We start from the raw sequence: 115343 nt of genomic DNA, 5'->3' as shown, positions 1-115343 counted from the left end.
CAGCGCATCCTCCGCCTCTTCCCAGACCGAGAGGCGATCCTCGCAAATCTCCTGATTGGGGCCATTGAAGCGCGAATAGACGAGGCCCTCCGATCCGCCGGGGCGGATGCCGGTCACGCCCTCGAAATGGCGCTTGCCCGCCGCCGCGCTGTCGAAGGCGAAGGTGGAGGTGAGGAAGATCGGGGGCTTGAGCGAGCCTTCGGACAGGGTCGGGTCATAGCCATGGCCCATCATCAGCGTCGCGGGTTTCAGCCTGCGACCGTCAATTTCCATGATGGGCGCCTTGGGACGGCGGCGGTTGCGCGCGGGTTCGGCGCCGGTCAGGTCGGCTTCTGTTTCGCCGGTCATGTCATTTCTCCTGCTGGGATGGCGGCGTCTGCTGCGCCGCTCCTGATGGCCCAGTCTAACGCAGGAGCAGGCGGAGGGGCCAGAGGGCGATTGAAATATTATGTCCTTTTGCCGCATCATTGTTCCGATGTCCTTTCCCGGCCGGTGACAGCGCGCCGGGCGGACCCTACATCCCTGTCATGGCCGCGTTTCCCTCCATCCTCGACGACTGGTTCGCGGCGCGCGGCTGGCGGCCACGCCGGCATCAGACGGAGATGCTGGACGCGGCCGAGCGCGGCGACCATGCGCTGCTGGTCGCGCCCACCGGGGCGGGCAAGACGCTGGCGGGTTTCCTGCCTACGTTGGTGGACCTGATCCGCAATCCGGCCGAGGGGCTGCACAGCCTCTATGTCTCGCCGCTGAAGGCGCTGGCGGTCGACGTGCGACGCAATCTGCTGACCCCCATCGAGGAGATGGGCCTGCCCATCCAGGTCGAGACCCGCACCGGCGACACGCCGTCCGACCGCAAGGCGCGGCAGCGGGTCCGCCCGCCGCAGATATTGCTGACCACGCCCGAATCGCTGTCGCTGCTGCTGAGCTATCCCGACGCCGCCCTGCTGTTCGACCGGCTCAGGACCGTGATCGTCGATGAAGTCCATGCCTTCGCCACCCAGAAGCGTGGCGACCTGCTCAGCCTGTCGATGGCGCGGCTACAGGCGATCAACCCGGCGCTGCGCCGAGTCGCCCTGTCCGCCACCGTCGCCGATGTGGACGCCTATCGCGCGTGGCTCGCGCCCGATGGGGACATCGACACGGTGGCGCCGGTGCTGGGGGAGGACGGCGTCGATCCCAATGTCGCGATCCTCATCCCCGAAGGGCGTGTGCCCTGGTCCGGCCATTCGGGCAAATATGCCGCGAAACAGGTGATGGCGGAAATCGAGGCGCGGCAGACCACGCTCGTCTTCTGCAACACGCGGGGCCTGGCCGAACTCATCTTCCAGGAACTGTGGCAGGCGAACGAGAAGAATCTGCCCATCGCCATCCACCATGGCAGCCTGTCCATCGAGGCGCGGCGCAAGGTCGAATCGGCGATGGCGGCGGGCAGGCTGCGCGCGCTCGTCGCCACCGCCAGCCTCGACCTCGGCGTCGACTGGGGCAATGTCGATTGCGTGATCCAGATGGGTGCGCCCAAGGGCAGCTCGCGCCTGCTCCAGCGGATCGGCCGCGCCAACCACCGGCTCGATCAGGCGAGCGAGGCGATCCTGATCCCCGGCAACCGCTTCGAATATCTGGAGGCCCGCGCCGCGCTGGATGCGGTGGAGGCGGGCGAGCGCGACGCCGACGATTTCCGCCCCGGCAGCCTGGACGTGCTGGCGCAGCATGTCATGGGCCTGGCCTGCGCCGGCCCGTTCCGCGCGGAAGAGATGCTGGCGGAGGTCCGCTCCGCCACCCCCTACAGCGCCTTGACGGAGGAGGCGTTCGCCAACGTCCTGCATTTCATCGAGGGCGGCGGCTATGCGCTGCGCGCCTATGATCGTTTCAAGCGGCTGACGCACGAGGAAGACGGCATCTGGCGGGTCTCTCACCCCCGCTTCATCCAGCAGCATCGCCTGAATGCCGGCATCATCGTCGATCAGCCCGCGCTCAACGTCCGCTTCGCTAATGGCCGCAAGCTCGGCACGGTGGAGGAGGGCTTCGCGTCGCAGTTGCGGCCGGGCGACAGCTTCTTCTTCTCCGGCGCGGCGCTGGAGGTGGTGCGGATGGACACGACCGACCTCCTCGTGCGCGCGACCTCCAAGCAGGCGCGCATCCCCAGTTGGGGCGGTACGCGCATGGCGATGTCGACGCGGCTGGCCGACCGCGTCCGCCATTTCCTGGCCGAACCGGGCGAATGGCACCGCTTTCCGCAGGATGTGCGCGAATGGCTGGAGATGCAGAAGCTCCGTTCCGCCCTGCCGCAGCCGGGGCAACTGCTGATCGAGACCTTCCCGCACGAAGGGCGCCACTATCTGCTCTGCTACAGTTTCGAGGGCTGGAACGCGCACCAGTCGCTCGGCATGTTGCTGACCCGCCGCATGGACGCCCAAGGGCTGATGCCGCTGGGGTTCGTAGCGAACGACTATGCGCTGGCGGTCTATGGGCTGAAGCCCGTGACCGACCCCAAGAGCCTCTTTTCGGCCGACATTCTCGACCATGAATTCATCGACTGGGTCGAACAGTCGAGCCTGCTGAAGCGCGCCTTTCGCGACGTTGCCGTCATCTCGGGCCTCATCGAGCGGCAGCATCCGGGGAAACGCAAGACAGGCCGGCAGGTCACTTTTTCGACCGACCTCATCTATGACGTGCTGCGGAAATATCAGCCCGACCATCTGCTGCTGAAAGCGGCATGGGCCGACGCGCGGGCGCGGATGACCGATGTCGGGCGGCTGGGCGACCTCATCGACCGGGCGGCACGCACGATGCTGCATGTGACGCTCGACCGTGTGAGCCCGCTCGCGGTGCCGGTGCTGATCCTGATCGGCCGCGAGCAGGTGGCGCAGAGCGCAGCGGAGGACGCGCTGCTGATGGAGGCGGAGGCTCTGGTCGCCGAGGCGATGCGTGCCGATTAGGGTTCCGCGCGCTCGCCCCCGCATCCCTTGAGCGAGCCGCCCGCAAAGGCGATCTGGACGCGGTCGGACCAGACAGCGTCGCTCATGCCGTCGCTGCACGGTCCTTCGGTGGCGGTGAGCGAAAAGCCGTCTCCCCGATAGCGGATCGCCCGGTCGTCGGCGTCGCGCTGGACCTGAAAGCGCATCGGCGGATGGTCGGGTCGTTCCAGTGTGGCGGTGCTCCCCCGGATCGTCACGGCCCAGAAGGGTTCGGTGCCGATGGCGCGATAGTCAGCGGGCGGCGGTGCGGGGGGATCGGTCGGCGGGCCGTCCGATGCGGGGGCGGGGTGCACCCGGCGGGGTGCCACATCCTTGGATGGACCAGGCGAGGCCGGGACCGCTTCCGCGATCGGCGCTTGCCGTGCCGGCGTCGGCGCGGGCGGTGCCGCCTCCTCAGAGCCGCAGCCCGCCAGCATCAGCAGCGCCATCAGGGGCCGACCGCTTGCCGCCATCGCGTTCAGGCCGGGTTATGCTGTTTCAGGAAGGCGTCGAGCCTTTGCAGAAAGTCCAGCCGGTCCGCCTCGCGGGAGAAATGATGGTCGCCCAGCGGCTGTTCGGCATAGATATAGTCCTTCCCCGCAGCCTTGAGCTTTTCGGCCATTTCGCGCGACTGGCTGACCTGGACGCGGCGGTCCTTCTTGCCGTGGATCAGCAGGATGGGGGTCGAAAATTGCGCGGCGAAGTTGATGGGGGATACGGCGGCGAAATTGGGCGCCTGCTCCTTCATCCACGCCTTGCGGCTGCTGTGATAGAGGAAGCGGCTGTCATAGCGCATCATCGCCGACAGGTCCGACACGCCGGCATAGGACACGGCGCAGCGATATTTGCCGCCGTCGCGCTGCGCCGCGCGCATCGCGGCGTAACCGCCATAGGATGCGCCGACCATGCACACGCGCTTGGGATCGGCGATGCCCTGCTTCACCGCCCAGTCGACCGCGTCGTTGAGGTCGTCCTGCATGGCAAGGCCCCATTGCCCCTCGCCCTTTTCCGCGAAGGCGGTGCCATAGCCCGACTATCCGCGATAATTGGGCTGGAGCACGGCATAGCCGCGCCAGGCGAGAAACTGCACCCACCAGTCCCATTCCTCCGCATCGCGGGCGAAGGGACCGCCATGGGGCATCAGGATGAAGGGCAGATTTTTCGGCTCCTTGCCCGCCGGCACGGTCAGGACGGCCGCGATTTCAAGCCCGTCGCGCGCCTTGTAGCGGATCGTCCTGACCGGAGCGAGGCGGCTCGTGCCGGGAAAGCGGCTGCTGACGCGCGCCAGCATGCTCATCGCGCCGACAGCCGTGTCGTAGAAATAATAGACGCCGGGCTGGTCGGGCGTGCCGACATGGACGATCATCTTCTGGCCATCACGGCTGAACGATATGATGCGCGCCCGCCGGGTTCCGACCGCTTTGTCCAGATCGGCCTGGATCGTCGCCATATTGGGGTCGAACCAGTGCACCGCCGCCGCATCGCCGGTGTAGCGGACGCCGGCAAGGCCGCTGCCGGCCGCGTCTTCGACGATGCCGTCCAGATCGAAGCCGGGGGCCTCGAACAGCTTCTTGCCCAGTTCCAGCGTGCCGAGATCGAGTTCGTACAGCGCATCCGTGCCGTCGCGGTCGTTGCTGGCGATGGCGCGGGTGGGGTCCGCCGTGAAGAGCAGCGGCATGACAAGGGATTCGTCCTGGCGGCGATCGGCGCGGTCGACGACGCGGAAGCTGGTTTTCACGTCCGGGCGATACAGCAGCTTGGACGTGCGCGTGCTGTCATTATAGCCCACGCCCATCCGCACCGTCCCGCTGGCGTCGGCATACCAGCTGCGCACCATTTCGCGCGGCGTGATGACGTTGTGCATCCGTCCGGTGCTGACGTCCACCTCGTCCACGCGCGGCCAGAAGCCGGTTTCGTTGTAGAAGATCGACGTCTGGTAGGAGAGCAGGATGCGGGGCGTGCCGTCGCGCGCGACCCAGATGACGTCGTCTGCGCTCTGCGCCGCGGTATTCTTGGCGATCATGTTGATCTTGGTGCCGTCGCGCTTCAGCGCGGCGACGCGGCTGATATACCAGGGATAGCCATTGACGTTGGTTTCCGCCCCCAGGCCGACGATCAGCCAATCGTCATTGACCCATTTCCACCAGTTGAGGTCATTTTCGCCCAGCGCCAGTGCGCGGACGCGGTTGGGGCCGTCGGCGATATCGGCGATGACCAGCTTCTGCTCCCCGCCCACGGCGACCCGGCTGGCGATGCGGAGGCCGTCCGGCGACAGCGCCGGCGCGTCCATCATCGGCAGGGCGGCGAAATCCTCGATCGTCCATTGTTTGGGTGCTGCCGGCGTGGTGGGTGCCGGCGGCGTCTGGGCATAACCCATCCCCGCCGCAGCCAGAGCCGCGCCTGCAAGCCATGCCGCTATCGCCTTCATAATCCCCCGCCCGTTCGCTTGTCCCCGGTGGGAGGATAAAGGACAGTTTTAGCTGCGTCACGCAAAACATGACGCCGGAACGGGCAGTTAGCGCCGGATCACGCCGCGCGCAGCGTGTCCTGGGGCGCCAGTATGACCCGGTTGCGGCCGCCGCGCTTGGCAGCGTAGAGCGCCGCGTCCGCTGCGGCGATCCAGCCGGCGCTGGTCAGCCGGTTTCGCCCGATGGCGGCCACGCCCAGGCTGGCCGTGACGGTCAGCGGCGGATCGTGCGGCACGACATGGCGGGCAAGCGTGTCGCAGAAGCGCTGAGCGGCGGCGAGCGCGTCCGCTTCGCTCGTTTCGGGCAGAAGAAGGCCGAATTCCTCTCCGCCCAGCCGGCCGAGCGAGTCGCTTGGGCGCGAGAGGCTGCGGCAGAGATCCGCGACGGCGGCGATCACCTCATCGCCCGCGCCATGTCCATGGCTGTCGTTGATCGCCTTGAAATGGTCGATGTCGAGCAGCAGCAGGGCGGAGGGGCGCTGGTGCCGCAGGAAGAGCGCGATCTGCTTGTCGACTTCGGCGATGAAGGCGCGGCGGGTGAGCGCGCCGGACAGCGCATCGCGTTCGGCCAGCAGGCGCAATTCCATCTGCTCGACCACGATGGGGGCGAGGCCGCTCAGGACGGCGAGCTGTTCGGGGGAGAAATCGCGCGCCTTGGTGTCGATGGCGCAGAGCGAGCCGATCTGATAGCCGTCAGGGGTGCGAAGCGGTACGCCGGCATAGCTGCGGATGCCCGGATCGCCGGTGACCAGCGGATTGTCGAAGAAGCGCGCGTCCGCTTGCGCGTCGGGCACGACCAGCGGCTCCTCCTGCCGGATCGTATGATCGCAGAAGGCGATGCTGCGCGGCGTCCCGGCGATGTCGAGGCCGGCGATCGACTTGAACCATTGCCGTTCGCGGTCGATCAGCGACACGGCCGAAATCGGCACGCCCACGATGCTGCGGACCATTTGGGTGATCTTGTCGAACGCCCCTTCGGCCGGCGTATCGAGAATATCGTAGCGATGCAGGGCGGCGAGGCGGCCCTGTTCGTCATCCAGTCTGCCCTGCGGCGTCATTGTGTCACCCATATCGACCTGCGTTGTTTGCGCGGGGTGCGGGACGGTTTCACCCCCAGGGCCGACCGCCACGGCAGCCTGCGCGTGCTTACTTAAAAAAGGGTAAAAGCGGATCATCCCTAATCGGCCAGGATTTTTCCCGTCTATTTGGTATTTTGCCCCATATTGTCGCATTATTTACAGGCGATGAATGTTAGGCGGGTCAAGGATCGACCGAAAACCGCCATTTCTTGAATTTGGCACGCCCCCTGCAAGGTCGAGATCATGATCCAGCAAGGGTCACAACCAGAGTTTCAGGGAAGGAATTTGACCATGAAGACCATCGCTTTCGTTGCCGCCGTCGTCGCCGCCACCATCGCCGTTTCGGCCGCCGCGACCCCCGCTTTCGCCAAGGCCCAAGGGCGGTTCGGCGACGCCAAGGTGACCTATGACACCGCGCAGGACCGGTATTGCTTCCGCGAGCGCCGCACCGGCTCGCTGGTCCCCGCCACCACCTGCCGCAGCAAGGCGGAGTGGGCGCTGGATGGGCTCACCATCCATCACAAGCCGGTGGTTCAGGTCGCGCAGCGCTGAACCCCATGACGGGCACGCAAACGCCCGGCCGAGGGTTCGGCCGGGCGTCGTCGCGTTCAGGCCCGTCGATCAGCCGCCATGCGCCAGCGCGGCCAGCAGCAGCAGCGCGACGATGTTGGTGATCTTGATCATCGGATTGACCGCAGGGCCGGCAGTGTCCTTGTAGGGATCGCCGACCGTATCGCCGGTCACGGCCGCCTTGTGGGCTTCGCTGCCCTTGCCGCCATGATGGCCGTCCTCGATATATTTCTTGGCGTTGTCCCACGCGCCCCCGCCCGAGGTCATCGACAGGGCGACGAACAGCCCCGACACGATGACGCCAAGCAACAGCGCGCCCAGCGCCGCGAAGCCGTTGTCGGTGCCGGCCACCGCCGCGATGGCGAAATAGACGACGATCGGCGCCAGTACCGGCAGCAGGCTGGGGACGATCATCTCCTTGATCGCGGCGCGGGTGACGAGGTCCACGGTGCGGGCGTAGTTGGGCCGCGACGTGCCCTCCATGATCCCCTTGTTGGTGGCGAACTGGTCGCGCACGTCTTTCACCACGTCGCCGGCCGCGCGGCCCACGGCGGTCATGCCCATCGCGCCGAACAGATAGGGCAGCAAGGCGCCCAGCAGCAGGCCGACGATGACATAGGGGTTGGAGAGGCTGAAATCGACCGGAGCGGTAAGGCCCAGCGCCGAATTGTAGAACTTCAGATCCTCCGTATAGGCGCCGAACAGCACCAGCGCGGCAAGGCCCGCCGATCCGATGGCATAGCCCTTCGTCACCGCCTTGGTCGTGTTGCCGACGGCATCGAGCGCGTCGGTCTTGACCCGGACGCTGTCGTCCATGTGGCTCATTTCCGCGATGCCGCCGGCATTGTCGGTGACGGGGCCATAGGCGTCCAGCGCCACCACCATGCCGGCGAGCGCCAGCATCGCCGTCGCGGCGAAGGCGATGCCGATCAGGCCGGCGAGCTGATAGGCGACGATGATGCCCACCACGATCACCAGCGTGGGCAGCGCGGTCGATTCCAGGCTGATGGCGAGGCCCTGGATGACATTGGTGCCATGTCCGGTTTCGGACGCTTTTGCGATTGAGCGGACCGGGCGATAATTGGTGCCGGTATAATATTCGGTGATGACGACCAGCAGCCCGGTGACGGCAAGACCCACCATCATCGACCAGAAGAGGCGCATCCCGGTGTAGCCGCCGACGCCGTCAAGGTCCGCGCCGAACACCGCGTTCATGTCGCCCAGCACCTGCCAGGTGACATAGTAGATGGCCGGGATCGACAGGAGCGCGGTGGTCCAGAAGCCCTTGTAGAGCGCGCCCATGATCGACTGGCTGGCGCCCAGGCGCACCATGTAGGTGCCGATGATCGAGGTGATGATGCAGATGCCGCCCACCGCCAGCGGCAGCGCCATGAGGCTCAGCAGGAAGGCGTTGTCCACGCCGGTGACGAGCAGCGCGGTCAGCACCATGGTCGCGCCCACGGTGACGACATAGGTTTCAAAGAGGTCGGCGGCCATGCCGGCGCAGTCGCCGACATTGTCGCCGACATTGTCCGCGATGACGGCGGGGTTGCGCGGGTCATCCTCCGGGATGCCCGCTTCCACCTTGCCGACGAGGTCGGCGCCGACATCGGCCGCCTTGGTAAAAATGCCGCCGCCCAGCCGGGCGAAGATGGAAATGAGGGACGCGCCGAAGGCGAGCGCCACGAGGCTGTCGATGACCAGCCGGTCGTCGGGCGCATGGCCGGCGGGGCCGACGAGATACCAGAAGAAGACGCTGATCGCCAAAAGGGCGAGGCCAGCGACCAGCATCCCTGTGATGGCGCCCGCCCGGAAAGCGACCGTCAGGCCCGATTGCAGCGTGCTGCGGGCGGCTTCGGCGGTGCGGACATTGGCGCGCACCGAGATGTTCATGCCGATGAAGCCAGCCGCGCCGGACAAGACCGCGCCGATCAGGAAGCCGATGGCGGAGGTGATGCCAAGGAAGAGGGCGACGAGCACCGCCACCACCACGCCGACGATGGCGATGGTCGTGTATTGGCGGCCCAGATACGCCTTCGCCCCTTCCTGGATCGCCCCCGCGATCGCCTGCATCGTCTCATTGCCCGGCGAGGCGCTCAGCACCTGCCGGCTGGTGAAAAGGCCATAGAGCACGGCCAGCAGGCCGCATCCTATGGCGATAATGACTATCTCCATGCGTGATCCTCTCCCCCTGTTATGACATCATCGGCCGCTCCGCAGGGAATGACGGACGGGCGAAAGACGTGGGGCAGCGCGGCCGGACGGCGGGAGTCCGGTGCGGGGCACTGCGGCAATCAGCATCGGGGCATGGCACATGAAACGCGCTCCAGCCGGCTGAGGAATAAGGGCACCGAAGCTACAGGGCTTGCCGCCTGCGTCAAGATGGGGCGGGACTGATCGGGATCAGCTTTGGGACAGTCGCGCGACGTTCTCATCCGTTCGGTTCGAGCTTGTCGAGAACGGCGCATCGTTCTCGACAAGCTCGAACCGAGCGGGGGTGGGGATCATCCCTCGGCCGCGGCGGTGGAGAGGCCGAGGCCGGGGACGCCGATGGAGCGCTTGCCCGAAAAGTCGGTGCGGGCGACGATGACGCCCAGTTTTTCCATATAGTCGATGAGGCGGCGGACGCGGCCGGGCGAGCTGGTGCCGTAGGCGCGCGCGAGCGCGGCGTCGTCCGGGCAGGGCCGGCCGTCGAGCGCGGCGCGGGCGATGAGGAGGAAGGGCGCGAGCATATCCTCCGGCACCGGGGCGGAGGCTTTCATCGCGTCCTGCCAGCGGGGATCGTCGGCGTCGGCCATGCCGGCCTGCGCCATGGCGAAGCGCTTGCGGAAGGCGGGAAGGTCGAGCGGGGACTTTTTAAGGCCCTTCATGCGGCATCGGACACCGAAATCCTGGAACAGGCTGGCGACCGAGGGGGCGGCGTCGCCCAGATCGGCGACGATTTCCTCCAGCACGGCGACGACGATCGGCTCGTTCTGGCCGAAGTCGAGTTCCGGAGCGGCGGGCCTGGCCTGCGGCGCATCGGCGAGCTGGCGCATGATGTCCTCGGCCGGGCGGGGCGGCGGATCGGCGCGGGGCGGGGGAGGCGGCGAGTCCTCCTCGGCGCGGGCGAAGAGCAGTTCCTGGAAATCCTCGCCGGTGGTGACGGGCGGCGGCATCAGCTTGTGCGATCCGCCGCGCGTGCCGGTTCTGACCGCGCCGATCTTCACATTGACGGGCCGGCGGGCGATGGCGGGGCCGAGGCCCAGGAAGCGGCCGCGTTCGAGGTCGCGAATCTGCTCGGCCTGCCGCCGCTCCATGCCGAGCAGGTCGGCGGCGCGGGCCATGTCGATGTCGAGGAAGGTGCGGCCCATCAGGAAGTTGGACGCTTCGGCCGCGACATTCTTGGCGAGCTTGGCAAGCCGTTGGGTGGCGATGACGCCGGCAAGGCCGCGCTTGCGGCCCCGGCACATGAGGTTGGTCATGGCGGCCAGCGACAGCCGGCGCGCCTCGTCCGACACGTCGCCCGCCGAGACGGGCGCGAACATCTGCGCTTCGTCCACCACGACGAGCGCGGGATACCAATGGTCGCGCGGCGCGTCGAACAGGGTCGAGAGGAAGGTGGCGGCGCATTTCATCTGCGCTTCGAGTTCAAGCGCATCGAGGCTGAGGACGACCGAGGCGCGATGCTCGCGGATGCGCGCCGCCATGCGGACGATGTCGCGCTCATTATAGTCGCCCGCGTCGATCACGACATGGCCATATTCGTCGGCCAGCGTGACGAAATCGCCTTCGGGATCGATCACCACCTGCTGCACCATGGCGGCGCTTTCCTCCAGCAGGCGGCGCAGGAGGTGCGACTTGCCCGACCCCGAATTGCCCTGAACAAGCAGGCGGGTGGCGAGCAATTCCTCCACGTCCACGGCCACGTCCTTGCCGTGGCTGTCGGTTCCTATGCTGATGCTGGCGGTCACGGGTGCGTCTTTGGCCCATGGCGGGGGCGAGGCGCAAGCCCGGAACGCCTTGACCATCCCCTTGCTGCGATGCAGCATCCGCGGTCATGGCGACTCTGGCATCCAATCCGTCCGCTCCGGCGATCACGCAGAACCCCGATATCCGCTATCTGGGGCGGCTGCTGGGCGATGTCATCCGGGCTTATGGCGGGGAGAAGCTCTACAAGCAGACCGAATATATCCGCTCCGCATCGGTCGACCGGGCGCGCGGGGTGCAGGGCGCGGACCTGACCGACACCGGCCTTGAGGCGCTGAGCCTGGACGATACGCTGGCTTTCACGCGCGGGTTCATGCTGTTTTCGATGCTCGCCAATCTGGCCGAGGACCGGCAGGGGGTGGCGGCCGAGCCGGGGGCAGACGTGGCGTCGGCGCTCGCCCGCCTGGAGAAGGAGGGCGTGGGGCGGGATGCGGTGCTGGAGCTGCTGTCCCGGTCGCTGATCGTGCCGGTGATGACGGCGCACCCGACCGAGGTGCGGCGCAAGAGCATGATCGACCACAAGAACCGCATCGCCGAACTGATGCTGCTCAAGGACCGGGGGCGGACCGAAACCGACGAGGGCGAGAATCTGGACGAGGCGATTTTCCGTCAGATCGCGCTGCTGTGGCAGACGCGCCCTTTGCGGCGCGAAAAGCTGTTCGTCGCCGACGAGATCGAGAATGTGCTCGCTTATTTCCGCGACACCTTCCTCCCCGTCCTGCCGGCGCTCTACGCACGGTGGGAGCGGGTGCTGGGCGCGCGGCCGCCCAGTTTCCTGCGGGTGGGCAACTGGATCGGCGGCGACCGCGACGGCAATCCCTTCGTTCAGGCGGAACAGCTGGAGCTGGCGCTCAGGAAAGGCTGCGGCGCGGCGATCGCTTATTATCTCGATGCCTTGCATGGGCTGGGGGCGGAATTGTCGCTTTCGACCGAACTCGCCCATGTGCCCGACGCGGTGCTGGCGCTGGCCGAGGCAAGCGGCGACGCGTCGCCGAGCCGCAAGGACGAGCCCTATCGGCGCGCGATCAGCGGCATCTACGCGCGGCTGGCCGCAACCTGCACGGCGCTGACCGGCGGGCAGCCGGCGCGGCCGGCGACGCTGAAAGGCGAACCTTATGCCAGCCCGCAGGATTTGCGCCGCGACCTCGTCACCGTGGCGCAGGGGCTGGCGAGCGAGGGCGACGGGGCGCTGGCGACCGGCGGGGCTCTGGGACGCCTGATCCGCGCGGTCGAGACGTTCGGTTTTCACCTCGCCACGCTGGACATGCGGCAGAACAGCGCCGTGCATGAGCGGGTGGTGGCGGAACTGCTGAAGCAGGCGGGAGTCGAGGCCGACTATCTGGCGCTCGACGAATATGCGCGGATCGCGCTGCTGCGGCGGGAGCTGGCGAACAACCGGCCGCTAGGGGCGACGTTCAGCGACTATAGCGAGGAGACTGCGTCCGAACTGGCGATCGTCCATGCCGCGGCGAAGGCGCACCGCACCTACGGCCCGGCCTGTATCACGCACTATATCATCTCGAAAGCCGAAAGCGTGTCCGACCTGCTGGAGGTCAACATCCTGCTGAAAGAGGCGGGGCTGTGGCGCGCGGGCGTGGACGGGGCGCCGCCGCAGGCCGCCGTCATGGCGATCCCGCTGTTCGAGACCATCGCCGACCTGGAGGCCGCGCCCAGCATCATGACCGCCTATTTCGGCCTGCCCGAGATCGCGGGCGTGGTGAAGGCGCGGGGCCACCAGGAAGTGATGATCGGCTATTCCGACAGCAACAAGGATGGCGGCTACATCACGTCGACCTGGAGCCTCTACAAGGCGAGCCAGGCGCTGGAGCCGGTATTCGCCGACGCGGGCGCGGCGATGCAACTGTTCCACGGGCGCGGCGGCGCGGTGGGGCGGGGCGGCGGATCGGCCTTCGCCGCCATCCAAGCGCAACCCAGGGGGAGCGTGCAGGGGCGCATCCGCATCACCGAACAGGGCGAAGTGATCGCGGCGAAATTCGGCACGCGCGACGTTGCCATCACCAATTTGGAGGCGATGACGAGCGCCACCCTGCTCGCCAGCCTGGAGCCCGAGCCGATCTCGCCGCGCGACGCCGAGCGCTTCGCCGGGGCGATGGACGCACTGTCGAAAACCGCCTTCTCCGCCTATCGCGACCTGGTTTACGGCACCGAAGGGTTCAAGGAATTCTTCCGCCAATTGACCCCGATCCAGGAGATTGCGGGCCTCAAGATCGGGTCGCGGCCCGCCAGCCGGACCAAGAGCACGGCCATCGAGGATCTGCGGGCCATCCCGTGGGTATTCAGCTGGGCGCAGGCGCGGGTGATGCTGCCGGGCTGGTATGGCGTGGGCCATGCGCTGACCGCTTTCGAGGACAAGGCGCTGCTGGCGGACATGGCGCAGCATTGGGCGTTCCTGAAGTCGGCGCTCGCCAATCTGGAGATGGTGCTGGCGAAATCGGATTTGGGGATCGCGGCGCGATATTTGCCCCTGGTGGAGGATCAAGGGCAGGCCGAGGCGATCTTCGGCCGCATCCGCGACGGGTGGGCGCAGGCGCATGACGGGCTGCTGGCGGCGACGGGGCAGGGTCGGCTGCTGGAGAAGAATCCGGCGCTCGATGAATCGATTCGGCTGCGATTGCCCTATATCGAGCCGCTGAACCTGTTGCAGGTGGAGTTGCTCAAGCGCCACCGGGCGGGCGAGGACGATGCGCGGATCAAGGAGGGGATCGAACTGTCGATCAACGCGATCGCCACGGCGCTGCGCAATAGCGGCTGAAGCGGTCAGGGGCGCAGGCTACGCATCCCCTTGGTGCGGCTGGTCAGATGCCAATCGCGGCAGAGTTCGCAGCGATAGGGGCGTAGCGTGACGCGGGCGCGCAGGGCGGCGGCGGTGGCGTCCTCCAGCGAGGGATAGCGCGCCTTTCTGGCGCAGATGCCGGGCCGGGTCCGCATATCGCGGAAAATAGAGTCCGGGACGGCCGCAGTCCATGGCCGCCCCGGACCCCAGCGCCCGAAGGCGCCGAAGCGATGACGGAGCGGGTCGCGCGGACCCGCCCCGTTTCAGGTCAGAATTTGGCGACGACGCCCGCCATCGGGCGGATCGAGCGGAAATTGCCCATCGTGTCGGCCTGAACCCGCAGGCGAATGTTGCTGCTCTGCGCCGAGCTGCCCATGTCGGCCGGCGAAAGTTCGACGCCAGCGCCATAGGTGGTGCCGTGGAAATCCGGGCTGTCGGGGCCCAGCGCGTCGAAATTGACCCACTTATAGCCGACCTTGCCGAAGATCAGGCTGTCCTTACCGGCCTTGATCCCGGCGCGCCCAGCGACGCCATATTCCCAGTCGATGTCGCCCGACACGCCCTTCGACGCGGTGCCTTCGACGCCGACGACCACGGGGCCGGCAACGTTGTAGTTCACGCCCGCGACGCCTTCGACCATGCGGCCCTTGTAGCCGACGGGCGGAATGCCTTCCTTGCCGGTTTCGCTGTCGAAATTATGCACGCCGCCCATCACGCCGACATAGGGTTCGATGCGGCGGGTGGAGCCTGCATCCTCCTGCGCCATGGCGGCGGCGGGGAACAGGGACGCGGCGGCGACCGCCGTGAAAAGCAGTGTCTTCATGAGGTATGACCCTTGTTACTGTTTTGATGACAAGCGGCGGTGTGGACCCGCCGGGCCGACCGGCTCGCTCCAAGCGGCGCTGCGTCGACAGGCGAAAAATGATCGAGTTGTGGCGAAGGTTTCGCCGACCATCGCGAAAAGCCGGCAAAATGGCCTTTTGTGGCGGAAACGGCACGGTTTCTGTCACGGGGATGAACAAAACGTGCCTTATCTGAACGGGCGATAAACGATATTGACGGGCAAACTTCATTCACAACCAATTCAACTCGCGCGCGTTACCCCGACATCAGAACTATATTCAGGAGACAGGCGATGACGGGCATCCGACATCGGTTACTGGCGCTGGCGGGTCTGGCCGGCGCGTTGGCGCTCAGCGGCTGTTATGACGATGGCTATGGCTATGGCGGCGTAAGCGTCGGCAGCGGCTATTACGGCAATGGCGGCTATTATGGCGGCGGCTACGACCCCTATTGGGGGCCGGGCTATGCTGGTGCGGGCTATTATGGCTGGAATGACGGCTTTTATTATCCGGGCAGCGGCTATTATGTCTATGACCGGGGCGGTCGCCGGCATCGCTGGAACGACAGTCAGCGGCGCTATTGGGAAGGCCGCCGGTGGGAAGGCCGGCGCGACGGGCAATGGTCGGGCCGCAGACCCGATGGGCGTAATGACGATCGCTGGCGCGGGCGCGATCGCAACTGGCGCGACGGGCGGCCGGGCGACGGCCGGCCGGATGGCCAGTGGAGCGGCCGGCCCGGCGCTGACCAGCAGGGGCGCGGGCAGTGGAATGGCGGGCGCTGGAACGGCCAGCCGCCCCAGCCCGGCGTCGAGCGCAACCGCTGGCGCGGCAATGACGCCGCTCGCCCGCAGCCGCAGCCCGGCATGGGCCAGCCGCAGACGGCACGCCCGCAGCGTAATTGGGGGGCGGGGAATGCGCCGCGCGCCGATCGCCCGCAGCGGAGCTGGGGCGGCGGGCGAGAACGCGGGCCGCGGGCACGTCCCGACTGATGCGGGCTGACCTGAAGGCCGCCGCACTGCTCTCCCTCCTGCTCGTCGCCGCGTGCGACGGGCGGGAGGAAAGCGCGATCGACAATCTCGCCAACGGGGCGAACAGCGTCCAGGTGGAGAATAATGTCCGCGCAGAGGCGCTGGCGCTGATGGAGCCCTTGACCCCGCCCGAACCGGGAACGCCGGGCGGGTTGCCGGTCGATCCCGCACCGTTGGAGGAAGGCGCGATCGACCCCGACAGCGCGCAGGGCGCGGCGCAGGTGGTGCAGGGCTATTACGGGCTGCTGGAGGAAAAAAGGTTCGAGGACGCGCAGGATCTCTGGAACCCGACATCGGCGATCGGCGCGCAGGACGATGCCCGCTTTGCCGCGCGCTTCCGGGGGTTCAGCGAAATCCACGCCAATATCGGCGCGCCGTCCGATCCCGAAGGCGCGGCGGGCTCCAGCTATGTGACGGTTCCGGTGCAGGTCTATGGCCGCATCGCCGCGACCGGCAAGCCCTTCTACGCGCTGCGGCAGGTGACGTTGCGCCGGGTCAATGACGTGCCCGGATCGACGGCCGAGCAGCGGCGCTGGCATATCGAGGGGATCGGCGCCTATGTCGCGCCCGAGGAGCCGGCAGCGGCCGACAATGCGACTGCCGCCAAGCCGATTTCGATGACCGACGGCATGGCGCGCAAGCGGCCGTAACGCGGGACCACGTCAACTTTGTCGTCATCCCGGACCAAGTGCGGGGTGACGATGCTATGACAGCGCCGAGCCTCAAATCCGAACTACCTCCGTTCGGTTCGAATAGCCCCTTCGACTGCCTGCTTGCAGCAGGCGCTCAGGACAGGCTTCGAGCGACGTCGAGAAGGCGTATCGAGGACGCGTACGCAGACTTCTCGACGGACGGTTCTCGACTTCGCTCGAACCTGCTCGAAGCGAACGGATCCGATTAAATACTCGATGTTCTAGCTGACCGTCGCGGTGACGATCTTGCCCGGCGTGCGCGGCGGTTCGCCCTTCGGCAGGGCGTCGACATGCTCCATGCCCGACGTCACTTCGCCCCAGACGGTATATTGGCCGTCGAGGAAGGTCGCGTCGTCGAAGCAGATGAAGAACTGGCTGTTGGCGCTGTTGGGGTTGGACGCGCGCGCCATCGAGCAGACGCCGCGCACATGCGGTTCGCGGCTGAATTCGGCCTTCAGGTCGGGCTTTTCCGGGTGGCCGCCCATGCCGGTGCCGGTCGGATCGCCGCCCTGCGCCATGAAGCCGGGGATGACGCGGTGGAAGACCACGCCGTCGTAGAAGCCTTCCTTGGCATTCTCCACGATGCGCGCGACATGGCCCGGCGCGAGGTCGGGGCGCAGCTTGATGACGACATCGCCGCCGCTGTCGAGGGTGAGGGTGAGCGTGTCGTCGGCCATGGGAATCCTCTCTTGCCGGGTAAGGGGTCAGTCGTGCCCATATAAAGGCTAATGAGGGCGATGGAAGCGCCGTCTGCCCATTGCATTTGTCCTGCCCTTGGGCGAAAGCGATGATATGTTACAGGAACCGGACAGTAGGGGGCGCGATGAGCGAGCGCGGCGAGACAGCCGACCCCTATCTGCATGGGGACGACACTGACGAGATCATGGTCGAGGCGGCGGAAGCCAGCCACGACGAGGACGACCGGCTGAAGCCCGAATTCCTGACCGCCGTGCTCGACGCGGTGGAGGAAGGCGACAGCGAAACCGCGCGCGAGCTGGTGTCGCCGCTGCACCCCGCCGACATTGCCGACCTGCTGGAACTGACCCCGTCCGAGCGTCGGGCCGAGGTCGCGGCGGCGCTGGGCGATCTGGTCGGCGCGGAGGTTCTGTCCGAACTCAACGACTATGTCCGCGACGACCTGATCGGCGCGCTCGCGCCCGAGCAGGTCGCGGAATTCGCCGCCGAACTCGATACCGACGACGCCGTCGCCATCATCGAGGATATGGAGGCGGCCGACCAGCAGGCGGTGCTGGAGGCGATGGAGCCGGAGGATCGCGCCGCGATCGAAAGCGCGCTGTCCTACCCGGAAGAATCCGCCGGCCGCCTGATGCAGCGCGATCTGGTCGCGGTGCCAGAGCATATGACGGTCGGCCAAGTGATCGACTATCTGCGCGACAATGACGATCTGACCCGCGACTTCTGGGAAATCTACATCGTCGACGCGGCGCATCGGCCGGTCGGCTATGCCCAGCTCAGCTGGATACTGACCTGCCCGCGCGGCATCGCCATGGCCGACCTCATGAAGCGGGAGCAGACGCTGATCCCGGTCGACATGGACCAGGAGGAAGTGGCGCTGCGCTTCCAGAAATATGCGCTGATCTCGGCCGCCGTGGTGGACGCGGGCGGCCGGCTGGTCGGCATGATCACGGTGGACGATGTGGTCCACATCATTTCCGAGGAAGCGGGCGAGGACATACTCCGCCTGTCGGGCGCGGGCGAGGGGGACATCAACGAGCCGGTGATGGACAGCTATCGGGCGCGGGTGCGCTGGCTGCTCACCAACCTCGTCACCGCATTGGTAGCCTCGACCATTATCGGCCTGTTCGAGGGGACGATCGAGCGCATGGTGGCGCTCGCCACGCTGATGCCGATCGTCGCGGGGGTCGGCGGCAATGCCGGCAGCCAGACGATGGCGGTCACCGTGCGCGCGCTCGCCACCAACCAGATCACCGGCTCCAACGCGCGGCGCACGATATTGCGCGAGATTCGCGTCGCCATATTGAACGGGGCGACGGTGGCGCTGGTGCTGGGGCTGGGCGTGGCTTTGGTGTTCCAGAATCCGGCGCTGGGCGCGGTGATTGCCGCCGCGATGGTCACCAATATCGTGACGGCGGGGCTGGCGGGCGCGGCGGTGCCGCTGGCGTTCGACCGGCTCAATCTCGACCCGGCAGTCGCGTCCTCCATCTTCGTCACCATGATCACCGATTCGATGGGCTTCCTCGCTTTCCTGGGGCTCGCGACGGCGGCGGGATTGACGGGGTGAAGCAAGTCCCCATCTGAGATGACGTGTTCCTGCGAAAGCAGGAACTCAGGGCGGCGCGTGCTGTGCCATCCACCTTGGGCTCCTGCTTTCGCAGGAGCACTGCGTCTGGAAGCCAAATTCAATATGCCGCTCAACATGACCAAGATCGCGTTCGGGACCGAGAGCCCCGCCACCTTGCGCGCCTGGCTGGAAAGCCAGCCGGGCGAGGCGCGCACCTCTACCCGCTACCTGCCCAAGCGGGTGGCGGAGATGGCGGGCGGGTCGCTGTTCTGGATCCACCAGCATCGCATCGTCGGCCGCAGCCCGATATTGGGGTTCGAGGAAACCGGGACCGGACGGCACTGGATCAGGCTGGAGCCGAGGCTGATCGCGGTGCGATCGACGCCCAAGCGCGCGCATCAGGGATGGCGCTATCTGGAGGCGAAGGACGCGCCGCCGGACCTGGAGGGCGGCGAGGCGGACGAACTGGACGCGATGCCGCCCGTGATGCTGAACGACCTCGCGCGCCTCGGGCTTCTCTGACGCCGATCAAGACGTTGCCGCTTGACAAGAACCCCGGCCAAGTCTGTTCTGCGGCCGGGGGAGCGGGGCATGGCGCCGGACTCGGTAACGCAGATCAGATGGGGGCTGGGCGCGGCGCTGCTGGCGGTCGCGGTCATCGCCGTGCTGGCGCTGGTGCCCGATCCCTTCTTTCGCCAGCGCGTGGTCGCCACCAGCTTCGACGATGTGGAGGGCGTGTCACCCGGCGTGCCCGTCTATTTTCGCGGCGCGCCGATCGGGACCGTCAGGTCGATCGACCTAGACGGCGCGCGGCGCATCTTTGCCGTGCGGATGGGGGTGGACCGGGGCTGGCGGCCATCGGACTGTGCCTTCGCCACGGTAGCGTCGGCCAATCCTTTGACCGCTCCGCGCATCGAACTGGTGGCGCTAGAAACGCCGCCGTCGCAATGTCGCGCGGCGCGACTGGCTTATGGGTGCGATCCGGTGCCGGGCGGGACAAGCGGCGAGGCGCTGCCGGGATGCCGCCGCGCCGCCGACCTGTTCGAGACCGCGGCGAGCGCGATCGGCGAGGCCGCGGCGGTGGCGCGCACCGCCAACGCCATGGCGCAGAAGCTGTCGGGCATGTTGCAAGGCGACGGATCGAGCGCGGTCGATATGGCGCAGGTGGCGCAGAACGCCACGCAGACTCTGGCGGCGCTCAACAGCCTCTCGACCCAGCTCGACCGCAGCTTTGCGCCGGGCAAGGGCGATATTGCGCTGACCCTCTCGCATGTGCGGCAGGCGACGGGGCGCGCGTCGCAGATCGATGTCGCCGCGCTCAACGGCATCCTGCGCGAGACGCAGGCGCTGGTGGCGCAGAATCAGGCGAGCATCGCCGGGCTGCTGGCCGAAGGGCGCAGCAGCGCGGGCGAGGTGCGCGGCATTTTGGAGGGGGCGTCGGCCTCTCTGGTGGCGACGAGCGCCAATCTGGAGCGGACGAGCGCGAGTCTGGGCAGCCTGTCGGAGCGGCTGGCGGGCGATCCGACCTATGCGATCCGGGGGCAGCGTTATGCCGATCCGCCCCCGCCGGGGGGTGCGAAATGAGGCGATTCCTGGCGCTGCTGATGCTGGGCCTTGCGGGTTGCGCGGCATTGAAGGGCGGCGATACGCCCGTCACCATGCGCCTGTCGCCCCGCTTTGCCGCTGGCGCCGTGGCGGCGGGGCCGAGCTTCGCGGTTGCGCCGGTACAGGCGCGCGGGGCCATCGGCGGACTGCGCTACGCCTATGTCGATGCCACCGCGCCGGGGGAGATACGGCAGGCGGCGACCTTGTTCTGGGAGGAGCCGCCGGCCGACAGCCTGGCGCGGGCGCTGGTTGCGGGGCTGCGGACGCGCTACGCCAGCGTGACCGGGCCGAACCTGCCGCTGGCCGCCGACCGGCGGGTGGTAGCAGTGCTCGACCGGTTCGAGGAAGTGAGCGAGCCGGGCGGCGCGAAGGCGGTGGTGGCGTTCGATGTCACGCAGGTGGCGGCCGGAAAGGCGATCTGGGCCGGGCGATCCTGCGGCAGCGCGGCCGTAGGCGGCGCATCGGGCACGGCGCGGGCGGCGGCGTTCGACCGGGCGATCGAGCAGGCGGTCGCCGGCTTCGTTCAGGATGTGGCGGCGGGGACCGTATCGGCCGCGGCCTGCTGAAGCAAGCGGCCGCGCTCCAGCCGATAGACGCGGGTGCAGAGCCGGGCGGCGAGGGCGTCGTCCTGGGTGAGGAGCAGCAGCGCGCGCTTCTGCGGGACGATGCGGCGACGCACCTGGGCTTCTAGCGCATCGCCGCGCGCGAAGGCACCCTCGAACGGTTCGTCGAGGATCAGCAGTTCGGGATCGCGGACGAAGGCGCGAGCGAGTTCGGCGCGGCGTCGCTCGCCCACCGACAGCGCATCGGCGCGGGTCGCGGCGGCCTGTTCCAGCGAAAATTCCAGCAGCAGCCGGTCGATCCGCCGCGCGGCGCGGGGGCCGGCGGTGCCCAGGGCGAGGCGCATATTCTCCTCGACGCTGAGGTCGCCGAGCAGCGACCCGCCCTGCATCGCCACGCCGCAGCGGGCGCGGGCGAGGCGGCGGGCATCGGCGTCGGCGAGGGCCGTGCCCATCAGGGTGACGGTGCCGCTGCTTGGGGGGGTCAGTCCAAGCGCGAGTTTCAGCAGCCAGCCCTTGCCCGCGCCGCTTTCGCCGATGATGGCGACACGCTCGCCCGGCTCCAGCGCGAGGTCGATATGATCGAGCAGCCGCGCGCCGCCCAGCACCAAGCTGACATGGTCGAAGGCGAGCAGGGTGCTCATGCAAGGCCCGTCCAGATCGCCGCCGCCGCGAAGATGCCGAGCAGACCAGCGGTGAAGGCGGTGATGGCGCGGCGGCCGATGTCGGCGGGCGATCGCACCGGCTTCGCGCCCACCGCGCTGCCGACGGCGAAGGCGATGAGCGCGTAGAGCAGCAGCTTGCCCATGCCGGTCAGCAGCGCCTGCGCGGCGTCGTGCGAGAGGGCGTAGCTGGCCCAGAGCGGCCAGCTGACGTTGGCGATGAGGCCGAGCGGCACGCCGCAGCCGATCACCGTTGCAATGCCGGCAAGCGCCATATGGATGGGGATCGACAGCAGCACGGCGGCGAGCGAGGGGCCGAGCGCGTGGGCGACGGGATCGCGGCCGAGCGCTTCCAGCGCGTCGATCTCCCGGTTGAGGGCCATCGCGCCGAGCCGGGCGGCAAGCGCGACCGACACGCTGCCGCAGGCGAACAGGCCGACGAGCAGGGGGGCGATGTCGCGCAGCAGGATGGCGGCAAGCGCCGTCAGGACGGGGATCTGGGCATTGTAGAGCGCGAGCAGCCGCGCCGCGCCGGTCCCGGCGATCGCGCCGGCGAGGGCGGCGAGTGGGAGCAGGGTGCGGAGCGGTCGCCAGACATGGACCGGGAGGGCCTGCGCGAGCTGCCGCTGGGCCAGCGTGTCGCCCGCGAGGATGCGCCGAGCCATGCCGCTGGCGGCGCGCAGGGTGAGCCACAGGCCCGCGCCGATCGCGGCGATCAGCTTGGGCGGCCCCGTCAGCGCGTCCATGGCGCGCGCATGATCGCGCCGTCCGCGTCGAGCAGGATGGTGCGCGGAGCGTCGGATGCGCCGAGCAGCAGGTCGCCTTGGGCGGCGAGCCAGGCGGCCGGGTCGGTGCCGGGCGGCAGCGCGTGGATGCGATCGGCGCGATCGACCAGCCGCGCCGCGCTGGTGGCCTCGCTGGCGGGCAGCGTATCGAGGATCGGCTGGACGTGGCCGGTGAGCGCGATCTGCGCCAGCGCGCCCCGCGCCGACGCGGCGATCAGCAGCGCGCGCGTGGCGGGGTCGGCGAACAGGCCGAGGAGGACCGGCGCGCGGTCGGGATAATGGGTGGCCAGGGCGTCGAGCAAAGGCGCTGGATCGGTCGCCGTGCCGCCCGGCAGTAGCGCGATCGTCAGCGTCCGCAGCGCGCGCCTGCCCGACGCGCCGAGCAGCCGGGCCATGATCCGCACCTGTTCCCGGTCCAGATCCTTGATCGCTTCGCTGAGGTCGTCATAGGGGACGATGTCGGGATGCAGCCGGCGGGCATCGTCGCGGACGGGGGCATGGGTCCAGCCCTGCACCAGCTTGGCCGCCATCCAGCGATCATGTTCGGCACGCGACAGCTCTTCCAGTTCGTCGGGGGTGAGGTGCAGGCCGGGGCCGACACCCTCCACCAGCCGCGCGCCGATGTCGCGCAGCTTGAGCTGATAGCAGTCGGCGACGAGGCGATTATCGTCGCGGAAGCTTTCGGGCAAATCCTCCCATTCCTGCATAGAGGCGCGCGCGCCGATCGTCTCGCCCTCGGTAAAGCGGCCTTCGAGATAGAAATCGTGGATCGAACGGGCGAGCGCGTCGTGCCGGTCCTGGAGCAGCATGTCGGGATCGGCGAGGTGGGCGAGCGCGCCGAAGGGGAGGATGCCAGCGCCGACGCGATGATCGGGCGCGCCGTCCATGCGGACATGGATCGGCGGCGCCGGGCGGTCGGCGGCGCGATAATGCGCGTCGACCGCCAGCGCGAGGGCGAGGGCGCGATCATCGTCGCCCGCGTCGATCAGGATCGCGACCGGATCGGCCGCGTCGGCCAGCAGCGCGCCGATCCGCGCGGGATCGAGGCGGGCCTCGACGAAGCGGACGGGCGAGAGCGCATCCGCGCCGGGGTTACGGGCGCGAAACCCCTCCTCCGCTTGGCTCCCGCCGGGGACGCACAGGGTGAAGGCGGGCTTGCCGCCATCGCGATAATGGCCGCCGGCGAGCGTTCGCAGGACGAAGCGCTCGATCAAGGGGGTGAAGCCGAGCGTGAGGACTGCGCGGGCGGTGTCGCCGACGCGGACGAAGCCGTCGATCGGGCGCGCGAGGGCGAGATGGCGCGCGGCGATATCCAGCAGGGACGCGAGTCGGACGCGCGCGGTGCGCCGGTCGCCATGCTCGAACCGCCCCTCGATGCTGCGGCGCAGGTCGAGATCGTCGACGCGCAGGATGATGTCGAGCGGATCGCCGGCGGGGCGAACCTTGGCCGCCTGCGCCAGCAACGCGGAGGCAAGCGCGATATTGTGCCGCGCCTCGCCCGACAGCAGCAGCGCGGCGCGCGCCTTATCGAGGGCGAGGGCGGCGGCGCTTTCCTCTACATCGTCCTGCTCGACCTCGGCCGCGCCGGCCTCCAGCGCGTCGGCGATCCAGGGGACGCGCCGGTCCTGCGCCCAGAGCAGCACCCGCCGGCCATCGTCGAGCGCGCCATGCGCCGCCTGCGCCGCCAGCCCGCCCTCAGGATCGCCCGCGATCACCAGATGGTCGCCGCGCGCGCGGATGAGGGCGAGGCGCAGCGGATTGCGAAGCTGTTCCCATGCGAGGGCAACAGTGGACCAGAAAGTGAGCAGAGGCAGCGCCCAGCGCGCCACATTGAGGGCCAGCGGCAAATCCCGATTTTCGAGCGCTTGCGGAAATTGCCCGACGATCAGCCGCACCGCGCGCAGCGCATCCTGCGTCAGCGTCGATGCCATGCCCGCCTGCGCGAACGCCTGCGCGAAGCCCCAGGTGCCGAGCGCGAAGGCGACCGCCATCGCGCCGAAACGGACGACCGGCGCGACATGGGGCAGTTTCAGCCCTCTTATCCCCTTGCGCCCCCTGCCCCCCATGGCCGGAGTCAGTTGCTGGTCTGCAAGCGGACCAGCGCGGCGGCGACGCCATCGCCCTTGCGCGCGGCGAGCTTGGCGCGCAGCCGGGTCAGGAACTGGCGTTCGGTGCCGGTCACCACTTCGTCGTCGCCGAACAATGGCTTGTCCGACGCGATGGCGAGGATCAGTTCGGAGCCGAAGGGCGGCGCGACCTGGTAGCGCTGCGCCGTCTTGGTAAGGCCGATCGTCACCCGGCGCTGCCCCTTCGCATCGGGTTCCGGGTGGCTGCGATTAAGCTCCACCGCGCTGCCGTCCGCCTGAAGATAGATGATGCTGAGATAGGGGCGTGCCGCAGTGGTCGTCGCGCTGACGCCGAAAATGTCATTTTCCTTCATCGCCACCGGATCGCCTTCGCGCGCGCCGCCGGTGTCGGTAAGGGCGGCGATCGTGGTGCCCTGGCGGTTCAGCGGCTGGGCAAGCGTCAGCGCGGCCTCGCATTGCGGCCAGGGCAGGTGGCGGACCGCGAAGCTGAGCTGCGGATCGGCCTTCGCGGCGGCGTCCTTGAGCGCGGCGATGGCGTTCAAGTCGCCGGAAAAGCCGGTGATGCTCTTCCCCTGCACCGACACCGCGCCGCACGGCATGGCGGCCATCTGATCGGCGAAATTCTGCGCGTCGGTGCGCGGGGCGGGCGGCGGCGTGGCGGGGCCGGTCGGGGTCGTCGTCAGCGGCGCTTCGAGCGAATAGGCTTCGCCCGCGAGCAGCTTGAACGTATCATAGTCGATCCAGGCATAGCCCTTGTCGCCCCAGATCGGACCCCAGCTGTTCATGATGCGGAGCGCCTGCCTGTCCTCGTCATAGCCGACGATCGCCATGGCGTGATAATTGAGCTTCTGCGGCTTTTCCGCGCGGCGGAAGACGCCGTCGCCGCGGAACGCCATGAAGTCGGCCGCGACCGGCATCGAGAATATGACCGGCGCGCCGCGCGCCAGCGCGCCCTTGACGTCATCCAGAATGATCGGGGTGCGCCAGTCGTCCTTCACCTCCCGGTCGATCGCGCGCCAGTCGAGCAGGCGGAAGTCGCCGGCCTTGGCCTTCAGCGCTTCGGGCGCGGGGATCGCGCATTTGGTCATGTCGTCGGGAAATTCGGCGAGGCTGACCGTGCCTTCATTCTTGAGCAGGGTGAGCGCCTGGACGATGGTGATCGCCCCGGTGCAGGGCGATCCGGGCGGGCGCAGCCGATTATAGACATAGGCCGGGCTCATCTGGTCGGCGGGCTGCGCCGGCTGCACATCCTTGTCGCGGAAATTGAGGAAGGTGCGCGCGGCATAGGTGGTGGCCCAGGCGACGCAATTGGGCTGCGGCCCCTGCGATCCGGGCGGGGGATAGGCGTTGGACAGGTCCACCCGCTTGGGCAGATAGGCGCGGAAGCGCCCCTGCTTCGGGAATTTCGCATAGTCTTCGGGAGAAACGGGCGCGGCCCCGGTCATGAACACCGGCTCGCCGCCCTGCTGTGCCCAGGAAGCACCGGCGGTCAATGCCACCAGCGCCGGCAGGCCCCATGTCATCAGACGCCGTGTCATCGCCCGTTCCTCCCCCTGTTTGCCCTATGTCAGAAGCGATAGCCCACGGTCAGCGTCACCGCGTCGAAATCGAAATCGTGCGAAAAGCTGCTGGTGCCATGGGTGTAGATGAGGCCAATGCGCAGCTGTTCGACGCGGCTCTTCTGTTCGGCCTCGCGGGTGCGGATGCCGACGCTGAGCGCGGCTTCGTGCACATCCTCATAGGATTGCGGATCGCCGGTCAGCTTCGTCCAGGTATAGCTGGCGCGCAGCGAACCCTGGCGGCCGCCGAACATCCGGCCCTTGAACGGCAGTTGATAGGCAACGCCGTTGCGGAAGGTCCAGACATCCTCCTTGAAGTAGAAGCCCGGATCCTTGCCGATGCCGATATCGGTGGTGGTCGACCAGCCGACCATGTTGCCGATGGTGAGGTCGCCGCGCCCGACCTGCGCGATCTTGTAGCGGCTGGTGGCGGACAGGGTCAGCACTTCGCTGCTCGCGCCGAAATAGCCGTCATTGTCGTTCGCGCCAAAGGCGACGCGCGGGGTAATGAGCCAGTTGGGCTGGACCGGCAGCTCGACGCCGGTGGAGAGCGTGCCCATGATCGTGGTCTGGCCGTTGTTGACATGCAGGACGTTGAGTACCGGGTCGATCAGCACGCGGGCGCGGCTGCCCTCCGACACGCGCATCGCCTTTTGGTAGCGCAGTTCGTAGCGTTGCCCTTCCACGCCGGCGCCGCCCCAGTAGGTGAAGGCCCCGCCGATCGTGTCGGCATCGCCCTCCATGTCGAAGCCGGGCGTATCCGGGTCGTCGTCATAATCGAGATCGTTGAGGTTCAGCGCCGTCGAGACGGCGGTGTGTTGCAGGCTGTTCGGGCTGCCGATGCTCGCATAATAAGGCGAAGCCTGCGCGATGCCCGGAAGCAGCGCCGCCAGGGTGGCGGCCATCATTTTCGTCTTCATGTCTTACCCCTCTTGCTGCGCCCCGGTTTCATCGTCGGCGCGAACCCCTTGAATATCGTCTAGCCGGTGCTGCCGACCTCATCCGGCTCCAGATCGCGCACGACGCGCAAGCCCGCATCCTGCCGCCTCTTGCCCGGCGGCACGGTGAAGCGGTTGGCGGAGCGGAGCGCGTCGGGCGCGCTTTCGAACGATCCGCCGCGCAGGATCCGCCCGCGACAGCTCGTGTCGGTGCAGCCCGACGTCCATTCCCACACATTGCCCTGCATCTGGTTGAGGCCGAAGGCGTTGGCCGGATAGCTGTTCACCGCTTCGGGATAGCCGCGATAGGGTGCGGTTTCCGATCCGCGATAGCGGGCGGTATGGTCGTAATTCGCCATCGATGGGCCGATATCGTCACCCCAGGGGAAAGCGGTGGATGCGCCGCCCCGGCTCGCATATTCCCATTCCTGTTCGGTCGGCAGGCGATAGGCGCGGCCCGACTGGACGCTGAGCCAGGCCAGGAAGGCCTGCGCATCCTCATAGCCGATGTCGGTCGCCGGGATCAGCGGATTGGGATTTTCCTTCGACCAGCTGCCAAGCTTCGCGCAGGCATTGTCGCGCACGCACGCATTCCATTCGGCGATCGTGACTTCATAGACGCCGATAGCGAAGGGTTTGTCGATCCGCACATCGGCCTGCACCGCCTCGTCGCCGCCACGTCCAGGCTCCGACGCGGGCGATCCGAACGGGCTGAGCCCGGCGGGGATGGCGCGCATCCAGGGGCAGTTGGCGCAGTCGTAGAAACGGTCGCTCGCAGCCCGGTCGCAGGAGATGAAGCAGGGCGGCGCGCCCTGAAGCCCATAATCGAAGGTCGGCTTCTGAAAATTCTTGCCGGATGACAGCGCCACGCGATCGGACACGCGCTTCAGAGCATCGGCGATATTCTGCTGCGGGCGGCGAATTTCCTCGGCCAGCACCTTGGAAAAGATGCCGTCGTCGAACGCGACCTGATCGGCGCTGGTGGAAAAGGCGACGAGATAGCCCTGGTCCGGGCGGATCGTCGCCGAGGGCGCGCGGATCATGCGGCGCAGACCTTTGCTTCCCGCCAGGTCCCCCACCGCCGACGCCTCGGTGCCGGTCTCGGCCGCGATCATCTGCGTCAGAGACGGCGGCGGGGCGGGCAGGACGTTGCGGCACATGTCGAGCACGATCAGCACCGTCTTCGCGCCCGAACCCAGCAGATTGTGGGTCAGCGCGGCGCGGGTGAGGGTGGCGCTCTCGGGCGTCAGGTCGCGGCCGGCATCGACCGGCAGCAGCATGACGTCGCCATAGCTGCCGAGCGCCGCGCCATGGCCGGAGAAATAGAGCATCCCGAACGCCTTGGGGCCAGCCGCCGCCAGCTTCGCGCGGAAGTCGGCGACCGCCGCCAGCATGTCGGCCCGGCTGAGATCGCGGCGGACCTGCACCGCGCCCGCGCCACTCGCGTCGGTGAAGCCCGTGGCGTTGAGCGCGGTCGCGACCTTCTCGCCATCGCCATAGGTGGAGCCGAGCCGGTCGAAGGACTGGTAGGCGCCGTTGACGATGACGAGCGCGAGGCGCGGTTCCTCCGCCGCCCGCGCGGGCGCGGCGAAGGCGCAGGCGGCGAGTAGCCAGCCCAGCAGCAGCGCACAAAGCCAGCCGCGCCCGCCCTGCGAAGCTCGATCGGTCACGGACGCGCCTTGCGCGGCGTGAAGCTGACCTGGGTCACGACCTGATCCAGCGCATCGACATGCAGCACCGCGTCATAGCGCCGCGCGGCCTTATAGGGTTCGGCCGGACCGCCGCCGAACAATTTGGCGAAGAAGCCGCCAAGGCCGCGACCCTTGACGCAATAGGGCTGCGCCTCGACCGCACCCCCGCTCTGCTTCACTTCATTGAGCCACGCGCCGAGCGGCAGCGGCGCTTCCTGGTCGGCGGCATAGGGGGTGGCGAGATCGACCACGACGGCGCGGCCGCGCTTCAGCTTCGGGCGCAGGCGGGAATCGAAGCCTTCGGGCTGGTCGAAACGCAGCGTCGGCCGGCTCACCGGGCGATCACAGGATTTGAGCGCGGCGGGCGCGGCCGGGCCTTGCGCGACCGCCGGGTCGTTGGCGACGGCATTGGCGACCGGCGCGACAGGCTGTGGCGGATTTGCAACGGGGGGCGGCGAAACCGGCTCGGCCGGCACGATCCGCACGCCGCGACCGGCCGCCCCTTGTTGCGATGAAGGCGGAGCGTTGTCCTGCTGCGCCAGAGCGTTAGCGGAAGCCGTCAAAAGAAATCCAAAGGATGCAATGGCTAAAGTGGAACGAAATGCCGCCATTTGTCCGCTCCGAGTCAAGATATAGTTATTGCCCTCATTACCTTCCTACGATTATGGATATAGCCTTGTCGAGGCAATAAAAAACCGTGGGGACATCCAATGTCGACGGGGCGACGTGGACTCTGGGCAACAGTATTAACGGCCTTTGTCACACTATTTGTTGATCCAGGTTGTGCTTTTGCCGAGACGCGCGCGCTGCTTGTCGGTTCCTGGCAGTTCAAATCCAAACTTATCATGGACTTGGCCGGACCGGAAAATGATCTGGCCGCGATGGAGACGCTGGTCCGGGGGCAGGGCGCGCAGGACGTCACCGTTCTCCGCAACGAAGGCGTGAGTCGCACCACGGTCGAGACCGCGCTCCATGCGCTGGGGCTGCGCTCGAAGCCGGGTGACTGGATCTTCCTCTATTACACCGGCCATGGCGCGCTCGCCGAAGCGGCGGTCAAGGGAACGCGCGACGGCGACACCGACCAGTTCCTGCCGCTGCCCGGCTTCGACCCCGACGTGCAGGACGCCGAGCGCTTCATCGTCGACAAGGATTTCTACACCTGGCTGTCGCTCTATGTGCCGCGCGGGGTGCAGGTGCTGATGATGGCCGATACGTGCCATTCGGGCACGCTGCACCGCTCCGTTGATCCCCGCGTGCGCGGCATGGCCCCGCGCCTGACGCTGGGCGCGCGCAATGTCGAGTTGGCGGCCCGGCCCGCGCCCCGTTTTGCCAGCGTGCTGGCAGCCGGCGAGGCTGCGCCGGCGGGGGCGACGCGCGACGATCTGCCCAACCTTTTCTACATCAGCGCCGCGCGCGACGACCAGATCGCCTGGGAAAACGCGCTGCCGGTGGAGGGCGCGCCGACGCGCGGTTTCCTGACCTGGTCGTTCGAGCAGGGATTGACGACGCCGCGCCCCGACGGGCGGGGCATGGCGGCCGACCAGGATGGCGACGGAAGCCTGTCGATTGGGGAACTGGGCAGCTATCTCAACGTCCAGGTGCGGATGCTGAGCGGGCAGCGGCAGGAGAGCAACACCGTCATTCCGCCGGGGCGCGAGGGGCAGGGGCTGTTCGCCGCGGTGCCGCCGCCGCCCGCCCCGCCCGCGCCCCCGCCGCTGCCCGGCCTCTATGTCGCGGACGTGAAGGCGCGGGCGAGCGTGACCGGCGATTATCCCTGGCGCATCCTGACCGACGGGCAGGGCGCGGACTTCGTGTGGGACGCGCGCGCACAGGCGATGCTGCGGCGCACGGGCGACGTGGTGGCGCAGAATGTGCGGACGGCGGCGCAAGTGCGCGGCGTCATCGAAAAGTGGGCGGCGCTCGAAGCGTTGCGGCCGATGCTGTCCGAACAGGCGGCGCGGCTGATGGTCGGCCCGCAGGAAAATGGCGCGCGCTACCCCGCCGGGGCGCCGGTGACGCTGGCGCTCGCCCAGACGCAGGTCGCGAGCGGGCCGCGCTACGCCACCGTGTTCAATATCGCGGCGGACGGCACGGTGCAGCGCCTCTATCCCGTGGCGGAGCAGGACAGGGACGGCGAGCTCGCGCCCGGCCAGTCGCTGCCCGTGCTCGAAAGCCAGGTCATCCCGCCCTATGGCGCGGACCATGTCGTCGCGCTGGTGACGCCGCAGCCGCCGCAGGATTTCCGCCTTCTGCTGCGGACGGTCGAGAATCAGCGTGCGTCGGCCCGGCTGGTCGCGCCGATCCGGGACGTGCTGGCGAAGAATAGCGGCCAGGCGAGCCTGACCATCGGCGAACTCTATACCGGGAATTGAGGGGCGATGCGCTCTGCCTGCCCCCTAATTGCTGAGGATAACCGTGCGGCTGCGCGCGGCGCTCTTGTTGCCGATGTCGACGCGATACTGACCCGACGCGCGCGGCGTCACCGCGCAGACCGGCGCATAATCGGCATTGTCGTCGAGGCAGAGCTGCTTGCCCGAAGCGTCGAGCAGGCGGATATACATATTGGTGCCAATGTCGCCAATCGCGCCGATCCGCAGCGGCTCGCCGCCCTTGGCGGTGACGTTGAACCGATAGGCATTGCGCGGATCGACGTCGAGCACGCGGCGCACCAGCCCCTTGCCGAAGGCGGAGGCGACGACGCCGCGCCCGGACGATTGCGCCATGCGGATCTGGAGCAGCAGCGCCTGGTCGTCGCGCGCCAGCGTCCTGGCCTCCGCGAACAAGGCGTCGGGCGAGAAGGCGGCGTCGCCCTCGGCCGGCTTCGCGCCATCGGTCATCGGCACCTGCTGCAACATGCGCGCGGCGGTGAGCATGGCGTAGGGATCGCGCTCGCGCCGCGCGAAGTCGGCGACCTGCCGCGCGGCGATCGCCTGCGCGAAGGGATCGGCGGGCTTGGCTGCCGGGGCGGGCGCAACCGGGGGCTGCTGCGCGGGCGCGGGGCCGGCCATCAACGTCGCGGCGCTCGCGACTAGGATGAAGCGCATCATGTCCAATCCCCTCGGCAAGATTTTCTCCGCCCCGGTAGATACCGCCGCCGCCGTCGGAAAGCCAGTGCTGGCGGGCGGCGCGGAACTGGCCGGCTTCGCGCACAAGCAACTGAGCGCGCTGGTGGGCGGCGGCAGCAGCCGCTACGCCGCCTTCATCAGCTACAGCCATGCCGACATGAAGGTCGCGCGCTGGCTGCACCGGGGAATCGAGAATTATCGCGTGCCCAAGGGGCTGGTCGGCACCATGGGCGAGCGCGGGCCGATCCCGGCGCGGCTGCGGCCGGTGTTCCGCGACGAGGACGAGTTGGCGGGCGCGGCCGAGCTGGGGCCGAAATTGCAGGGGGCGCTGGCGCGGTCGGACGCGCTGATCGTGATCTGCTCGCCGGCGGCCGCGCGGTCCCAATGGGTCGACAAGGAAATCCGCGCGTTCAAGACGATGAACCCGGACGCGCCGGTCTTCGCCGTGATCGCCGCCGGAACGCCGGGCGACGCCGCGCAGGACTGTTTCCCCGCGCCGCTGCTGTTCGCGCTGGACGAGGATGGCGAACTGGACCGGACCCGGCCGTTGGAGCCGCTTGCGCCCGATCTTCAGAAGAATGAGCGCAATGTGGTGAAATTGAAGCTCATCGCCGGGCTGCTGGGCGCGTCCTATGCCGCGCTCTACCGCCGCGACCAGCGCCGCAGCCGGCGGATCGCGGCGGGGCTTTCGGCCGCCGCGCTGCTGCTGATCATCGTATTGTCGGGCCTCTCGATCGCCGCCTTCACTTATGCGCGCATGGCGGTGAAGGAGCGCAACGCGGCGCTGGCTGCGCGGAAACTGGCCGAGGAGAATGCCGACAAGGCGGAGCGCCGCGCCTGGCTCGCCCAGGTCGCGGCACAGGAGGTGCGGCGGCTGGCGGCGGAGGGGCAGAGTTGTCCGCGGCCTTGATGTAGGATGCCGTGCTCCTGCGAAAGCAGGAGCTCAGGATGGAGGGCAACCCAGCCGACCCTAGGCTCCTGCTTTCGCAGGAGCACCTAACGCGATTTTACTCCCGCCAGCTGGGATCGATCCGGTCGATAACCCGCACCAGCGACTGAAAATCGGGCACGCCCGGCCCGACCGGCAGCTGAACGCCGGAAAGGTCGCGTTGATGCACGGCGATCACCTCGGGCGGAATATCGACCGGCGTCCCCGCAGCGCCGGCGGCGACCTGAATTTCGCAGGCGCGCTGGAGCAGCCATTGCTGGAGGAAAGCTTCGGGCAGGCTCCCCGCCATCACCAGCGTGCCATGGTTGCGCAGCATCATGATGCGTCTGTCGCCAAGGTTGGCGATGAGCCGCTCGCCTTCGTCGGGGCGGATCGTGACGCCCTCGAAATCGTGATAGGCGATGCGGCCGATGAAGGCGGCGGCGTAGAAGCTGATCGGGCGCAGCCCTTCGGCCACCGCGCTCACCGCCATGCCGGCGGTGGTGTGGGTGTGGATGATGCAATGCGCGTCGGGCAGATGGCGGTGGAACACGCTATGCTGGGTGAAGCCGGCGCGATTGACGGGATAGGGGCTGCCGTCCAGCACTTGCCCGTCAATGTCGATCTTGACCAGGTTCGACGCGGTGACTTCGTGATAGCCAAGGCCGAAGGGGTTGATCAGGAAGGCCGCCGGCTCGTCGGGCACGCGCAGGGTGATGTGGTTGTAGATGAGTTCCGACCAGCCCAGATGGTCGAAGACGCGGTAGCAGGCGGCGAGCTGCTGGCGTGCCTCCCATTCGGCGGCGGACATATCGGGCCGTTGCGCGGCGGTTGCCATGGCGATCCTCCTTATGCTTTATGGCCGCACTATTCCCGCCCCCCGCGCAAATGTCGAGAGCGCGGGCTTTGGGCTTGAATTTGCGGGCTCGCGCTGGTAGGGCGCCGCCCACATGGCGCGGGGCGACCCGCGACGACTCACTGGCTTTGCTATTCGGTCGGCCCGTCGGGAAGGATGTAATGGTCCCGGCGAATCGATCGTTTTCGATTGGAGATTGACGGACTTATGCAGATCATCGTTCGCGACAATAATGTCGACCAGGCTCTTCGCGCGCTCAAGAAGAAGCTGCAGCGCGAGGGCGTGTATCGCGAAATGAAGCTGCGCCGTCACTATGAGAAGCCGTCGGAAAAGCGCGCCCGCGAAAAGGCCGCCGCTGTCCGCCGCGCTCGCAAGATGGAGCGCAAGCGCGCCGAGCGCGACGGCGTCAAGTAAGACGCCGCCCTAGCGGGGTCGGTTTGCGCCGGCCTGCCACAGCCTGACTTCCTGCTTCATACGAGCGAGCTTTACGCCCCATGTCCACAACGGCTGTCCCACTTCGTCCCATCGCCAAGGGCTCGCTGACGCGCCTCTGGATCGGCGTCGCGCTGGTTGCGCTGGCGGCGGGCGGACTGGCCTGGGCCGGGCAGCAGGGCGTTGAGCCTTCGCCTTCCGCCTTCCTGACGAGCAATGCCCATGCCGATGGCGTCGTGACGACCGAATCGGGCCTTCAGTACAAGGTGCTGGACGATGGGGCCGGCCCGAGCCCGACCACCGCCGACGTGGCGCTGGTGGGCTATAAGGGCACGTTGCTCGACGGCACGGTGTTCGATGAAAATCCGCAGGCGCCGATGCCGGTCGACGGCGTGGTGCCGGGCTTTTCCGAAGGGCTTCAGAAGATGAAGAAGGGCGGCAAATACCGCCTCTGGATTCCGCCGCAGCTTGGCTATGGCGACCGCGAGGCCGGCCCCATCCCCGCCGGATCGGTGCTGGTGTTCGACGTGACGCTGCACGATTTCAAGTCGAAGGCGGAGCTGATGCAGCTTCAGCAGCAGATGCAGCAGGGCGCGGCGCCGCAGCCTGGCCGCTGATCGGCCAAAGCCGGACGAGAGAAACGAGGGGTCGGTTTCCGGCCCCTTTTCTTTTGCCCGGTCGGTCAGGCGTGACCCTGACACACCTCGTCGTCGAGCGCATTGGCCGGCAGCAGGTCGCTGTCGCCGATCTTCTCCTCACCAGCGAACAGGCGGTCGAGTCGGGCCTTGATGTCGCGGCGATACTCGGTGGTGGCGACCGACCGAGGGGCGGACACTTCGATGTCGCAGGCGATGGCATTCTTGATGCGATCGACCGCCGCTTCGTCCAGCACGCCGGCGCGACGCAATTCCATGCACAGCTGCAACAGCCCGGCGGCAGTGGCGTGCGCGCGCAGGCCCACATTGGTCAGTTCGAAATGCAGCTTCTTCTGCTTGTCCAGATGCTGGGTCATGGCGTTCCGACTCCTCTCCGCGCGATGATCATGACAGAGAAACGGGAAGGCGTCGCCCCCCGTTCCATCAGTCGCGTCGCGGAACGCTCGCCGGGCGGAGGCTGTTGCCCGCACGGCCGGACCGGAAGGCGTGGAGCCAGCTGATCGGGTTCCAGGTCGCGTTGCCGTCCAGGCTGAAGGTGATGAACTCGGCCCGGCCGCCGATCGCTTCCCATGGCACCGGGCCGCCCAGGCCATTTTCCTCCAGCGGCGCGCGGCTGTCGGCGCTGTTGTCGCGATTGTCGCCCATCAGGAAGACATGATCGGCCGGCACCCGGACCGGGCCGTACCAGTCGAGCGCGCTCGGCCCCGTGTCGATCGTGACATAGGTCTTGCCGTTGGGCAGGATTTCCTGCCGCACCGGCAGTTCGCACCAGCTCTTGCCGTCGCGGTCGGTCACCAGCGCGCCGGGGAATTGCAACGGCGGGCAGGGCGCGTTGCCGTCGACGGGGATGCGCAGGGGTTTCAGCGCCTTTTGCGGCACGACCGTTCCGTTCAGAATGACCTGACCGCCGCGCACCTCCACGATGTCGCCGGGCAGGCCGATGACGCGCTTGATATAATCCTCCCGCCGGTTGGGCGGCGAAACGATGACGATGTCGCCGCGTTCGGGCAGGCGACCGAGGATGCGGCCCTTCAGGAAAGGCAGCGGATGGAAGCTGGGCGAGACATAGGACCAGCCATAGGGAAATTTGCTGACGACCAGCCGGTCGCCGGTCAGCAGCACCGGCATCATCGATTCGGACGGGATATAGAAAGGCTTGGCGACGAAGCTGTGGAAGGCGAGCACGGCCAGGATCAGCAGAGCGATGCTCTTCATCTCCTGCCACCAGTTGACCGGCGTCTTGGGGGGTGCCGCCTGCTGTTCTTCGGGAAGGTCGATGGCCGTCACGGGCTGGCTTTCGCTGGGGAGGTCTTCGCTCATAGGGGGAGCGCCTCGATGATGACGAACGCCTGCGCCCATGGGTGATCGTCAGTGAGCGTCAGATGAACGATGGCCCTGTGCCCGGCGGGAATCATCGAATCGAGCCGGGCCTTCGCGCCGCCGGTGAGGGCGAGGGTCGGCGCGCCCGACGGAGCGTTGACGACGCCGATATCCTTCATGAACACGCCGGCCTTGAAGCCCGTGCCCACCGCCTTGGAGAAGGCTTCCTTGGCGGCGAAGCGCTTGGCGAGCGTGCCCGCGCGGGTGAGGGGGCGGCGCGCGGCCTTGGCCTGCTCGACCGGCGTGAAGACGCGCTGCACGAAGCGGTCGCCGAAACGGTCGAGCGAATTCTGGATACGATCGACATTGCAGAGGTCGGAGCCCAGGCCGATGATCATGACGGCCCCCCCAGGCCGTCACCCCGGCGCAGGTTGAAGTGAGGCACGTGACTCGCTTCAAGGTCTCGTGCGGCTATGTGCCACGCCTGCGGCCCGAGACCCCAGCCTTCGCTGGGGTGACGAAGAGCCTCACTCACCGCGCCAGATCCATCTGCCGGCGCATTTCGCGGATGCTGCCTTCCAGCCCGCCGAAGATCGCCTCGCCGATCAAGAAATGGCCGATATTGAGTTCGGCGATCTGCGGAATGGCGGCGATCGGGCCGACATTGTCGAAGGTCAGGCCATGGCCGGCATGGGGCTCGATGCCATTCTTGGCGGCGAGTGCGGCGGCGTCGGCGATGCGGCGCAGTTCGGCGGCGCGCGCCGATCCGTCGAGATGGGCATAGGCTCCGGTGTGGAATTCCACCACCGGCGCGCCGAGCCGGATTGCCGCGTCGATTTGGCGCGAGTCCGCCTCTATGAACAGGCTGACGCGGATGCCCGCTTGCGTGAGCGTCGCCACGACCGGCTGGAGTGCCGCGAATTGCCCGGCAGCGTCCAGGCCGCCCTCGGTCGTGCGTTCCTCACGCTTTTCCGGCACGATGCAGGCGGCATGGGGGCGATGCTTGAGCGCGATGTCCAGCATCTCCTGCGTCGCCGCCATTTCCAGATTGAGCGGCACGTCGAGGGCCGCCATCAGCATGGCGATATCCTCGTCGCGGATATGCCGCCTGTCCTCGCGCAGATGCGCGGTGATGCCGTCCGCGCCCGCCTTTACGCCAAGCAGCGCCGCTTTCACCGGATCGGGATGCGCGCCGCCGCGCGCGTTGCGGATGGTGGCGACATGGTCGATATTGACCCCGAGGCGCAGCGGCGTGGACATGGGAGCCGTTTACTGCTTTCGGCTGCCGGGCTTGGTCGCCGGGATCGCCGCCAGTTCGGGCGGCACCGCGTCGGCCTCATAGACCGGGAAGTTGATCGACACGAGCGGGTAGAAGGGCACGCCCAGCTCCACTTCGCCCGCCGACCGGTCCACCAGAGCGGCTTCGGCGATGACGACCCCGCCTTCCTTCTCCACCGCCTCGATCGCCTGGCGGGACGAGAGGCCGGTGGTGACGACATCCTCCACCATCAGCACCTTCTGACCCGGCGCGATCGTGAAGCCGCGCCGCAGCTCGAATACGCCCTCGGGCCGTTCCAGGAACACCGCATCCTTGTCCAGCGCGCGGCCGACTTCATGCCCGATGATAAGGCCACCCATGGCGGGCGAGACGACGAGATCGATCTCCTGCCGCAACTCACGGGGCAGCTTCTGCACCGTCGCGCGGGCGAGCCGACCGGCGCGCTCGGCGTTCATGAGCACGCGCGCGCATTGCAGGTAATTGGCGCTGCGGCGGCCCGACGAGAGGATGAAATGTCCTTCGAGCAGCGCGCCCGCCGCCCGGAATTCCGCCAATACCTCTTCGTCCGTCATGCCGTTCCGTCTGTCCTGTCGCGCGGCGGCCAAGACGCCCGCCGGCCGCTATTCGTTCGCATGGCGGGCCTTGCCACCCGCCACGATCGCGCCCCCATGCGCGGCCTTCTGCCGATAGGCGGCGAAGGGGAGCGTTGCAACAGCGAAGAAAATCTGCTCCCAGATGCTTGAGGCAAGGGAAAAGCCTGCCTATAAGCCGCCGCAGAACCGGACGGGCGAGGACAATAGGGCGCTTTACCATGCGTCTTCGTTGCAGCGGCGCCGAGGGGTTAGGGGTACGAAGACACTATGAAGACGGTGAAATCTATCGTTCTTGCGGGGCTGCTGGCCTTGGCGCCGACACTGGGTGCGGGCGGCGCGGCGCTGGCGCAGGACAATGGCGCCATGGCGGCAGCGCCGGCGCTGGCGACTCCGGTGGATGCCGATCCGAAATCGTCCGACCCCGGCGCGCCCGCCGATTCGGCCGACGCCAATGTCGCCAACGTTTCTGCCGCCGCGCCGGCCGCCAAGGTCGCCGCGCCGCCGCGCATGAAGCCGACCGAGGGCATCGGCATGCCGCGTCCGGGCGAAATGACGTTGCAGGAACAGTTCAGCCCCACCGGCCATACGGCCCGCTGGCTGCACGACATCATCCTGCTGCCGATCATCACGATCATCTCGATCTTCGTGCTGGCGCTGATGCTCTATGTCATGGTCCGCTATCGCCGCGCGGCCAACCCGGTGCCGTCCAAGACGTCGCACAACACCTTCATCGAAGTGGTGTGGACGGTGGTGCCGGTACTGATCCTGCTGGCGATCGCCGTGCCCTCGATCGGGCTGCTCGCCGACCAGTACAAGCCCGCGCCCAAGGATGCGCTGACCGTCAAGGTCACGGGATATCAGTGGTATTGGGGTTATGAATATCCCGACAACGGCATCCCCGAATATGTGTCCAACATGTTGCCGGAGGACAAGGCGAAGGCCAATGGCGAGCCTTATCTGCTGGCGCCCGACAATCGTCTGGTGCTGCCGGCCGGCCGGCCGATCAAGTTGATCATCACCGGCGCGGACGTGATCCATGCCTTCGCCGTGCCCTCGCTCTGGCTCAAGATGGACGCCGTGCCGGGCCGCCTCAATGAAAAGACCGTGTTCATCGAGAAGCCGGGCGTCTATTACGGCCAGTGTTCCGAACTGTGCGGCGCGCGGCACGGCTTCATGCCGATCGCGGTCGAGGCGCTGCCGCCCGCCCAGTTCGACCAGTGGGTCCAGTCGCAGGGCGGCACGCTGAAGGGCGCGGCCCCCGCCGCGACCGCCGCCGCCGCGACCGCTACGGCCCAAGAAAAGATTTGATAGGGTAGGAACGCCATGACCACCATCACCGCAGATCATCACGGCGGCGCCCATGACCATGGGGCTCATGATCACCATGATGCCGATCACAAGCCGGCCTTCTTCCAGCGCTGGTTCATGTCCACCAATCACAAGGACATCGGCACCCTCTATCTGATCTTCGCGATCGTCGCCGGCATCATCGGCGGCGCGATATCGGGGCTGATGCGCGCCGAGCTGGCGCATCCCGGCATCCAGTATCTGCACACCTGGGCCATGTATATGGACGGGCCGGACGCGACGCTGGACCAGGCCTATCATCTCTGGAACGTGCTCATCACCGCCCACGGCCTCATCATGGTCTTCTTCATGGTGATGCCCGCGATGATCGGCGGCTTCGGCAACTGGTTCGTGCCGATCATGATCGGCGCGCCCGACATGGCCTTCCCGCGGATGAACAATATCAGCTTCTGGCTGCTCATCCCCGCCTTCGCCCTGCTGCTGGGGTCGACCTTCGTGCCCGGCGGCACCGGCAATGGTGCGGGCACCGGCTGGACCGTTTATGCGCCGCTCTCGACCAGCGGGTCGGCTGGGCCGGCGGTCGACATGGCGATCCTTTCGCTGCACATTGCGGGCGCATCCTCGATCCTGGGCGCGATCAACTTCATCACCACCATTCTCAACATGCGCGCGCCGGGGATGACCCTGCACAAGATGCCGCTGTTCGTCTGGTCGGTGCTGGTCACCGCCTTCCTGCTGCTGCTGGCGCTGCCGGTTCTCGCCGCCGCGATCACCATGCTGCTGACCGACCGCAATTTCGGCACCACCTTCTACGACGCGGCCGGTGGCGGCGATCCCGAGCTGTACCAGCATCTCTTCTGGTTCTTCGGCCACCCCGAAGTCTATATCATGATCCTGCCGGGCTTCGGCATCATCAGCCAGATCGTCTCGACCTTCAGCCGCAAGCCGGTGTTCGGCTATCTCGGCATGGCCTATGCCATGGTCGCGATCGGCGTGGTCGGCTTCGTCGTGTGGGCGCACCACATGTTCACGACCGGCATGTCGGTTAACGTGAAGATGTATTTCACCGCCGCCACCATGGTCATCGCGGTGCCTACGGGGGTCAAGATCTTCTCCTGGATCGCGACCATCTGGGGTGGGTCGATCAGCTACAAGACGCCGATGGTCTGGGCGCTCGGCTTCATCTTCCTGTTCACCGTGGGCGGTGTGACCGGCGTGGTGCTGGCCAATGGCGGCGTCGATGACGTGCTGCACGACACCTATTATGTCGTCGCCCACTTCCACTATGTGCTCTCGCTGGGCGCGGTGTTTGGCCTGTTCGCGGGCTTTTACTACTGGTTCCCGAAGATGTCGGGCCGGATGTATAACGAGTTCCTCGGCCAGCTGCACTTCTGGGTGTTCTTCATCGGCGTTAACCTGCTGTTCTTCCCGATGCACTTCCTGGGCCTCAGCGGCATGCCGCGCCGCTACCCCGACTATCCGGCCGCGTTCGAGCATTGGAACTGGGTCGCCACCACCGGCTATATGGTGATGGCAGCGGGCATGGCGGTGTTCTTCGTCAACCTGATCTGGTCGCTCGCGGCCGGCAGGAAAGCGGAAGGCAATCCGTGGGGCGAAGGCGCGACGACGCTGGAATGGACGCTGCCCAGCCCGCCGCCTTTCCACCAGTTCGAAACGCTGCCGGTGATCGACGACGCCGCGCACCATTGACGGTGTGAACTTCGCCGGGGGACGGATGCGATCCGACCCCCGGCACCGCATGAAAGCCCGCCCGTTGCGCGGGCCGGAACAGTTATGACGACCGCGACATTTGCCCCTGTCTCCATGCCTGCCGACTGGCGGGATTTCGTGGCTTTGACCAAGCCGCGCGTGATGACGCTGGTCGTGTTCACCGGCCTGTGCGGCCTGCTCGCCGCGCCCGGCCATATCCACCCGGTTCTCGCCTTCACCGCGATCCTGTGCATTGCGCTGGGCGCAGGCGCGGCCGCCGCGCTCAACCAGTGGTGGGAAGCCGATATCGACGCGAAGATGAAGCGCACGGCCGCGCGCCCGCTGCCGGCCGGCCGCATGGATCGTCAGGCGGCGCTGCATTTCGGCGTCGGCCTCTCCTTCTTCTCGGTCATCCTCATGGGCATGGCGACCAACTGGCTCGCCGCCGGGGTGCTGGCCGTCTCGATCCTGTTCTACGTCTTCGTCTATACCATCTGGCTGAAGCCCCGCACGGCGCAGAATATCGTCATCGGCGGTGCGGCCGGGGCCTTCCCGCCGGTGATCGGCTGGGCAGCGGTGACGGGCGACGTCAGCGCGCTGCCGGTCGCGCTCTTCATGCTGATCTTCTTCTGGACGCCGCCGCATTTCTGGGCGCTCGCTCTGTTCGTGAAGACCGATTACGCCGCTGCCGGCATTCCCATGTTGCCCGTCGTGTCGGGCGAAGTCGCGACCCGCCGCCAGATCTGGGCCTATACCGCGATCATGGCGGTGGCCGCGCTCGCGCCGGTGCTGCTGCGCCTCACAGGCCTCATCTATGGCGCGACCGCGCTGATCGGCACGCTGGTCTTCGCCGCGCTTGCATTTCAGGTCTATCGCCGGCGCGAGAGCGATCCGACCCGCATGATGCCTGAGCGGCGGCTGTTCAAATATTCGATCCTCTACCTCTTCCTGCTGTTCGGAGCGGTGGTCGTCGACCGCTGGCTGCTGGCATGACGCCCGAGGAACAGGAACAGATCCGCGCTCGGCAGAAGAGCCGCGCCGTCATGACCGGGCTGCTGCTCGGCTTCCTCGTCATCCTCTTCTTCGCCATCACCCTGGCGAAGATCGGCGCGAGCCATAACATCTGATGGCCGCGCTGCCGCCATCGCCCTTTGACCGGGACCGCCGCAACCAGCGCACGATGCTGTTCGCGGCGGGTATCGGCCTTGCCATGCTGGGCCTGGGCTTCGCGTCGGTGCCGCTTTACCGCATCTTCTGCGAGCAGACCGGGTTCGGCGGCACGACCCAGCGCGCGGAGGCGGCGACGAACGTGCCGGTCGCGACCGGGCACAGCATGTCGATCCGATTCGATTCCAACGTCCAGCCCGGAATGCCCTGGCGCTTCCAGCCAGAGCATCCGACCCAGACGGTGACGGTGGGGGCGAAGTCGATGGCGATCTTCGTCGCGAAGAATCTCTCCGACAAACCGGTGACCGGCACTGCCGCCTTCAACGTCACCCCGACGCAGGCCGGGGCCTATTTCACCAAGATCCAGTGCTTCTGCTTTACCGAGCAGACGCTCAAGCCCGGGCAGGAGGTGCGGATGCCCGTCCTCTATTATGTCGATCCCAAGATATTGGCCGACCCGGACAACAAGGATACGCAGCAGATTACGCTTAGCTATACCTTCTACCCTGTTGAGCAGGGCAAGAAGGCGGGCTAAGGACGACACGATAACAGCCACGGGGAAGAGAGCGACATGGCCGGCGCCAAGAATCACGATTATCATATTCTCCCGCCCAGCATCTGGCCGCTGTTCGGCTCGATGTCGGCGCTGGTGATGGCGTTCGGCGCGATCATGTGGATGCACCCCGATGCGATGGGTCCGGGCGGCGGCTGGGTGTTCCTGATCGGCGTCGCGGGCGTGCTCTTCACCTTTTACAGCTGGTGGGGCAATGTCATTGCCGAGGCGCATGCCGGCGATCATACCCCGGTGGTGCAGCTTCACCTGCGCTACGGCATGATCCTGTTCATCGCGTCCGAAGTCATGTTCTTCGTCGGCTGGTTCTGGGCCTTCTTCGACTTTTCGCTGTTCCCGAGCGCGCTGGCGCCGATCGAAGGCATGTTCCCGTCGAAGGGCGTGGAGGTGATGAACGCGTTCGAGCTGCCCCTGCTCAACACGCTGATCCTGCTCTGTTCGGGCACCACCGTCACCTGGGCGCACCATTCGCTGATCCATGGCGACCGCGACGGCCTGATCAAGGGGCTGTGGTGCACCATCATCCTGGGCGCGATCTTCAGCTGCATCCAGGCCTATGAATATGCCCATGCGCCCTTCGCGTTCGGCGGCAATCCCTATAGCTCGAGCTTCTACATGGCGACCGGCTTCCACGGCTTCCATGTTCTGGTCGGCACCATCTTCCTGATCGTCAATCTGGTCCGCGCCTATAAGGGGCACTTCACTCCGCGTCAGCATTTCGGCTTCGAAGCGGCAGCCTGGTATTGGCATTTCGTCGACGTGGTGTGGCTGTTCCTGTTCGTCGCCGTCTATGTCTGGGGCGGCTGGGGTGCGCCAGTCCACGGCGGCTGAGGCATTCGCCTCCACTGAGAAAGATGATCGGCCGGGGCGAAAGCTCCGGCCGTTTTCTTTTGCGCCGCCGGCCGCTATCACCCATCCCATGACCGACGCGCCCGTCCGATCTCGCATTCCCCTGATCCCCACGATCATCGTCGTGGCCGCGATCCTCATAATGATCGCGCTCGGCGTGTGGCAGCTCCAGCGGCGGGGTGAAAAGGCGCAGGCGCTTGACCTTGCCGCGACCAACCCGGCGCGCGCGCCGGTCGCCTTCCCCAAATTGCCGCCAGTCTCGCCCGACTTGCTGTTCCGCCGATCGTCCGTCCATTGCCTGCGCGTCGTGGGGTGGCAGGTCGAGGCAGGCCGCGCCGCCGACGGCTCGACCGGCTATCGCCATATCGCGCAATGCGCGACGGGAGCGGAGGGGCCAGGGGCCTTGGTCGCGCTTGGCGTCGGGCAGAAGCCCGACCAGACACTGACCTGGACCGGCGGGCAGGTGGAGGGCTGGATCAGCGAGGAGCCCGATCATCGCGCGCTCCTGAGCCGCGTGACGGGCAACGCCCCGCCGTTGCGGCCGATGCTGATCGCGAGAAGCGCGCCGGCCGGTTTCAAGGCCGTGGCACCGCCTAGCGCCGCCGACATCCCCAACAACCATCTCGCCTATGCGGTGCAATGGTTCTTCTTCGCCGGGGTCGCGGCGATCATCTATGCGCTGGCGCTGCGGCGGCGGAATATCGGGGCTGCGGGGCCGCAAAAGCCTTAATTGCTTGCCCCTAGGGCGGGCCGGCGCTACCGCGCTTCTCCATCATGCAGTATCAGAGCAGCAGAGGGAGCGCGCCGGCGCTCGGGTTCGAAGATGTGACGCTGGCGGGGCTGGCGTCCGATGGCGGCCTGTATCTGCCGACGGAGTGGCCCGCTTTTTCGCCCGAGCAGATCCGCGCCCTCGCCGGCCTCTCCTATGTCGAGACCGCGGTGCGGGTGATGGCGCCTTTCGTCGCCGGGTCGCTGAGCGAAGACGAACTGCGCGATCTGTGCACTGCCGCCTATGCGCGCTTCAGCCATAATGCGGTGACGCCGCTGGTGCAGCTCGACCATCAGCACTGGCTGCTGGAACTGTTCCATGGGCCGACGCTCGCGTTCAAGGATGTGGCGCTGCAACTGCTCGGCCAATTGTTCGAGCGCTTCCTGTCGCGGCGCGACGATCATATCACCATCGTCGGCGCAACATCGGGCGACACCGGATCGGCGGCGATCGACGCAGTGGCGGGCCGGGCGAAGATCGATATCTTCATGCTGCATCCCGAAGGCCGCGTGTCCGACGTGCAGCGGCGGCAGATGACGACGGTGCTCGCCCCCAACGTCTATAATGTCGCGATCGATGGCAGCTTCGACGACGCACAGGCGCTGGTGAAGGCGATGTTCAACGATCCCGCCTTCTCCGGCCGGTTCAACCTGTCGGCGGTGAACAGCATCAACTGGGCGCGGCTGATGGCGCAGGTCGTCTATTATTTCTACGCGGCCGTGCGGCTGGGCGCGCCCGAGCGGCGGGTCGCCTTTTCCGTCCCCACCGGCAATTTCGGGGACGTGTTCGCCGGCTATGTCGCGGCGAAGATGGGGCTGCCCGTCGCGAAGCTGATCGTCGCCACCAACGTCAACGACATCCTGCACCGCGCCCTGTCCGACGGCGATTACAGCCAGGGGCAGGTGGTGCCGACCGCGACGCCCAGCATGGACATACAGGTCAGCTCCAATTTCGAACGGCTGCTGTTCGACGCCGGCGGGCGTGACGGCATTGCCTTGGCCGAGCAGATGCGCGGGTTCGAGGCGGCAAAGGCGATGCGCCTTACCAATGCACAAAGGGAGGGCGCGGCGCATCTGTTCCGTTCCGCCCGGATCGACGCGGACGGCATGACGACCGCGATGCGCTGGGCCTATGACGGCGCGGGCCAGATCATCGATCCGCACAGCGCAATCGGGCTGGCGGCGGCGCGCGAGGCGGAGATCGACGCTGACGTGCCCATCGTTACGCTGGCAACGGCGCATCCTGCCAAGTTCCGGGACGCGGTGGAGCGCGCCACCGGCGTTCGCCCGCCGCTGCCCGGCAGGGTCGGGGATTTGTTCGCGCGCGAGGAAAGCTATGTGAAGCTGCCTGGGACGTTCGAGGCGGTGACCGCCTATGTCGCCGAGCGGGCGATCCCGCGCGGCTAATCCCAGCATCCGTTCGGTTCGAGCTTGTCGAGAACCGGATGCGCGCCGTTCTCGCCCTTCGACAGGCTCAGGATTTCGAACCGAACGGGAGTGGTTATGAACTTGCAGACCCTCATCGGCGAACCCTGGTCCGACTACGGCCTGCTCGATTCGGGCGACGGGCGCAAGCTGGAGCGCTATGGCCGCTTCCGCTTCATCCGGCCCGAGCCGCAGGCGATGTGGAAGCCCGCGACGACCGACTGGCGGGCCGACGCCGAGTTTATTCCCGGATCGGACGAGGATGGCGGCGGCCGATGGTATTATGAAAGGCCGGTGCCCGCCGAAGGCTGGCCGCTCACATGGCGCGAGGTGACCTTCCAGTCGAGCTGCACGCCCTTTCGTCACCTCGGTTTCTTTCCCGACATGGCGCCCATATGGGACGATCTGCGCGGGGCGATCGCCGACAAGCCCGATGCGGAGGTCATGAACCTGTTCGGCTATACCGGCGTCGGCACGCTGGCGCTGTCGGCCGGCGGTGCGCGCATGGTGCATGTCGATGCGTCCAAGAAATCGGTGGCGCAGGCGCGCGCCAATGCCGCGCTGTCGGGCATGGAGGGTCGGCCCGTCCGCTGGATCGTCGAGGACGCCGCCAAGTTCGTCGCGCGCGAGGTGCGGCGCGGGCGGCGCTATGACGGCATCCTGCTCGATCCCCCCAAATATGGGCGCGGCCCCGACGGCGAAGTCTGGCGGCTGGAGGAAGACCTTCCTGGCCTGATCGCCAATTGCCGTGCGCTGCTCGACGCCGACAGCCGCTTCCTGTTCCTCACCGTCTATGCCGTGCGCATGTCGGCGCTGGCGATCGGCGAACTGCTGCGGCAGGCTTTCGCCGACCTCCCCGGCACGGTCGAGGCCGGCGAACTGGCGGTGCGGGAGGAGGCGCGGGGCATCGCGCTGCCAACGGCGATCTGGGCGCGGTGGAAGTGCTGACCGCTCAGGCCATCGTCGCGTAGATTTCCGCCTCGATGACCCATTTGCCGCCCACGTCGCGCCACTTGGCGCTGTAGCTGCCCGATGCCTGAGTGACGCCCCCGACGACGCCCTGCCAAGCGCCCAGTTCCATCGCGATCGGCTCGACCGGCGAGACGCTGATGGTCTGCGGCGTGCGCGTGTAGATCATCCGCGCCGTCGCCGCGAACTCCCGCTTCCATGCCTGAAGCTGCGCCTTTCTTCCTGAAAGGACCGCGCTGTCGGTGCCCGTCATCATTATGACGTCGGGTGCCAGCAGCGGACCGATCGCGGCAAGGTCGCCCTCGGCCAGCGCCCGGTTGAAGGCGGCGCGGGCGAGGCGGATGGCAAGGTCGGCGGCGGCGTTTTCAGCCACAGCGCGCGGAGGTAATCACCATCGACTCGTCATAGCTGACCGTCAGCCGATCGGCGCGATAGTCCATCGTCATCGCCATGCCGGGGCCGCCCCAGCGCAGCGTCCGCGCGCCCGACGCCTTGAGCAACGCCGCGCCGGTCTCCGCGCTCGCCTTCTGCCCCACAAACGCGTCCAGCGCCTCGCCCTGGCATGGTCCTTCGGCAGCGGCGAGCGTCGTCGTCGGTCCTTCACCGGTTGCGCCAGCGCAGGCGGTCAGGCTCAGGAGGCCGCCCATGATCATCGTCCGCATCGTCGCTCTCCTCATTCCGTCCGCGTCATCTTGAGCCGGCCATTCTTGACCGCGAACGCCATGCGCCCCTCGACCAGATCGACCGCGTCGCGCCCGAACTGCTCGTAGCGCCAGCCTTCGAGGATCGAGAGACCGTCGCGCACGCCCGCCGCCAGTGCGTCGATGTCGTCGGTCCGCGCGATCAGCCGGGCGGCGACATTGATGTCGCGCGACCGGATTTTCAGCAGCAGCTTCAGCAGGTCCGCGACCAGCGCGCCATCCTTGCCCAGCCCCGGCCGGCGCGGCTCGCGATCGGGCATCTCGTCGCGGCCGAGCGGCTGCGCGCCCCGGATCGCTGCCATCAGCCGCGCGCCGATATCGTTGGTCTTCCAGGTGGCGGAAAGGCCGCGCACCTTGCCCAGGTCTTCCTGCGTGCGCGGCGGATGGCTGGCGATGTCGGCCAGTGTCTCGTCCTTGACGATGCGGCCGCGCGGCAGATTCTTGTCGCGCGCCTCGATCTCGCGCCAGGCGGCCAGCGCTTTAAGCCGCCCCAGCACGTCCGGCTTCTTGCTGGCGATGCGGACGCGCTGCCAAGCCTCCGCCGGGTCATTCTCATAATTGGAAGGATCGCTGATCCGCTCCATCTCCTGATCGAGCCAGTCGCCGCGCCCCGTTTTCCGCAACTCCTCCAGCATGCGCGGGAAAATCTGGATGAGGTAGGTGACGTCGCCGATCGCATAGTCGATCTGGCGCTTGTCGAGCGGCCGCCGCGCCCAGTCGGTGAAGCGCGCGCCCTTGTCGAGCTGCACGCCCATCCAGGCGTCGACCAGATTGCCGTAGCCGATCTGTTCGCCCAGCCCCAGCGCCATCGCCGCGATCTGCGTGTCGAACATCGGGTGGGGGGTCTTGCCGGTCAAATTGTGGACGATCTCTATGTCCTGCCCGCCGGCGTGAAAGACCTTCAGCACATCCTCATTATTCACCAGCAGGTCGAGCAGGGGCTTTAAGTCCAGGCCCGGTGCCTTGGGGTCGATCGCCGCTGCCTCATTGGGGTCGGCCACCTGAACCAGGCAGAGTTCCGGCCAATAGCTGTTCTCGCGCATGAACTCGGTATCGACGGCGATGTAGGGCGATTTGGCGATGCGGGCGCAGAAATCGGAAAGCGTCTTGCTGTCGGTGATCAGCGGATGGATTTGCATATGGTCTTCGATCTTATTATGGGCTGGCCCGCTCCCCGGCGGGCTGGTCGAACCTCGACAGTTCCGGCCATAGCGGGGCTGCACCACTTTGTCATTTCCGTAAAACGAAGCCGAAAGACCAAAACGCCATGCACGCCTATCGCACCCACACCTGCGGCGCCCTGAACACGGGAGAGGTCAGGAATGATGTGCGCGTGTCGGGCTGGGTCCACCGCAAACGCGACCATGGCGGCGTGCTGTTCGTCGATTTGCGCGACCATTATGGCATCACCCAGATCGTGGCGAAGGCGGACAGCGAGCCGCTCAAGACGCTGGAAAGCCTACGGCTTGAATCGGTCGTGACGATCGAGGGCAAGGTGGTCGCCCGCGCGGCCGAAGCGATCAACCCGAAGATGGCGACCGGCGAGATCGAGATCGTGGCCGATCGCGTGACGGTGCTGTCGACGGCCGCCGAGCTGCCGCTGCCGGTTGCGGGCGAGCAGGACTATCCCGAGGACATTCGCCTGCGCTACCGCTTCCTCGACCTGCGCCGCGAGACGCTGCACGCCAATATCGTCAAGCGGACACAGGTTATCCGCGACATGCGCCGCCGGATGGAGGACGCGGGCTTCACCGAATATTCGACGCCGATCCTGACGGCGAGCAGCCCGGAAGGCGCGCGCGATTTCCTGGTGCCGAGCCGCATTCATGCCGGGAAATTCTACGCTCTGCCACAGGCGCCGCAGCAATATAAGCAGCTGCTGATGGTTGCCGGCTTCGACCGCTATTTCCAGATCGCGCCCTGCTTCCGCGACGAAGACCCGCGCGCCGACCGGCTGCCCGGCGAATTCTACCAGCTCGACCTCGAAATGAGCTTTGTTACGCAGGAAGACGTGTGGAACACGATGGAGCCGGTCATCGCCCAGGTGTTCGAGGCGTTCGCGGACGGCAAGCCGGTGACGCCGGCGGGCAGCTTCCCGCGCATTCCTCACGCCGAGGCGATGCTGAAATATGGGTCGGACAAGCCCGACCTGCGCAACCCGATCCTCATCCAGGACGTGACCGAGCATTTCGTCGGATCGGGCTTCGGCATCTTCGCCAGCCTTGTGGAGAGCGGCAGCGTCATCCGCGCCATTCCCGCGCCGGGCGCGGGCGCGGGCAGCCGCAAATTCTTCGACGACATGAATGTCTGGGCGCGGGGCGAGGGCTATTCGGGTCTTGGCTACATCAACATCAAGGATGGCGTGCCCGGCGGCCCGATCGCCAAGAATCATGGCGAGGAAGCGACGGCGAAGCTGATCGCGGCGCTCGGCCTCGGACCCAATGACGGCGTGTTCTTTGCCGCGGGCAGGGAAAGCCAGGCCGCCAAGCTCGCTGGCCTCGCCCGCATCCGCATCGGCGAGAGCCTGGACCTCATCGACAAGGACCGGTTCGACCTGTGCTGGATCGTCGACTTCCCCTTCTACGAATATGACGAGGAAGAGAAGAAGATCGACTTCGCGCACAACCCCTTCTCGATGCCGCAGGGGGGACTCGAGGCGCTGCAAACGCAAGACCCGCTGACGCTCAAGGCCTATCAATATGACATGGTCTGCAACGGCTATGAAATTGCGTCGGGATCGATCCGCAACCAGTCGCCCGAGGCCATGGTCAAGGCGTTCGAGCTGGTCGGCCTCAGCCAGGCAGACGTGGAGGAACGCTTCGGCGGTCTCTACCGCGCGTTCCAGTACGGCGCGCCGCCCCATGGCGGCATGGCGGCGGGCGTCGATCGCATCGTGATGCTGCTGTGCGGCGCGCAGAATCTGCGCGAAATCACGCTCTTCCCGATGAACCAGCGCGCCGAAGACCTGCTCATGGGCGCGCCCGGCCAAGCGGAACTCAAGCAGCTGCGCGAACTCCATATCCGCGTCGTGGAGCCGCAGGCGAAGGGCTGACAGGAGGTAGCCTCTCCACCGTTCCGTTCGAGCTTGTCGAGAACTGTTCTCGATACGTATTCTCGGCTACTCTCAAAGCCTGTCCTGAGTGCCTGCTGCAAGCCGGCAGTCGAAGGGGCCACTCGAACCGACCGGGAGAGAAGCGTTGACCATCGACCTTGCCGACTACGAAAGCGGCGCGAAGTACGAGGGCGACTACGACGCCGATCTCGCCGCGCTCCAGGAGCGGCTGGCGAAGATACAGGTTGCGCATATCCTGCACGACCGGCGCAGCGTCATCCTGCTGGAGGGCTGGGACGCGGCGGGGAAGGGAGGCATCATCAAGCGGATGACGGCCGATTGGGATCCGCGCTATTATCAGGTCCACCCGATCGCCGCGCCGAGCGAGATCGAGCGCGATCATCATTTCCTCTGGCGCTTCTGGACCCGCCTGCCCGCCGGGCGCAACATCGCGATCTTCGACCGCAGCTGGTATGGCCGCGTGCTGGTCGAGCGGGTCGAAGGCTTTTGCTCCAAGAAGGAGTGGAAGCGCGCCTATGACGAAATCAATGCCTTTGAAAAGCAGCAGGCGCAGGCCGGGACCAATATCGTCAAGCTGTTCATTCACATCACGCAGGAGACGCAGGACGAGCAGCTGGCACAGCGGCTCGACACGCCGTGGAAGCGGTGGAAGACCGGCGCGGACGATTATCGCAACCGCGCGCGCCGCGCCGACTATCTGGACGCGATGCACGCCATGTTCGCCAAGACCGATACCAAGCATGCGCCCTGGCAGGTGATCGACAATAATCATCGCAAGGCCGGGCGTATCGCGGCGCTCACTTACGTCGCGGATCGGCTGGAGAAAATGGTGCCGATGGACTTCCCGGATGCGGACCCCGCCGTCATCGCGCTGGCGCGAGAGGCCTTCGGCTATCGTCCCGCCGGCGCCTGAAAGCCGCAGAAAAACTGGCATTGTCACGATAGTGTCACGAAATTCTAACCCCCGGTTTACCATTGGTCGGTAGGTCGGGCGCATGGCTTCCACCGCCCGCCTCATCGCACCCGATCCGCTGCCGGCGCTTATGCCTCAGGCAGAGGAGAGCCCCGTCGTCCGGCTCGGCCAGCCGCTGAGCGATGCGGTCGATCAGTTCCAATATGATGCGGGGTTGCGGCTGCTGCCGGTGCTCGACGGGCGGGACCGGCCGGTCGGCGCTATCTATGAGCGGGACATGCGCCGCATCCTCTTCAACCCGTTCGGCCATGCGTTGCTGCGCAATCCCAGCTTCGGGGGGCGGCTGGACGATCATGTGCGGCCCTGCGCCACGGCCGAGCAGAGCGAGAGCATCGAGGCGCTGGTCGATCTCTACGCCGCGCAGGGGACGGGGTGCGACGGGCTGATCGCGACTGACAGAGGTGTCTATGTCGGTGTCCTGGGCGGGCCGCTGCTGCTGCGCCTGACCGCCGAGCGCGACGCGCGGATGGCGCTGGCGCGTGCGTCGCGGGCCGAGCATGTCAGCCGCGAAAGCGCCGCCTTTCGCGAAGACATTGCCGCGATGATCGCCGATATGGCGAAGATGGCCGATCGCCTGGCGGGACTTGCAGCGCAGGCGGCCGAGCGCGCGGCCGGCGACGGGACGGATTCCGCCGCCATGGCGGTCGCCGCCGCGCAGACCGCCGAACGCCTGCATCGGCTTGCCGCCGGCGGCGCGGAATTGGGGCAACTGTTCCGGTTGATGGAGGCCGAAGCCCAGGCGGCGGGCGCGGCGATCCGCGAGGCGGCGGCATATAGCCGGTCGGGCGCGGCGCGCAGCGCGGCGCTCAGGGCCGAAGCAGACAGCATCGGCGAGGTCGTGGCGCTGATCGACAGCATCGCGCGGGCGACCGCCATGCTCGCGCTCAACGCCAGCATAGAGGCGGCACGGGCCGGCGAAGCGGGGCAGGGCTTCGCGGTCGTCGCGCGCGAGGTCAAATCGCTGGCGCAGCAGACGCGCGACGCTGCCGCCAGCATCGCCGGGCGGATCGACCATATCCGCACCGGCATCGGCGATGTGGCTGCCGGGCAGGCGCATATCGATGCGACCATGGCGCGCGCCGACAGCCTGTCCGCCGCGATCTTCGACGCGGTCGCGCGTCAGAGCGCCTTCAGCCGCACCATCGCCGACAGCGTGGCGGAAGCCGGCGCATCGAGCGATCATATCCGCGCCGGCGCGCGGCAGATCAGCGACAATGCCCAAGCGAGCGTGGTGGCGGTGGGCGGCCTGCGCGACGTCGCGAATAGGCTTGCGGGCGAGGCGCACCGGCTGGAGCAACGGGCGGGCGGCTTCATCGCCGCGATCCGCGCGGCCTGAACGCCGACGCAAAACTAGGACTGGCGTGGCGCTCCAAAGCCGTTAGGCTGCCTGTTCAAACAGAAGGAGAGGCACGCCATGCTCGTGATGTTCGTCGGCACCGACCGGACCCAGACCGCGATCAACCCCGCCCAGGTCACCTTCGTCACCCAGGTCAGCGATGGCACCCGCATCCGCTTCGGCGAAGGGCGTAGCGTCACCGTGACCGAGCCGATCGACGCGGTGCTGGACAGCCTCAACCGCGCGCTGCGACCGCACGAATAGCATTTATTGCGGATAGGCGATCGCTATCACCTCATATTCCTTTTCGCCCGCCGGCAGCACCACCCGGCGCAGATCGCCCACCGCCGCCCCGCGTAACGCCCGCGCCATCGGCGACCCCCAGCCGATGCGCCCGGCGTCGACGTCGGTCTCGTCATTGCCCACGATCGTCACGGTGCGGTGGTTGTCGTCCTCGTCGGCGATGGTGACGGTCGCGCCGAAATAGACCCGCGCCTTGTCGGGCTGCTGGCGCGGATCGACGATCTTGGCGTCCTTCATCTTCTTCGACAGGCGCTTCAGTTGCCCGTCAATCTCCCGCATCCGCTTGCGGCCATAGAGATAGTCGCCATTCTCGCTGCGATCGCCATTGCCCGCCGCCCAGCTCACCACCTCGACGATCCGCGGGCGTTCGACCCCCAGCAGATGGTCATAATCGGCGCGCAACTTCGCGAACCCTTCGGGGGTGATGTAATTGGGCTGATTATTCACTGGATTTCATTAGCCTGTGTTAATATTGGTATGAATAACGGGCAATAGTCCGATCGGTCGCGTCGCATCTACAACAGAAACAAGTCGGCAACATCGAAATTAGGGGATTTCCATGCGATTCGTCTTTGTCCCGGCCGCGCTCGCGGCCGCGTTCTTCCTGTGCGTTCCTTCCGCCTGGGCGCAGAGGGGGCCAGATGGCACACCGATTGATCCTTGCGCCAGTCGCGAGATAGCTCCGGGCATCCCGCAGTTGCCCAATGTTCCAAATCTGGGATTTGCTGCCGGCCATGATCGGCAGGCCGGTTCCTGGCGCGACGGTCTGGCCCGTAGGCAGGTGACCCAGACCGGTTGCGACACGGTCGCCTATGGCAGCCCCAACAGCGTCCAGACGCAGGCGTTTCAGACCGCCCTCGGGCTGGAGGAGTTCGAGCCCGAAGTGCCGATTGCCGATGTCGATGCGATCGGCCTCAACGGCACCTACTGGAAGGCGGGCGGGCAGGACGGCCAGCGAATCGACGGCTGGTATCGCCACGGATCGCGAATCGCAGAGGGCAGCCGGACCCGCTTCGTTATCGACCTGCCCGTCAGCGTCGTGCGCGCCAATGCGGAAGGCAGCGGCATTTTCCGTCTGCCTGTTCGCACCGCCCTGCTCGCAACCGTTTCGGCCGGCGTCGAATTCCACGCGACGCCCGACTGGACACTGACCCCGCGCGCTTCCTATGGCATCGTCGTTGCCGACAAGGCGTTCGGCGGCGACCGGGAACTGGTCACCGCCTCGCTCAGCAGCCTCTACCGGATCAGCAATGTCGGTCGCGGCGTCGTGACGATCGGCAACATGGTCGGATACAGCACCACCACCGGCGACTTCCTGCTCGACGCGCGCGACGCCGGGCAGACCCGCAACTGGATGTTCCGCAACGGCGTGGCCTATCAATTGCCGCTCCAGGGACGGGTGTTCGGTCGCGCCGGCACGCTGCGTGGCAGCTATACCTACTCCATCCTGACAAAGGATGTGGTGCCCTATGACGAGGTGCACCAAGCGGCGATCAGCCTGGGCGTGCGCGGACGGGAGGGCGGGCAGACCTCCGCCTTCGAGTTGCTGCGCATCGGGCTCATGTACACCCATGCCGATCACCAGTTCCTGCCCAATGCCGGCTTCGATGCCGTCACGCTGACCTTCGGCTATCGCTTCTGAGGCGCGGCCGGCGCCGGGTCACCCCGGCGTCGGCTTGCCCAGATAGCGGCTGAGCACCGCGGTCGTGCCCCGGAACCGCGCCCGCTCCGGGTTCATCGCTTCATAGACGACGGCATTTTCCAGCACGCGCTGCACATAGTTGCGCGTCTCGAAAATCGGGATCTGCTCGATCCAGCGCAGCATGTCCGCCCCGCCGACGCGCGGGTCGCCATTGGCGGCGATCCATTTGTTCACATTGCCCGGCCCGGCATTATAGGCCGCGACCGCGAGCGGATAGCTGCCGCCATAATAATCGAGCATGCGCTGGAAATAACCCGACCCCAGCAGGATATTGTAGCTGGGATCGTTGAGCGCACCGGGATTGTAGCTCAGCCCCAGCTTTCCCGCCTGCTCGCGCGCGGTGCCGGGCATCAGCTGCATCAGCCCGCGCGCGCCTGCATGGCTAACGATCTGCCGGTCGAACTGGCTTTCCTGCCGGGCGATGGCATGGACGATGGTCCAGTTATATTGCGCCTGGCTTGGCACCGGCACGCGCGGGAAGGCGCTTTCCCCATAACCGGTGAGGCCGCTGGAAACGGCGCGGCGGCCGACCATCACGCCCATGTCGGGCCGCCCGATCTTCTGCGCCAGTTCGGCGGCGAGGAAATGGTCGGCGTCGCTGTCGGCATTGTTGGCGATGGCGCGGGCGAACTTGCTCTGGTCCTCCCAATAGCCCATCTGCCCCAGCGCCCGGACGGCGCGCACGACCGATCGACTCTCGAACGCCGCGCGCTCGGCGGCGGAGATGGGCACCGGGCGGTCGACAGTGGCGGGAGCGGGGATCGGACGGCCAAGGCGCTCCAGTGCGAGCTGGCCGTAAAACTGGTCGGGATAGACCCCGGCCTGGGCGAAATAGCTATTGGCGCTCGCCGCGTCGCCCGCCTGAAGCGCGGCGCGACCGGCCCAATAATAGCCCTTCGACTTGGTCTGCGGCGACTTGGCCGCGTTGGCATAGGCGCGGAACATCGTCACCGCGTCGGTCGGGCGGTTGAGGTTGTAATAGGCCGTGCTGCCCGCCAGCCAAGCAAGGCTGGTATAATCGTCGCGCACCCCGATCGGCTGGTCCGAGAGGTCGGTGCCCGGCGGCACCGCATCGTCGATCCGGCTGGCGATGCCGTAGGCGTAGCTCCACTGGCTGTCATTGGCGGCGGCGCGCGCCTGCCCCAGCAGCAGTTCGTAGAATTTCTCGGGATTGCTTGGCCGGTAGGTGGCGGCCGGGCGGTTCGCCAGATATTGGCGCGCCGCGATCCAGTTGCCGCTGTCGCGCAGCCACAGCGCCTTGTCCGCGACATAGCCGGCATCGTTCGCCCCGGTGGCGTCGGCGCCCTGCATCAGCATAGCGGCGTCGGGACTCTTGCGGCGGAAGGCGACGCGCGCCTGGAAGGCCGGGCGGCGCGCGGGGCTGACATAGGCGATCATGCGCGTCGCGCCGTTAAGGTCGTTGGTCCACAACAAGGCATCGGCGCGCTGGTCATGATCGACGCTGGTGAAGGTGGAGCCGAACAGCGAGAGCAACCGCGCCTCGTCCGCCGGGGTGAGCGATCCGCCGACCCAGGCGCTGCGCGCGGCGACCCGCGCTTCGTCCATGCGCCCAAGCTGCATCAGCGCGACCGCGTTGCGGGCGTGGCCCGTGGCGGTGCGGGCGGGGAAACGCGCGAAGAAGGCGACCACCTGACGCGGATCGAAACTGTCGGGATTGATCCCGCCCTCGGCCAGCTTGCGCATCCGGTCCTCGCCCGGCCAGCCGGGATTGGCGATCAGGAAGCTCGCATAGGTCGAAAAGCCCAGGCCATCGCTCTGCTGGAGCGCGCGCCACTGGCTGATGGTGCCGGCGATGCCGCTGTCCTGCGCCACGCCGATGCGGCTTTGCACGTGTTGCCAGGGGCTGGGCTGGCTCGGCGGGCCCGGCAGCGGCTGCACCACCGGACCGGTCGGATATTCGGGCGGGATGGGCTGCACGACTTCGGTCTGCGCGCCCGCGCCGGCGGTGACGAGCAACAAGGCAACGATCGGCATGCGTATGAGGTAACTTTCAACATGGGATGAGGCGCGCATGCTGGACATTATCCCCATTGCATCCTTATCAGGCCCTGAATGGCGCGCTACAGCGCCCCGCTGACCGATCATGCCCCGGCCGCCCGGAGAAATGAAGGAGTAAAATCATGTTTTCGGGCTCGATTCCGGCTCTGGTGACCCCGTTTCGCGACGGACGGGTGGACGAGGCGGCGTTCCGCGCCTTCGTCGACTGGCAGATCGCGCAAGGATCGAGCGGCCTCGTGCCCTGCGGCACCACGGGGGAAAGCGCAACGATGACGGTCGAGGAGCATAATCGCGTCATCGCCATCTGCGTCGATCAGGCGGCTGGGCGCGTGCCGGTGATTGCCGGCTGCGGCTCCAACGACACGCGCATCGCGCTCGAACATATGTATGCGGCGCAGGCGGCGGGCGCGGACGCGGCGCTGGTGGTCGCGCCTTATTACAACAAGCCCAACCAGGACGGCGTTTACCAGCATTTCGCCTATCTCGCCGAGCGCTGCGACCTGCCGATCGTGCTGTATAATGTACCGGGCCGCACCATCACCGACATCGGCGTCCCCGTCATGTACCGGCTGGCCGAGGAATATCAGTCGATCGTGGGGGTGAAGGACGCCACCGGGAATCTCGGGCGGGTCACCGCCCAGCGGCTGGCCTGCGGCCCCGACTTCTGCCAGCTTTCCGGGAATGACGAAACGGCACTGGGCTTTAATGCGATGGGCGGCCGGGGGTGCATCAGCGTCACCGCCAATGTCGCGCCGCGCCTGTGCGCGGAATTTCAGGCGGCCTGCGCGGCGCATGACTGGGATGGCGCATTGGCGCTTCAGGATCGTCTCTACCCGCTGCACGATGCCCTGTTCAGCGATTCTTCACCCGGCCCGGTTAAATATGCGCTCACGCGGGTCCGCCCCGACATGCCCGGCGACGTCCGCCTGCCCATCACCTGGCCGTCGGAATCGAGCCGGGCGGCGGTGGACCGGGCGCTGGAGATTGCGGGATTGGTGTGAAGAATTTGGAAATCAGGCATATCATGCCCATTTACCGTTCGTCCTGAGTTGGCATTGAGCTTGTCGAAATGCCGTATCGAAGGACATTGTGGGACGCTGGTGCTTCGATACGCCGCTTCGACTTCGCTCAGCGGCTACTCAGCACGAACGGACGTTAAAAAATCGGAACAGCAATAGCATCATGGCCCGCCCCCGCCCCGAAACCTTCGACAAGAAGAAGATCGTCGCCGAAAACCGGCGCGCGAAGTTCGAATATTTCCTGGAGGACGTGTTCGAGGCTGGGATCGCGTTGCAGGGGACCGAGGTCAAGTCGCTGCGCTTTGGCGAGGGCAATATCGCGGACAGCTATGCCGAGGTGAAGGGCAGCCAGGTATGGCTGGTCAACAGCAACATCCCCGAATTCAGTCATGGCAACCGCTTCAACCATGAATCCAAGCGCCCCCGCAAGCTGCTGCTCCATGAGCGCGAGATCGCGCGGATGCACGGCGCGGTGGAGCGCAAGGGCATGACGCTGGTGCCGCTCTCGCTCTATTTCAACAGCCGGGGCAAGGTGAAGGTCGAACTGGCGCTGGCCAAGGGCAAGCAGAATCACGACAAGCGCGAGACCATCAAGGAACGCGACTGGAAGCGCGACCAGCAGCGCATCATGAAGGCGCACGGCTGATGGACAACCGCCTCACCCGCTGGTGGCACGCCAACGCCCCGACCCGCGAGTCGCTGGAGAAAAGCAAGGTGCTCGCTCCCGTCGCGCATCGCGTGCTGGAGCCTTCGCTCTGGCGCTTCACCCGCCGGTCGGTGCCGCGCGGGGTGGCGCTGGGCCTGTTCGTCGGTATCTTCCTGTTGATCCCCGGCGTCCAGATCGCCGGTGCGGCGCTGCTGGCTTTGCCGTTCCGCGCCAACATTCCGGTCGCGGCGGCAATGACTTTCCTGTCCAACCCCGCCACCACGCCGTTGATCCTGATGGCGTCGGTATGGCTGGGCAACTGGCTGCTCGGCCGCAGCGCCGATGCGTCGGGCTTCATGGCGCTGGTCGATCGGCACGCCTCTGTTCGCGAATGGTGCGCCTGGCTCTTTTCCGAAGCCGCGCCCGCGATGCTGATCGGGCTGTTCCTCATTTCGCTCGCCTGCGCCGTCGTCGGTTATGTGATCGCCGACCGGGTGTGGCGGCGCCGCATGGGCCGCAAATGGCAGGCGCGCAAATTGAGGATTGGCAAGGTCCACCAAAGCGGCGCATTGGAGAAGGCAAGCGTCTGATCGGGCGCGGTCCTTTTCCGGTGTTGCAGGGGCGATGGGATTGAAACGGGGTGAGCAAGCCTGGCTGATCCAGCCGCGCTCGCGCTTGGCGCTGCCGCTGCTGATCCTGGCCGCGCTGGCATCCGCCGGCCTTGTACTCTATGCGGCTGGCAGCTGGGCACTGGCCGCCGGCTTCGGCGCGACGATCCTGACCGCCGCCGCGCTGATGACCTGGTATCAGCATCTCTATCCGCCCGAACCTGCCGACCGGGAAGCGACCCCCGATTGGACCGTCGCCCGCGCCGCTGCCGATGCGTCGAGCATGGCGATCGCCGTCACCGACCGGGCGGGGCGGCTGGTCTGTGCGAGCGACCTGTTCGGCGAATGGTTTCCCGGCTATCCGACACCGCCCGCCATCGCCGCCGACGAAGCGCTGGCCGACAGCCTGGCGCGCGCCGCTCGCACCGCCTGGCGCGACGGCGCGGCGCGGCACGACGGCATGGTGCAGGGCGCGCTGCGGCTGGATGTCGAGATAACGCGGACGGGGCGGACCGAGGATTATCTCCTTTGGCGCTTCACCCCCGTTCGCCAGCCGAGCGCGCTCGATGACGTCCACCGCTTTCTGACCGGAGAGGCCGGGCGGCAGCTGGGCGAAGCCGGCATCATGGCGGTGATGATCGGCGGAGAAGGCCGAATCCGCGCTGCCAACGGCGCTTTCCTGCTGCGCGCGACAGGGCGGATCGACGCCAACATCACCGGCCGCGATTTCGCCGCCCATATGCGCGTCGATGGCAAGGCGCGGCTGTTCCTGGCGCGCGAGGAGCAGGGCGGCCTGCCGCTGCGCCTGCTCCAGGTGCCGCTAAAGCGCGCGACCCAGCCCAATGGCGCGCAGACGTCCGCGCAGGACGGGCCGATGCTGCTGTTGCTGATCGACGAGCCGGCGGGCGGCGGGGGCACCTCCGCGCTCTCCTATATTGAGACGTTGCTCTCGCTGCTGCCCTTCGGCCTCGCGATGGCCGACCGCGACGGGCGCGTCCTCTTCCTCAACAACGCCTTTGCGCGCGCGGCCGGCCTCAAGCCCGGCGACAAGCCGAGCTACCCCGGCGATCTGGTCGTGCGCGAGGATCAGGCGGCGGTGGCCGACGCGGTGCGGCGCTTTGCCGTCGGGCCGCAAATGTCGGGCGACATCGCGGTCAGAATGCGCGACAACCCCGACGATCCGGTCGCGCTCAGCCTGGCGGGCGTCCGGGGCCTCGGCGAAGCGGCGGTGCTGCTCAGCCTCAAGGACAATAGCGAGGAGAGCAAGCTCAAGCGGCAGGTGGCGCAGGCGACCAAGATGCAGGCGATCGGCCAGCTCGCCGGCGGCGTTGCGCATGATTTCAACAATATCCTGACCGCGATCATCGGCCATTGCGACCTGATGCTGATGCGCCATACGCCGGGCGATAGCGACTATGACGATATTCAGCAGGTCAAGTCGAACAGCAACCGTGCCGCCGGCCTCACACGGCAGCTGCTCGCCTTCTCCCGCCAGCAGACGCTGCGCCCGCAGATATTGCAGTTGCCCGACATCGTCGCCGACGTGTCCAATCTTTTGAAGCGCCTGCTCGGCGAAAATGTGAAGCTGGACGTGACGCATGGCCGCAATCTGGGCGCGGTGCGCGCCGATCCGGGCCAGCTGGAGCAGGTGATTGTCAACCTGGCGGTCAACGCCCGCGACGCCATGCCTGAAGGCGGCACGCTTAACATCCAGACCTATGCCGTCCCCGCCGCCAAGGTGCGCGAGATGCACCAGCAGATATTGCCGGCCGGCGACTATACCGCGCTCCGCGTGTCGGACACGGGCCTTGGCATTCCCCCCGACATATTGGCGAAGATATTTGAGCCCTTCTTCACCACCAAGGAACTGGGCAAGGGCACGGGCCTTGGCCTCTCCACCGTCTATGGCATCGTCAAGCAGTCGGGCGGCTATATCTTCGCCGAATCGGAACTGGGGCGCGGCGCGAGCTTCGTCATCTATCTTCCCGTCTATAGCGGCGCGGACGCGGACCTGCCGGTCGCCCCGCCTGCGCCCGTCCGCCGCGCGGAAACCTGGGGCACCGGCACTGTGCTGCTGGTCGAGGACGAGGATATGGTCCGCGCCGTCGCCGAACGCGCGCTCACGCGGCAGGGCTATCGCGTGCTGACCGCGCAGGATGGTGAGCAAGGGCTGGAGGTGCTCGGATCGGGCGAGACGATTGACCTCCTCATCTCCGACGTCGTCATGCCCAATATGGACGGCCCGGCCATGGTCGCCCGCGCGCGCCACAGCCACCCCGACCTTCCGGTGTTGTTCATGTCCGGCTATGCCGAGGAGCAGCTGCGCAAGTCGATCGACATCGCCAACGTCGCCTTCCTGCCCAAGCCCTTCTCCGTCAGCCAGCTTGCCGAAGCGGCGCGCGACGCGCTGGCGATGCGGCCTGCGGCGGAATGATCTTGCGCAGGGTTAAAGTGATTGCTCTGGGCAATGTCGCGCGGATCGGCTAGCGAATCGGCTGGGTTAGCAGGGACGTGCAGCATGTCGGACGCCAAGAGCATTTTGATCGTCGAAGATGAAGCGATGATCGGCATGATGCTGGAGGATTACCTCGACGCACTGGGCTACCGGCTCCACGCGGTCGCCTCCACGGTCGACGAAGCGTGCGCCCATGCGCGCGAAGGCGGGTTCGACGCGGCGCTGGTCGATTGCAATCTTCAGGGTGAAAAGAGCTGGCCCGTCGCCGATATATTGGCGAAGTCCGACATTCCCTTCATCTTCGCGACCGGCGGCATGGCCGACGATCTGCCGCCAGACCATGCCGACCGCCCGACCCTCGCCAAGCCGTTCACCATCGGCGCGGTGGAGCGGGCCTTGGGCCGGGTGCTGGGCGGATAGTCAGCGCGCGCGGGAGGCGAATAGGAAATTTCCGTTCCCCTCTTGTTCCGATAGAACAAACAGGATACATCATCGTCCAGGACGACGCGGACTCGCATGCCGCTTGACTTAAGGACCGGCTGATGACTGCACTGCTTTCACTCATCGATTCCAAGAAGACGGGGAATATGGACAGACAGAAAGCACTGGACGCAGCGCTCGCGCAGATCGACCGCGCCTTTGGCAAGGGCAGCGCGATGCGGCTCGGCAGCCGGGAGAAGCTGGAGATCGAGGCGATCCCGACGGGGTCGCTCGGCCTTGACATCGCGCTTGGCATCGGCGGCCTGCCCAAGGGCCGGATCATCGAGATTTACGGCCCGGAAAGCTCGGGCAAGACGACGCTGGCATTGCACGCCATCGCCGAAGCGCAGAAGGGCGGCGGCACCGCGGCCTTCGTGGACGCCGAACATGCGCTCGACCCCGTCTATGCCAAAAAGCTCGGCGTCAATATCGACGAACTGATCGTGTCGCAGCCCGACACCGGCGAACAGGCGCTCGAAATTGTCGACACGCTGGTGCGGTCGAACGCGATCGACGTTCTGGTGGTCGATTCGGTCGCGGCTCTGGTGCCGCGTGCGGAGATCGAGGGCGAGATGGGCGACAGCCATGTCGGTCTTCAGGCGCGCCTCATGAGCCAGGCGCTCCGCAAGCTGACCGGTTCGATCTCGCGCTCCAAATGCATGGTGATCTTCATCAACCAGGTGCGGATGAAGATCGGCGTGATGTATGGCAACCCGGAGACCACGACCGGCGGCAATGCGCTGAAATTCTACGCCTCGGTCCGGCTCGACATTCGTCGCACCGGGCAGATCAAGGATCGCGAGGACGTCGTCGGCAACGCGACCCGGGTGAAGGTGGTGAAGAACAAGGTCGCCCCGCCCTTCAAGCAGGTCGAATTCGACATCATGTATGGCGAGGGTATCTCCAAGATCGGCGAGCTGCTCGACATCGGCGTCAGGGCCGGGTTGGTCGAGAAATCGGGCGCCTGGTTCTCCTACGACTCGGTCCGCATTGGGCAAGGCCGCGAGAATGCCAAGACCTTCCTGCGCGAGCATCCCGAATTGTCGGAAAAGCTGGAAAAGGCGATCCGCGCCCAGACCGAAAAGGTCGCCGAAGGGATGATGACCGGACCCGATGCGGAGGATGATGGCGAATAGGCCCGATCGCCCTCGCCGGACGGATCATCCGGTCGAGGGGGTTGGGGCTTCCGCTCACCTTGCGCGTCACGCACCGAAAAGGCCCGCCCGTTGTGGCGGGCCTTTTACCGTCGGCCTTTTGGCGGCGTCGCTGCCGAAGGTCGCGCGAGAAGGCGCGGCCGGCTCAAGTTTTGGTGCCGATAGGGTCGCCTCTGTAGCGGGCTCACCGCTCGCGGCCAGCCTCCGCGCCGGCCTCCACCAGCGGCGAAAGCAGATACTGGATGATCCGCCGCCGGCCGGTGCGGATTTCGGCCTGTACGCGCATGCCCGATGTCAGTCGCAGCAGATGGCAGTCGCGCGAACCGGGGCTGCAATCGCCCGAGCGCAGCATGGTGTCGGACAGGCGGACCCGCACCTTGAAGCCGGTCGGGCCGGCGGGATCGGGCCGCGCCTCTTCCTCCAGCCCCTGCACCGAATCGCGGCCGATCGAATGGACGACGCCGTGGAGCATCCCGTAATCGGTGAACGGATAGGCATCGACCTTCACCTGCACGCGCTGGCCCAGGCGCACGAAGCCGATCTCCGCATTGGGCACCAGCGCCTCGACGAACAATGGCCCACGGCTGGGTACGATGCTGACCAGCGGCTGGGCGGCCTGTACCGTCCCGCCGACAGTCCGCACGCGCAGCTGTTCGACCGTGCCATCCACCGGCGCGCGGATCTGGAGCAGGGCGCTGCGCCGCTGCGCCTTCGCCAGTTCGCGCTCGCGCAGGCTGGCGTCGTCGCTCGCCTTGCTGAGGTCGGCCAGGCTGCCGCGCGACAGCGCCGCGCGCAGCTGCTGGCGCTGCAGCGCGAGGTCCGCCAGCGACGCGCCGGCCTGGGCGGCGAGGCTCTGCTGCTGCTCCATGTCGCGCAGCCGTTCGATCCGCACCTGCTGGATCTGATAGAGCGAGACTTTGGACTGGTAACCCTTGGCCGCCAATTCGCTTCGCATCCCGATTTCCTTGTCGAGCAGCGCCAGCGTATCGGCGAGCATCGCGCGCTGGCGCTGGGCCGATTGCAGCTGAGCCTGTTTTTCGGCCTGCTGCTGCGCGATGCTGGCGGCGCGCGCCTCATATTCCCCGATGGTCGATCGGACGAGCTGGCGCTGCACCGCCATTTCCTCGGGCGACAAGCCGGGAACGGCGCGCATCTCGGCGCGGCCGCCCGCCAGATAGTCGATCAAGGCGCGCGAGCGCGCCGCCTCCACCTGCGCACTGTCGAGACCGCGCCGGGCCTGGTCCGAATCCGCGCCGACGATGGTCGAATCGAGCGAGATCAGCAGTTGCCCGCGCCTCACGTTATCGCCCTCCGCCACATGCACCGCGCGCACGACGCCGACCGTCCCTTCCGCCCCGTCGCCCGATCCGCCCCAACTGACCGTCTGGACGCTGTCGAGCGGCGCGATCCGGCCCGGCGCGGCGACGATGATGTCGACCTTGGCAAGGATGCTCCAGAGCAATGCGATGCCCAGAAACCCGCACAGCAGCCAGAGCAGCAGCCGGCCCACCGGGCTGGGCGGGCTTTCGATGATCTCCAGCGCGGCGGGGAGGAACTCGGTCTCGCGCCGCTCCAGGCGTTCGGCCGACGCGGCGCGATCGAGCGCGAGCGACTGCCGCACCATCTCCCAATGCCGGCCGATCCCTTCCCTCATGCCGTGCCTCCGCCAAGGCCAACCTGCGAGCGGAAGAGGGCGGCATAGCGCCCCCCTGCGGCCAGCAGCGCGTTATGATCGCCCATCTCGGTGATCGAGCCGCCCTCCACCGTCATGATGCGGTGGCATTGGCGCACGGCCGATAGGCGGTGGGCGATGATGATGACGGTGCGGCCGGCGGCCATCGCCGCCAGATTCTGCTGGATGATCGCTTCGGATTCCGCGTCGAGCGCCGAGGTCGCTTCGTCCAGGATCAGGACGCGCGGGTCGCACAGCAGGGCGCGGGCGATGGCGATGCGCTGCCTTTGGCCGCCCGACAGGTTCGCGCCGCGCTCCTCGATCGGCGTGTCATAGGCATGGGGCAGTTCCAGGATGAAGTCATGCGCGCCGGCAAGCCGCGCCGCGGCGATCACCCGCTCCATAGGCGCGGCGGGGTCGGCGAGCGCGATATTGTCACGCACCGAGCGGTTGAAAAGCTCATTTTCCTGAAGCACCACGCCCATCTGCCGCCGCAGCCAGGCAGGATCGACCAGCGTCAGGTCGGTGCCGTCCACCAGCACCCGGCCGCTGGTGGCGACATAGAGGCGCTGGATCAGCTTTGTGAGCGTGCTCTTGCCCGATCCCGAGGGGCCGACGATGCCGACCATCTCGCCCGCGTCGATGTCAAAGCTCAAATCGCGCAGCACTTCGGGACTGTCGGGGCGATAGCGGAAGCGCACCCGGTCGAAGCGGATACGCCCTTCGAGCGGGGGCAGCACCGCCTTGGTCGGGTCATGCTGCGGTTCGGGCCGGGTGTTGAGGATGTCGCCCAAGCGGTCGATCGAGATACGCACCTGCTGGAAATTCTGCCACAGCTGCGCCAGCCGCAGGATGGGGCCGGAGACATGGGAGGAGAGCATGTTGAAGGCGATCAGCGTGCCGACGCTCATCGCGCCGCCCATCACCTGCCGCGCGCCAAAATAGAGCAGGGCGATCATCGTCAGCTTCGACACCAGCTGCACCAGCTGTCCGCCCCAGTTGGAAAGCTGCGCCACGGCGAAGCTGGTGCGGGTGTAGCCGGCGATCTGCCGCTCCCATTTCTCGCGCATCTGCGGTTCGACCGCCATGGCCTTCAGCGTCCGGACGGACGTGACGCTTTCGACCAGGAACGCTTGATTGTCCGCCCCGCGCGCGAATTTCTCGTCCAGCCGGCGGCGCAGCGGCGGGGTAATGACCATCGAAATGGCGACATAGGCGGGGATAGACAGCACAACGATCAGCGTCAGCAGCGGCGAATAGAGCAGCATGACCGCGAAAAAGACGAGGGTGAAGAAGACGTCGAGGATCAACGTCACCGCATTGGAGGTGAGGAAATCGCGGATCGTTTCCAGCTCATGCACGCGGGCCACGCTATCGCCTACGCGGCGCGATTCGAAATAGGCGAGCGGGAGGCTGAGCAGATGGCGGAACATCTGCGCGCCCAGTTCCGCGTCCACGCGACTGGTCGTATGCGCGAACAACCAGGTGCGAAGGCCCCCCAGCGCCACTTCCCACAGGCTAACGACCAGCAGCGCAAAGGCAAGGACGGCGAGCGTCGTCATCGCGTCATGCGCCAGCACCTTGTCGATCAGCAGCTGGAAGAAGAGCGGGGTCGCGAGCGCGATCACCTGAAGCACGAAGCTGGCGACGAACACGTCGCGCAGCGCGGCGCGATATTTGACCAGCGCCGGGATGAACCAGCTGACGTCGAAGCGGCGTGCTTCGCCCGCAATCTGTTCGCGCGTGGTGAGAAGGATCAGGCTGCCGCCATATTCGGCCTCCAACGTCGCCTGATCCCACACCTCGGGCGCGGGCGCATCGGGCCGCTGGACCAGGGCACCCCCGGCCGCATCGACCTTCCCCAGGATGAAGAAGCGGCCATCGCGCCCCTGGGCGATGGCGGGCAGGGGCAAGGTCGATAGCGTCTCGGGCGGCGCGCCGACCTGTCGCGCCTTGACCGACAGGCGACGGGCCATGCGGACGATGTCGTCGGCATCGAAGGGGTCGTCGCCCCGGCCCCGCTCGCGCTTGATCTGATCGGCATCGGCGGGCCGGCCGTGGAAGGCGAGCAGCAGCACCAGCGACGCCAGTCCGCTGTCGACCGGCTGCGACCCCGCGTGCTGCGGCGCCGGCGGCGTTTCAAGCCCCATCATTCACCTGTTGCCGCGACCGACGCGGGCGCTCCCCCTGAATTATAGCGCAGCATCGCATAATCGCGGGAAGAGGCAAGGCGCAGGCGCCTTGCCTCTTGTCCCCGCTCAGACCGCCTGCAAATGTCGGCGATCGAGCCCGCCTGAGGAAGCCAGCAGCAGGTCGCGGGTCGGCAGGCCATAGCGGCTCGGCCGGTCGATCCGTGCAGCGCCCTGATCCGTGCCGAAGCTGGCGAGACCGGCCACCAGGTTCTGCAACTGGCTCTGCTGGCTGATGGGCGCGGAGGCAGCCGGCACCGGCGCGGGCGCCGCCTTTTCCGCCGGCGGATCGCCGATCAGCAGATTGCCGAAGAAGCCGCTGGTCGCGCTGTTGATCGTCAGCGACATGGAGACCCGCAGGTTGAGCGTGTTGCTGCTGTAGAGCGACGCGCTGAGCGAGCCCAGATCGACCGCCCGGTTCGTGAAATAGCTGACCGCCGCCGCCTGCGAGGCGAAGCTCTGATTCAGCAGGGTCGAGCCATTGGCGGAGATCGTCACCGTTACATTGCTGACGCCCGTCCCGAAGCCGGAGCCGTTGTAGAAGCCGACGACGAGATTATCGCGCGAGGGCAACTGATTGAGATCGACGGTGAGATCGACCGTGCTGTTGACCGTCTGGGTGCCGACACCCGCCGCGCTGTATCGGCCGCCCATCTGCGCAATCGCGAAATAGGAGGGCGACTTGGCGGTGAAGGCAGCGTTGATGTTGCTGTTGCCCGACAGGATCGCCGTCACGTCCGCATTGGTCGGCGCGCCGAATATCTGCGCGACGCTCTGCTGCGTCGTGGTGTTGCTCGCCGCGAGACCCAGGGATGCGCTGGTCAGCGCCCGCGACGTGTCGAGGATGCTGCTGGTGCCGTAAAGGCTGGCATAGGCATCAGCCCGGACACCCGTCACCAGCTTGCCCCCGAAGTCCGACGCGATCGAGGTCGAGCGAAGGGTGCCGCTGTTCCCCCTGGCATAGGCGAGCGCGTCGGCTTCGCTCAGCGCGCCCCTGCCGCCGTCGGCCCAGGCTTGCGAGTTGACCGCCTTGCCGGTGACGAGCGACCGCGCATCGGCGGAACTGCCCGCGCCATTGCTCGTGCTGCCCGCGCCGCCGTCGCCGCCCACCGCCGTGGCGACGACGCTGGCGGTGTTCGCCGCCGTCAGCGTGCCATAAGCGGTTGCGTCGGCCCCGGCACCGCCCACCTTGTTGCCATCGCCGCTGCCGCCATAGGCATTGACGGTCATGCCGACGCTGGTGCTCTGGGTGGTGTTGGCCGTATCATCGAAGGTCAACTGGCTCGATGCGCTGCCGCCGGCTCCGCCATTGCCATTATATGAATAGCCGCCATTGCCGGCATAGGCGCTCTGGTTGAGCGACAATGTGCCGCCGTTGCTGGAGCCTTTCACCTTGTCGAGCAAGGTCACTGCGCCGCCCGCGCCGCCATTGGCGGTGTTGTAACCGGTGCCGCCGGTGCCGCCATAGCCGTTGAGCAGCGCCGTCACCGCGCCCGCGCCGTTGGTGCGCGCTTCGGCCGAGGACAGGCCGTTGATGCCGCCGCCCGCACCTGCGGACCGGCCCGCGCCCGACGCCGTGCCGCCGTTGCCGCCATAGGCATAGGCGCTGGCTGATACGGCGTTGGCGAGCGTCGTCGTGCTGAGCGCGGTCAGCGACACGCGGCCGTTGCCGCCCGCGCCGCCGTTGCCGCCGAGCGAGGATTGGCCACCGCCGCCGCCAGTGGCGCTGCCGACCGCCTGGACCGCGCGCGCACCCCTGATGGTGCTGATGCTGATCGCCGATGCGCCATTGCCGCCGGAGGTGTTCGATCCGTTACCGCCACCGCCGCCCTGGGCGGAGATGCTGGCGTAGATCTGCGCGCTCTTGTTGACCTGAGTCGTGTCGTTGAAATTGAGGTTGGAGGTGGCAGAGCCGCCCGCGCGCGCGGTGCCGGTATCGCTGCCGCCGCCACTGCCGCCCACGGCGCGCTGGTTGAGGGAAAGATTGCCGAGCTTGGTCGACCCGCTGACGGCATCCACCAGCGAACTGGCCGCCCCTGCGCCCCCACTTGCGCCGCCGGCGCCGTTGCCGCCCGCGCCGCCCGTCTGGGTCACGCTTGCCGACGCGGTGGTGCCGCCGCTGTCCGCGCGCGCGGTCGCGCCGCTGGCGACGCCGCCCGCGCCCGCCGTGTTGCCCGCGCCATGGCCGTCGCCGCCCCGGCCGCCGAGCGCCGTCATCGTGGCGCTGACCGTTTCGGCGCCGGTCGTGGTGGACGATGCGGTGGCCGATCCGGTTGCCGTGCCGCCAGCCGCTCCGTTCCCATTGGATTGGGCATAGCCGCCAGCGCCGCCGCCGGCATTGCTGGTGAGCGACACGCCCTTGGTCCCGGTAGCCGAGGCGTTGCTGGTCGCCGCGCCGCCGATGCGGCCGTTGGTGCTGCTGGTGCCGCTGCCGCCCGCGCCGCCGGACGCGGAACTGTTGGCGTTGAGCTGGTTGCTTTTCGTGCTGCTGGCTGTGTCATCGACGTTCAGCGTCGATGCCGCGCTGCCGGCCGCGCCGGCGATGCCGCCATAGCTGTAGCCGCCCGCGCCGCCATAGAGCGTCTGGTTGAGCGTCAGCGTGCCGCCATTGGTCGACCCGCGCACCCGGCTGGTCGCCGCGACGGAAGCGCCCGACCCACCCGACGCGCCGCTGAACCCGGTGCCGCCATTGCCGCCGTAGAGGTAGAGCGTGCCCGTGGCGCTGGCAGTTCCGCCGGAATAGGCGAAGGCGGAGGATGCGGTCGAAACCCCGCCGCCATTGCCCGCAACATTGCCCCCGCCCGTCGCACTGCCGCCATTGCCGCCGGCAGCGGACGCATAGGCCGACGCATAATCGCCGCTCAGCGTACCTGTGCTGGTGGCGGTCGTCGAGGCGCGCGCCGTGCCGCCATTTGCGCCATTGCCGCCCGCGCTCGATGCGCCGCCCGCGCCACCGGTGCCATAGGCGCTGGCATTGACCTGGCGCGTGCCGGTGATCGATCCGATGCTCGTCGCGTCCCCGCCGTTGCCGCCATTGGCATTGGCGCCGTTGCCGCCACCGCCGCCGGTCGCGGTGGTGGTGGCGTACAGCGTGTTGGTCTTGTTGACATTGCCGGCGTCGTCGAAGGTCAGGCTGGAGTTCGCGTTGCCGCCGACGCCACCAACCGCATCATTGCCATTGCCGCCGAAGCCGCCGCGCGCCTGCTGCGACAGGTTGAGACTCCCCGCCTTGGTCGATCCGGCGACGGCGTCGGTGAGGCTGCTCGCCGCGCCCGCGCCGCCGGTCGCGCCGGCATAGCCCGCGCCGCCACTGCCGCCATATTGGTTGACAATGGCGGTCGCGCTGGTGCCGCCGCTGTCGGCCCGCGCCAGCGAACCGCTGGCGACGCCGCCCGCGCCGCCGGTCTTGCCCGCGCCCGATCCGCTGCCGCCGCTGCCGCCGCTGGCCGTGGCGGTTGCGGTGACCGAGTCGGCAAGGGTGGTCGTGCTGTTCGCCGAGGCGGTGCTGGTGGCCGTGCCGCCGACCGCTCCATTGCCATTATCCGATGCATAGCCGCCCGCGCCGCCCAATGCATTGGCGGAAACGCCCAGCGCCCGGGTCGCCTTGCCATTGGCGGCCGCCGTCGCACTGCCGCCGACGCGCCCTGCCGTGCTCGCCTGGCCGCTGCCGCCTGCGCCGCCGGTCGCGTTCGCGGTAACGCCCACGCTGTTGCTCTTGGTTGCGTTCAGAGTGTCGTCGAAGGTCAGGCTGCTGTTCGCCGTACCGGCCGCGCCGGCTGTGCCGCCATAGGAATAGCCGCCGCTGCCGCCGAGCGCCGTCTGGGTGAGGCCGAGCGAGCCGCCGTTGGTCGATCCCGTCACCTTGTCGACGATCGACGCCGATCCGCCCTTGCCGCCCGACGCGGCGGCAAAGCCCGTGCCGCCGCTGCCGGCGGTCAGATTGAGCGACGCCGTCACAGACCCCGTCCCGGCGCTCCGTGCGGTAGCGGACGAGAGGCTGCTGACCGCGCCGCCGGTGCCCGCCAGCCGGCCCGCGCCGCTGGCGCTGCCGCCGGTGCCGCCATAGGCATAAGCGATGGCGCTCACCGCATCGCCCAAGGTCGTATTGCTGGTGAAGCTGATATTGGCCCGGCCCGTGCCGCCCGCGCCGCCATCGCCGCCGGTGGACGAGCCGCCGCCCGAGCCGCCGCTGCCGGTGACGCTGCCCTGCATCGCCCGCGCGCCGGTGACGGTTTCGCTGGCAACGCCCGATCCGCCCTTGCCGCCGGCGGTGCCATTGCCGCTGCCGCCGATGCCGCCATAAGCGCCGCTATAGGCGTAGAGCAGGTTGCTCTTGTTGGTGTTGAGCGTGTCGTTGAAGGTCAAGGCCGAGGTCGCATTGCCGCCGATCCCGGCAACGCCTGCCTCGCTGCCGCCGCCTCCGCCGCCATACGCATTCTGGTCGAGCGACAATGTACCGCCCTTGGTCGATCCGCTGACGGCGTTGGTGAGGCTGCTCGCCGCACCGGCGCCGCCGTTCGCGCCGCCATAGCCATAGCCGCCGGAGCCGCCGCGCTGCGCCACGCTGGCGCTCGCGGCGACGCCGCTGCTGGTGGCGCTCGCGCTCGTGCCGCTCGCTACGCCGCCCGCGCCGCCGGCATGGCCCGCGCCCTGCGCGCTGCCGCCCGCGCCGCCGCTCGCATTGGCGCCGGCCGAGACCGGGTCGCTGCCGTTGACAAGGCTGGTCGTGGTGCTGGTGGCGATAGTGGACGCGGTGGCGGTGCCGCCCGCGCCGCCATTGCCGTTGGCGCTGCCATAGCCGCCGGTGCCGCCGGTCGCATAGCTGCTGACGGTGACCTGCTTGGCGCCCTTGCCGTTCGCGCTGGCGCTCGCCGCGCCGCCGTTGCGGCCGTCCGTGCCGTCCTGTCCGCTGCCGCCGGTGCCGCCCGTGGCGCTGATCGACATGGACAGAAATTTCGCCTGGGTCGATTTCGCGGTGTCGTCGAAGGTCGCGTTGGACGTTGCCGATCCCGCCGCGCCGGCGGTGCCGCCATAGCTGTAGCCGCCGCTGCCGCCTGTCAGCGACTGGGCGAGGTAGAGATTGCCGTTGCGGCTCTGGCCATCGACCCGGTTGGTGAGGCTGACCGAAGCGCCCGCGCCGCCATTGGCGTTGGCGTAGCCGGTGCCGCCATTGCCGCCATAGCCGGTGACGGTCGCGCTGGTGTTGCCGCCGCCGCCGCTGGCCGAGGCATAACTCGTGCCGGCGACGCCAGCGCCATTGCCGCCCGTTTCACCCACGCCGGTCGCATTGCCACCACTGCCGGCCGCGGCATAGGCGGTGGCGTTGGTGCCTTCCAGATTGACCGTGCTGCTGGTCGCGAAGGCGCGCGCCGATGCGACTGCGCCATCGCCGCCCGATCCGTTCGCCGACGCGCCGCCGCCACTGCCGCCCGCGCCATAGGCATAGGCGGTAACCTCGCGATTGCCTGTCGCATTCGCAAGAGCCGTCCCTGACGCGCCGTCAGCCCCGTCCGATCCCGAACTGCCCGCGCCGCCGGTGCCGCCCGAGGCGGAGCTATAGACGTTGACGAGCCGGCTCTTGTTCGCGCCCGAATCGTTGAACGTGAGCGAGGAGGTCGCCGCACCCGCCGCGCCGGCAAGACCGCCCGCGCTGCTGCCGCCCGATCCGCCATAGACATTCTGCGACAGGTAAAGCGTGCCGCCGTTGGTCGATCCGGTCACGCGGTTGGTGGCCGATCCCGCCGCGCCCGCGCCGCCCGCCGCGCCGTCATAGCCGGTCCCGCCATGACCGCCGCGCAGGGTGAGCGTCGCGCTTGCCTGGCCGACGCCGGCAAGGCTCGCCGACGCGGACGAAGTGCCCGAGGCCGCGCCGCCCGCGCCGCCGGTGCGCGTGGCAGTATCGCCATAACCGCCGTTGCCGCCCGTCACATTGACTGTGCTGGTGACATAGTCGTTGAGCGTCGTCGTGCTGCCCGCCGCCCCGGTGCCGGTCGCCGCGCCGCCATTCCCGCCGCTGCGATTGTCGCTGGAGCCGCCGGAAGCCGCGTTGGCATAGACTGACAAGCTGATGTTGCGCGCGCCGGTGATCGTGGCGGCGGAAGTCGCGTCGCCGCCGATCGCGCCCGCACTGTTGCTGCCGCTGCCCCCGCCGCCGGCGTTCGCCGTCACGCCGACATTGAGCTGCACGCTCGTCGTGCTGTTGGCGGTATCGTTGAAGGTCAGGCTGGACGCTGCCGCGCCGCCGGCCGCCGCAGTGCCGCCCGTCGATCCTCCCCCGGCGCCGCCTGTCGCCGTCTGACCCAAATTCAGCGTACCGCCATTGGTGCTGCCGGCAACGGCATCGGTCAGGCTGCTCGCCGCGCCCGCGCCGCCGTTCGCGCCGGCATAGCCATAGCCGCCGCCGCCGCCGGATTGGCTCACGGATGCCGACGCGCTGGTGCCGGTCGTCTGCGCCGAGGCCGTCGCGCCGCTGGCGACGCCGCCCGCGCCCGCTGCGCGGCCCGCGCCGCTGGCATAGCCGCCGCTGCCCCCGGTAATGCTCGCATAGGCGCTGACCGCGTCATTGCCCGCCGTCGTGCTGACCGCCTGAGCGCCGCCTGTAGCTGCGCCGCCTGCCGCGCCATTGCCATTGCCCGAAGACCCCCCCGAGCCGCCATAGGAATAGACATTCGTCTGAACGCTGCGGGTTCCGGTCAGCGATGCTGAGGCGCTGGCGTTCCCGCCGGTGCGCCCGGCCGTGCCGCTGTTGCCGCCGCCGCCGGTGCCGCCCTGCGCCGTGATGCTACCATAGACCAGCGCGCTCTTGGTGCTGTTCGTCGCGTCGGTGAAGGTCAGGCTGGACGTAGCGGACCCAGCCGTTCCAGCCGTTCCTCCGTCCGAATAGCCGCCATTGCCGCCGGTCGCGTCGTTATAGAGGTAGAGATTGCCGCCATTGGTCCGGCCGGTGGCCGCGTTGGTGGTTGTGGCGGAAGCGCCAGTGCCGCCATTCGCGCCCGAATAGCCGGTCCCGCCGCTGCCGCCGACGCGCCGTGCACTCGCGACGACGCTGCCCGCGCCGTTGCTGATCGCGGTCGCCGTGGCGGCCCCGGCTGCGGCGCCATTGCCGCCCTTGCGCCCCGCATTGACGCCATATCCGCCGCTGCCGCCGAAAGCGACCGCCGTCGCCTCGACATAATCGCTGGTCGCGGCGGTGTTGGTCGCGCTGGCGCTCGCCGATCCGGTGCCGCCAGAGCCACCGCTGCCGCCAAGGCCGCTCGACACGCTGCCGCCGCCGGGGCTGCCGCTGCTGCCGCCCGTGCCGCCACTGCCGGTCGCGACCGCAATTGCGCCGCCTGCACGCGATGTCGTCGCGGTCGCCGATCCGTTGCCGCCGGCGCCGCCCGATCCGGCATTGCCGCCGGTCGTGCCGCCGCCCCCGCCACTGCCGCCGCTTCCGCCCTGACCGCCCTGCGCATAGGCGCGATTGTCCGCGTCCGCAGGCGTGCTCGTCACGGCGCTGACGGATTGTCCGGTGCCGCCATTGCCGCCGGAGGCGCCAGGCGTCGATCCATTGGAACCAGCAGTACCGGTCGTGCCGGTGATTGAGACGTTAGACATGGCAACGGCCCCTTTATGCTTGCAGGGGCGACCCATCATCCACTCGGGTATCCGGCGGACTCTATTTTGTGCGGGTGTTCGTTAGCATGTCGGGGCGAGGGACCGCAAGCGGGCATCGCATGGCGCGCGGGCTCAGTGTGTGGCGTTCTGGGCCAATATGTCGCGGGCGCGCGGCGCGAGCCGTTCGAGTGCGGCGGCGTGAATGCCCGGCGCGCAGCAGAGCAGGCCGAAAGCGGTGGGCTGCGGCCGGTTGAAGCGCAGCGGATTGCCCAAAGCGTCGGTCACGATCGCACCGGCTTCCTGCGCGATCAGCGCGGACGCCGCGACGTCCCATTCGCTGCCCCAGCGCACCGTGGCGACCAGATCGGCCTCGTCCGCCGCCACCATCGCCATCCGCAGCGCGATGCTGTTTGGCTTGGGCACGGTCAGCAGATCGCGGTCGATGCGGGGAAGCTGGTCCGCCGGCACGCGCGCGCCGGGCAGACGGGTGCGCGCGCCCGCTCCCAACAGCCGGCCGTTGCGAGTCGTACCCCTGCCCGTCTGCGCGATCCACAGCTCGTTGCGCGCCGGCGCGGCAAGGATGCCGATGCTGGCCGCGCCATCCTCCACCAGCGCCACCGACACGGCCCATCCGGGCCGGCCGCGCAGATAGTCGCGCGTGCCGTCGATCGGATCGACCACCCACACGCGGGGAACGCCGAGCCGATGGACCGTGTCGGCTGTCTCCTCAGACAGCCAGCCCGCTTCCGGATCGATCGCCGTCAGCCGTTCCCGCAGCAGCGCGTCGACCGCCAGATCCGCTTCGCATACCGGATGGCCAGGCACCTTCTCCCATTGCCGCACGCGGGTTTCGCCACCCGCCCACAAGGTCAACGCATGATCGGCCGCGTCCGCGACGGCGGACACGATCGCGCGCAGCCTGGGATCATCCGCCGGCAACGGTCATCCCGTCGATGCGGATGGTGGGGACGTTCATGGCGTAACGGAACTGGAGGTCGCTGGCGGGCACCAGCGCCTTGAACATCTGCCTGAGATTGCCGGCGATGGTGATTTCCGAGACCGCGTGCGCCACCGCGCCATTTTCGATCAGAAAGCCGGCAGCGCCGCGGCTATAGTCGCCAGTGACGCCATTCACGCCCATGCCGATCAGTTCGGTCACGTAGATGCCGCGATCGACGTCGGCCATCAGATCGCCCGGCGATGTGGTGCCCGGTTCCATATGGACATTGGTGACGCTTGCGCCGGGCGCACCGCTGCCGCCGCGGCTGGCATGGCCGGTCGGTTCGAGTCCAAGCTGCCGCGCCGAGGCGCTGTCCATCAGCCAGCCGGTCAGCACGCCCCGATCGATGAGCGCGCGTCGCTCGACAGCCAGCCCCTCGCCGTCGAACGGGCGCGAACGCAGCCCGCGCGGCAGCAATGGATCGTCGAGGATGGTGACGCCGGTATCGAAGATCGCCTCGCCCAGCATGTCGAGCAGGAAGCTGGAGCGGCGGGCAATCGCCGGGCCAACGATGCCGCTCACCAGATGGCCGATCAGGCTGGAGCCGATGCGGGGATCGAAAATCACCGGCATGACCCCGCTTTCCACCTTCACCGGGTTGAGCCGCGCGACAGCGCGCTGGCCGGCGCGCACGCCGATCGCCTCGGCATTGTCCAGATCCTCCAGATGGCGAACGCTGTGGCTGGCATGGTCGCGCTGCATCTGCGCGCCACTGCCGGCGAGAACGCTTGCCCAGCTCGAATGGGTGGTGCCTGCGTAGCTGCCGGCAAAGCCGTGGCTGGTCGCGAGCGCGACCTGGCTGCGGCCGTGCGACGCGCCGCCCCCTTCGCTGTTGGTGATACCGGGCACGGATCGTGCCGCTTCCTCGGCGATCAGCGCGCGCTCGCGCAGCGCGGCAGGCTCGGGCTCGGCCCCGTCGGCCAGGTCGAGCGCGGGCGGGCGGCGGGTCAGCAGCCGATCCTCGGGCGCAAGGCCGGCAAAGGGGTCTTCGGGCGCTTCGCGTGCCATCGCGATGCAGCGCTCGACCAGAGTGCCGAGCGTCGCGGGATTCATGTCCGACGCGGAAATGCTCGCCGATCGCTGGCCGACGAAGACGCGCAGGCCGATCTCCTCGCCCTCGGACCGCTCGACATCCTCCAGCGCGCCGAGCCGCACCGACACGTTGGTGGACGCGTTGCAGGCATAGATGGCGTCGGCCGCGTCCGCGCCCGCCTTGCGCGCGGCACTTACCAGATCCTGCGCGCGCGACTGCGCTTCTTCTAGACTGAGCATCGCGGGGAAATAGTCCTTATGTCGGCGAAAGGAAGAGGCCGGGCCTTACGCGCTCGGGGCGTCGGGGGCAACGCCAGCCAGCCAGTGATCGAGCAGATGCCAGGCGACCGCCATCTGCGGCGGCGCGATGAAGGGGGCATCGGGTTCCTCCGCCATCGCCGCGCGAACGCCATCGGCGTCGCACCAGAAGGCATGTTCGATCTCGGTCTCGTCGAGAGTGAGCGCGTCGTCCTGCGCCGTGCAGACGCAGGCGATCATCAGCGAGGAGGGGAACGGCCAGGGCTGGCTCATGACATAGCGGACGGAATGGACCCGCACGCCCGCCTCCTCATGCAATTCGCGCGCCACGGCTTCCTCGATCGTCTCGCCCGGCTCGACAAAGCCGGCGAGCGCCGAATAGCGCCCTTCCGGCCAGTTGTGCTGCCTGCCCAGGAGGACGCGCCCTTTATGTTCGGCCAGCATGATGACGACAGGATCGGTGCGCGGGAAATGCTCCGCGTTGCAGGCGGTGCAGCGCCTCGACCAGCCTGCCTTGACCGGCGCGGTCGCCGCGCCGCAGACCGAGCAGAAGCGATGGCGCGCGTGCCAGTGGACGAGGCTGCGGGCCGTGCCGTAGAGCGCGACCTCCTCGACCGGCAGTTCCCCGGCGATCGCGCGGCTGCGCGGCGTGGGGATGAGGTTGGGGCCAAGATCGGCGACCAGCCGGGCGAAGATCGGGCGGCCTTCGGTATCGATGCCGAGCAGCACATGCTGCTCGACCCGCGCGTCCGGCGCGAGCGGGTCCAGCACCAGATGCCCGTCCGCCGCAACCGGCTCCAGTCCATCGAGCAGCAGCAGCCGCGCGGCGGGATCGGCGAAGGTGTCGGCCAGCAGTGCCGCACTGGTGCGGATATGGTCCGCCCGGTCGAGCGTGCCGCCGACGAAGCCGGGCACTGGCCTAGGCGCTTGGGTTCCGTGCATCCTTGTCCTTTCGTACCGCCTCGGCCGCCCGGGCGAACAGGGTCGGCAGCCCTGCTGCATCGATCCGATCGACCGGCCACCATTCGCCCTCGCCCGGCGGCGTCGCCTCCACATGGGCATGGTGCATCGTCAGCGCCAGCGAGAAATGGGTGAAGACATGGGCCACCGGCGGATCGATGGTGATCCAGCGCGCCGGGGCGGGCGGGGTGGCGTCCGGCGCGGCGCTCCAGTCGGAACTGGGCAGCGCGCGCATCCCGCCGAGCAGCCCCTTGCCCGGCCGTCGCACCAGCCAGACCTGGCCTTCGCGCTCCATCCACCAGCCATGACCGATGCGGTGCGGCTTTGGCTTCTTTGCTGCCTTGACCGGGAAGGCGGCGGGATCGGCGGTGCGGACGGCGGCGCAGTCCTGCCGCAGCGGGCAAATGCCGCATGCCGGGTTGCGGGCCGTGCAAATGGTCGCGCCCAGGTCCATCATCGCCTGCGCGAAATCCCCCGCCCGCGCGTCAGGCGTGATCCGGTCGGCCGCCGCGCGAATCGCTGGACGGGCGGCGGGTAGGGGCGTCGCTATGGCGAACAGGCGTGCCACCACCCGCTCGACATTGGCGTCCACCACGACCGCCCGCCGGCCAAAGGCGATGGCGGCAACGGCGGCGGCGGTATAGGCGCCCAGGCCCGGCAGGGCGCGCAGCGCTTCTTCCGTACCGGGGAAGCGCCCGCCATGGTCGCGCACCACGGCGCGGGCGCAGGCGAGGAGATTGCGGGCGCGGGCATAATAGCCAAGGCCGGCCCAAGCCGCCATCAGATCGGCGTCGTCCGCTTGGGCAAGCGCCTCGACCGTCGGCCAGCGCTCGGTGAATTTGGTGAAGTACGGCCCGACCGCCGCAACCGTGGTCTGCTGAAGCATGACTTCGGACAGCCATACGCGATAGGGATCGGCGGCGTTGCCGCCCGGCGGCGCGCGCCAGGGCAGGCGGCGCGCATGGACGTCATAATGGGCCAGCAGATCGGCCGCGATTTTTCTGTCTCCGCCCTCGACGCGCATGGCGGCCCTATGCCATTAAGCAGGGCATGACGGAAACCCCGCCCAGCCCTAAAATGAAGACTCGCGCGCCCCTGGCGGAAGAGCGCCCGCGTACCGGCGCGCCGCGCCAGATCGCCGACCTGATGCCCGACATCGGTCGCGCGGCCTTTCGCAAGTTCGGCTTCGTGCAATCGAGCATCGTCACCCGCTGGCAGGAAATCGTCGGCCCGCATTATGCAGCGATATCCGCGCCCGAATCGATCCGCTTCCCGGTCGGCAAGAAGGCCGGCGGCACGCTCCAACTGACGGTGATGAGCGGCCATGCGCCGATGATCCAGCACGCGCTGCCCGACATCGTTGACCGGGTGAACCGCTTTTTCGGCTATGCCGCCGTGGCGAAGGTGGCGCTGCGCCAAGGCGACATCCGCCCGACCCAGCCCGAGCGCCGCCCGCCGCCCCGCAACCTCAAGCCCGTTCCGAACGAATTGGGCGATGCGCTGCGCGACATTGGCGACCCGGAACTGCGCGCGGTGCTCGAATCGCTGGCGCAGGGCATCGCCAACAGTAGCGGCCTCCCCCGGATCGGCTGAGGTTTAGCCTCGGTTCAGCTCTTCCTTTCTATCGGACATGCCATGATCAGAAAGCTTCTGCCGGTCGCTCTTATCGCCATTCCCGCGACGCTTGTGGCCGCCCCCGCCGTCAACTGGGTGAGCCGCATCGCCCAGTCGCCGATCGGCGGGCATGTGATGGGCAATCCCGCCGCAAAGACCAAGCTGGTCGAATATGTGAGCTATACCTGCTCGCACTGCGCCCATTTCGTCGGCGAAGCCACCGTGCCGCTCAAGACCCAATATGTGAAGGGCGGCGGCGTCAGCGTCGAGGTGCGCAATGCGGTGCGGGACAAATATGACCTCACCGCCGCGCTACTGGCCCGCTGCGGCGGCCCGGCGCGGTTCATGGGCAATCATGAGGCGCTGTTCGCTAACCAGACCGCCTGGATGGACCAGATCATCGCCTATGATCGCGATGCGGCCAAACCCGCCGAGCAGATCCCGGCGCTCCAGGATATCGGCCAGAAGACCGGTCTCTACGCGCTGATGGGCAAGCGCGGCTTCACCCCCGCCCAGCTCAACACCTGCGTTGCCAACCCTGCGTCGATGAAGCAGATCCTCACCATGACCGACGAGGCGTGGAACAAGGTCAAGATCGGCGGCACGCCGGGCTTCACCATCAACGGCGCGAAAGTGGACGGGTCGAACTGGGATATCGTGAAGGCCGCATTGCCCCCTGCCTCGCGCTGATCTAAAACGCCGTCACCCTGTAATCGGAGCCTAGTCCGCCGTGAAAGCCCTGCCCGCTCTCGTTTCCGCTCTCGCCCTCAGCCTGACCCTCGCCGCCTGCGGCAAGAGCGAGGAGGGGGCAAAGCCCAGCGGCGCGCCGGTCGCCGCGGTGACAGCTCCGGCCGGCAGCAGCTGGGCGGAAACGGTGGCGGCGACCCCGGACGGCTATTATGTGCTGGGTAATCCCAACGCCGCGGTGAAGCTGGTCGAATATGGCTCCTACACATGCAGCCATTGCCGCGACTTTTCTGTCGAAGCCTCCGAAGACATCCGCAAAATCGTCGACACCGGCAAGATGAGCTACGAGTTCCGGCCCTTCCTGCGCGATCCCATCGACCTCACCACCGCCCTGCTGGCGCAATGCGGCGGCAAGGACGTCTTCTATCCGCTGACCGAGCAGTTCTTCGCCAACCAGGCCACGATGTTCGAAAAGGTGCAGGCGGCGGGGCCGCAGCTCCAGGCGGTCGAACAGATGCCGCCCGCGCAGCGCCCGGTTGGCATCGCCCAGGCGCTCGGCCTTGTCGAATTCGCCCAGCAGCGCGGCATTTCCGCCGATCAGGCGAAGCAGTGCCTGGCCGACACCGCCGCCGCCACCCGGCTGGCGAAGGGGGTCGAGGCCGCCGGCAAGCAATATGACATCCAGGGAACGCCAACCTTCCTGCTGAACGGAGTGATCGTGCCCAACACCTCCACCTGGGCGGCGTTGCAGCCCAAGCTCAAGGAAGCAGGCATCTGATTGGATCGGCGGGGGCGGACATCGACAACGGGGGCTGACGGGGGCGGGGCAGGTTGCTCCGGCTTATCCCCGTGCAGATAAAGCGGCTCAAGCTTTCCGGCTTCAAGAGCTTCGTCGATGCGACCGAGCTGCGGATCGAGCCGGGCCTGACCGGCATCGTCGGCCCCAATGGCTGCGGCAAGTCCAATCTGCTGGAAGCGATTCGCTGGGTCATGGGCGAATCGAGCGCCAAGTCGATGCGCGGCGCGGGCATGGAGGATGTGATCTTCGCCGGCACCGCCAGCCGGCCGAGCCGCGACTTTGCCGAAGTGTCGCTGCTGACGGTGCAGGAACAGGGCGAGCTGTTCTCGACCGTCGAGGTCGGCGCAGACGGCGAACTGGAAGTCACGCGCCGGATCGAACGCGGGGCGGGCAGCGCCTATCGCGCCAATGGCAAGGACGTCCGCGCCAAGGACATCTCGCTGATCTTCGCCGACGCCGCCACGGGGCCGCATAGTCCTGCCCTCGTCAGCCAAGGCCGCATCGCCGCCGTCATTGCCGCCCGCCCGCAGGAACGGCGCGCGATGCTGGAGGAAGCGGCGGGGATCGCCGGGCTGCATGTCCGCCGCAAGGACGCCGAGCAGAGATTGCGCGCGGCCGAAGCCAATCTGGCGCGACTGGACGAGATTTTGCTGGACATGGACGCCCGCGCCAACGCGCTGCGGCGACAGGCGCGGGCGGCGGAGCGCTATATCCGACTGTCCGATCAGATCCGCGTGGCGGAGGCGCGGACGCTGTTCGCCCGTTGGCGCGAAGCCAATGCCAGCGCCGAGGCGGCGCGCGCCGAAGCGAGGCAGGCGGAAGCCGCCGTCGCGGCGGCGCAGGACGCGCAGCTTGCCGCCGGTGAAAAGGCGCAGGCGGCAGTGACGACCTTGGCGGAGCGGCGCGCGGCGGCGCAGGCCGCGCGCGACGCCGCGAGCGAAGCGGGGCACAGGCTGGCGGCGCTGCGGACCGAGCGCGAGTCGGCGGTTCGCCGCCTTGCCGACCTAAGCCAGCAGGCAGCCCGTCTGGAGGAAGACCGTGCGCGCGAAGGCACACTCGCCAATGACGCGGCCGATGCCATCGCCCGCCTGACCGGCGAAGTGGCGACTCTCAAGGCGCGCATCACCGAGACAGAGAAGCAGCGCCCCGATTTCGCGTCGCGCATTATGGCGGCGGAGACCGCGGCGCGGGACGCTGAACTGGAGCTTGCCCGCGCCATGGCTACCCAGGCGGCCGAACAGGCGGAACTGCGCGTCGCCCAAGCGGCGGTCGCGGCCGCGCGCCAGCGGCTGGATCGGGCCGGGCGGGAACAGGGACGGCTGGAGGGGGAGGCCGCGGCCTTGCCCGACCCCGCTCCGCTGGTGACGAAGCGCGACGCGGCATTGATCGAGCAGCAACAAGCGGGTGCGGATCGCGATACGGCCGAGACAGCGATCGGTACAGCGGATGCGCAGCGTCAGGCTGCTGCCGAGGCGCGCGCCGCGGGCGAAGCGGGGCTCGCGGCGGCCCGCGCGGGGCTGGCGGCGCTGGATAGCGAGGTGGCGGCCTTGCGGCGTGCGGTCGAGAGCGGCGGCGGCCAGGCGCGCGCACTCGACCGGCTGAAGGCCGCGCCCGGCTATGAACGCGCGCTTGCCGCCGCGCTGGGTGACGATCTGGAAGCGCCGATCGGGGCGGAGGGCAAGCGGCGCTGGGGCGGCGCGGAACGGTTGCCCGGCGATCCGGCGCTGCCTGACGGAGCGTCCGCGCTTGCCGATCTCGTCGCAGCCCCTGGGGAACTGGCGCGCCGATTGGCCCAAATCGCGGTGAGCGAGAGCGATCTGGGGCAGCCATTGGCGGTGGGGCAGAGGCTGGTCACGCTGGACGGCCGATTGCGCCGCTGGGATGGTTATGTCGCGACCGAGGGCGGAGCGGCAGCGGCAGAACGGCTGACCCGGCTCAACCGGCTCGATGCGCTCGCCGCCGCGCGGCCTGCCGCCGAGCAGGCGGTCGCGGAGGCCGCCGCCGCGCAAGATGCTGCGCGCGCGCAGGAGCAGGCCGCCGCGCAGGCGGTCGCGAGCCACCGCGCCGCGCTGACGCAGGCGGAACAGCGGCTGCGCGCGGCCCTGCGCGCGGCTGACGAGGCGACCACCGCGTTGGAACGGCTCGCCGGGCGACGCGAGGGGATTGAGGAAAGGCTTGCCGAAGCCCGGCGTGAGGCGGCGGCGGCGCAGGCCGAGCATGAAGCAGCGGAGCGCGCACGCGCCGCCATGCCCGACGGCGCGGAGACGGGCGCGTTGGTCGCCGCCCTCGCCCTGGCGAGCGAAAAGGCGCGGGGCGCCGTCAGCCAGTTGCAGGCCGATCAGGCGCTCGCCGACCGCGCGATCGCCAGCGATCGCGAGCGTCAGGCCGCAGCCGAGGCCGAGGTCAAGGGGTGGCGCGCGCGGGCAGGCGAGGCGGCGCGCCGCATCGAGGCAATGCTGGCGCGCGCAGAGGAGATCGGCTCCGAACGCAGCGCGAGCAAGGATCGGCCGGATGCCCTGGCGATCGAGATCGCCGCACTGTCGGACCAGGGCGCCGCGCTGACGCACGCCGCCGAGGACGCCCGCCGGGCCGAGCAGGAAGCCGACGCCGCCCTTCGCGCCGCCGAGCGGCAGGCGGCGGAGGCGGGCGAGACACTGGCCTCCGCACGCGAGACCCGCGCCACAGCGCTCGCCCGCGCCGAGGCCGCCGACGAGCGCCGCGTCGAGACCAACCGACTGTCGGGCGAGCGGTTTCAATGTCCGCCGCCGGTGCTGCCCGAGCGGCTGGGTTTTGCCAGCGCAGACATACGCTTGGGTCAGACCGAACTGGCCGAACATGATCGGCTGCATGCCGAGCGCGAGCGGATTGGGCCGGTCAACCTCGTTGCCGCGCAGGAACTGGAGGAACTGGAAGCCACGCAGGCGACCAGCCGCGCTGAAAGCGCCGAACTGACGAGCGCTATCAACCAGTTGCGCGGCTCGATCGGCAGCCTCAACCGCGAGGGTCGCCAGCGCCTGCTCGCCGCTTTCGAGGCAGTGGACGGTCATTTCCGCCGCCTCTTCACCACGCTGTTCAACGGCGGACAGGCGCATCTGGAACTGATCGACAGCGACGATCCGCTGGAGGCGGGGCTGGAGATCATGGCCCAGCCGCCGGGCAAGAAGCTGGCAGCGCTTACGCTCCTGTCGGGCGGGGAGCAGGCGCTGACCGCCGTTGCGCTCATCTTCGGCCTGTTCCTCACCAACCCTGCGCCGATCTGCGTGCTGGACGAGGTCGACGCGCCGCTGGACGACGCCAATGTCGAGCGCTTCTGCGACCTGCTCGACGCGATGGTGGCGCAGACCGCCACCCGTTACCTCATCGTCACCCACAACGCCGTCAGCATGGCGCGGATGCACCGGCTGTTCGGCGTCACGATGGTCGAACAGGGTGTGAGCCGCCTGGTGTCGGTCAATCTGGAAAGCGCCGAGGCGCTGCTGGCGGCGGAGTAGTTTTCGTAGGTCCGGATACTGAGGAAAGCCGGGCTGGCAGAGACCCATCAATGCCGAACCGCGAAAGGTGCCGGGGTTGTAAGCGCCAGACGTTCGATAATGGCCCTTGCTGGCGGCCTTTGTACGCGGGAGGATGGCGGCCATGGTTCACCTGCCGCCCTTCGCGCTCGATCACTGGCTTTCCACCCATGATTTCGCCACGCCACCTATTGCTTACAACCTCGCGTCCAGCACCGGGCCGCGCTGGAGTGTAGCGGAGATTGCAGAACTGGGCGGGGCGTTGCCCGATTTAAGCGACACGGTCCTGAGCTACGCGCCTCCCCAAGGCAGCGCGCCGCTTCTTCAGGCGATCGCCGCCTTCCATGGCGCTGACCCAGACCATGTCGTTGCCACCACCGGTGCCTCCGAGGCGCTCTCGATCCTCTTCTGCCTCGCCGCCCAGTCGGGGGCCAACATCGTCATGCCCAACCCGGGCTATCCGGCCTATGAGGCCGTGGCGCAGGCGTGGGGCCTTGCTACCCGATCCTATCGCCTGGACCGCGCCGACGGCTTTGCCCAACGGGCCGAGGCCATCTTGGCCGAGGTCGATGCCGGCACCCGCCTCGTCATCGTCAACACGCCACACAATCCCACCGGCGCGGTCATGCCGCACGACGAGCTTGTGGCGCTAGCCGCCGCGTTGGCGGACCGCGGCGTGCCGCTGCTGGTGGACGAGGTCTATCACCCGCTCTATTTCGGCGCGCCGCAGCTTTCTGCCGCAGGCATCCCCAACGTGATCGTCACTAGCGACCTGTCGAAGGCGCTGTCGCTACCGGGCCTGCGAACCGGATGGCTGATCGATGCGGATGCGGAACGCCGCGCGCGGATCACCGATGCGCGCAGTTACTTCACCATCAGTGCTTCGCCCTTGCTGGAGCGCCTCGCCACCCACGCGCTGACGCATGCATCCGTGATCCTCGACCGGCTCGAAGGGGTGGCGGGCGCCAATATCACGCTGCTTGACCGGTTGGTCGCGGGATCGCGGGGCAAGCTCGCCTGGGTGCGGCCGGAGGGTGGAACCACCGCTTTCCCCTGGCTTGCGGACGGGCGCGACAGCCGTTCCTTCTGCCAGACGCTCGCCGGCGCGGGCGTGCTGCTCGCGCCAGGCGACTGTTTCGGCCATCCGGCGCATATGCGGCTCGGCTTCGCCCAACAGGCCGAGGGATTCGATGTCGCAGTTGGCCGCATTGCCGGCGCACTCGACGCGCTTTAGACTGGAATGGCACGCCGCCGGCTTGAGCGGCCAGCCATAAGCCGCGATTCTAGACCTTACCGATCGATTTTCACGTTGAGGCTCCAAAAGCGCTTCGGCGGCACGGTGGAGCAAGTGGTGCAGGATCGGTCGATCAAGCATTTCTGCGCCCATCATCAGCATTGCTACTAAGACGATTCTCTATAAGATCGATAGATAGAGCCGAGCGAATCGGACTTATGGATTATGCGGGAGGGTGGATGCAGAACGATCAGCCCCAGGGATTGTTCGACCGGTGGCGCGGCCGTCTGGCGCAGACTTTGCTCCGCGAACCGGCGGTGGTGCTGATCGACCGCGACGCCGATGCGCTTCTGCGCGTGGCGGAAGCCACCAAACAGGCTCGCGAGATTTCCGAAACGCTGCGTTAATCGCCCCTGCCTTGCCTTGACCGCGCATAAGCAGGACAGAGGCACAGCCCCCTTTTCTCAGGAGATATGATGAGCAGCACGCCCCGCGCCACCAGCCGCGCCGTCGACCCTTTGTTCCTGGAGCGCTGGTCGCCCCGCGCCTTCGATGCGAGCGCGCTGCCGCAGGCCGATCTCGACACCCTCTTCGACGCCGCGCGCTGGGCGCCCTCCGCCTACAACTATCAGCCCTGGCGATTCCTCTACGCCCATCGCGACAGCGCCGACTGGCAGCGCTTCCTGGGCGTTCTCGCGCCCTTCAACCAGGGCTGGGTCGAGAATGCGGCGGTGATCGTGTTCATCCTGTCCGACACGCTGATGGCCGCGCCGGGATCGGACGATTACAAGCTGTCGCACAGCCATAGTTTCGATGCCGGCGCCGCCTGGGCGCTGCTGGCGTTGCAGGCGACGCGGATGGGCTATCACACCCATGGCATGACCGGAGTGGATTTCGACGCGGCGCGCGCGGAGCTCGCCGTTCCCGATCGTTTCCGCATCGAAGCGGCCGTGGCGATCGGGCGGCTGGGCGACAAAACGAGCCTGCCCGAACCGCTCCAGGCGCGCGAAGCCCCGAGCGACCGCAAGCCGATCGAGGATTTTGCCTTCGCCGGGCGCTTCCCAGCCTGATTCGCGCGCTTGCGCAACGGTTTTGAATTCGGCAACATGAACAAAGGTGTCGCAGCCGTGACGCCCTAGTTCATGTGGCTGGCAAAATAATGTCCCTGTCCGAAATGATCGCCGGTAGCGCCATTGCCGCCGTGCTGACCGATCCGCGCCTGCCCGACAATCCGATTGTCGAGTGCAACGAGGCTTTCCTGACGCTGACCGGTTATGACCGGGACGAGATCGTCGGGCGCAATTGTCGTTTCCTTGCCGGCGACAGGCGGACATGTGAGCAGACGCAGGAAATCCGCGCCGCCATCCATGAACGCCGGCCGCTGCTGGTCGAACTCCAGAATTACCGCAAGGATGGCAGCACCTTCCGCAACGCGCTGATGATCGCGCCGATCTTCGGGATGGACGGCACGGTCAATTATTTCCTGGGGTCGCAGATGCCCATCGAAGGGCCGCGCGACAATGATGCGTCGCGCCGTATCGATGCGCTGACCGACCGCCAGCGCGCGGTGCTGATGGCGATGGCGGAAGGGCAGCTGAACAAGCAGATCGCCTATATGCTGGGCCTCACCGAACGCACGGTGAAGATGCATCGCGCCGCGATGCTGAAGGCACTGGGCGTCCGCACCGCCGCCGAGGCGATAAGGCTGGCGATCGAGGCGGGGCACTGAGGCGCCTGCCCCGATTCCGGCGGGTCAGTCGCGCAGCAGTTCGTTGATCCCGGTCTTGGAACGGGTCTGCGCGTCCACGCGCTTGACGATCACCGCGCAATAGAGGCTGGGGCCCGGTGTACCGTCCGGCAGCGGCTTGCCGGGCAGCGATCCGGGGACGACCACCGAATAGGGCGGCACTTCGCCCATGAAGACTTCGCCCGTGGCGCGATCGATGATCTTGGTCGACTGGCCGATGAACACGCCCATCGACAGCACCGATCCCTTGCCGACGCGGACGCCCTCCACGACTTCGGAGCGCGCGCCGATGAAGCAGTCGTCCTCAATGATGACCGGGTCCGCCTGGAGCGGCTCCAGCACGCCGCCGATGCCGACCCCGCCCGACAGGTGCACATTCTTGCCGATCTGCGCGCAGCTGCCCACGGTGACCCATGTGTCGACCATCGTGCCTTCGTCCACGAAGGCGCCGATATTGACGAAGCTCGGCATCAGGATGACGTTCTTGGCGATGTGCGATCCGGCGCGGGCGAAGCTGCCCGGCACAGCGCGGAAAGCCGCGGTGCGGAACGCCGCCTCGTCCCAGCCGGCGAATTTGCTCGGCACCTTGTCCCACCAATGGCCCGCGCCCGGCCCGTTGTCGATCATCGCATTGTCGTTCAGGCGGAAGGATAGCAACACCGCCTTCTTGGCCCATTGATTGACCTGCCACCCGCTTTCCGTAGGCTCGGCGACCCGCAATTCGCCCCCGTCGAGCAGCGCGAGCGCCCGGTTCACCGCCTGCCGAACCTCGCCCTGCGTCTGGAGATTGACGTTGGCCCGGTCCTCCCAGGCGGCGTCGATGGTGGCGATCAGGTCTTGGCTCATGGTCATTTCCCCAGAATGTCCGCCAGAAACGGCGTCAGATGGTCGGTTTCAAAATCGATGAAATCGGGATGATGGTCATGTCCGCCGGCTTCGGAGCCGTTGTTGACCCAGATAGTCGTCATGCCGATCGCCTTGGCGGGCCGGAGATTGCGGGCCATGTCTTCGAAGAAGGCGGCGCGCGTCGGTTCCACGCCATGGACCCGGCACAGTTCGGCATAGCCCGACGGATCGGGCTTGGGCATATATTGGCAGGCGTGGATGTCGTGGATCAGCTCGAACGCGCCCGATAGCTCCAGCTTGCCCAGCACCCGACCCGCATAGTCCGCATCGCCGTTGGTGAAAATCATCTTGCGCCCCGGCAACGCGGCGATCGCTGCGTTGAGCGCCGTGTCGACCTCGAGCCGATCCATCGAAATATCATGCACATAATCGAGAAATTCGCGCGGATCGGTGTCGTGATTGCGCATCAGCCCGGCGAGCGTGGTGCCATGCTCGATGAAGTAACGCTTCTGCGTTTCCCGCGCGAGCGCCGCGTCGCAGCCCAGCAGGCCCTGGATGAACTCGCCCATCTTCACGTCGATCAGGGCAAACAGGTCCGCCTTTGCCGGGTAAAGCGTATTGTCCAGATCGAAGATCCAGCAATCGATATGGGCGAGGTCCGCACGCATGGCCGCGCCCTAGAGCGGGCCGGGGAAGAGGGCAAGCCTTCACCCTGCGGCCGCGTAGCGGCAATCCTGTCTTCTCCGCGTCCTTTGCGCCTCCGCGCAAATCAAATTCATGCGCGCAGAGGCGCCAAGGACGCGGAGTTGGTTCGAGCGGCTGCGCCGCCCGGTTCAGCAAACCGGCGCTTCGCTATCCTCGTAGAAACGCTGCACCGCCGCCCACGCATCCTCGGCCGTTTCGACCCAGGTGAGGAGGTTGAGGTCGGTGGGCGAGATCACGCCTTCATCCGCCAGCGCCTCGAAATCGACCACACGGGTCCAGAAATCCCTGCCGAACAGCAGGACTGGAATGGGCTTCATCTTGCCGGTCTGGATCAGGGTCAGCAGCTCGAACATCTCGTCGAACGTGCCGAACCCACCCGGGAACACCGCCAGCGCGCGAGCGCGCAGCAGGAAGTGCATTTTCCGCAACGCGAAATAGTGGAACTGGAAGCTCAGTTCCGGGGTCACGAAACGGTTGGGCGCCTGTTCGTGCGGCAGGACGATGTTCATGCCGATGGTCGTTTGGCCGACATCGGCCGCGCCGCGATTGGCGGCTTCCATGATCGAGGGGCCGCCGCCTGAACAGACGACGAAGTGGCGGCACCCCGCTTCGTTCACCGGATATTGCGCGGCAATCCGCGCCAGCTTGCGCGCCTCCTCATAATAGCGCGCCTTTCTGCCCAGGTTTTCGGCGATCCGCTTTTGATCAGGCGTCTGCGCCGCGTCGATTCGCGCCTGCACCTGATCGGGCTCGGGGATGCGGGCGGAGCCATAGAAGACGAAGGTGGAATCGATCCGCGCCTCGTCCATCAGCAACTGGGGCTTCAACAGCTCCAGCTGGAAGCGGACGGGGCGCAAATCCTCACGCAGCAGAAACTCGGTGTCCTGAAAGGCGAGCCGATAGGCCGCGCTCTGCGTCTGGGGGGTGCCGACCTGCTTCCTGGCGTCATCGGCCTCTTCGCGGGCCGGTCGGAATTTGCGTTCTTCGATCTCTTTTTTTGTCATCCTGGCGAATTAAGGGCCAAAGATGACGCTGCCAAGGCCATCAGTGGCAAAATCCGCCGCGTCCTTGTTCCGCTCAGCGGCAAAACCCTCCACGCCCGCCCATGTCGAAATGGAAATGGTCGTGATGCGCGGCGTTGTAATCGGGGCTCAGCACCGTGCTGAACCGCTTGCAGGCGCTGGCGTGCACGAGGGCGAGGAACTGGCGCGTCTGCCGGTCGCCGGCCCACCCCTCCTGCACTGTAATCCGCCGGCCATCGGACAGGACGAAGGCGCTGACATCGATGGCGTTGCTGTGGGCATGTTCCGACAACTTGCCGCTGCCCGCGATCGGCCGGCAATTATAGGTGCCGAACGTCTCGATCTTTTCGATCTCCGCGCCCAATATCAGGCGCGCGGCGGGCTGAACGCCATAGCGCGCCCAGGCCGCGAAATTGGCCGCCAGGTTGCAGGTCATCGCGCCCAAATTTGTCGCGGGCACGCCGATGTCGAGCAGCTTGACGCTGCCGATCGCGCTGCATCCGCCGCTAAAGCTGCGGTCGGGGAGGGGCGTGAACGCGACCGCCTGCGACTCAAGCCTGGCGAAACATTGCCGGGTTTCGAGCGCCGGCTGGGCAGAGGGGCGCTGCACCACCGCGCGTGGCGGCGGGCTGTGCGCCACGCGCCCGCGTGGCACGATGTCGCCGCCGCATGCGCTCAAGGCCAGCGCCAGAAGCGCGGTCACGCCGATGTTGCCCACCGGCCCGCATTTCGCCCGTTCGCTCATGCGCTTGAGCCTACGCCCGTCCCTTTGCCCGGAGGTTAACGCGATATTCGGTTCGTCTCGTTTTCCGTGTCGCCTTGACAGGCGAGCCGAAATCTTTAGGGCGGCCGGCGGGCCACGCGGTCCCAACGCCGCGCGTGCTCTCTGCAAGGAGACGCATTACATGACTGACCTAGCCGCCGCAGACGCCACCATTGCGCCTGCCGCCAAGCCCGCCACCACACCGGCGCGCCCTTTTTTCTCTTCCGGTCCTTGCGCCAAGCCCCCCGGCTGGAGCGCCGACAAGCTGAGCGCCGACTCGCTCGGCCGCTCGCATCGCGCCAAGATCGGCAAGACCCGCCTCGCCTATTGCATCGACCTGATGCGCGAGATCTTGCAGCTTCCCGACACCCACCGCATCGGCATTGTGCCCGGCTCCGACACCGGTGCGTTCGAGATGGCGATGTGGACGATGCTCGGCGCGCGCCCGGTGACGACGCTCGCCTGGGAAAGCTTCGGCGAAGGCTGGGTGACGGACGCCGCGAAGCAGTTGAAGCTCGATCCCACCGTGATTCGCGCCGATTACGGCCAGCTGCCCGACCTCACCCAAGTCGATTTCAGCACCGACGTGCTGTTCACCTGGAACGGCACCACCTCGGGCGTGCGCGTGCCGAACGCGGACTGGATTCCCTCGACACGCGAAGGGCTGACCTTCGCCGACGCGACCAGCGCGGTCTTCGCCTACCAGATCGACTGGGCGAAGATCGACGTCGCCACCTTCTCCTGGCAGAAGGTGCTGGGCGGTGAGGGCGGCCACGGCGTTCTGATCCTCGGCCCCCGCGCGGTCGAACGCCTCGAAACCTACACGCCCGCCTGGCCGCTGCCGAAGGTTTTCCGGCTGATGGCGAAGGGCAAGCTCGCCGAAGGCGTGTTCAAGGGCGAGACCATCAACACGCCGTCCATGCTGGCGGTGGAGGATGCGATCTTCGCGCTGGAATGGGGCAAGTCGCTGGGCGGCCTCAAGGGCCTGATCGCCCGGTCCGACGCCAATGCGGCGGCGCTTGACAAGATCGTGGCGGACCGCGACTGGCTCGGCCACCTCGCCGCCGACCCCGCCTCGCGCTCGAAGACCAGCGTCTGCCTGACAGTCGAAGGCGCGGACGAAGCCTTCATCAAGGCGTTCGCCGGCCTGCTCGAAAAGGAAGGCGCGGCGTATGACATCGCGGGCTATCGCGACGCGCCGGCGGGCCTGCGCATCTGGTGCGGTGCGACGGTCGAGACCGCCGATATCGAAGCGCTGGGGCCCTGGCTCGACTGGGCTTATGCCCAGACCAAGGCTGCCGCTTAACCTCACGCACTACCGTGCTCCGGCGAAAGCCGGAGCCCAGGGTTCGCGGGCGGAACCTAGCCGCCCTGGGCTCCTGCTTTCGCAGGAGCACTGACAAAGGATTCAAGATTATGCCCAAGGTACTTATCAGCGATAAAATGGACCCCCGCGCCGCCGCGATCTTCCGCGAGCGGGGCGTCGAGGTCGACGAGATCACCGGCAAGACGCCGGAGGAACTCAAGGCGATCATCGGCGATTATGACGGCCTCGCCATTCGCAGCTCGACCAAGGTGACGAAGGACATCCTGGAGGCCGCGACCAACCTGAAGGTCATCGGTCGCGCCGGCATCGGCGTCGACAATGTCGACATCCCCGCCGCCTCGGCCAAGGGCGTGATCGTCATGAACACGCCGTTCGGCAACTCGATCACCACGGCCGAACATGCCATTGCCCTCATGTTCGCGCTCGCCCGCCAGCTGCCTGAGGCGAATGCGCAGACGCAAGCTGGCCTGTGGCCCAAGAACGGCTTCATGGGTGTAGAGGTCACCGGCAAGACGCTGGGCCTGATCGGCGCGGGCAATATCGGATCGATCGTGGCGAGCCGCGCGCTGGGCCTCAAGATGAAGGTCGTCGCCTTCGATCCCTTCCTGACGCCCGAGCGCGCGATCGAGATGGGCGTCGAAAAGGCCGATCTCGACACGCTGCTGGCGAAGGCCGACTTCATCACGCTGCACACGCCGCTCACCGACCAGACGCGCAATATTCTGAGCCGCGAAAATCTCGCGAAGACCAAGAAGGGCGTGCGTATCATCAACTGCGCGCGTGGCGGCTTGATCGACGAGGCGGCGCTCAAGGACGCGCTCGATTCGGGCCAGGTCGCGGGCGCTGCCCTCGACGTGTTCCAGACCGAGCCGGCGAAGGATTCGCCGCTGTTCGGGACGCCGGGCTTCATCTGCACGCCACATCTTGGCGCATCGACCGACGAGGCGCAGGTCAATGTGGCGCTTCAGGTTGCCGAGCAGCTTTCCGATTATCTGCTGGAAGGCGGCATCACCAATGCGCTGAACGTGCCGTCACTCAGCGCCGAGGAAGCGCCCAAGTTGAAGCCCTATATGGCGCTGGCGGAGAAGCTGGGTAGCCTCGTCGGCCAGCTTGAGGGCGATGCCATCACCGGCGTCGCGGTCGAGGTGGAGGGCCATGCCGCCGAACTCAACCAGAAGCCGATCACCGCGGCGGTGCTCGCGGGCCTGATGCGGGTCTATTCGGATACGGTGAATATGGTGAACGCGCCCTTCCTGGCGAAGGAGCGCGGCCTCGACGTGCGCGAAGTGCGCCATGATCGCGAGGGTGATTACCAGACGCTGGTGCGCGTCACCGTCACGACGGAAAATGGCGAGCGTTCGGTCGCCGGCACCCTGTTCGGTCATGCCCAGCCGCGCCTGGTCGAGCTGTTCGGCATCAAGGTGGAGGCCGACCTTGGCGGTACGATGCTCTATATCGTGAACCAGGACGCGCCCGGCTTCATCGGCCGCGTCGGCTCTACGCTGGGCGAAGCGTCCGTCAACATCGGCACCTTCCACCTCGGCCGCCGCAACCAGGGCGGCGAGGCGGTGCTGCTGCTGTCGGTCGATGGCACGGTCACCGAGCCGCTGCGCTGGGACATCTGCAACCTCGCCGGCGTCAAGCAGGTGAAGCTGCTGCGCTTCGCCTGAGTAACATGCCTCTCCCGACCCGATCGGTGTCGGGGGAGGCAAAAAGACCAGTCGTCCTCAGTCCCGCAGCCTCCAGGGTGACCGAAGGTAAACGCCAAAACCCATCCCCCGACCTTGTGCCGGGTCGTGACGACAGAGGATGGCGGGCGGCTTCACATATCTCCGGCCAACCGAACTTGCATCAATGCATCAATGATCGGGCTCATGCCTCGGCCAGCTACGGTGATTTAATGCCGGAGCCGTGCAGGCATCTGGTCCGGGCTAGGAGCCGGGGCAGCATTGCCATGTCGAGGGCGCCTCACCCCTGCGTCACGCTCTCCAGCACGGCCGCGCGGAGCTCAGGCAAACCCATACCCTTTTCGCTAGACGTCGCGATGATGTCGGGGTGGGCGGCGGGGCGCTTGCGGATGGCGTCGGCGGTCGCCTGGGTCACGGCGGCAAGCTCGCTCGCCTTGATCTTGTCGGTCTTGGTGAGGACGATGCGGTAGCTGACCGCCGCGCCGTCGAGCATGTCGAGCATGTCGTTGTCGACATCCTTGATGCCGTGCCGGCTGTCGATCAGGACTAGCGTGCGCTTGAGCGCTGCGCGGCCGCGCAGATAGTCGTTCACCAGGAAGCGCCATTTCTTGACCATGTCACGCGGCGCCTTGGCATAGCCATAGCCAGGCATGTCGACCAGGCGAAAGCGGAGCGGATCGCCCACGTCGAAGAAGTTCAGTTCCTGCGTCCGCCCCGGCGTATTGGACGTGCGGGCAAGCCCGTTCCGGTTGGTCAGCGCGTTCAGCAGCGAGGATTTGCCGACGTTCGATCGGCCCGCGAACGCGACCTCGTTCACCGCCATGTCGGGCAGGAATTTAAGGTCCGGCGCGGACTTCAGGAAAGCGATCGGGCCGGCGAACAGCTTGCGCGCTTCCTCGATCAGGTCTTGGTCGGGTTGGTCGGTCAATCAAACATCCGTTCGGTTCGAGCCCTTCGACTGACTGCTTGCAGCAGTCGCTCAGGACAGGCTGGTCGAGAACCCTGTGCGCCGTTCTCGACAAGCTCGAACCGAACGGGCGTGGTGCATGGCATTATTTCGCCACGGCCGTCGCCGTGCTCAGCACCGGATGGCGGCGATAGAGCCACCATTGCTGCGCCATCGACAGGCAGTTGTTGGTGATCCAGTAGACCAGCAGGCCCGCCGCAAAGGGCGCCATGATGAACATCATCATCCAGGGCATGATCGAAAAGATCTGCTGCTGCATCGGGTCCATCTGCGCCGGGTTGAGCTTGAACTGGAGCCACATGGATATGCCCAGCAGCAGCGCCAGCACGCCGATCGCCAGGAAGGCGGGCGGTTGGAAATCGAGATAGCCGAACAGGTTGAGGATATGCGCCGGATCTGGCGCGGACAAATCCTTGATCCACAGGACGAAGGGCCGGTGCCGCATCTCGATCGTCAGCATCAGCACTTTGTAGAGGGCGAAGAAGATCGGAATCTGGATGAAGATCGGCAGGCAGCCGGCGAGCGGGTTTACCTTTTCCTGCTTGTAGAGCTCCATCATCTTCATCTGGAGCTGCTGCTTGTCGTCCTTATATTTTTCCTGCAGCGCCTTCATCTTGGGCTGCACCGCGCGCATCGCCGCCATGCTGGCAAACTGGCGCTGGGCGACCGGGAACATGAGCGCGCGGACGATCAGCGTCAGGCAGATGATAGCGACGCCGAAATTGCCAATATGCTCGAACAGCCAGTGGAGCAGGGCGAAGATCGGCTTTTCGAACCAGTAGAACCAGCCCCAGTCGATCGCCCGGTCGAACAGCGGAACGCCGGCGTCCTGATAGGCTTCGAGCGTCTTCACTTCCTTGGCGCCCACGAAGAGGCGCTGGGTCTGCGTCACCGCTTTGCCGGGCGCGACCATGGTCTGGCCGAGTGCGGCGTCAGCCTGATATTGGCTGCCTGCGCCCTTGCGGAACTGACCGGAGAAGTCGGAGTCGGCTGCGGGAACAAGCGCGGACAGCCAATATTTGTCGGTGAAGCCGATCCAGCCGCCCTTAGATTGAAAACTCTGGGTCGACGGCCCCTTGTCCAGATCCTTGTAGTTCACGTCATAATTGGCCGCGCCGTTGAACACGCCCATCGGCCCCACATGGATGGTCCAGGTATCGGGGTCTTTGGGGATGCCTGTGCGGCTGATATAGGCGTAAGGCTTCACGCCGACCGCGCCCGCGCCGCTGTTGGACACTTTCTGGGCAGCGGAGATCATGTAGTTCTGGTCGACCGACAGGCGGATTTCGAAGAGCTGGCCCGCGCCGTTGCTCCAGCTGAGCGTCACCGGCGTCGTCGGGGTGAGCGCCGCGCCGCTCGCGGTCCAGACCGTATCCTTGTTCGGAGCCCTAAGACCCTCGCCCTGCCAGCCGAAGCCGGCGAAATAGGCGTCCTGCGTGCCGGACGGGCTGTAGAGGCGGACGGCGGGCGAATCCGGGGCGATCGTTTCCTTGTAGGTCGGCAGCACGATGTCGTCGATGCGCGCGCCCTTCAGGTTGATAGATCCGGTGAGCTTGGGCGTGCGGATGGCAACGCGCGGGCTTTCGCGCAGGACGGCGGCGCGGTCGCGGATTGCAGCGGGGCTGTCGGCGGCGGGATCGGCCGCGGGGTTGGCGACCGGCGTCGTCTTGCCGCCCTCGATTTTCGTCGCCGGCGGGTTGGCGGCGGGGAAGAAATAGTGCGACACATAGGGCCAGCCGAACAGGATAAGGCCGGTCAGCAGCACCGCCAGGATGATATTCTTCTTGTCGTCCACGCTTTTGCCTATCTTGGTCGTCAGGGAACCGGGTCGTAGCCCGAACCGCCCCATGGGTGGCATCGCATTAGCCGCTTGAACCCCAGCCAGCTACCCTTGATCGCGCCATATTTGCGCACCGCCTGGATCGCATATTCGGAGCAGGAGGGGGCGTAGCGGCAGGTGGGCGGCAGGATGCGCGAAGGGCCGATCTGCCAGCCGCGCGCGATAAGGATCAGCAGCCGGGCGATCATGGTGCGGGGGCGTCCACGCGAGCATCCTGCTTCGGCCCACGCCCGCGTCCATGATGGCGGGCGGGCCGACCTTCTCCCGCCGGCCGGCTCATCACCTTGCCCAGCGCTTTGGCCAGTTCCGCACGGAGCAGAGTAAAGTCGCGTTCGATACCGCCGTCGCGGCCGATCAGCACATGGTCCGCCCCGGCGACGCCATGGGTCGGCAACAGTTCGCGCGCCAGTACGCGAAAACGGCGCTTCATCCGATTACGGATGACAGCGCCGCCGACTTTCTTGGTGACGGTGATGCCGTAGCGCATCGCCGGATCGCCATCGCCGCGCTCGCGCACCAGCAGGACGAAGCCCGGCATCGGGGCGCGGCGTCCGCGATTCGCCGCCAGAAAATCCGTGCGCCGGACCATCATGGCGGGCGCGGCGGGCTTTTCCGGCGCTTGGATCAGGCGCTCAGGCTCTTGCGGCCGCGCGAGCGGCGCGCGCGAATCACATTGCGGCCACCGGGAGTCGCCATGCGGGCGCGGAAACCGTGACGGCGCTTCCGAACCAGATTGCTCGGCTGAAAGGTGCGCTTCATCGTTCATTCCTCAAAAACAAAAACAGCAAAGAATCGGGCGTGACAAAAAAGGGCCGCCAAAGCAGCGGCCGCAAGTCAGGGGGCGTCCGATAGGGAAAGGGCGGGGGGAAGTCAATGGCGGAACGACCCGGTCCGTTCGGTTCGAGCTGATCGAGAACCGGCGCGCGCTGGTTCTCGATAAGCTCGAACTGAACGGATGGCGAGTCTATTTCCCCCGCGCGCTCGCCACGCCATCCTTGAGCGCCTCATAGCCGACCGCGCCGCTCAGAACCTGGCCGCCGATGACGAAGGTCGGGGTGCCGGTTGCCTGAAGCTTCTGCGCCAGGGCGATGTTGGACTGGATCTCGGCGTCATATTTGCTGGACGCAATCGCAGCTTCGGCTTCCGACTTGGTGATCCCCGCCTTGGCGGCGGCGGCAATGATGGTGTCGCGCGTCACGCGGCCGGCGGCGTAAAGCGCCTTGTGAAAAGCCATATACTGCCCGCGCTCGGCGGCGAGCAGCGACACCTTGGCCGCGTCACCGCTCTCGTTGGAAAGGATCGGGAGTTCGCGATAGACCACTTTCACCTTGGCATCGCCCTGCACCAGCTTCGCCAGGTCGGGCAGCGAGGCGCGGCAATAGCCGCAGGCATAGTCGAAGAACTCGACGACAGTGACGTCGGCATTGGCCGCGCCTTCCCACGCCCCGGCATAGGCCGTCTCGATCGCGCTGCGATTGGCGTCGATCGTGCCCGACATCCGCCTGGCCTGGAGCTTTTCCACGGCCTGCGGGATGATTTCGGGATGCTCCAATATATAGTCGTGCACGATCTTCTCGATCGCGGCCCGATTTGCCGGACTAAGATCGGCCGGAGCGACGGCGGCGGGCGCCTGCATGGCGAGGGCGGCGCTGGCGGCGGCCGCGACGAAGGCGAAGCCGCCTAGGGTCATCTGGATGGTCCTGTTGGAAAGGGCGGCGCGAAAGCTCGGCCGGGGCTGGTCTGGCATGATTACCGTTTCTTGCGCTGCTGTTCGATGACGGCGCGGCTGGTCATGGCGATATCCTGCGCGCGCAGATAGTCAACCGTGCCCTGCTTCAATCCCTGCATGGCGGCGTCGGCGCTGCGCAGCGCCATCGGATGCTCGCCCATCATCGCATAGCGCTCCGCCGTCGCCAGCGCTGCGCGCGGCGTGTCGCCGCGCCGTTCATAGACGACGCCAAGCTGATACCAGGCGAAGGGGTTTTCCCGGTCCCGCTGGACCGCGACGCGCAGCACCTGCTCGGCCTCGGCGAAATTGGACTGATCCTCGGTCGCGATCAGTGCATGGGCGAGCAGGGTGGAGATGAGCGGCTGATTGGTCAGCTTCACCGCCTCCCGCAAAGGGGGGATGGCTTCGGGCGGCTTGCCGCTTTCCAGCAATATCTGGCCCTTGAGTTCCAGAAAATAGGGGTCGTGCGGCTGCGCGGCCAGCAGCCAGTCTGCCTCCTGCAACGCGCGGTCGGGATAGGCGCTTTTGTGCCAGGCATAGGCGCGCGCATAATGGGCGGGGATCGATTGGTCGCTCTCGGGATATTTGATGAGCGTCTGCTGCGGTTCCGACACGAAACCGATCAGCTTCGCCTTGATCCGCTCGAACCGTTTTTCGAGATAGGGGTCGGGCGGGCGGTTCCATGCCGGATCGGGCTCATACACCTCGCGCAGCACCTGGATGCGCTCGCCCGACAGCGGGTGGGTGCGGCCATAGCTGTTGTCCTGGGGAATCGCGAGGCGATATTCCTGATTCTGGAGCTTCTTGAAGAATTCAAGGCTTCCCTTGCCGCTGATGCCGGCGTCGTGGAGGTAACGCGCGCCGGCGAGGTCGGCGGAGCTTTCCTGCGCGCGGGAAAAGGCCAGGAACTTGCTCATCGCCGCTTGTTGGCCAAGGCCCATGATACCCATGCCGGCTTCCGCGCCGCCCGCCGCGATCGCCGCCGCGCCGAGCACGAGGCTCAAGAGCGTGACCCCGGTCGCTTCCTTGATCCCCTCGCCCGAACGGATGATATGCCCGCCCTCGATATGACCGAGTTCGTGCGCGACCACGCCCTGCAACTGGTTCACATTGTCGGCCTGCGCGATGAGGCCGCTATGCACCCAGACATATTGGCCGCCCGCGACGAAGGCGTTGATCTCGGGGTCGTTGATGACCATGACCTGGACGTTGCGCGGCTCCATGCCAGCGGCTTTGACCAGCGGGCCGGACATGTCGGCCATGAACGCCTCGGTCTCCGCATCGCGCAAAATCTGCTGGGCGATCGCGGGGCGGGCGAGCAGGGCGAGCGCGGCGATCGTCAGAGTCAGGAATTTGAGGAGGCGCGGCATGGAAGCTGCGCCATGGCGCGGCGCGACTGAACCAGCCCTGAAGCGAGCGGCATAAAGGAAAAGCGCCGCTGCACGCCGGTCGGAACCGGGAGGGCAGCGGCGCTTCATCATGAGGGCGATCCGGGCTTACTGGCCGAATGTGCGCTGCCACCAGCCACGGCGCGGCTCGCCTTCTTCGCCACCGGCGTCGGCAGGTTCGGCTTCGCCTTCGGTCGGCGTAGAGGTGTCCGCAGCGGCCGGGGCGTCCTCGGCCGGAGCTTCCACTGTCACCGCCTCGGCCGGCGCAGAGGCATCGGCCACCGCGTCCGCCCCTTCGGCTTCGCTCAGGACAGGCTTCTTGCGCCGGGTACGCTTGGGCTTGGCCGGCGCTTCCTCGGCTACCTCGGGCGCGGCGACCGGTTCAGGTGCGGCGTCCGCTTCCACGCCAGCCCCTTCGGTTTCGCTCAGGACAGGCTTCTTGCGCCGGCTGCGCTTGGGCTTGGCAGGCGCCTCGTCGGCGACAGGCTCGACCGGCGCGGACTCTATGACGGCCTCAACGGGCGCGTCCGCCGCCTCGGTCACCGGCTCCGCTTCGGTCTTCTTGCGAGCGCGCGGACGGCGACGGGTCTTGGGCGCTTCCTCGGCGGGCGCTTCTTCGGCCGGCGCGGCGTCGGCAGCAGGCTCGGCCTCGGCTTCCGCGATCGGCTCGGCGTCGGTGGTTTCGACCTCCGCCGCTATCGCATCCTCGCCGCCTTCCCGACGGCGACGACCGCCCCGGCGACCGCGACGGCCGCGACGACGCGCGCCACCTTCTTCGTCGCCAGCATCTTCGGCATTGCCCGCCTCTTCCGCGACGATCTCGCCATCCTCGGCAGGCTCGCCCGCTTCCTCGGCTTCTTCGCCGGCGTCAGCCGCGCCGCCCTCGCCGCGCGCCTCGTCGCGCTGTCCGCCCCGACGACGGCGGCGGCGACGGCGACGACGGCCGCCTTCGCGCTCTTCGCCATGGTCGGCGCGCTCGCCGCGCTCTTCCCGCTCCGGCGCGGCTTCGGCCTCCTCGGCCTCTTCCTCGCCTTCCTCTTCCTCGATGACGTCGAAATCATCGTCATCGTCGGCCAGCGGGGTGTAATCGACCACGCGCTCGGGGCGGGGGCCGCTGGCCTCCACCGACATGCGCGCGCCCTCGATCTCGCCATCGGGCAGGATTTCGATCCGTACGCCATAGCGCTGCTCGATCTCGTCCAGTTCGCGGCGCTTGTTGTTAAGGACGTAGAAGGCCGCTTCCTGGCTGGCGCGCAGGGTGATGATCGAACCGCGACCGCGCGCGGCTTCCTCCTCCAGCATCCGCAGCGCGCCCAGACCCGCCGAGGATGCGGTGCGGACGAGGCCGGTGCCCTCGCAATGCGGGCACTGGCGGGTCGATGCTTCGAGCACGCCGGTGCGCAGCCGCTGGCGGCTCATTTCCATCAGGCCGAAGCCGGAGATGCGGCCGACCTGGATACGGGCGCGATCGTCCTTCAGCGCCTCCTTCATCGCCTTCTCGACCTTGCGGATGTTGGAGTTCATCTCCATGTCGATGAAGTCGATGACGACCAAGCCCGCCATGTCGCGCAGGCGCAGCTGGCGCGCGATTTCGCGCGCGGCCTCCAGATTGGTGGCGACGGCGGTCTGCTCGATGCCATGCTCGCGGGTCGAACGGCCCGAGTTGATGTCGATCGACACCAATGCCTCGGTCGGGTTGATCACCAGATAGCCGCCCGATTTCAGCTGCACGACCGGGTTGTACATCGCGGCCAGCTGATCCTCGACGCTGGCGCGCTGGAACAGCGATATGGGGTCGGCATATTGCTTCACGCGCCGGGCGTGGCTCGGCATCAACAGCTTCATGAAGTCCTTGGCGGCCTTGTAGCCATGCTCGCCCTCGACGATGACTTCCTCGATATCCTTGTTGTAGATGTCGCGGATCGCGCGCTTGATGAGGTCGCTGTCATTGTGGATCAGCGCGGGCGCGTCCGACTTCAGCGTCCTTTCGCGGATTTCGTCCCACAGCCGGGCGAGATAGTCGAAGTCGCGCTTGATCTCCGGCTTGGTGCGCTGAAGCCCCGCGGTGCGCACGATGCAGCCCATGGTCGAGGGCAGATTCATTTCCGCGATGATCGTCTTCAAGCGCTTGCGGTCGGCCGCGTTGCTGATCTTGCGGCTGATGCCGCCGCCATGCGACGTGTTGGGCATCAGCACGCAATAGCGGCCGGCAAGCGACAGATAAGTGGTCAGCGCCGCACCCTTGTTGCCGCGCTCTTCCTTGACGACCTGGACCAGCAGCACCTGGCGGCGCTTGATGACGTCCTGAATCTTGTAGCGGCGACGCAGCGCCATGCGCTTGCGGCGCAGCTCGTCGGCGGCGTCGTCGCCATTGCCCTTGCCGCGCCGACGGCCCCGGCCGTTGCCCTCCTGCGGTGCGCCCTCGGCATTGGCGGGTTCGGCCGCCTCGTCCTCATCGTCATGATGATGGGTCGCCTCGACCAGTTCGACACCGTCCTCGGCGTGATGGCCTTCCTCATCCTCATCGTCATAGTCGGCGCGCAGCGCGGCTTCTTCCTCGGCGTGGGCGCGTTCCTCGCGCAGCAGAGCCTCGCGGTCCTCGCGCGGGATCTGGTAATAGTCGGGATGGATTTCGCTGAACGCCAGGAAGCCGTGGCGGTTGCCCCCATAGTCGACGAACGCCGCCTGAAGCGACGGCTCCACGCGCGTTACCTTGGCGAGATAGATATTGCCCTTGAGCTGCTTGTGCTCTGCGGACTCGAAGTCGAACTCCTCGATCCGGTTACCCTTGACGACTGCGACCCGGGTCTCTTCCCGGTGGCGCGCGTCGATCAGCATACGCATTGTCATTCATTATTCTCCGGCGCGGGGCCGGGGCCAAGGGCCGGGCCGCCGCGCGATAGTGAGGGGACCGCCGGGCGCGCGCCGAAAGGGGCGCCGCTGCCGGCTTGGTCCGGGGTTTGATGGAAATATGTGCGTCTGCTGCGTCGGCAGGGCCGGCAAAAGCGCCGGGCCGATCCATCCACGCCGCCACGCCCGTTACCGGGGCAGCCGTGGAAGGAAATTCAAGCCTCATGCAGCGTCAACCTGTTTGCGGCACCGGCGATGGCGCGAATGCGCGCCCGCCGATGCATGTCGTCATACGCCTGAAAAGGCCACCGTCAGATGGCGGTCCTGCCAGGAATATGAAGGGGTAGCAGCCAATGCTTACCGGGGCAACAATTGCCTGAAATAATGTCCGTCTCCGCTTTTCATGCCTAAATCCCCATTAACCCTCTCATTTTACGCAGTTCAAAGAGGCGATGCTTAATCCGGCGTTGAGCGTGGGGACGCTTCGAGACGGGTCATCGTCATGAGATTTGGCTGGACGGCCAATACGCACGCGCTGCACAAGCAGCGCATGTTCCAGAGCCTTGCCCTGGCGGGAATTGCCCTTGCCGCAGCACCCGGCAGCGCCGGCGGGATATCGGGCGTCGATGTGCAGGACGACCGGGTGGTGGTGCGCTTCGATGATCGCGTCGCGGGGGCTTCCGCCTTTCTGCTCGATGCGCCGCGCCGCATCGCGCTCGACATCGATGGTGCCCAGATGGGCAGCCTGCGCTTTGCGCCGGGCCGCGGCAGCATCGCGGCGGTACGGCAGGGGCAATTGAGCGGCGACACCGCGCGCGTTGTGCTGGATCTCGCCGCCCCCGTGACATTGGGCGATCCGCAGATCGCGGCGGACGGCAAATCGCTGAGCTTCTCGCTCCGCAGTGTCAGCGACGACCGCTTCCGCTCGGCTGTCGGCAAGGGGCGCACCCGCTTCGACGCGCCCGTCGACATGGCGGCCAGGCCGCAGAAGCGGCTTCATTCGATCACCGTGCCCATCCCGTCGGCGGCGCGGGGCGTCGCCCTGCCGGCGGTGGAAGGGGCGCAAGACGGCGCGCGGCCGCTGGTCGTGATCGATGCCGGCCATGGCGGCCATGATCCGGGCGCGATCAACAAGGAGAATGGCAGGCGCGAGAAGGACGTGACTCTCGCCATCGCGCAATCGATCCGCGATGCGCTGGTGAAGTCCGGCCGCGTGCGGGTGGCGCTGACCCGCGACGACGACAAGTTCCTCGTCCTTCAGGAGCGCTATGGCATCGCGCGCAAGCTGGGCGCGGATCTTTTCATCTCCATCCATGCCGACGCAGCGGAAAATGCCGAGGCGCATGGCGCGACCGTCTATACGCTGTCCGAAACGGCGTCCGACCGGGAAGCGGCGCGGCTCGCTGCGCGGGAAAACAAGGCCGACATCATCAATGGCGTCAACTTGGGCGGCCAGTCGGGTGACGTGTCGTCCATCCTGATCGACCTGACCCAGCGCGAATCGATGAACATCTCGGCCAGCTTTGCGCGGCTGCTTCAGCGCGAGGCCGCGCCGTTCGTGCCGTTCCGCAGCACCTATCACCGCTTCGCCTCGCTGATGGTGCTCAAGGCTCCCGATACGCCGTCGGTGCTGTTCGAGACCGGCTATATCAGCAACGAGGCCGACGCCGCCTTCCTCGCCTCGCGCGAGGGGCAGCAGAAGATCGCCCGTGGCGTCGCCCGCGCGGTCGAGGTGCATTTCGCCCGCAAGCTTGCGATGCGGGGGGATGCGGCGGGGGGCTAATATTGCGGCAGTTGGCATCACCCCCACTGGCCTTGGCGCGCATTTGACCCTAGAGCCTCTTCCCCATGGAAGAGGTCCGTTCCGATACCGCCGCAACATCCTTCACCTATCGCCTGCGCCGCGACGCGGGCGGGTTCCTCAGCCGCCTGGGGCAGTTGTGGCAGCGGCGGCTGTTCCGTTGGGCGGCGATCCTGCTCGGCGCATTGCTCGCGGCTTTCTTCCTCTTCTGGCTGATCTTCGCGCGCGGATTGCCCGATGCGGCGACGCTGCTGGAATATGAGCCGCCGCTGCCGACCATCGTGCGCGACATCAACGGCCAGCCGGTCCACAGCTATGCCCGCGAACGGCGGGTCCAGCTGCAATATAGCGATTATCCGCCGCTCCTGATCCGCGCCTATCTGGCGGCGGAAGACAAGACCTTCTTCGAGCATCATGGCGTCGATATTCCGGGTTTCGCCGGCGCGGTGGTCGATTATGTCAGCAAGTTGGGGTCCGGCCAGCGCGCGCGCGGCGGCTCCACCATCACGCAGCAGGTCGCCAAGAATCTGCTGATCGGCGACGAATATTCGCCGACCCGGAAGGTCAAGGAAATGATCCTCGCCTACCGGATGGAGAATGTGCTGTCGAAGCAGCAGATTCTCGAACTCTATCTCAACCAGATTTTCCTCGGCCGTAACGCTTATGGCGTGCAAGCGGCGGCGCGCGCCTATTTCGACAAGGACGTTGCCGACCTCAAACTGCACGAAATGGCTTATCTTGCGATGCTGCCCAAGGGGCCGGCCAATTATCGCCCCGAAAGCGAGAGCGGCCATGCCCGCGCGATCGACCGGCGCAACTGGGCGCTGGGGGAAATGTATGCCAACGGCTGGATCACCGCCGCCCAGCGCGACGCCGCGATCGCGCAGCCGCTCGGCACCGTCGCCGCGCACGGCTCCAGCTTCGACGCGCGCGCCGGCGGCTATTATATGGAGGAAGTGCGCCGCCGCCTGATCGAGCGTTTCGGCGAGAAGGCGGCGGACGGTCCCAACAGCGTCTATGCCGGCGGCCTCTGGGTCCGCAGCCCCTATGACCCCGTGGTCCAGGAAAAGACGCAGGACGCACTGCGCGGCGGGCTGCTGCGCTTCGACGCCGGACGCGGCTGGTCCGGGCCGGTCGGCCGCATCAATGTCGACAATGGCTGGGAGCGCGAACTGGCCGCCAGCTATATCAGCGTTGATTATGCGAGCTGGCGCGTCGCTGCCGTCATCAGCCGCACGTCGGCGCAAGCGGAGATCGGCTTTTCCGACGGCACGACCGGCGTGCTGCCCGCGAGCGCGGCGCAGACGCCCTATCGCCGCACCGGCGGCCCGGCCTTCTCGGCCCTTAAACCCGGCGACCTGATCGTCGTCACACGCAACGGATCGAGCTGGGCGCTGCGCTCCATCCCCGAAGTGTCAGGGGGGATGGTGGTGGAGGAGGTCCGGTCGGGCCGTATCCGCGCGATGCAGGGCGGCTTTGATTCGCGCCTCTCCTCCTATAACCGCGCGACGCAGGCGCTGCGCCAGCCGGGATCGACCATCAAGCCGTTCGTCTATGCCTCCGCGCTCGACAACGGCATGACGCCGGCTTCGATCATCGTCGATGGGCCATTGTGCGTCTATCAGGGGGCGGGGCTGGGGCAGAAATGCTTCCGCAACTTCTCAGGGGGAAGCGCCGGGCCGCAGACGATGCGCTGGGGCGTCGAGCAGTCGCGCAACCTGATGACCGTGCGCGCCGCCAGCCAGACCGGCATGGACCGCGTGGTCCGCACGATCAAGAATATGGGTATCGGCGACTATCAGCCCTATCTCTCCTTCGCGCTGGGCGCGGGCGAGACGACGGTCGAGCGAATGGTGAACGCCTATGCGACGCTCGCCAATCAGGGCAAGCAGCAGCCGTCCACGGTCATGGACTATGTGCAGGACCGGCGCGGCAAGGTGATCTGGCCGGATCGCTGGCGGCCGTGCGACGGGTGCAACATGGCCAATTGGGACGGCAAGCCCATGCCGCGCTTCGGCTTCGAAGGGCGGCAGGTGATGAACCCGCTGACCGCCTATCAGGTCGTCCACATCACCGAGGGTGTCGTCCAGCGGGGCACCGCGACGGTGCTCAACGACCTTGGCCGGCCATTGTTCGGCAAGACCGGCACGACCAACGGACCGACCAATGTGTGGTTCGTCGGCGGATCGCCCGATCTCGTCGCCGGGGTGTATATCGGTTACGACAAGCCCCGGAGCCTGGGCGGCTGGGCGCAGGGCGGGCGGATCGCCGCGCCGATTTGGAAGGCGGCGATGGCCCCGGTGCTGGAGACCATGCCTAAGACGCCCTTCGTCGCGCCGCCCGGAATTCGCATGGTGACGATCGACCGGCGATCGGGAAAGCGAGTCTATGGCGTGTGGCCGGGCACGGACCTGAAGCCCGCCGTCATCTGGGAAGCGTTCAAGCCCGAAACCGAACCGCGCCGCTCGATCCGCAAGGGAGAGGCCGAAGCGCAGGCCAAGGTCGCCGAAGCCCGCGCCGCAGCCGCCGTCTCGCGCGGGCGGCAGCGCAGCGACGCCGATTTCCTGGAAGGGCAGGGCGGGATTTATTGATAAGCGGTGCCAAGAGGCTGCTTGGGAAATCGGTGACGCAGATGGTCGAAGCACGCCGCGTCTGATCCATGCTTTGAATGTGGACCCAGCAGAGCCGAGGGCGAATGGCCCTTATTGCGAAAAAGGCCTTCCCCTATCCCGTTCGTTCGACTGGTGATGACCCGAATCGAGATCAGCGAAGGGCGATCGCCTGGCCATCGACGTAGCTCTTGAGCCCCTTCAGAAAACTATCGATGCGGGACCGTGCAGCCGCTATTTTCCGGCCATCAATCCCCGCATCGACCAATGCGTCACGCAATTCCGCCAGAGCATGACGTTCGATGTGCGACATATCGAGCCTTTCCGCCAAGTCGAGCAGAAGAAGATGTTCGTGCGCGCGCAGGAGGTTGCCGAATGCTTGGGCCAAGGATTTTGCAAGCGTGCCATCCATGTTGACGCCACTGTCCACAGGACAAAGTTGCGTCGCTCGCTGGCCGGCTCCTAGGCAATCGAAAGCGATGCACCCCGCAAAGCCGCGTGCTTCGCGCTCGTCATGGATGCTGCAGGCGCCACAATCGTCGAGATGAGGGCATGCTTGGCCGGCCGGTTTGTCGATGGCGAACATGCTCGAACGGTCGAAGGCGAGAGCTACGCAGCATAAGGCCGCACAACTCGCGCAATCGGGGCGAAGGTCGATCTTCGTCATAGGGTCGATCCCGCCCGCCGCACGGAATCTCGCCGACCGCAGCGCCTCCATCTGTCAATCATCGGCGGGGCAGATATCTCGGGCGCACTCAGGCCGCATAAGCCAACCCGGCCGCAGCGCGTCGATCACTGACGGCACCTGCAATCTTCAGCCCTCATATCGGAGATAGGCGAGGGCCATCACCGATAATTCCGACTTCAACGTGCTCCAGATTTCATCGTCGGCGGACTCGGCCGTGGAACCGAGGCCATATTGCCGCGCCGCCGTGGCAAAAACGATGCGGAACACCGCATGGGCGCGCCGTTCCGCATCCTTGGCGCGAATTTCGTCGCGGAATGTGAGGATCGCGTTGGCCGACAAATCGGCCGATTTTTGCGCGGTCTCGCGACCAGGCGCGGACACGGCGGGATCGAGCGAAGCGCGCTGCATGATCGTCCGCAGCAACTGGGAATGCGCCGCGAGGAAGCCGCTATACCCGTCGACATAGCGGGGGAGGAAATCCGCCAGCGAATGTGATTCGGCGAGGATGCCCTCGATCAGTTCGCGCTCCTTTTCGACGATGCTCTGCAATTCCTCCGCAATGACGGCGTGGAGCAGCCGGTCCTTGCTTTCAAACCGCAGATAGATCGAACCGATCGACACCGCGCCGCGATCGCTCACGTCCTGCAAGGTAAAGTCTTCGCTGCCGCGTTCCAGCATCAGCGCCTTGGTCGCGTCGAGCATGCGGCGGAACGAAGCGAGGCTTCGTCCCTGGCGTGGTTTGCGGCTGAGCGCGCTCGCGGCGAGCGTTTCGGTGGGGGATGCGGAGGGGCTTGACATATCCGCCATAAGAAATATCAAAATAGGAACGTCAATTCTAATTTCGAAATGCGCGGACATTCTGATTCGCGAGGAGGGGTGATGCGGTTCTCGGTATTTCTGAATGCGCGGTCGATGCGGCCTGAGGATGATCGGGCGCTCATGCACAATCTCGAAGAACATGCGGTGCGGGCGCGCGATGCTGGCTTTGCGGCGATTTTCATGCCCGACCATCATTTCAACGGCTATATGCCGCTGGCTAGCGACAGCTTCATGTTCGCGGCCTATCTCGCCGCCAAGCTGCCGGAAATGCATTTCGGCTTCTCGGTGGTGTCGGTGCCGCTGCATCACCCGGTTCGCTTCGTGGAGCGCATCAATCTCCTCGACCAACTGACCAACGGCAAATTGCTGGTGGGCGTCGGCAGCGGCACCACGCCGGAGGAAATGATCGGCTTTGGCGTGAATTACCAGGAAGCTGGCGCGATTGCCGACCGCAATCTTGAGCTGGCCGAGCAACTCTGGGCCAAGCAGATGGACGACCCCGCGATCGAAATCGACAATGGCCCCCATCAGGGCCGCGTCCTGCAACGGATCGCGCCCGCGCCCTACACCGCGGGCCACGCCCGGCTGATGCCGGTTGCGATGAAGGAGACCAGCGTCCGCCGAGCCGCTAAGCATGGCTGGCCTGCCTTCATCCCCGCGTTCACCCCACCCCGGATCGGCGGAACCGAACCCTACATCCATGTGAAGAAATATTTCGACGCCTATCGTGGGGCGCTGGACGAATATGGCCATGACGCGGCGACGATCGAGTCGGCGCTCGGTTGGACCACGCATACCTATCAGGCGGTCCACCTCGCTGAAACGGACGAGCAGGCCCGCGAGGAGTTGATGGTGATCCTGAAATCCTATCAGGAGGCGATCGAGCGCGAGGCCGAATTCAACGCGCGCGCGGAATCGGACGATGCGAATCGCAAGACCGACCGCACGCCCAACGCGCTGACCGACGACTGGATTGGGACCTGGTGCCTTCACGGATCGCCAGAAACGGTGATCGAACATCTCAAGCCCTATGAGGCGCTCGGCATCGGGAACATCTTGTGCGGCACGGTGACAGGGCCGTTGACGGAGGAGCGGCTTCGCCTGGGCAACCAGACGCTCGACCTGCTTTCCCGCAAGGTCATGCCGGCATTTGGCGGCGGCCGCGCCTGACGCGGCATCGCTGACAACGCCCGACACAGCCACTTGACTTGACATTACACCGAATTAGAATAGCAATTCTATTAACCGGATGTGGGGCTCTTACCCGCACAAACATTGGGAGGGGATGATGCGTAAGCTTACGTTGAAATCATGTCTGTTGATCGGAACCGCGACCCTGGTGGTCAGCCCGGCGCTGGCGCAGGATCAGGCCTCGACTGGCGCGCCGGCTGCCACGATCGACGAAATCGTCGTCACCGCGCAGAACCGCGCCGAGAGCGTCCAGGACGTGCCGATCGCCATCAACGTCATATCGGGCGAAGCGCTGCAGGATGCCGGCGTCACCGATTTGCGCGAACTGGACCGTGTCGCGTCAGGCGTGCAGATCACGCAGGATCAGCAGAATACCTATGTCGCCGTCCGCGGCATCGGCACGGCGAGCAACAACGAGACCCAGGACACCTCGGTCACGATCAACATCGACGGCGAATATATCAACCGCACGACCGTTCTGAACGCTGCCGTGTTCGACCTCGAGCGTGTCGAGGTGCTGCGCGGGCCCCAGGGCACCCTCTACGGTCGGAACGCCACGGCGGGCGCCGTGAACTTCATCACCCGTAAACCGGGCGACGCCTTCGCCGCCAACGGCTCGGTCAGCTACGGCAATTATGACCAGGTGATCGCCAACGCCGGTGTCGATCTGCCGATCTCCGAAGGTTTCGCCATCCGCGCGTCGGGCATCTACTCAAAGCGTGGCAAGGGCTATACATTCCATCCCAACATGGCGGGTTTGCGCGCCGCCAATCCGCTCGCCGGAAAGCCGTACAAGCCGAACTATGCGGACCGCAGCGGCACCCAGGACATGAAGGCCGGGCGCCTGTCGCTCCGGCTGGAGCCGACGGACAATCTGCGGATCGACGCCGCGGTGGAATATGCCGACAGCTATGCGCTGCTGGAGAATTACACCTTCGTCGACCTGAACGGAGCGGCCTATGCGCCGACCGCTGGCTGTGGGTCGAAGGGCTATGTCGAGGTGGCGCCGTTGCAGCCGGGAACGCAGTGCATCCCGCTCAACACCGGCTTCCTCGCCAACGTCGATCGCAGCAGCTATAATGGGCCCACGACCGGCGTCGGCTTCCAGTCGATGGAATCCTTCGCGCTGCGTGGCAGGATCGCCTACGATATCGGCAAGGCGACGCTCACCTATATCGGCGGTTACCGCAAAACCGACTCGATCGAGCGGCCGACGCTGCCGCCCGCCTATGTGTTCATCGATTTCGGCTCCACGGTGGAAACGCAAAACCACGAACTGCGGCTGAACGGCGAGGCCGGCGGGATCCTGTATCAGTTCGGTGCCTTCTATTATAATGAGGAGCTGAACCAGGCGCGCGGGCTGCACAATCCGTTCATCGGCCCGAACGGCAGCTACATCACCTATTTCCGCCGCACGCCGGTGCAGAGCAAGAGCTGGTCGGTGTTCGGCCAGGTCGATGTGCCGCTGACCCCGGAACTGACCGCCCAGGGCGGCCTGCGCTACACCAAGGGCGATCGCGACGCGGTGTTCCAGAACTATAATTTCGTGTTCAACGCCGGACCGAACGAATTGACCACCCCGGCGCCACAAACACTCAACCTGGCGCAGTCGGAAGACAATATCAGCTGGCTCGCCGGCCTCAACTACAAGCCCAATGCCAACACCCTGATCTATGGCAAGGTGAGCACGGGCTTCAAAGGCGGCGGCTTCGACGCCGTCGGCACCTATGGCCCGGAAAAGAACACCGCTTACGAGGCAGGGCTGAAGCTCGATTTCGGCGAGCGCAACCAGCACAAGTTCAACCTGTCGGGCTTTTATTACGACTATGCCGGCCTGCAAAACGCGGTCCTGCTCGACAACACTAAGGGCGGCCAGATTTTCAACGCCGGCGGCGCGACGATCTGGGGCATCGAAGCCGAATGGGACTTCCAGCTCGACAAGTGGAACAGCTTCTACGGCAGCTTCAACTATCTGAACGCCGAGTTCGACGATCTGGCGGCAGCCTATGCGGTGATCTGCGTCCCCAATAGCGGGTGCACGGCGGCGAACAATGCCAGCGTCGGCGATCTCGATCCCAACACGCCGGGCGTTCAGCAGCCCAATCTTGCCGGCAATACGCCGCCGATGTCGCCGGAAGTGGTGATCTCGCTCGGCTACGATCATATCTTCGATCTGGGATCGGCCGGCACGGTCACGGCGAGCGCCTTCTCGCGCTTCAAGAGCAAATATTTCATGACCGTCTTCAACGAGCGCGACCTGACCCAGAAGGCGTTCACCCAGACCGACCTGTCGCTCACCTACCGCCCCGAAAACCGCAAATTCTCGATCGCGGGCTACGTCCAGAACGTCGAGAATGTTCGACCGATGGTGTTCGGCGCGTTCGTGGCGGCCGGTCCCGACCGTGTGCTCAACGCCGGCTTCTCGCGCCCGCGCACCTATGGCGTCCGGGTCGGGTTCGACTTCTGATCTACCCATGGGGCGGCCGCGATGGCCGCCCCTTGTCTTTTCGAATGAGGAATGGACGTGAAGCTTTCCCCGTGCATCGAGTGGATTTTCGGCGAAGAACATGACTCGCTCGGCGACCGCGTCCGCGCGGCCAGGGCGGCCGGCTACGACCATGCCGAATTCCATTTGTGGCGCGACAAGGACATGGCCGGCCTCGCGCAGGCGCTGGACGAAACGGGGGTGACTCTCACCGGTTTTTGCGTCGATCCACGCCGGTCGATCGTCGATCCAGCGCAGCATCAGGAGTTTCTGGCGGCCGTGTCGGACACGCTGGAACAGGCCAAGAAGGTCGGCTCGCCCCCGCTGATCGTCGCGTCGGGCTTCACGCGCGAAGGCATTTCGGCGCAGGAGCATTTCGATACGGCGGTTGCGGCGCTGCGCCAGGCCGCCGATCTCGCGGAGGCGGCCGAAGTGACGTTGGTGCTGGAGCCGCTCAACAGCCGGATCGATCATCCCGGCATGTATCTGGTCGAAACCAAACTCGGCCTCGATCTGGTCGAGGCCGTGAACAGCCCGCGCCTCAAGCTGCTCTACGATGTCTATCACTCGCTGGTCATGGGCGAAAATCCGCGCGAGGTGCTGGAAGGGCGGATGCATCTGGTCGAACATATCCAGGTCGCCGACCTGCCGGGCCGCAACGAACCGGGCACCGGCGGTATCGACTGGCCGACCTTGCTCGCCGATCTGCGCGATCTGGGCTATGATGGGCCGTTCGGGCTCGAATATCGGCCGACCCGCCCGGCGCTGGCTTCGCTCGACCTGACGAAGGAAACGCTGGATGCCTGACGCGGCCGCCGATCCCGCTGGTACTGCCAGGCTGTCGCTGACCGAGCGGCTGAGCTACGGGTTCGGCGACTTCGGCTACAGCCTCGCCTATAATATGGCCGGGGCGTTCCTGCTCTTCTATTACACCAATGTCGCGATGCTGCCGGCGGCTGCGGTAGGCACGATCTTCCTTGCCGCGCGGCTGCTCGACGCGGTCGTCGATATTCTGGTCGGTATCGCCGTCGACAAGACCCGCACCCGCTGGGGACGGACGCGGCCCTATTTCCTGTTCACCGCCATTCCCTATGCGCTGGTGCTGGTCCTCGTCTTCTCGGTGCCGGACTGGTCTCAGAACGCGAAGCTGATCTACGCCTTTCTGACCTTCAAGGCGCTCGGCATCCTCATGTCGCTGGGGTCCATTCCCTACACCGCGCTCATGCCGATGATGACGACCGATACCGGCGACCGGCTGAAGCTGGGCGGGATGCGCTCGGTCGGCACGTCGTTTTCGGTGATCCTCGGCACGGCGGCGACCATGCCCCTCGTCGGACTGTTCGGCGGTGGCGACCAGCAGCGCGGTTTCCTCGCGACGGCGACATTGTTCGCCGGGCTGTCGCTGGTCGCGCTGTTCATGCTGTTCCGCAATTGCCATGAGCGGTTTGACGATGGCGCGTCGCCGCGCTTCGCGGTGTTGCCGGCGATCGGCGAGATGCTGCGTAACCGGGCGTGGCTGATCTGCTTCGCCTTCACCCTGCTCTATTTCGTCCGGTTCGGGACGATGATCTCGCTCACAGCTTTCTTTGCGATCGAGGTGCTGGGTCGCCCGTGGATGATCTCGATCCTGCTGCCGGCGATATCCGGCACGCTGTTGATCGCGGCCTTCATCGCGCCACCGATCCTGTCGCGCACCGGCATCCGCAAAGGCTGTTTTGCCGCGATCATCGTCGCGATCGCGCTTTTCGCGGCATTGCCGCTCGCTGAAGCCCGGCCACCATTGTTCCTCGCGCTGTATGTCGCCGCGTCGGTAGCCACATCGGTCACGATCACCGGCATCTTCACGATGGCGGCCGAAGCGGTCGACTATCATGAGGCGCTGTTCGGCACCCGTAACGAGGGGCTGCTTTCATCGGGCATCAGCCTCGCGACGAAGATCGGCATGGCGGTCGGCACGGCGGCGATCGCCTACTCGCTGGCGGCGGCCGGCTATGTTCCGAACGCCGTCAGCGATGCCGCGCGGCAGACGGTCCGCTGGTCCTATTATGGCTGGCCGATCGCGCTGCTCGCCTTGCAGGCGGTCGTCGTCCTCGGATGGCCGATGCACGGCGCGCGTCGCAAGGCGGACGAGCCCCCTTCGGCGCAGCATGCGACCGCCTGAACCATTTCATATCGAGGATCGTCGGATGCACCTCACACGATTTATGATCGGGGCGGCGCTGCTGTGCGGCACGTCGGTCGCAACGGCGCAGACTGTGCCGGTCGCCGATATTCCTGTGACAGTCGACAATGTTCCTTACGCCCCGCCGGAGACGGTTCAGCGCGTGGCGACGCCGACCAATCCCAAAGAAGCACGGCTTAAGGTGCTGATCATCAGCGGCCAGAACAGCTATGAGCATGACTGGACCGGGGTGAACAACCGCCTTCGCACCCAGCTCAAGGATACGGGCCGGTTCGACGTGCGCGTGACCGAGGATTTCGACGACGGCACGCTTGATCAGCTCAAGAAATATGACGTCGTCATCCTCAACTATTCCAGCCGCTGGAACTATGCGGACAAGGCGCAGCATCTCTGGTCGGACGGCGCGTTCAAGGCGCTGTACGACTATGTGGCGCAGGGTGGCGGGCTGGTTGCCTATCACTCCTCCTTCACCTGGGGGCGCGACATCCCCGAATATCGCAAGTTAGTCGGAGCGGTCATGGTGCCTGGCACCAGCCGCCGGTCCCCGCCCGATGCGTTCAGCATCGAGATCGTCGATCGCGCGCATCCGATCACGCAGGGTCTGCGCCGCTATCACTGGAATTTCATGGAGGATAAATACACCAACATGGTGTTCGATTCCGCGGCGAAAGTGCATGTGCTGGCGACCGCGATTGACGATCCGGGGGATTACGAGCCCGAGCGCGCTGGCCCCAAATATGACCCCAAGGCTTATGCGCCCGATCAGCTTAAAAAGATGGGCGGCATGGGCAAACCCAACCCGCAGGTCTGGGTGCAGGATTATGGCAAGGGCCGCGTCTTCTCGATCACCTTGGGCCATGGGCCGGATACGATCCAATATGACGGATTCAAGACCTTGTTTGCGCGCGGCACCGAGTGGGCGGCAACGGGCAAGGTGACGATCAAGCCCTATGACAAGGCTGCGGGCTTCTCCGTCGGCAACTAGGGCGGATCGACATTCAGCCCTGACGGCCTGCAAATGGCAGATTTCCGAGCTTCCGGTGCTCACGTACGTTTAGTACGCTGCGCTCCGGGTCTCGGAAATCTACCATTTTCGGCACGCCATCATCTGAATGTCGATCCGCCCTTAGAGCGAGATGACGTGAGGCTGAATCGAGAGGGGTTTTGCTCGGGCCTATTATGTGATTCAAGATGCCGGCTGGGGAATGGAGGCCAGCGGGCATGGCGAAACCCTAT

Annotated in this window: 98 protein-coding genes and 1 pseudogene (1 of these 99 running past the window's edge); 50 read left to right on the top strand and 49 right to left on the bottom strand. The window is 67.0% G+C overall.

Annotated elements, in window-relative coordinates; translation table 11 throughout:
* Nucleotides 1-348 carry the 5' portion of a cystathionine gamma-synthase family protein gene (locus tag ACETPF_RS10435; RefSeq protein ID WP_373934410.1) on the bottom strand. The gene continues 978 nt to the left of window position 1, outside the view, so 348 of the gene's 1326 nt are visible here — the first part of the coding sequence; it begins with the start codon at nt 346-348; the stop codon falls past the left edge of the window.
* A 179-nt stretch (nt 349-527) separates the two neighbouring features.
* Between ACETPF_RS10435 and ACETPF_RS10430 the strand changes: the two genes are divergently transcribed.
* Nucleotides 528-2936, top strand: a complete 2409-nt coding sequence (locus tag ACETPF_RS10430) for a ligase-associated DNA damage response DEXH box helicase (protein WP_373934409.1) — start codon at nt 528-530, stop codon at nt 2934-2936.
* Here the strand turns inward: ACETPF_RS10430 and ACETPF_RS10425 are convergent.
* From ACETPF_RS10425 to ACETPF_RS10415, 3 genes and pseudogenes are all read right to left on the bottom strand, one after another.
* Nucleotides 2933-3427, bottom strand: a complete 495-nt coding sequence (locus ACETPF_RS10425; RefSeq protein ID WP_373934408.1) for a membrane-like protein — start codon at nt 3425-3427, stop codon at nt 2933-2935. The genes ACETPF_RS10430 and ACETPF_RS10425 overlap by 4 nt on opposite strands.
* A gap of 5 nt (nt 3428-3432) precedes the next feature.
* Nucleotides 3433-5382: pseudogene (locus ACETPF_RS10420) on the bottom strand (alpha/beta hydrolase family protein).
* A 98-nt stretch (nt 5383-5480) separates the two neighbouring features.
* Nucleotides 5481-6491 carry a sensor domain-containing diguanylate cyclase gene (locus ACETPF_RS10415; RefSeq protein ID WP_373934407.1) on the bottom strand — a complete coding sequence of 337 codons (1011 nt, stop codon included), beginning with the start codon at nt 6489-6491 and terminating at the stop codon, nt 5481-5483.
* A gap of 300 nt (nt 6492-6791) precedes the next feature.
* Between ACETPF_RS10415 and ACETPF_RS10410 the strand changes: the two genes are divergently transcribed.
* Nucleotides 6792-7052, top strand: coding sequence for a hypothetical protein (locus ACETPF_RS10410; protein ID WP_373934406.1), 261 nt, complete (start codon nt 6792-6794; stop codon nt 7050-7052).
* A 69-nt stretch (nt 7053-7121) separates the two neighbouring features.
* Here ACETPF_RS10410 and ACETPF_RS10405 read toward each other — a convergent pair whose 3' ends face one another.
* Together ACETPF_RS10405 and ACETPF_RS10400 are read right to left on the bottom strand one after the other, a co-directional pair.
* Nucleotides 7122-9245, bottom strand: a complete 2124-nt coding sequence (locus ACETPF_RS10405; RefSeq protein ID WP_373934405.1) for a sodium-translocating pyrophosphatase — start codon at nt 9243-9245, stop codon at nt 7122-7124.
* A 329-nt stretch (nt 9246-9574) separates the two neighbouring features.
* The gene (locus ACETPF_RS10400) at nt 9575-11023 is read right to left on the bottom strand and encodes a helicase HerA domain-containing protein (RefSeq protein WP_373934404.1); all 1449 of its coding nucleotides are present in this window, start codon (nt 11021-11023) and stop codon (nt 9575-9577) included.
* Nucleotides 11024-11109: 86 nt separating this feature from the next.
* Between ACETPF_RS10400 and ppc the strand changes: the two genes are divergently transcribed.
* Nucleotides 11110-13812 carry a phosphoenolpyruvate carboxylase gene (gene ppc, locus ACETPF_RS10395; RefSeq protein ID WP_373934403.1) on the top strand — a complete coding sequence of 901 codons (2703 nt, stop codon included), beginning with the start codon at nt 11110-11112 and terminating at the stop codon, nt 13810-13812.
* Between the two features lie 5 nt (nt 13813-13817).
* Here the strand turns inward: ppc and ACETPF_RS10390 are convergent, their stop codons facing one another.
* Together ACETPF_RS10390 and ACETPF_RS10385 are read right to left on the bottom strand one after the other, a co-directional pair.
* Nucleotides 13818-13988 carry a hypothetical protein gene (locus ACETPF_RS10390; RefSeq protein ID WP_373934402.1) on the bottom strand — a complete coding sequence of 57 codons (171 nt, stop codon included), beginning with the start codon at nt 13986-13988 and terminating at the stop codon, nt 13818-13820.
* 113 nt (nt 13989-14101) lie between these two features.
* Complete coding sequence (locus ACETPF_RS10385) at nt 14102-14656, bottom strand: outer membrane protein (RefSeq protein ID WP_373934401.1); 555 nt, start codon at nt 14654-14656, stop codon at nt 14102-14104.
* Nucleotides 14657-14968: 312 nt separating this feature from the next.
* On the opposite strand from ACETPF_RS10385, the gene ACETPF_RS10380 reads away from it, so the two are divergent.
* Both ACETPF_RS10380 and ACETPF_RS10375 read left to right on the top strand, forming a co-directional pair.
* Nucleotides 14969-15664 carry a peptidase gene (locus tag ACETPF_RS10380; RefSeq protein ID WP_373934400.1) on the top strand — a complete coding sequence of 232 codons (696 nt, stop codon included), beginning with the start codon at nt 14969-14971 and terminating at the stop codon, nt 15662-15664.
* Nucleotides 15664-16353 carry a hypothetical protein gene (locus ACETPF_RS10375; RefSeq protein WP_373934399.1) on the top strand — a complete coding sequence of 230 codons (690 nt, stop codon included), beginning with the start codon at nt 15664-15666 and terminating at the stop codon, nt 16351-16353. The genes ACETPF_RS10380 and ACETPF_RS10375 overlap by 1 nt, the downstream gene beginning before the upstream one ends.
* Nucleotides 16354-16616: 263 nt before the next feature.
* Here the strand turns inward: ACETPF_RS10375 and ACETPF_RS10370 are convergent, their stop codons facing one another.
* Entirely contained in the window at nt 16617-17072 is a 456-nt protein-coding gene (locus ACETPF_RS10370; protein WP_373934398.1) for a peptidylprolyl isomerase, read from the bottom strand.
* Between the two features lie 146 nt (nt 17073-17218).
* Here ACETPF_RS10370 and mgtE point away from each other — a divergent pair, with 146 nt between their 5' ends.
* The 4 genes from mgtE (at nt 17219) to ACETPF_RS10350 (ending at nt 20829) form a co-directional block, all read left to right on the top strand.
* Nucleotides 17219-18658, top strand: a complete 1440-nt coding sequence (gene mgtE, locus ACETPF_RS10365) for a magnesium transporter (RefSeq protein ID WP_373934397.1) — start codon at nt 17219-17221, stop codon at nt 18656-18658.
* 123 nt (nt 18659-18781) lie between these two features.
* Complete coding sequence (locus ACETPF_RS10360) at nt 18782-19180, top strand: DUF1489 family protein (protein ID WP_373934396.1); 399 nt, start codon at nt 18782-18784, stop codon at nt 19178-19180.
* A gap of 69 nt (nt 19181-19249) precedes the next feature.
* Complete coding sequence (locus ACETPF_RS10355; protein ID WP_373934395.1) at nt 19250-20242, top strand: MlaD family protein; 993 nt, start codon at nt 19250-19252, stop codon at nt 20240-20242.
* Nucleotides 20239-20829 carry an ABC-type transport auxiliary lipoprotein family protein gene (locus ACETPF_RS10350; protein WP_373934394.1) on the top strand — a complete coding sequence of 197 codons (591 nt, stop codon included), beginning with the start codon at nt 20239-20241 and terminating at the stop codon, nt 20827-20829. The genes ACETPF_RS10355 and ACETPF_RS10350 overlap by 4 nt, the downstream gene beginning before the upstream one ends.
* On the opposite strand, the gene ACETPF_RS10345 is transcribed toward ACETPF_RS10350, so the two are convergent.
* Genes ACETPF_RS10345 through ACETPF_RS10315 form a run of 7 tightly spaced genes read right to left on the bottom strand, consistent with a single transcriptional unit; the run spans nt 20787 to nt 29108 of the window.
* Nucleotides 20787-21467, bottom strand: a complete 681-nt coding sequence (locus tag ACETPF_RS10345; RefSeq protein ID WP_373934393.1) for an ATP-binding cassette domain-containing protein — start codon at nt 21465-21467, stop codon at nt 20787-20789. The genes ACETPF_RS10350 and ACETPF_RS10345 overlap by 43 nt on opposite strands.
* Nucleotides 21464-22231, bottom strand: a complete 768-nt coding sequence (locus ACETPF_RS10340) for an ABC transporter permease (protein WP_373934392.1) — start codon at nt 22229-22231, stop codon at nt 21464-21466. The genes ACETPF_RS10345 and ACETPF_RS10340 overlap by 4 nt, the downstream gene beginning before the upstream one ends.
* On the bottom strand, nt 22219-24336 hold the full coding sequence (locus ACETPF_RS10335) for a RyR domain-containing protein (protein WP_373934391.1): 2118 nt from the start codon (nt 24334-24336) through the stop codon (nt 22219-22221). The genes ACETPF_RS10340 and ACETPF_RS10335 overlap by 13 nt, the downstream gene beginning before the upstream one ends.
* A gap of 8 nt (nt 24337-24344) precedes the next feature.
* Nucleotides 24345-25895: a C1 family peptidase gene (locus ACETPF_RS10330; protein WP_373934390.1), complete on the bottom strand. Its 1551-nt coding sequence runs from the start codon at nt 25893-25895 to the stop codon at nt 24345-24347.
* A 29-nt stretch (nt 25896-25924) separates the two neighbouring features.
* Nucleotides 25925-26836: a hypothetical protein gene (locus tag ACETPF_RS10325; RefSeq protein ID WP_373934389.1), complete on the bottom strand. Its 912-nt coding sequence runs from the start codon at nt 26834-26836 to the stop codon at nt 25925-25927.
* A 59-nt stretch (nt 26837-26895) separates the two neighbouring features.
* On the bottom strand, nt 26896-28524 hold the full coding sequence (locus ACETPF_RS10320) for an SUMF1/EgtB/PvdO family nonheme iron enzyme (RefSeq protein ID WP_373934388.1): 1629 nt from the start codon (nt 28522-28524) through the stop codon (nt 26896-26898).
* Entirely contained in the window at nt 28521-29108 is a 588-nt protein-coding gene (locus ACETPF_RS10315; protein WP_373934387.1) for a hypothetical protein, read from the bottom strand. The genes ACETPF_RS10320 and ACETPF_RS10315 overlap by 4 nt, the downstream gene beginning before the upstream one ends.
* Nucleotides 29109-29255: 147 nt before the next feature.
* Here ACETPF_RS10315 and ACETPF_RS10310 point away from each other — a divergent pair, with 147 nt between their 5' ends.
* Nucleotides 29256-30917, top strand: coding sequence for a caspase family protein (locus ACETPF_RS10310; RefSeq protein ID WP_373934386.1), 1662 nt, complete (start codon nt 29256-29258; stop codon nt 30915-30917).
* 24 nt (nt 30918-30941) lie between these two features.
* Here ACETPF_RS10310 and ACETPF_RS10305 read toward each other — a convergent pair whose 3' ends face one another.
* Entirely contained in the window at nt 30942-31592 is a 651-nt protein-coding gene (locus tag ACETPF_RS10305) for a hypothetical protein (RefSeq protein ID WP_373934385.1), read from the bottom strand.
* Between ACETPF_RS10305 and ACETPF_RS10300 the strand changes: the two genes are divergently transcribed.
* Nucleotides 31591-32520 carry a toll/interleukin-1 receptor domain-containing protein gene (locus ACETPF_RS10300; RefSeq protein ID WP_373934384.1) on the top strand — a complete coding sequence of 310 codons (930 nt, stop codon included), beginning with the start codon at nt 31591-31593 and terminating at the stop codon, nt 32518-32520. The genes ACETPF_RS10305 and ACETPF_RS10300 overlap by 2 nt on opposite strands.
* A gap of 97 nt (nt 32521-32617) precedes the next feature.
* On the opposite strand, the gene ACETPF_RS10295 is transcribed toward ACETPF_RS10300, so the two are convergent.
* A complete protein-coding gene (locus ACETPF_RS10295; protein WP_373934383.1) occupies nt 32618-33376 on the bottom strand; it encodes a class II aldolase/adducin family protein in 759 nt (252 codons plus the stop codon).
* 225 nt (nt 33377-33601) lie between these two features.
* Between ACETPF_RS10295 and rpsU the strand changes: the two genes are divergently transcribed.
* Complete coding sequence (gene rpsU, locus ACETPF_RS10290; RefSeq protein ID WP_328275699.1) at nt 33602-33808, top strand: 30S ribosomal protein S21; 207 nt, start codon at nt 33602-33604, stop codon at nt 33806-33808.
* A gap of 80 nt (nt 33809-33888) precedes the next feature.
* Nucleotides 33889-34443: an FKBP-type peptidyl-prolyl cis-trans isomerase gene (locus tag ACETPF_RS10285; protein ID WP_373934382.1), complete on the top strand. Its 555-nt coding sequence runs from the start codon at nt 33889-33891 to the stop codon at nt 34441-34443.
* A 65-nt stretch (nt 34444-34508) separates the two neighbouring features.
* On the opposite strand, the gene ACETPF_RS10280 is transcribed toward ACETPF_RS10285, so the two are convergent.
* The 5 genes from ACETPF_RS10280 to pyrE all read right to left on the bottom strand — a co-directional run bounded on the left by ACETPF_RS10280 (nt 34509) and on the right by pyrE (nt 37653).
* Nucleotides 34509-34838, bottom strand: coding sequence for a hypothetical protein (locus tag ACETPF_RS10280; protein WP_373934381.1), 330 nt, complete (start codon nt 34836-34838; stop codon nt 34509-34511).
* A 67-nt stretch (nt 34839-34905) separates the two neighbouring features.
* Nucleotides 34906-35802: a signal peptidase I gene (lepB, locus tag ACETPF_RS10275; protein ID WP_373934380.1), complete on the bottom strand. Its 897-nt coding sequence runs from the start codon at nt 35800-35802 to the stop codon at nt 34906-34908.
* Nucleotides 35799-36200: a holo-ACP synthase gene (gene acpS / locus ACETPF_RS10270; RefSeq protein WP_373934379.1), complete on the bottom strand. Its 402-nt coding sequence runs from the start codon at nt 36198-36200 to the stop codon at nt 35799-35801. Before acpS ends, lepB begins: the two co-directional genes overlap by 4 nt.
* A gap of 133 nt (nt 36201-36333) precedes the next feature.
* Complete coding sequence (locus tag ACETPF_RS10265; RefSeq protein ID WP_373934378.1) at nt 36334-37062, bottom strand: pyridoxine 5'-phosphate synthase; 729 nt, start codon at nt 37060-37062, stop codon at nt 36334-36336.
* Between the two features lie 9 nt (nt 37063-37071).
* On the bottom strand, nt 37072-37653 hold the full coding sequence (pyrE, locus tag ACETPF_RS10260) for an orotate phosphoribosyltransferase (RefSeq protein ID WP_373934377.1): 582 nt from the start codon (nt 37651-37653) through the stop codon (nt 37072-37074).
* Nucleotides 37654-37941: 288 nt separating this feature from the next.
* On the opposite strand from pyrE, the gene coxB reads away from it, so the two are divergent.
* The 9 genes from coxB (at nt 37942) to ACETPF_RS10215 (ending at nt 46420) form a co-directional block, all read left to right on the top strand.
* Nucleotides 37942-38982 carry a cytochrome c oxidase subunit II gene (coxB, locus tag ACETPF_RS10255; RefSeq protein ID WP_373934376.1) on the top strand — a complete coding sequence of 347 codons (1041 nt, stop codon included), beginning with the start codon at nt 37942-37944 and terminating at the stop codon, nt 38980-38982.
* Between the two features lie 15 nt (nt 38983-38997).
* A complete protein-coding gene (ctaD, locus tag ACETPF_RS10250; protein WP_373934375.1) occupies nt 38998-40692 on the top strand; it encodes a cytochrome c oxidase subunit I in 1695 nt (564 codons plus the stop codon).
* Nucleotides 40693-40776: 84 nt separating this feature from the next.
* On the top strand, nt 40777-41685 hold the full coding sequence (locus tag ACETPF_RS10245; protein WP_373934374.1) for a heme o synthase: 909 nt from the start codon (nt 40777-40779) through the stop codon (nt 41683-41685).
* On the top strand, nt 41682-41819 hold the full coding sequence (locus ACETPF_RS10240) for a cytochrome c oxidase system small membrane protein (RefSeq protein WP_373934372.1): 138 nt from the start codon (nt 41682-41684) through the stop codon (nt 41817-41819). The genes ACETPF_RS10245 and ACETPF_RS10240 overlap by 4 nt, the downstream gene beginning before the upstream one ends.
* Nucleotides 41819-42394 carry a cytochrome c oxidase assembly protein gene (locus ACETPF_RS10235; protein ID WP_373934371.1) on the top strand — a complete coding sequence of 192 codons (576 nt, stop codon included), beginning with the start codon at nt 41819-41821 and terminating at the stop codon, nt 42392-42394. The genes ACETPF_RS10240 and ACETPF_RS10235 overlap by 1 nt, the downstream gene beginning before the upstream one ends.
* Nucleotides 42395-42430: 36 nt before the next feature.
* The gene (locus tag ACETPF_RS10230; RefSeq protein ID WP_373934370.1) at nt 42431-43261 is read left to right on the top strand and encodes a cytochrome c oxidase subunit 3; all 831 of its coding nucleotides are present in this window, start codon (nt 42431-42433) and stop codon (nt 43259-43261) included.
* A gap of 88 nt (nt 43262-43349) precedes the next feature.
* Nucleotides 43350-44009, top strand: coding sequence for an SURF1 family protein (locus ACETPF_RS10225; protein ID WP_373934369.1), 660 nt, complete (start codon nt 43350-43352; stop codon nt 44007-44009).
* 44 nt (nt 44010-44053) lie between these two features.
* Nucleotides 44054-45454, top strand: a complete 1401-nt coding sequence (gene thrC, locus ACETPF_RS10220) for a threonine synthase (protein ID WP_373934368.1) — start codon at nt 44054-44056, stop codon at nt 45452-45454.
* A 96-nt stretch (nt 45455-45550) separates the two neighbouring features.
* On the top strand, nt 45551-46420 hold the full coding sequence (locus tag ACETPF_RS10215; protein ID WP_373934367.1) for an RsmD family RNA methyltransferase: 870 nt from the start codon (nt 45551-45553) through the stop codon (nt 46418-46420).
* 4 nt (nt 46421-46424) lie between these two features.
* Here ACETPF_RS10215 and ACETPF_RS10210 read toward each other — a convergent pair whose 3' ends face one another.
* The 3 genes from ACETPF_RS10210 to rnd are packed head-to-tail and all read right to left on the bottom strand — an operon-like array spanning nt 46425 to nt 48281.
* Complete coding sequence (locus tag ACETPF_RS10210) at nt 46425-46814, bottom strand: nuclear transport factor 2 family protein (RefSeq protein WP_373934366.1); 390 nt, start codon at nt 46812-46814, stop codon at nt 46425-46427.
* Entirely contained in the window at nt 46807-47103 is a 297-nt protein-coding gene (locus tag ACETPF_RS10205; RefSeq protein WP_373934365.1) for an I78 family peptidase inhibitor, read from the bottom strand. The genes ACETPF_RS10210 and ACETPF_RS10205 overlap by 8 nt, the downstream gene beginning before the upstream one ends.
* Nucleotides 47104-47114: 11 nt before the next feature.
* Nucleotides 47115-48281: a ribonuclease D gene (gene rnd / locus ACETPF_RS10200; RefSeq protein WP_373934364.1), complete on the bottom strand. Its 1167-nt coding sequence runs from the start codon at nt 48279-48281 to the stop codon at nt 47115-47117.
* 128 nt (nt 48282-48409) lie between these two features.
* Here rnd and aspS point away from each other — a divergent pair, with 128 nt between their 5' ends.
* The 4 genes from aspS (at nt 48410) to ACETPF_RS10180 (ending at nt 52788) form a co-directional block, all read left to right on the top strand.
* Complete coding sequence (gene aspS / locus ACETPF_RS10195; RefSeq protein ID WP_373934363.1) at nt 48410-50194, top strand: aspartate--tRNA ligase; 1785 nt, start codon at nt 48410-48412, stop codon at nt 50192-50194.
* 145 nt (nt 50195-50339) lie between these two features.
* Nucleotides 50340-51128, top strand: a complete 789-nt coding sequence (locus tag ACETPF_RS10190; protein ID WP_373934362.1) for a polyphosphate kinase 2 family protein — start codon at nt 50340-50342, stop codon at nt 51126-51128.
* A gap of 82 nt (nt 51129-51210) precedes the next feature.
* A complete protein-coding gene (locus ACETPF_RS10185) occupies nt 51211-52524 on the top strand; it encodes a methyl-accepting chemotaxis protein (RefSeq protein ID WP_373934361.1) in 1314 nt (437 codons plus the stop codon).
* Between the two features lie 78 nt (nt 52525-52602).
* Nucleotides 52603-52788, top strand: a complete 186-nt coding sequence (locus ACETPF_RS10180) for a hypothetical protein (protein WP_066696002.1) — start codon at nt 52603-52605, stop codon at nt 52786-52788.
* A gap of 3 nt (nt 52789-52791) precedes the next feature.
* Here the strand turns inward: ACETPF_RS10180 and greB are convergent, their stop codons facing one another.
* Nucleotides 52792-53274 carry a transcription elongation factor GreB gene (gene greB, locus ACETPF_RS10175; protein WP_373934360.1) on the bottom strand — a complete coding sequence of 161 codons (483 nt, stop codon included), beginning with the start codon at nt 53272-53274 and terminating at the stop codon, nt 52792-52794.
* A 250-nt stretch (nt 53275-53524) separates the two neighbouring features.
* Between greB and ACETPF_RS10170 the strand changes: the two genes are divergently transcribed.
* Complete coding sequence (locus ACETPF_RS10170) at nt 53525-54469, top strand: hypothetical protein (protein ID WP_373934359.1); 945 nt, start codon at nt 53525-53527, stop codon at nt 54467-54469.
* Between the two features lie 18 nt (nt 54470-54487).
* On the opposite strand, the gene ACETPF_RS10165 is transcribed toward ACETPF_RS10170, so the two are convergent.
* Complete coding sequence (locus ACETPF_RS10165) at nt 54488-56524, bottom strand: lytic transglycosylase domain-containing protein (protein WP_373934358.1); 2037 nt, start codon at nt 56522-56524, stop codon at nt 54488-54490.
* Between the two features lie 146 nt (nt 56525-56670).
* Between ACETPF_RS10165 and dapA the strand changes: the two genes are divergently transcribed.
* The 6 genes from dapA (at nt 56671) to recA (ending at nt 62892) form a co-directional block, all read left to right on the top strand.
* The gene (gene dapA / locus ACETPF_RS10160; RefSeq protein ID WP_373934357.1) at nt 56671-57549 is read left to right on the top strand and encodes a 4-hydroxy-tetrahydrodipicolinate synthase; all 879 of its coding nucleotides are present in this window, start codon (nt 56671-56673) and stop codon (nt 57547-57549) included.
* 181 nt (nt 57550-57730) lie between these two features.
* A complete protein-coding gene (gene smpB / locus ACETPF_RS10155) occupies nt 57731-58213 on the top strand; it encodes an SsrA-binding protein SmpB (protein ID WP_066696017.1) in 483 nt (160 codons plus the stop codon).
* Nucleotides 58213-58803: a DUF2062 domain-containing protein gene (locus ACETPF_RS10150; protein WP_373934356.1), complete on the top strand. Its 591-nt coding sequence runs from the start codon at nt 58213-58215 to the stop codon at nt 58801-58803. Before smpB ends, ACETPF_RS10150 begins: the two co-directional genes overlap by 1 nt.
* Before the next feature lie 34 nt (nt 58804-58837).
* Nucleotides 58838-61255 carry an ATP-binding protein gene (locus ACETPF_RS10145; protein WP_373934355.1) on the top strand — a complete coding sequence of 806 codons (2418 nt, stop codon included), beginning with the start codon at nt 58838-58840 and terminating at the stop codon, nt 61253-61255.
* 84 nt (nt 61256-61339) lie between these two features.
* Entirely contained in the window at nt 61340-61696 is a 357-nt protein-coding gene (locus ACETPF_RS10140) for a response regulator (protein WP_373934354.1), read from the top strand.
* Between the two features lie 122 nt (nt 61697-61818).
* On the top strand, nt 61819-62892 hold the full coding sequence (recA, locus tag ACETPF_RS10135; protein WP_373934353.1) for a recombinase RecA: 1074 nt from the start codon (nt 61819-61821) through the stop codon (nt 62890-62892).
* A gap of 202 nt (nt 62893-63094) precedes the next feature.
* Here the strand turns inward: recA and ACETPF_RS10130 are convergent, their stop codons facing one another.
* The 7 genes from ACETPF_RS10130 to ACETPF_RS10100 form a co-directional block, all read right to left on the bottom strand.
* The gene (locus tag ACETPF_RS10130) at nt 63095-64564 is read right to left on the bottom strand and encodes an HlyD family type I secretion periplasmic adaptor subunit (protein WP_373934352.1); all 1470 of its coding nucleotides are present in this window, start codon (nt 64562-64564) and stop codon (nt 63095-63097) included.
* A complete protein-coding gene (locus ACETPF_RS10125) occupies nt 64561-66735 on the bottom strand; it encodes a type I secretion system permease/ATPase (protein WP_373934351.1) in 2175 nt (724 codons plus the stop codon). Before ACETPF_RS10125 ends, ACETPF_RS10130 begins: the two co-directional genes overlap by 4 nt.
* Nucleotides 66736-66840: 105 nt before the next feature.
* The gene (locus ACETPF_RS10120; RefSeq protein ID WP_373934350.1) at nt 66841-74367 is read right to left on the bottom strand and encodes a beta strand repeat-containing protein; all 7527 of its coding nucleotides are present in this window, start codon (nt 74365-74367) and stop codon (nt 66841-66843) included.
* Between the two features lie 132 nt (nt 74368-74499).
* Nucleotides 74500-75306 carry a 3'(2'),5'-bisphosphate nucleotidase CysQ gene (locus tag ACETPF_RS10115; RefSeq protein WP_373934349.1) on the bottom strand — a complete coding sequence of 269 codons (807 nt, stop codon included), beginning with the start codon at nt 75304-75306 and terminating at the stop codon, nt 74500-74502.
* On the bottom strand, nt 75293-76639 hold the full coding sequence (locus tag ACETPF_RS10110) for a TldD/PmbA family protein (protein ID WP_373934348.1): 1347 nt from the start codon (nt 76637-76639) through the stop codon (nt 75293-75295). The genes ACETPF_RS10115 and ACETPF_RS10110 overlap by 14 nt, the downstream gene beginning before the upstream one ends.
* A 45-nt stretch (nt 76640-76684) precedes the next feature.
* Nucleotides 76685-77599 (bottom strand): NAD(+) diphosphatase, encoded by a 915-nt coding sequence (nudC, locus tag ACETPF_RS10105; RefSeq protein WP_373934347.1) that lies wholly within the window; start codon nt 77597-77599, stop codon nt 76685-76687.
* Complete coding sequence (locus ACETPF_RS10100) at nt 77577-78641, bottom strand: A/G-specific adenine glycosylase (RefSeq protein WP_373934346.1); 1065 nt, start codon at nt 78639-78641, stop codon at nt 77577-77579. Before ACETPF_RS10100 ends, nudC begins: the two co-directional genes overlap by 23 nt.
* Nucleotides 78642-78667: 26 nt before the next feature.
* Here ACETPF_RS10100 and ACETPF_RS10095 point away from each other — a divergent pair, with 26 nt between their 5' ends.
* The 8 genes from ACETPF_RS10095 to ACETPF_RS10060 all read left to right on the top strand — a co-directional run bounded on the left by ACETPF_RS10095 (nt 78668) and on the right by ACETPF_RS10060 (nt 87189).
* Nucleotides 78668-79210 carry a DUF721 domain-containing protein gene (locus ACETPF_RS10095; protein ID WP_373934345.1) on the top strand — a complete coding sequence of 181 codons (543 nt, stop codon included), beginning with the start codon at nt 78668-78670 and terminating at the stop codon, nt 79208-79210.
* 42 nt (nt 79211-79252) lie between these two features.
* Entirely contained in the window at nt 79253-79921 is a 669-nt protein-coding gene (locus tag ACETPF_RS10090) for a thioredoxin domain-containing protein (protein WP_373934344.1), read from the top strand.
* 40 nt (nt 79922-79961) lie between these two features.
* Nucleotides 79962-80696, top strand: a complete 735-nt coding sequence (locus ACETPF_RS10085) for a thioredoxin domain-containing protein (RefSeq protein ID WP_373934343.1) — start codon at nt 79962-79964, stop codon at nt 80694-80696.
* 71 nt (nt 80697-80767) lie between these two features.
* Nucleotides 80768-84208 (top strand): chromosome segregation SMC family protein, encoded by a 3441-nt coding sequence (locus tag ACETPF_RS10080; protein WP_373934342.1) that lies wholly within the window; start codon nt 80768-80770, stop codon nt 84206-84208.
* 142 nt (nt 84209-84350) lie between these two features.
* Entirely contained in the window at nt 84351-85460 is a 1110-nt protein-coding gene (locus ACETPF_RS10075) for an aminotransferase class I/II-fold pyridoxal phosphate-dependent enzyme (protein WP_373934341.1), read from the top strand.
* 239 nt (nt 85461-85699) lie between these two features.
* Nucleotides 85700-85867, top strand: a complete 168-nt coding sequence (locus ACETPF_RS10070) for a hypothetical protein (protein ID WP_373934340.1) — start codon at nt 85700-85702, stop codon at nt 85865-85867.
* Between the two features lie 69 nt (nt 85868-85936).
* A complete protein-coding gene (locus ACETPF_RS10065) occupies nt 85937-86530 on the top strand; it encodes a nitroreductase family protein (protein ID WP_373934339.1) in 594 nt (197 codons plus the stop codon).
* An 89-nt stretch (nt 86531-86619) separates the two neighbouring features.
* Nucleotides 86620-87189, top strand: a complete 570-nt coding sequence (locus tag ACETPF_RS10060) for a PAS domain-containing protein (protein ID WP_373934538.1) — start codon at nt 86620-86622, stop codon at nt 87187-87189.
* 24 nt (nt 87190-87213) lie between these two features.
* Here the strand turns inward: ACETPF_RS10060 and dapD are convergent, their stop codons facing one another.
* The 4 genes from dapD to ACETPF_RS10040 form a co-directional block, all read right to left on the bottom strand.
* Nucleotides 87214-88053 (bottom strand): 2,3,4,5-tetrahydropyridine-2,6-dicarboxylate N-succinyltransferase, encoded by an 840-nt coding sequence (dapD, locus tag ACETPF_RS10055; RefSeq protein WP_373934338.1) that lies wholly within the window; start codon nt 88051-88053, stop codon nt 87214-87216.
* A 2-nt stretch (nt 88054-88055) separates the two neighbouring features.
* Nucleotides 88056-88721 (bottom strand): pyrimidine 5'-nucleotidase, encoded by a 666-nt coding sequence (locus ACETPF_RS10050; RefSeq protein WP_373934337.1) that lies wholly within the window; start codon nt 88719-88721, stop codon nt 88056-88058.
* Between the two features lie 165 nt (nt 88722-88886).
* Nucleotides 88887-89762: an LOG family protein gene (locus ACETPF_RS10045; protein WP_373934336.1), complete on the bottom strand. Its 876-nt coding sequence runs from the start codon at nt 89760-89762 to the stop codon at nt 88887-88889.
* Between the two features lie 73 nt (nt 89763-89835).
* The gene (locus ACETPF_RS10040; RefSeq protein WP_373934335.1) at nt 89836-90525 is read right to left on the bottom strand and encodes an extensin family protein; all 690 of its coding nucleotides are present in this window, start codon (nt 90523-90525) and stop codon (nt 89836-89838) included.
* Between the two features lie 160 nt (nt 90526-90685).
* Here ACETPF_RS10040 and ACETPF_RS10035 point away from each other — a divergent pair, with 160 nt between their 5' ends.
* Both ACETPF_RS10035 and serA read left to right on the top strand, forming a co-directional pair.
* Nucleotides 90686-91849, top strand: coding sequence for a phosphoserine transaminase (locus ACETPF_RS10035; protein WP_373934334.1), 1164 nt, complete (start codon nt 90686-90688; stop codon nt 91847-91849).
* A gap of 110 nt (nt 91850-91959) precedes the next feature.
* On the top strand, nt 91960-93540 hold the full coding sequence (serA, locus tag ACETPF_RS10030) for a phosphoglycerate dehydrogenase (protein ID WP_373934333.1): 1581 nt from the start codon (nt 91960-91962) through the stop codon (nt 93538-93540).
* 298 nt (nt 93541-93838) lie between these two features.
* Here serA and yihA read toward each other — a convergent pair whose 3' ends face one another.
* The 8 genes from yihA to ACETPF_RS09990 form a co-directional block, all read right to left on the bottom strand.
* The gene (yihA, locus tag ACETPF_RS10025) at nt 93839-94486 is read right to left on the bottom strand and encodes a ribosome biogenesis GTP-binding protein YihA/YsxC (RefSeq protein ID WP_373934332.1); all 648 of its coding nucleotides are present in this window, start codon (nt 94484-94486) and stop codon (nt 93839-93841) included.
* Between the two features lie 124 nt (nt 94487-94610).
* Nucleotides 94611-96320: a membrane protein insertase YidC gene (gene yidC, locus ACETPF_RS10020; protein ID WP_373934331.1), complete on the bottom strand. Its 1710-nt coding sequence runs from the start codon at nt 96318-96320 to the stop codon at nt 94611-94613.
* 20 nt (nt 96321-96340) lie between these two features.
* Nucleotides 96341-96553, bottom strand: coding sequence for a membrane protein insertion efficiency factor YidD (yidD, locus tag ACETPF_RS10015; protein ID WP_373934330.1), 213 nt, complete (start codon nt 96551-96553; stop codon nt 96341-96343).
* Complete coding sequence (gene rnpA, locus ACETPF_RS10010) at nt 96550-96954, bottom strand: ribonuclease P protein component (protein ID WP_373934329.1); 405 nt, start codon at nt 96952-96954, stop codon at nt 96550-96552. Before rnpA ends, yidD begins: the two co-directional genes overlap by 4 nt.
* A gap of 35 nt (nt 96955-96989) precedes the next feature.
* The gene (rpmH, locus tag ACETPF_RS10005) at nt 96990-97124 is read right to left on the bottom strand and encodes a 50S ribosomal protein L34 (RefSeq protein ID WP_021317369.1); all 135 of its coding nucleotides are present in this window, start codon (nt 97122-97124) and stop codon (nt 96990-96992) included.
* A 205-nt stretch (nt 97125-97329) separates the two neighbouring features.
* On the bottom strand, nt 97330-98112 hold the full coding sequence (locus ACETPF_RS10000; protein WP_373934328.1) for a DsbA family protein: 783 nt from the start codon (nt 98110-98112) through the stop codon (nt 97330-97332).
* Between the two features lie 2 nt (nt 98113-98114).
* Entirely contained in the window at nt 98115-99464 is a 1350-nt protein-coding gene (locus ACETPF_RS09995; protein ID WP_373934327.1) for a M48 family metalloprotease, read from the bottom strand.
* A gap of 126 nt (nt 99465-99590) precedes the next feature.
* Nucleotides 99591-102332, bottom strand: coding sequence for an Rne/Rng family ribonuclease (locus tag ACETPF_RS09990; protein ID WP_373934326.1), 2742 nt, complete (start codon nt 102330-102332; stop codon nt 99591-99593).
* Nucleotides 102333-102834: 502 nt separating this feature from the next.
* On the opposite strand from ACETPF_RS09990, the gene ACETPF_RS09985 reads away from it, so the two are divergent.
* Nucleotides 102835-104115 (top strand): N-acetylmuramoyl-L-alanine amidase, encoded by a 1281-nt coding sequence (locus tag ACETPF_RS09985; protein ID WP_373934325.1) that lies wholly within the window; start codon nt 102835-102837, stop codon nt 104113-104115.
* Nucleotides 104116-104180: 65 nt separating this feature from the next.
* Nucleotides 104181-106724: a penicillin-binding protein 1A gene (locus tag ACETPF_RS09980; RefSeq protein ID WP_373934324.1), complete on the top strand. Its 2544-nt coding sequence runs from the start codon at nt 104181-104183 to the stop codon at nt 106722-106724.
* A 172-nt stretch (nt 106725-106896) separates the two neighbouring features.
* Here the strand turns inward: ACETPF_RS09980 and ACETPF_RS09975 are convergent, their stop codons facing one another.
* Together ACETPF_RS09975 and ACETPF_RS09970 are read right to left on the bottom strand one after the other, a co-directional pair.
* Nucleotides 106897-107409 carry a hypothetical protein gene (locus ACETPF_RS09975; protein WP_373934323.1) on the bottom strand — a complete coding sequence of 171 codons (513 nt, stop codon included), beginning with the start codon at nt 107407-107409 and terminating at the stop codon, nt 106897-106899.
* A gap of 147 nt (nt 107410-107556) precedes the next feature.
* Nucleotides 107557-108228, bottom strand: coding sequence for a TetR/AcrR family transcriptional regulator (locus ACETPF_RS09970; RefSeq protein WP_373934322.1), 672 nt, complete (start codon nt 108226-108228; stop codon nt 107557-107559).
* A gap of 81 nt (nt 108229-108309) precedes the next feature.
* Here ACETPF_RS09970 and ACETPF_RS09965 point away from each other — a divergent pair, with 81 nt between their 5' ends.
* From ACETPF_RS09965 to ACETPF_RS09945, 5 genes are all read left to right on the top strand, one after another.
* Nucleotides 108310-109419, top strand: coding sequence for an LLM class flavin-dependent oxidoreductase (locus ACETPF_RS09965; RefSeq protein WP_373934321.1), 1110 nt, complete (start codon nt 108310-108312; stop codon nt 109417-109419).
* 118 nt (nt 109420-109537) lie between these two features.
* A complete protein-coding gene (locus ACETPF_RS09960; protein WP_373934320.1) occupies nt 109538-111907 on the top strand; it encodes a TonB-dependent receptor in 2370 nt (789 codons plus the stop codon).
* 57 nt (nt 111908-111964) lie between these two features.
* Nucleotides 111965-112732 (top strand): hydroxypyruvate isomerase family protein, encoded by a 768-nt coding sequence (locus tag ACETPF_RS09955; RefSeq protein WP_373934319.1) that lies wholly within the window; start codon nt 111965-111967, stop codon nt 112730-112732.
* Nucleotides 112725-114086, top strand: a complete 1362-nt coding sequence (locus ACETPF_RS09950) for an MFS transporter (RefSeq protein ID WP_373934318.1) — start codon at nt 112725-112727, stop codon at nt 114084-114086. The genes ACETPF_RS09955 and ACETPF_RS09950 overlap by 8 nt, the downstream gene beginning before the upstream one ends.
* Before the next feature lie 25 nt (nt 114087-114111).
* Complete coding sequence (locus ACETPF_RS09945) at nt 114112-115092, top strand: ThuA domain-containing protein (RefSeq protein ID WP_373934317.1); 981 nt, start codon at nt 114112-114114, stop codon at nt 115090-115092.
* The last annotated feature ends 251 nt before the right edge of the window (nt 115093-115343 follow it).

Origin of the sequence: Sphingobium agrisoli (genome assembly GCF_041877245.1) — a bacterium.
Lineage (GTDB): Bacteria > Pseudomonadota > Alphaproteobacteria > Sphingomonadales > Sphingomonadaceae > Sphingobium.
Note: the sequence above shows the minus strand (reverse complement) of the source record. Positions and strands in the feature narration are given on the sequence as shown.

Excerpts from the sequence above, each read along its gene's own strand:
- ACETPF_RS10045 (WP_373934336.1), bottom strand. The coding sequence starts at position 89,762 with ATGACAAAAAAAGAGATCGAAGAACGCAAATTCCGACCGGCCCGCGAA.
- ACETPF_RS10370 (WP_373934398.1), bottom strand. The coding sequence starts at position 17,072 with ATGGCCGACGACACGCTCACCCTCACCCTCGACAGCGGCGGCGATGTC.
- ACETPF_RS10000 (WP_373934328.1), bottom strand. The coding sequence starts at position 98,112 with ATGCCAGACCAGCCCCGGCCGAGCTTTCGCGCCGCCCTTTCCAACAGG.
- ctaD (WP_373934375.1), top strand. The coding sequence starts at position 38,998 with ATGACCACCATCACCGCAGATCATCACGGCGGCGCCCATGACCATGGG.
- ACETPF_RS10405 (WP_373934405.1), bottom strand. The coding sequence starts at position 9,245 with ATGGAGATAGTCATTATCGCCATAGGATGCGGCCTGCTGGCCGTGCTC.
- ACETPF_RS10130 (WP_373934352.1), bottom strand. The coding sequence starts at position 64,564 with ATGAGGGAAGGGATCGGCCGGCATTGGGAGATGGTGCGGCAGTCGCTC.
- ACETPF_RS10095 (WP_373934345.1), top strand. The coding sequence starts at position 78,668 with ATGACGGAAACCCCGCCCAGCCCTAAAATGAAGACTCGCGCGCCCCTG.
- ACETPF_RS10060 (WP_373934538.1), top strand. The coding sequence starts at position 86,620 with ATGTCCCTGTCCGAAATGATCGCCGGTAGCGCCATTGCCGCCGTGCTG.
- ACETPF_RS09980 (WP_373934324.1), top strand. The coding sequence starts at position 104,181 with ATGGAAGAGGTCCGTTCCGATACCGCCGCAACATCCTTCACCTATCGC.
- ACETPF_RS10185 (WP_373934361.1), top strand. The coding sequence starts at position 51,211 with ATGGCTTCCACCGCCCGCCTCATCGCACCCGATCCGCTGCCGGCGCTT.
- ACETPF_RS10355 (WP_373934395.1), top strand. The coding sequence starts at position 19,250 with ATGGCGCCGGACTCGGTAACGCAGATCAGATGGGGGCTGGGCGCGGCG.
- ACETPF_RS10425 (WP_373934408.1), bottom strand. The coding sequence starts at position 3,427 with ATGGCGGCAAGCGGTCGGCCCCTGATGGCGCTGCTGATGCTGGCGGGC.
- ACETPF_RS10230 (WP_373934370.1), top strand. The coding sequence starts at position 42,431 with ATGGCCGGCGCCAAGAATCACGATTATCATATTCTCCCGCCCAGCATC.
- ACETPF_RS10090 (WP_373934344.1), top strand. The coding sequence starts at position 79,253 with ATGATCAGAAAGCTTCTGCCGGTCGCTCTTATCGCCATTCCCGCGACG.
- ACETPF_RS10065 (WP_373934339.1), top strand. The coding sequence starts at position 85,937 with ATGAGCAGCACGCCCCGCGCCACCAGCCGCGCCGTCGACCCTTTGTTC.
- ACETPF_RS09960 (WP_373934320.1), top strand. The coding sequence starts at position 109,538 with ATGCGTAAGCTTACGTTGAAATCATGTCTGTTGATCGGAACCGCGACC.
- mgtE (WP_373934397.1), top strand. The coding sequence starts at position 17,219 with ATGAGCGAGCGCGGCGAGACAGCCGACCCCTATCTGCATGGGGACGAC.
- ACETPF_RS10100 (WP_373934346.1), bottom strand. The coding sequence starts at position 78,641 with ATGCGCGTCGAGGGCGGAGACAGAAAAATCGCGGCCGATCTGCTGGCC.
- dapD (WP_373934338.1), bottom strand. The coding sequence starts at position 88,053 with ATGAGCCAAGACCTGATCGCCACCATCGACGCCGCCTGGGAGGACCGG.
- ACETPF_RS10340 (WP_373934392.1), bottom strand. The coding sequence starts at position 22,231 with ATGGACGCGCTGACGGGGCCGCCCAAGCTGATCGCCGCGATCGGCGCG.
- lepB (WP_373934380.1), bottom strand. The coding sequence starts at position 35,802 with ATGAGCGAAGACCTCCCCAGCGAAAGCCAGCCCGTGACGGCCATCGAC.
- ACETPF_RS10335 (WP_373934391.1), bottom strand. The coding sequence starts at position 24,336 with ATGGGGGGCAGGGGGCGCAAGGGGATAAGAGGGCTGAAACTGCCCCAT.
- ACETPF_RS10215 (WP_373934367.1), top strand. The coding sequence starts at position 45,551 with ATGAACTTGCAGACCCTCATCGGCGAACCCTGGTCCGACTACGGCCTG.
- rnd (WP_373934364.1), bottom strand. The coding sequence starts at position 48,281 with ATGCAAATCCATCCGCTGATCACCGACAGCAAGACGCTTTCCGATTTC.
- ACETPF_RS10040 (WP_373934335.1), bottom strand. The coding sequence starts at position 90,525 with ATGAGCGAACGGGCGAAATGCGGGCCGGTGGGCAACATCGGCGTGACC.
- ACETPF_RS10390 (WP_373934402.1), bottom strand. The coding sequence starts at position 13,988 with ATGCGGACCCGGCCCGGCATCTGCGCCAGAAAGGCGCGCTATCCCTCG.
- ACETPF_RS10265 (WP_373934378.1), bottom strand. The coding sequence starts at position 37,062 with ATGTCCACGCCGCTGCGCCTCGGGGTCAATATCGACCATGTCGCCACC.
- thrC (WP_373934368.1), top strand. The coding sequence starts at position 44,054 with ATGCAGTATCAGAGCAGCAGAGGGAGCGCGCCGGCGCTCGGGTTCGAA.
- ACETPF_RS10050 (WP_373934337.1), bottom strand. The coding sequence starts at position 88,721 with ATGCGTGCGGACCTCGCCCATATCGATTGCTGGATCTTCGATCTGGAC.
- ACETPF_RS10225 (WP_373934369.1), top strand. The coding sequence starts at position 43,350 with ATGACCGACGCGCCCGTCCGATCTCGCATTCCCCTGATCCCCACGATC.
- ACETPF_RS09945 (WP_373934317.1), top strand. The coding sequence starts at position 114,112 with ATGCACCTCACACGATTTATGATCGGGGCGGCGCTGCTGTGCGGCACG.
- ACETPF_RS10430 (WP_373934409.1), top strand. The coding sequence starts at position 528 with ATGGCCGCGTTTCCCTCCATCCTCGACGACTGGTTCGCGGCGCGCGGC.
- ACETPF_RS10310 (WP_373934386.1), top strand. The coding sequence starts at position 29,256 with ATGTCGACGGGGCGACGTGGACTCTGGGCAACAGTATTAACGGCCTTT.
- pyrE (WP_373934377.1), bottom strand. The coding sequence starts at position 37,653 with ATGACGGACGAAGAGGTATTGGCGGAATTCCGGGCGGCGGGCGCGCTG.
- ACETPF_RS10125 (WP_373934351.1), bottom strand. The coding sequence starts at position 66,735 with ATGATGGGGCTTGAAACGCCGCCGGCGCCGCAGCACGCGGGGTCGCAG.
- ACETPF_RS09995 (WP_373934327.1), bottom strand. The coding sequence starts at position 99,464 with ATGCCGCGCCTCCTCAAATTCCTGACTCTGACGATCGCCGCGCTCGCC.
- ppc (WP_373934403.1), top strand. The coding sequence starts at position 11,110 with ATGGCGACTCTGGCATCCAATCCGTCCGCTCCGGCGATCACGCAGAAC.
- ACETPF_RS10300 (WP_373934384.1), top strand. The coding sequence starts at position 31,591 with ATGTCCAATCCCCTCGGCAAGATTTTCTCCGCCCCGGTAGATACCGCC.
- ACETPF_RS10410 (WP_373934406.1), top strand. The coding sequence starts at position 6,792 with ATGAAGACCATCGCTTTCGTTGCCGCCGTCGTCGCCGCCACCATCGCC.
- ACETPF_RS09965 (WP_373934321.1), top strand. The coding sequence starts at position 108,310 with ATGCGGTTCTCGGTATTTCTGAATGCGCGGTCGATGCGGCCTGAGGAT.
- ACETPF_RS10145 (WP_373934355.1), top strand. The coding sequence starts at position 58,838 with ATGGGATTGAAACGGGGTGAGCAAGCCTGGCTGATCCAGCCGCGCTCG.
- ACETPF_RS09970 (WP_373934322.1), bottom strand. The coding sequence starts at position 108,228 with ATGTCAAGCCCCTCCGCATCCCCCACCGAAACGCTCGCCGCGAGCGCG.
- ACETPF_RS10240 (WP_373934372.1), top strand. The coding sequence starts at position 41,682 with ATGACGCCCGAGGAACAGGAACAGATCCGCGCTCGGCAGAAGAGCCGC.
- ACETPF_RS10415 (WP_373934407.1), bottom strand. The coding sequence starts at position 6,491 with ATGGGTGACACAATGACGCCGCAGGGCAGACTGGATGACGAACAGGGC.
- ACETPF_RS10035 (WP_373934334.1), top strand. The coding sequence starts at position 90,686 with ATGACTGACCTAGCCGCCGCAGACGCCACCATTGCGCCTGCCGCCAAG.
- ACETPF_RS10120 (WP_373934350.1), bottom strand. The coding sequence starts at position 74,367 with ATGTCTAACGTCTCAATCACCGGCACGACCGGTACTGCTGGTTCCAAT.
- ACETPF_RS10285 (WP_373934382.1), top strand. The coding sequence starts at position 33,889 with ATGTCCACAACGGCTGTCCCACTTCGTCCCATCGCCAAGGGCTCGCTG.
- rpsU (WP_328275699.1), top strand. The coding sequence starts at position 33,602 with ATGCAGATCATCGTTCGCGACAATAATGTCGACCAGGCTCTTCGCGCG.
- yidD (WP_373934330.1), bottom strand. The coding sequence starts at position 96,553 with ATGATCGCCCGGCTGCTGATCCTTATCGCGCGCGGCTGGCAGATCGGC.
- ACETPF_RS10330 (WP_373934390.1), bottom strand. The coding sequence starts at position 25,895 with ATGACACGGCGTCTGATGACATGGGGCCTGCCGGCGCTGGTGGCATTG.
- ACETPF_RS10205 (WP_373934365.1), bottom strand. The coding sequence starts at position 47,103 with ATGCGGACGATGATCATGGGCGGCCTCCTGAGCCTGACCGCCTGCGCT.
- ACETPF_RS10180 (WP_066696002.1), top strand. The coding sequence starts at position 52,603 with ATGCTCGTGATGTTCGTCGGCACCGACCGGACCCAGACCGCGATCAAC.
- aspS (WP_373934363.1), top strand. The coding sequence starts at position 48,410 with ATGCACGCCTATCGCACCCACACCTGCGGCGCCCTGAACACGGGAGAG.
- ACETPF_RS09950 (WP_373934318.1), top strand. The coding sequence starts at position 112,725 with ATGCCTGACGCGGCCGCCGATCCCGCTGGTACTGCCAGGCTGTCGCTG.
- ACETPF_RS10110 (WP_373934348.1), bottom strand. The coding sequence starts at position 76,639 with ATGCTCAGTCTAGAAGAAGCGCAGTCGCGCGCGCAGGATCTGGTAAGT.
- ACETPF_RS10350 (WP_373934394.1), top strand. The coding sequence starts at position 20,239 with ATGAGGCGATTCCTGGCGCTGCTGATGCTGGGCCTTGCGGGTTGCGCG.
- ACETPF_RS10280 (WP_373934381.1), bottom strand. The coding sequence starts at position 34,838 with ATGACCCAGCATCTGGACAAGCAGAAGAAGCTGCATTTCGAACTGACC.
- serA (WP_373934333.1), top strand. The coding sequence starts at position 91,960 with ATGCCCAAGGTACTTATCAGCGATAAAATGGACCCCCGCGCCGCCGCG.
- ACETPF_RS10345 (WP_373934393.1), bottom strand. The coding sequence starts at position 21,467 with ATGAGCACCCTGCTCGCCTTCGACCATGTCAGCTTGGTGCTGGGCGGC.
- recA (WP_373934353.1), top strand. The coding sequence starts at position 61,819 with ATGACTGCACTGCTTTCACTCATCGATTCCAAGAAGACGGGGAATATG.
- acpS (WP_373934379.1), bottom strand. The coding sequence starts at position 36,200 with ATGATCATCGGCCTGGGCTCCGACCTCTGCAATGTCGATCGTATCCAG.
- coxB (WP_373934376.1), top strand. The coding sequence starts at position 37,942 with ATGAAGACGGTGAAATCTATCGTTCTTGCGGGGCTGCTGGCCTTGGCG.
- ACETPF_RS10385 (WP_373934401.1), bottom strand. The coding sequence starts at position 14,656 with ATGAAGACACTGCTTTTCACGGCGGTCGCCGCCGCGTCCCTGTTCCCC.
- ACETPF_RS10150 (WP_373934356.1), top strand. The coding sequence starts at position 58,213 with ATGGACAACCGCCTCACCCGCTGGTGGCACGCCAACGCCCCGACCCGC.
- ACETPF_RS10070 (WP_373934340.1), top strand. The coding sequence starts at position 85,700 with ATGCAGAACGATCAGCCCCAGGGATTGTTCGACCGGTGGCGCGGCCGT.
- ACETPF_RS09990 (WP_373934326.1), bottom strand. The coding sequence starts at position 102,332 with ATGACAATGCGTATGCTGATCGACGCGCGCCACCGGGAAGAGACCCGG.
- ACETPF_RS10380 (WP_373934400.1), top strand. The coding sequence starts at position 14,969 with ATGACGGGCATCCGACATCGGTTACTGGCGCTGGCGGGTCTGGCCGGC.
- ACETPF_RS10305 (WP_373934385.1), bottom strand. The coding sequence starts at position 31,592 with ATGATGCGCTTCATCCTAGTCGCGAGCGCCGCGACGTTGATGGCCGGC.
- ACETPF_RS10295 (WP_373934383.1), bottom strand. The coding sequence starts at position 33,376 with ATGGCAACCGCCGCGCAACGGCCCGATATGTCCGCCGCCGAATGGGAG.
- smpB (WP_066696017.1), top strand. The coding sequence starts at position 57,731 with ATGGCCCGCCCCCGCCCCGAAACCTTCGACAAGAAGAAGATCGTCGCC.
- dapA (WP_373934357.1), top strand. The coding sequence starts at position 56,671 with ATGTTTTCGGGCTCGATTCCGGCTCTGGTGACCCCGTTTCGCGACGGA.
- ACETPF_RS10325 (WP_373934389.1), bottom strand. The coding sequence starts at position 26,836 with ATGAAGACGAAAATGATGGCCGCCACCCTGGCGGCGCTGCTTCCGGGC.
- ACETPF_RS09975 (WP_373934323.1), bottom strand. The coding sequence starts at position 107,409 with ATGACGAAGATCGACCTTCGCCCCGATTGCGCGAGTTGTGCGGCCTTA.
- ACETPF_RS10165 (WP_373934358.1), bottom strand. The coding sequence starts at position 56,524 with ATGCCGATCGTTGCCTTGTTGCTCGTCACCGCCGGCGCGGGCGCGCAG.
- nudC (WP_373934347.1), bottom strand. The coding sequence starts at position 77,599 with ATGCACGGAACCCAAGCGCCTAGGCCAGTGCCCGGCTTCGTCGGCGGC.
- rpmH (WP_021317369.1), bottom strand. The coding sequence starts at position 97,124 with ATGAAGCGCACCTTTCAGCCGAGCAATCTGGTTCGGAAGCGCCGTCAC.
- ACETPF_RS10375 (WP_373934399.1), top strand. The coding sequence starts at position 15,664 with ATGCGGGCTGACCTGAAGGCCGCCGCACTGCTCTCCCTCCTGCTCGTC.
- ACETPF_RS10075 (WP_373934341.1), top strand. The coding sequence starts at position 84,351 with ATGGTTCACCTGCCGCCCTTCGCGCTCGATCACTGGCTTTCCACCCAT.
- ACETPF_RS10235 (WP_373934371.1), top strand. The coding sequence starts at position 41,819 with ATGGCCGCGCTGCCGCCATCGCCCTTTGACCGGGACCGCCGCAACCAG.
- ACETPF_RS10245 (WP_373934374.1), top strand. The coding sequence starts at position 40,777 with ATGACGACCGCGACATTTGCCCCTGTCTCCATGCCTGCCGACTGGCGG.
- ACETPF_RS10140 (WP_373934354.1), top strand. The coding sequence starts at position 61,340 with ATGTCGGACGCCAAGAGCATTTTGATCGTCGAAGATGAAGCGATGATC.
- ACETPF_RS10360 (WP_373934396.1), top strand. The coding sequence starts at position 18,782 with ATGCCGCTCAACATGACCAAGATCGCGTTCGGGACCGAGAGCCCCGCC.
- ACETPF_RS09985 (WP_373934325.1), top strand. The coding sequence starts at position 102,835 with ATGAGATTTGGCTGGACGGCCAATACGCACGCGCTGCACAAGCAGCGC.
- rnpA (WP_373934329.1), bottom strand. The coding sequence starts at position 96,954 with ATGGTCCGGCGCACGGATTTTCTGGCGGCGAATCGCGGACGCCGCGCC.